Genomic DNA, 111398 nt, shown 5'->3' with positions numbered 1-111398 from the left:
GACGGTGGACGTCGAGGAGCGCATGTACGCCGCGGGCAAGATCCCCGGCTCGTTCTTCCGCTCCGAGGGCCGCCCCGGCGAGGACGCGATCCTCACCTGCCGCCTGATCGACCGGCCGCTGCGCCCGACGTTCAAGAAGGGCCTGCGCAACGAGGTCCAGGTCGTCATCACCGTCCTCGCGCTGAACCCCGACGCGCCGTACGACGTGCTCGCGATCAACGCGGCTTCGATGTCGACGCAGATCTCCGGCCTGCCGTTCTCCGGCCCGGTCGGCGCCACCCGCGTCGCCCTGATCGACGGCCAGTGGGTCGCGTTCCCGACGCACAGCCAGCTCGAGGACGCGGTCTTCGACATGGTCGTGGCCGGCCGCGTCACCGACACCGGCGACGTCGCGATCATGATGGTCGAGGCCGAGGCCACCGAGCAGGCCTGGGGCAAGGTGCAGGCCGGCGGCCAGGCGCCGACCGAGGACGTCGTGGCCAGTGGCCTCGACGCCGCCAAGCCCTTCATCAAGCAGCTCTGCGACGCGCAGGCCGAGCTGGCGAACGTCGCCGCGAAGCCGGTCCAGGAGTTCCCGATCTTCCTGGACTACGAGGACGACGTCTACGCCGCGGTCGAGGCCGCCGTGAAGGCCGACCTCGAGGCCGCGATGAAGATCGCGGACAAGCAGGAGCGCACCGAGCGCACCGACGAGCTCAAGGACCAGCTCCTGGAGCGCCTCGCCGGCCAGTTCGAGGGTCGCGAGAAGGAGATCGGCGCGGCGTTCCGCGCGGTCAACAAGGCCGTCGTCCGGGAGAGCATCCTCCGCGACAAGGTCCGCATCGACGGCCGCGGCCTGGCGGACATCCGCCCGCTGCACGCCGAGGTCGGCGTGATCCCGCGGGTGCACGGCTCGGCGCTGTTCGAGCGCGGCGAGACCCAGATCCTGGGCGTGACCACGCTGGACATGCTCAAGATGGAGCAGCAGCTCGACACGCTGTCGCCGGAGAAGCACCGCCGCTACATGCACAAGTACGTCTTCCCGCCGTTCTCCACCGGTGAGACCGGCCGGGTCGGCTCACCGAAGCGTCGCGAGGTCGGCCACGGTGCGCTGGCCCGCCGCGCGCTGCTGCCGGTGCTGCCGACGCGCGAGGAGTTCCCCTACGCCATTCGCCAGCTCTCCGAGGCCATGGGCTCCAACGGCTCGACGTCGATGGGCTCGGTCTGCGCCTCGACCATGTCGCTGCTGCAGGCCGGTGTGCCGCTGAAGGCGCCGGTGGCCGGCATCGCGATGGGTCTGGTGTCCGGTGAGCTCGACGGCCAGACGCAGTACGTCGCGCTGACCGACATCCTGGGCGCCGAGGACGCGTTCGGCGACATGGACTTCAAGGTCGCCGGCACCCGCCAGTTCGTGACCGCGCTCCAGCTCGACACCAAGCTCGACGGCATCCCCGCCGAGGTGCTCGCGCAGGCGCTGCAGCAGGCCCGCGACGCCCGGATGGCGATCCTCGACGTGATGGCCGAGGCGATCGACGAGCCCGAGGAGATGTCGCCGACCGCGCCGCGGATCATCACGATCAACATCCCGGTCGACAAGATCGGCGAGGTCATCGGCCCCAAGGGCAAGATCATCAACCAGATCCAGGACGACACCGGCGCCTCGATCTCGATCGAGGACGACGGCACCATCTACATCGGTGCCACCAACGGTGAGGCCGCGCAGGCCGCGAAGGACGCGATCAACCAGATCGCGAACCCGACGATGCCGGAGGTCGGCGAGCGCTACCTCGGCACGGTCGTGAAGACGACGAACTTCGGTGCGTTCGTCTCGCTGATGCCGGGCAAGGACGGGCTGCTGCACATCAGCAAGCTGCGCGGACTCGCAGGCGGCAAGCGCGTGGACGCGGTGGAGGACGTCGTGTCCGTGGGCCAGAAGATCCAGGTCCAGATCGCCGAGATCGACGACCGCGGCAAGCTGTCGCTGGTCCCGGTGGTCGACGAGGCCGAGGGCGCTGCCGACGCCGAGGGTTCCTCCGACGCTGAGGGCGCGGACGAGTCCGAGTGACCAAGGCTGCACCGGTGACCCGCCAGAAGGCTGCTTCTGGCGGGTCACCGTCTTCTACCGGGACGCGCACGGTCTTCACCGAGCGGGACGCGGACGGCCAGGTGACCTCGCGCATCCGGCGTACCGTCCTGCCCTCGGGCCTGCGCATCATCAGCGAGCAGCAGGCCGGCGTCCGGTCCGCCGCCATCGGCGTGTGGGTCGGCGTGGGCTCGCGCGACGAGTCGCCGACCCTGCACGGCTGCTCGCACTTCCTCGAGCACCTGCTGTTCAAGGGCACGGGGGAGCGGTCCGCGCTGGACATCTCGATCGCGCTCGACGCGGTCGGCGGCGAGTTCAACGCGTTCACCGCCAAGGAGTACACCTGCTTCCACGCCCGGGTCCTCGACGAGGACCTGCCGCTGGCGGTCGACGTGCTCGGCGACATGATCACCGCCTCGACGCTGCACGCCGAGGACGTCGAGGCCGAGCGGGACGTGATCCTCGACGAGATCGCCATGCACGACGACGACCCCGACGACGTGGTGCACAACCTGTTCGCGGCGCAGGCCTGGGGCGACACGCCCCTGGGCCGGCCGATCGCCGGCACCGTCGGCTCGATCCAGGCGCTGACGCGCGCGCAGATCCAGCGCTTCTATCGGCGCCACTACCGGCCCGAGAACATCGTGGTCGCCGCCGCCGGCAACGTCGACCACGCCGCACTGGTCCGCCAGGTCAAGAAGGCGTTCGCCCGCAACGACTGGCTGGCCGGTACGGCGGCGCCGCTCGCGGCGCGACGCGGCTCCCGCAAGCGGGTGCTGCCCGGCGAGATCCACGCGACCCGCCCGTTCGAGCAGGTCAACGTGGTGCTCGGCATGGAGGGCCTGGTCCGCGACGACGAGCGCCGCTTCGCGCTCGGCGTCCTCAACACCGCGCTGGGCGGCGGCACGTCGTCCCGGCTGTTCCAGGAGGTCCGCGAGCACCGCGGCCTGGCCTACTCGGTCTTCTCCTTCGCCTCCCACCACGCCGACTCCGGCCTGGTGGGCGTCTCGGTCGGCTGCCTGCCGAACAAGCTCGGCGAGGTGCTGACCGTGGTCCGCGAGGAGCTGACGAAGGTCGCCACCTCCGGCATCACCGCCGAGGAGCTGGCCCGCGGCAAGGGCCAGCTGCGCGGGGGCCTCGTCCTCGGCCTCGAGGACTCCGCCTCGCGGATGTCGCGGCTCGGCAAGGCCGAGCTGGTCCACGACGAGCTGCTCAGCATCGACGAGGTGATGGCCCGCATCGACGCGGTCACCCTCGAGGACGTGCGCGCGGTCGCCGCCGACGTGTTCGGGAGGCCCGAGATCCTCGCGGTGGTCGGCCCCGCCTAGGCCACCCAGCGTTTCGGGAACCCGTTGACCCGCGGGAAGTCGTCCCACTTGCCGTACATCGTGCTGTCGGTCGCCCGGCTGATCTGTCCGGTGAAGCCGGCCCAGCGGACGGCCAAGGGGTTGCCCAGGCACTTGCGAGGAACGGCGACCGTGATGACGTCGCGCTTGTAGTCGACCGACCTACCAATGTGCTTGCACTCTGCGGCACTGCTCTTGCGCCATGACTTCGTCTTCTCGAAGAAGAGCGAACCCGTCTCCGTCGCCGGGTTCCTGCCGAGGTACCACGAGACGTCGAACTCGGGTGCCCCTCTCCTCCGAAGCGTGTCGAAGTAGATCCGCACGATGTCGGTCCGGTTCTTGGCGAAGTCGCCTCCGTAGACGTGCACGCGGTAGTACCGCTTCTTGCGAACGTCGAGGCAGGTCTTGGTGACGTTGATCGCGGGCCTCGCGTCCGCAGGCTTGTCCCTGTAGCACCACAGTCCGCGTCCGACGTCGTGCACGAGCCCGACGACGGAACCCCCACCGTGGTTTCCGGGCGTGCCGCCGCCTCCTCCGCCCTGGGCCGACGAGCACGGGCACGGATTGGACTCGCAAGCGATCCCGTCGTGGTCCGCGTCCAGACCGGCTGGATCGTGTAGTGGCCCTCCGTGGTTGATGAACCACTGCTGAGCGGCCGCTTGAGTGCTGAAGTCGCCGCAGTCCGCGCCGCCGCCCCGGGCGACCGCCACGGAGGACTCCGGAATGGCCAGGATCGCGACCGCGAGGCCCGTCACCAGGCTCAGAAGAAGGGTCAACCAGCGTGCCGTCACTTGAAGACTCCCGATGCCGATAAGTGAGTGAACGCCGAGACGGTACGATCGCGCGACCGTCGACGCCCTGGAATCGGCAAATCACGTCATTGGCCGTCGAACGGGCTAGTCCAGTGGCAGATCCTCGCGCCTCCGGGCCGCGGGACGTCATGCGGACGGAGCAAGGGGCTCCACTGTCCGTATGACGTCCCGGAGGCGCGGTGGGCGGCCCAGCTCAGCCCCGGTCGATCCAGGGCGAGAACTGACGCGGCTTGCCGACCCAGTCGACGAGACCGTGGCTGGTGCCGTCGGTGCGGGTGCCCGAGGCGCGGACGGCGACCCGGACGGCGTCCGGCGAGCCGATGGTGGCCTGGTCGATCTTCACTCGCGCGCGGTCCTTCCGGTAGCCGATGTGGAGGATGTAGTCGCCGTTCTCGACGGCGTCGCCCCACTTCTTCGGCCCGAAGCCGTCGGTCTCGCTCAGCAGGTAGTCGGTGCCGTCGAAGAGACCGGCGGCGAAGACGTACTCGGGGCCGCGGTGGTCGCGGTCGGTGTCGAGGTAGATCGTCAGGGCCGACCCGGACGAGGCGCGGCGGACCAGGTTGTCGTGGGTGGTCGTGATGACCAGGTCCTCCTGGCCGTTGTGCACCGAGAGGTCGCGGATGTCGGAGCCGTGCCAGGTGTCCTGCGGGTCGTCGACGCCGTACCGCTCGGCGTGCGCCGGGGCGGCGACGAGGACGGCGAGGGCCGCGGCCGCGAGCGCCGCGGTCGTGGTGGTGATGCGCATGGGATGGTCCATTTCGTGTACTGGGGATCGATGTCACACCACATACGCCGGGATCGCGGAAAAGGTTGCATGGGCCCCGGCGTGCTAACTTCGTGGTGTTGGAGGGAACACGCTTCCCACGTCGCCGACGGCGACGCGCATTCACGTCGTACTTGGTCTTCGGTCACGCTGGACATCAGGCGCAGTGCGGATGTCTTCAGCCGCCTGTCGGGCACGGTGCCCGCAGCACATCACCACCGAGGAAGATTCATGACTCAGGGAACCGTCAAGTGGTTCAAGGACGACAAGGGCTTCGGCTTCATCGAGCAGGACGGCGGGGGCCCGGACGTGTTCGTCCACTACTCCGCCATCTCCGGTCAGGGCTTCAAGTCCCTCGAGGACGGCCAGCGCATCGAGTTCGACATCAACCAGGGCCCCAAGGGTCCCCAGGCGGAGAACGTCCGAGCACTCTGATGCCCGGAGCGATGAGCCCCTGTCCGCAGCTGCGGGCGGGGGCTCTCGCGTATTCAGATCCGCTGCTCCGATGACCGGCGAGGAGTGGTCGCCACGGCTGGCCGACCTGCACGCCGAGGTGCAGCGCTCGCGGACCAGCGTCGCCGAGGCGCGTCGCGCCGGCCGCACGATGCGTGAGCTCGAGTGCGCCCAGGTCGACCTGCTCGCCGCGCTCCAGCGGCTCGACGACGGCCTGAAGGCCGCCGGCACGACGCTGCCCCAGCACCTGCGGCACGAGCTCGAGCTGCTCCGGCTGCTCGTGGGCCGAGGCTGACCGGGCTCGACCCCATTCGCCTCCCCGACCCGCAAGCGCGGCGCTACCGTGCGAGGTGGGGGGGAGGGAGTGAGGACGACAGTGCTGTCGGACATCGAGATCGCCAACGCCGCCGTGCTGCGCCCGATCCGGGACGTGGCGGCGGAGACCCTCGGGATCGAGGAGCGGCACCTGGTGCCGTACGGCCACCACAAGGCGAAGGTCGACCTCGGCTACCTCGCGTCGCTCGCCGACCGGCCGCTGGGCCGGCTGGTGCTGGTGACCGCGCTGTCACCGACTCCGCCCGGCGAGGGCAAGACCACCACCACGGTCGGCCTCACCGACGCCCTGCACGGACTGGGGCACCGCGTGGTCGCGTGCCTGCGCGAGCCGTCGATGGGGCCGGTTTTCGGCATGAAGGGCGGCGCGGCCGGCGGCGGCTACAGCCAGGTGGTGCCGATGACCGACATCAACCTGCACTTCACCGGTGACTTCGCGGCGATCGCCGCGGCCAACAACCTGCTCTCGGCGCTCATCGACAACCACGTGCACCACGGCAACGAGCTCGACATCGACGTGCGCAGCGTGTCCTGGAAGCGGGTGCTCGACACCAACGACCGCGCGTTGCGGCACGTGGTCGTCGCGCTCGGCGGCACCGGCAACGGCTACCCCCGCGAGGACGGCTTCGACATCGTGGTCGCCTCGGAGCTGATGGCGATCTTCTGCCTCACCGAGTCCTGGGCGGACCTCAAGCGCCGGATCGGCGACATCGTCATCGGCTACTCGCGCTCCGGTACGCCGATCACCGCGCGCGAGCTCGGCGCCGCGGGCGCGATGGCGGCCCTGCTCCGCGACGCGCTGGCGCCCAACCTGGTGCAGACCCTCGAGGGCGCGCCGGCGTTCGTGCACGGCGGCCCGTTCGCGAACATCGCGCACGGCTGCAGCTCGGTCGCCGCCACCCGCGCCGGCCTGCGGCTGGCGGACTACGTGGTCACCGAGGCCGGGTTCGGAGCGGACCTGGGTGCGGAGAAGTTCGTCGACATCAAGTGCCGCAAGTGGGGACTGCGCCCGGACGTCGCCGTGGTGGTCGCGACCGTGCGGGCGCTGAAGTACCACGGGGGAGTGGCGCTCGCCGACCTCGGCACGGAGGACGTCGCCGCCGTCGAGGCCGGCATGGCGAACCTGCGCCGGCACCTCGACAACATCCGCGAGGTCTACGGCATCCCGTGCGTGGTCGCGGTCAACCGTTTCCCGACCGACACCGACCGGGAGATCGCCACGGTCGTCGAGCTGGTCGACGAGTGCGGCGTCGCGGCGTACCCGGCCACCCACTTCGCCGACGGCGGCGTCGGCGCCCAGGACCTGGCCAAGGGCGTGCTGCAGGTGCTCGACGAGCCCTCGCCGTACGAGTTCTCCTACACCTACCCCGACGACCTGTCGCTGGCCGAGAAGGTCGAGGCCATCGCCACCCGGTTGTACGGCGCGGGCCACGTCACCTGGCAGGCCAAGGCGCGGCGGCGGCTGCAGCGCATCGAGCGGGACGGGTACGGCGACCTGCCGGTCTGCATCGCCAAGACCCAGTACTCGTTCTCGACCGACCCCACCCTTGTCGGCGCCCCGACGGGCCACGAGCTGCACGTGCGCGAGGTGCGGCTGTCCGCGGGCGCGGGCTTCGTGGTCGTGGTGTGCGGCGACATGATGACGATGCCGGGGCTCCCGTCCGACCCCGCTGCTGCGCGGATCGACCTGGCCGACGACGGGACGATCCTGGGGTTGTCGTAGCCGGACGTACCCAACGAGCCGCCACGCCGGATCGAGGCGCCTCCTGAGTCACACCAGCCCCACTCGCAGCAATCGGTACGTCCGACTACGCGGTTGCGGGCCCGTCGACGTTCACGGTGAGCGGACCGCTGCCGGATCGGGTGATGACCTCCCGCGACGCCGCGGGTCCCGGGTTCACCTCGCGGTGCACGAGGTGCTTCGGGATGTGCACGAAGTCGCCGGGGCCCGCCTCGACAGACCGCCCGCCGCCGGGACCGAACTCGATGCGGACGTTGCCCTCGATCACGTAGACCGAGGTGTCGTGCTCCCCGTGGTGGTGCCAGCCGGACGCCGCACCTGGCTCGGAGCGCACGAAGCCGGACCAGAGGCCGGGGACGTCGATGGCCTGCTCGCGCGTCTTGCCCGGCGTCGGGTCAGCGACCTCCCGGTCCGCCGGGTGCACGCAGGTGACCTCGTCGCTCATCGCTGCTCCTTGTTCGGTCGGGTCCAGCCGGGCCTCTAGTAGGCGACGACGAGGAGGAGTCCCGCAAGGGCGGCCGTCCTCGGCCGCCCTGCTGCTCAGCGTGCACGGCGACCGCGTCAGATGAAGAGCAGCTGCGCGCCTTCGGTCTTCTCGATGAAGTCGGCCGCGCTGATGATGCCCTCGACCTCGTCGTACAGGTCGGCCTCGGTCAGGTGGTTCATGTCCGCGGACATCCGGCACGCCCAGAGGTGGCCGCCGGAGTCGACGATCTGCTGGAGGAACTCAGGCACCTCAGGGACGCCGACTTCGGCGATGGCCTTCTTCATCTGGTGGGTCGCCATCGCGGTCATGCCGGGGATGCCGCCGAGGCCCTGGGGCATGTGCGTGGCGGTGTTGCCGAGCATCGTGAACTTCAGGTCGCCCATGGTCTTCTTGTTGATCATGTCGAAGCCCCAGAACGTGAAGAACAGGTGCGTCTCGACGCCCTCACCCAGCGCGGCGTTCGCGAGCACCAGGCCGGGGTAGGCCATGTCCAGGTTGCCCTTGGAGCAGATGATGGCGAGCTTGCGGTCGGTGCTCGTGTCGCCGAACGTCGGGACGAGCGGGGCGGTCTCGGTGGTCATCGTGGCTCTCCTTCACACGCAGCCGTGGGGCTTGGGCAGGCCGGCGACGTACGCGAGCTTCTTCGCCGGCTTCTGGGGGAACAGCTGGAACAGCGTCTTGGTCGGGATGCCGCCGACGACGCTGATGCGGCGCAGGGTGGCGGTCTCGCCCTCGTGGGCGTAGTCGTCGCGCAGGAAGCGGATGGCCTTCCAGTGCTCGTCGGTCAGGTCGATGCCGATCTGTGCGGCGAGGGACTTCGCCAGGTCCTCGGTCCACTCGCCGGGCTCGGTCATGAACCCTTCCTCGTTGACGTGGATCTCGTGGCCGTCGATGGTCGTGGTGGGCATGGCGTCAGGCCTCCTTCTCGGGCTGGTGCTTCCCGGCCATCGACATGTGCGCGGGGAGCGGGACGGGGCGGCCGGGCAGGAGGACGTTCCAATAGACGTGGCGGAACGCGAGCTTGCCCAGGTGGTTGGCCCGGGTCTCCTTCAGGAGGCTGAGCGGGCCGACGTAGGGGAGTGGGTACTTGCCGGGCAGCGGCTGAGTGTCGTAGTTGAAGTCGATCAGCAGCGCCTTGTCGTCGCCGGACTCGACGAAGCAGTTCGCGTGGCCGTCGAACGACCCGGTCATCGGCCGGCCCTCGATGTGCTCGAGGAAGTTGTCGACGAAGACGTCGACCGCGAAGTGCGCGACCGAGCCTGCCTTCGACGCCGGGATGTCGCTCGCGTCGCCGAGGGCGAAGATGGTGTCGTACGCCGTCGAGAGCAGCGTGTGCTTGTCGACCGGCACGTAGTTGAGCTCGTTGCCGAGGCCGGAGCGGGCGACGTAGTCGGCGCCCATGTTGAGCGGGATCGTCACGAGGAGGTCGAACGGCACCTCGCGCTCGTCGTACGAGACCAGCACCTTCCGCTCGTCGTCGATGCTCTCGATCATGAAGTCGGGCTCGACGTGGATCTTGCGCTCGGCCAGCATCGCGCCGAGCCGCTCCGAGGCGACCGGCTGGGTGAACGCGCCGTCGAGCGGAGTCACGTAGACGAGCTCCACCCGGTCGCGCAGCCCGCGCTCGCGCAGCCAGGCCTCGGCCAGGAACGTGAACTCCAGCGGCGCCACCGGGCACTTGATCGGCATCTCGGTGATGTGCACGACCAGCCGCCCGCGGTCGAACGTCTTCAGCGCCTCGGCGAGCGCGCTGGCGCCATCGAGCGTGTAGAAGTCGAAGATGCTGCGCCGCCACTCGCTGCCGAGCATGCCGGGCGTCTGGTCCGGCCGCGGCGTGGTGCCGGTGGCGATGACCAGGTAGTCATAGGAGAGCTCGCGGCCGCCGACCAGCGCGACAGTCTGGGCGCCGGGGTCGACCCGTTCGATCTCCGCGGTCACCATCTCGATGCCGTCGTGCAGCAGGGTGTGCCGCGACTTCACCAGCTGGTCGCGGGTGTAGCCGCCGAACGGCAGGAACAGGTAGCCGGGCTGGTAGTGGTGCTCGTCGTCCTGGTCGACGACCGTGATCTTCCAGTCGCTTGTGTCGAGCCGGTGACGGAGCCGGTTCGCCACCATGGTGCCGGCGGTGCCCCCGCCGAGCACGAGAAGAGTTCTCATGCCTTCACGCTAGGAAGGTGTTCTCGCGCGAGGCAGGGACGAACGTCCTTACCCCGGGGGGTATTCGGGACTGCCGGTGGTCGAGCCTGTCGAGACCTCGTACGGCGGACGCGGAGCGGTCGACTGTCAGCACCTCGCGGTCCGTGAGGGTTGCGACCGATAGGCAGCGAACGGAGACGGTGAGCGCGTGGTTGCGGCATGCGCCCGGCTCGCCGGTCGCGCGGGCCCGGTGGTTGAGGTGCGAGCGAAGCGAGCCTCGAAACCACCACCCGAATCCAGCCGAGATTTTACCTTCTGATTTTCGGGAAGATGCCCAGAACCCTGTGGATAAAGGGGTTCTGAGCACTTCCACTGTCGGTGGCGGGTGCTTGAGTAGACCCATGACAGCGATGGCCACACCCCGGCACCGGGTGTCGGCTGCGACCGCGCAGATGCGCGCCGCGGCCGACGCCGTGACCGACGCATCGGTGTGGTCCATGGGCCCGGAAGAGAGCGCCTCGACCCTGATCGAGCTCACCCGGTTGATCGATCAGGCGACCGAGCTGCAGGCCCGGGTGGCCGCTCACGCCGACGAGCTGCACGTCGGTCAGGAGAAGGGGGCGTCGTCGGCGGCGGCGTGGCTGGCCCACGAGGCCAAGACCACCCGCGGCGCCGCCCACGGGGCGGTCAGGTTGGGCCGGGACCTGGAGGCCCATCCCGCGACCAGGGGGTGCGCTCGCCGCCGGTGGCCTGCACGTCGAGCAGGCGCGGGTGATCGTCCGGTGGGTCGACGACCTGCCCGACACGGTCCCGGCCGAGAAGGTCACCGAGGCGGAGGCGTTCCTGATCGACCAGGCCCGGCACCACGACGCGACGGCGTTGAACCGGCTCGGGCGCCGGTTGTTCGAGGTGATCGCCCCCGAGGAGGCCGACGCCCGCGAAGCCGCCCTGCTGGCCAAGGAGGAAGAAGCTGCCGCGAAGGCGTGCTCGCTCAAGATGCGCGACGACGGCCGCGGCAAGACCCATGGTGAGTTCACCATCCCCACCTTCCACGGTGCGGCACTGCGCAAGATCATCGCGGCGATCATGGCGGCCAAGCACCAGACCGCCACCAAGGGCGCCGGCGCCGCCGCCGAGCGGCGGCCCACGCCCGAGGCGATGGGGCAGGCGTTCTGCGAGTTCATCGAGCGCTACCCCGTCGACCGGGTCCCGCACACCGGCGGTATCTCCGCGACCGTCGTGGTGATGATGGACCTCGACGTCCTCCTCGGCCGGCTCGAGAAGGCGTGCGTGCTCGACACCGGGGAGATGATCTCCCCCGGCGAGGCCCGGCGGCTGGCCTGTGAGGCCGGGATCATCCCCGTCGTCCTGGGCGGGGACTCCCAACCGTTGGACGTCGGCCGGAAGCGGCGGTACTTCACCGAGGCCCAGCGGATCGCGATGCTCGTGCGCGACCACGGGTGTCGCGCCGAGGGCTGCGACCGGGTCAGCGGCCTGCACGCCCACCACAAGCAACGCTGGGCCGACGGCGGCAACACCGACCTCGCCGACGGCGTCTCCCTGTGCCACTGGCACCACAACCGCGCCCACGACACCAGCTACACCACCACGTACCACCCGAACGGCCAAGTCATCTTTCACAGGCGGACGTGATGGCCGTGAACGCCTAGGTCAGGTCAGCCGCAACGCCCGCGGCGGGGGTGGCGGCCCCAACCGCAATGGCCTACGGCTGGAACTCAGCAGACGACGTCAGCCGGACAGGTGCGCGGCTGCGCCTCGACGACAACGGCTAGACAGTTTTCCGAGCGCGCCAGCAATGATTACGCTGCGGCGGTGCCATTCAACTTCGGAAACGCGAGCATCCGAGTTACGGGCGTGGGCCCGTGGTCGGTGCAATGGGAGTACCTAGAGACGAATCGAGACGTAGCCAGACGAGTGCTGGCCGATCTCGAGGACCGTCGGGTTCTCTTCTACAGCCACGGTCGAGAAGACCCGGAGTACTGTCGGCGATCTGCAGCCGAGATTCGACAACTGATGAAGCGCGAGTTGTCGACTGTCGAGCAGGGCGACGACATGGACAGGGCTCTCCGTGCAATCCGGAACGCTGCTCGCGAGTTCATCGACCAGGCGGGCCCGGAGTCGGAGCGATTCTTGAGTGACATGGACGCCTTCTGGAAGGCGTTGGAAGATATGCGCATAGCCATGGCGCCTTACATCCGGGGCATGGCAACCGCGTACGAGGTTCTCATTGATCATGTGCTCGATGAGAACCTGCCTCCGTTCGAGCTCAGGCGAACTGGGAGCTGATAGGGGTCGAGTGCCCATCTTTCCGTGACGATGGCGGTTGAGCGTCTGCCGGAGGAGCGCGAATTCACGTCCACGCGGCGGAATGGGTCACGCCAGCAACTGCGGAAAGCAGGTCAACGTGGTTCGTGACCGTAGTCGAGTGCGCGCGAGGCGCGTGGCTAACCAGTTACACCATCCCCATGATGCCAACAGCACATGGCCCCACGTGGATGTCGTCGATCCTGAAGCCATTGAGCATTAGTTGCGCGGCTGGCTGACCCCAGACGGAAGGCTCAACCGTCGCTACTCGTTGGAATCTGGGTCCCATGGTGAAGCCGAGTTCAAGGCTCCCGCCGATGGTGGTTTTACTGGCATCGTTGATGAACTCGCGGACGACCTGAAGCGGGGCTCGTTCACGTGCGATCGGATGTGCTGCTTCCTCGACTAGTTCGGCGAGGCGCCTCTCCGCCTCGCCGACGTGGTCACCCACGAAGTAGGCCGCTGCTTCCAGGTCACACTGCTCTACGCGGAAGCCCTCGAAGACGGAGTAGGCATCGGCGCTGATCGCCGGGCGCACGGAGTAGGCCATCGCAGTTCCCAGGCGAGGGTCGACTCCGCCCACGATGAGACTGACGCCATGGGCGTCGGGTCGCAGGACAGCTAGCTGTGAGACCACCTCGGTGGTCACTGAAGCAGCGAAGGAAGCGAGTTCGAACAGACTCGGAAGCTGCCCCGAGGCGCCGTTTAGGTTGGCGAACGCGGAGGTGAGTGTTTGAGACACGTTCTGAAAGACGAGCGTGTGTCCTGCGCACCCAATGCCAATAGTGGTGGCGAGAGACACTTCGTCGAAGAATCCGGACTTGCTGGGCGATCGAACCACGACAGGGATCTCGTAGACCTTCACTCCTGCGTCTATGAGCGTTTGCCCTTGCAGGGCTATCCGGCTATCCGCCGCTATCCAAAGACCTGGAGGACCCGGCGACTCGTGGTTCAGCCATGCAGCGACAAGTGTCATGCGCGGATGATTGCAGCCCGCCTTCTCGGGAGCGACCGCGGCGAAGCGACCCGGCCGCCTACCGCACGAGCACGACGATCCCAGCGCACCCGCACGCCCACAGCACGCTCGCGAACGTGCCGATGATGAAGCGTTCCGCGGCGCCGGTGCGGACGCCGTCCTCGGCGGCGCGGAGCTCGGGGTAGCGGCCCAGGCCCTTGACCGCGAGGACGACGGCGAGGCCCTCGGGCCAGCCGGCGACGAGGGAGGCGTAGATCGCGATCCGCTCGAGGGCGCCGATCCAGGCGCCACCGCGGAGGACGTGGCCGGCGTGGTCCATGGAGCCGGCGGCGGTCTCGCGGCGGTCGACCAGGTCGAAGACGAGTGAGGTGAGGGGGCCGCCGCCGGCGATCGCGAGCGCGCCGCCGAGGGCGACGATCAGGATCCACTGCCCGTCGCCGATGGCGACCTCCTCGCCGACGGTCGCGGCGACCGCGCCCGCGGCGAGCAGGAGGGCGAGGGAGGCGGGGGCCCAGATCCGGCGGGCGAAGGGGGAGGTCCAGGCGACGGTGCCCGCCAGGATGCCGAAGGCCAGCAGCGCCATCACGAGGAAGGTGCGGTCGGACGGGCTCACGAGGATTCCTTCCCGAGCAGCTGGGCGGTGAGGTCGGTGGCGAGCTCGCGGGCCCGCCGGGACTCCACGATGCCAGCCGCGGCGGCGCGCTGGCTGACCGCGGACGGCGAGATGCCCAGCCGCTGCGCGGCCTCGTCGTACGACAGGCCCTCGGCGACCAGGTCGGCGACCTCCCAGCCGCGGGCGGTACGGCGCGCGAGCACGGCCGCCCAGAGCCAGATGACGGTCTCCAGCGCGCGGGTGCCGGGGTCGTCGCCGGCGACCCGCAGGTGCCAGGGGCTGGACTTCGCGGCGGTGACCGCCTGCCGGGCGTGGAGGTACGCCGGGCCGCGGCCGGCCCGGGCGTGGTCGGGGAGTGGCTGCTCCACGTCGCCGACGCCGATGCCGATGTGCCAGGTGCCGTCGCGCAACAGCCTCTCGACGACCGGCGCCAGCGACTCGGGGGAGTCGAGGACGCCCTGGAGCTCGTCGCCCACGGTCTGCTCGAACGGCCGCAGCGGGGCGACGTCCGGCAGTCCGTTGAGCGCCGCGACGACGTCCGCGACCAGGTCCGCGGAGCGGCGGCTGCCCCGCTGGTCGACGGTGAGCACCAGGACGGACATGGCGTCAGCCTAGTTCAGGAAATAGCCTAAAGCAAGAGGAGTTCAGGAAATTGCCTTCATCGACGGCCGATCAGGCCGACGACCGGCGGCGCCTTCTGATCCACCACGGAGACCCGGAACCCGCCCGCCACGAGCGCGGCGGAGGCCTTCTTGATGATCGTGGGCACCAGCTCGGGCTGGGTGGCCTCGTAGAACAGGTACACGGCGCCGCCGGGGACCAGCCGCTCGTGCAGCAGCGCGACCTCGTCGGCGCAGTCGCGCACCCAGAACAGGTTCACGTTGAACGCGAACACCTTGTTCAGCCGCTTCACCGGCACGCGCAGCGTCGCCAGGTCGATCTGGCGCACGGTCAGCTTGCCGGCCTCGATGCACCGGGCGCACCGCCGCTTGGTGCGGTCCACGCCGGACTCGGAGCGGTCGATCGCGAACAGCTTCCCCGTCTCGAGCTTCTCGCAGATGAGCTCCGCGGCCGCGCCCGAGCCGCAGCCGATCTCGAGGATCGAGTCGTTCGGCTGGATGTCCATCATCTCCACCGCCCACCGGATCCGCGGCGGGATGGTCTGCAGCGCCATGGGTCCAAGACTGCCAGATAGGTTGACCCCCGTGATCAAGGTGGGCGTGCTGGGCGCGCGGGGCAAGGTCGGGACCGAGGTGTGCCGCGCCGTGGAGGCGGCCGACGACCTCGAGCTGGTCGCGCAGATCGACGTCGGAGACGAGCTCGACGCGCTCGTCTCCTCCGGTGCCGAGGCGGTGGTCGACTTCACCCACCCCGACGCGGTCATGGACAACCTGGAGTTCTGCATCGACCACGGCATCCACGCGGTCGTCGGTACGACGGGGTTCGACCAGCAGCGTCTCGACACGCTCCGCGGCTGGCTGGAGAACCAGCCGCGCACGGGCGTCCTGATCGCCCCGAACTTCTCGATCGGCGCGATCCTCATGATGCGCTTCGCGACCCTCGCCGCGCCGTTCTACGAGTCCGTCGAGGTGGTCGAGATGCACCACCCGACCAAGGCGGACGCGCCGTCCGGCACCGCGCGGCGTACGGCGGAGCTCATCGCCGCCGCCCGGCGCGAGGCCGGCCTCGGCCCGGTGCCCGACGCGACCAGCACCGGCCTCGAGGGTGCCCGCGGTGCGACTGTGGACGGCATCCACGTGCACGGCCTGCGGGTACGCGGCATGGTCGCCCACCAGGAGGTCCTGTTCGGCGGCGTGGGGGAGACCCTCACCATCCGGCACGACTCGCTGGACCGGGTGTCGTTCACGCCGGGCGTCCTGGCCGGGCTGCGCGCGATCGCCGACCACCCCGGGCTCACCGTCGGGCTGGAGAACTTCCTGCACATCGACTGATCCGCCGCGAGTTCTGCAGGTTAGTGCACTGCACTGATGTGCAGGTAACGGCACCTTCCGCTGTCCGTTGAGGAAAGCAAGGCTTCGGCCAAGCAGTACCTCCAACGAACGAGAAGGATCCTCCATGCGCAAGATCTCGGGCTTCGCATCCCTTGCTGCCCTCGCCGTCACGGCCGCCACCTTCCAGGCCGTCGACGGCGCGGCAGTGGCCCAGCCGACCCGGTCCCATGATCGGCAGAGCGCGGTCGACGCACTCCGTCAGCACCCGGCCGCCGCGCTCACCAGCGACGGCACGACGTACCGGGTCACCGACCGGATCACGGACGCGAACGGCGCCACCCACGTCCGCATGGACCGCTTCTACCGCGGCCTCCCGGTCCTCGGCGGCGACCTGGTCGTCCACCAGGGCAGCACGGGCGCCTTCAAGGGCGTGAGCAAGACCCTGGACCGGGCGGTCCGCCTCTCCGTCACCCCGACGGTCCCCAAGGCCGCGGCGGACGCGAAGGTCGCGCGCCCGGCCGAGCGGACCCGCCTCGTGGTCGACGCGACGTCCGGCACCGCCCGCCTCGCGTGGGAGGTCCTCACCGCCGGCAAGCAGCACGACGGCACGCCGAGCCGGCTCGCGACGTACGTCGACGCGACGACCGGCGCGGTGATCCGCCGCGAGCAGCAGATCCAGACCGTCGACGGCTCCGGCCAGACGCTCTACAGCGGGACCGTCACGCTGAGCGTCACCAAGTCCGGCACGACCTACCAGCTCAAGAACGACAGCCTGCGCGGCAACACGTACACGACCGACATGAACAACAAGTCCGACTCGGCCGCCTGCCAGCTGCTCGGCACCAACTGCGCGACCGGCACGCTGATCACCTCGGCCAGCACGGTGTTCGGCAACGGCACCAACGCCAACCGGGCCAGCGCCGGCGCCGATGCGCAGTACGGCAGCAACGAGACCTGGGACTACTACAAGGCGACGTTCAACCGGGACGGCATCTTCGGCAACGGCAAGGGCTCCTACAACCGGGTGCACTACGGCAAGAACTACGTCAACGCGTTCTGGGACGGCACGAAGATGACGTACGGCGACGGCGACGGCACCAACTACGGCCCGCTGGTCTCCCTCGACGTGGCCGGCCACGAGATGAGCCACGGCGTCACCGAGAACACCGCCGGCCTGACCTACTCCGGCGAGTCCGGCGGCCTGAACGAGGCCACCTCGGACATCTTCGGCACCATGGTGGAGTTCTACGCCAACAACGCCAACGACCCCGGCGACTACCTGATCGGCGAGGAGTTCGACCTCAAGAACCACGTCGGCTTCCGCCGGATGGACAAGCCCAGCAGCGACGGCGCGTCGTACGACTGCTGGTCGGCGCTGGCCGGCCAGGACGACGTCCACTACTCCTCGGGCATCGGCAACCACTTCTTCTACCTGCTGTCCGAGGGCTCGGGCGCCAAGACGCTGAACGGCGTCTCCTACAACAGCCCGACCTGCAACGGCTCGACGGTCACCGGCATCGGCCGGGACGCCGCGGCGGCCATCTGGTACCGCGCGCTCACCGTCTACATGACCTCGAGCACGAACTACTCGGGTGCCCGCACGGCCACCCTCAACGCGGCTCGCGACCTCTACGGCGCGGGCAGCACCCAGTACAACACCGTCGCGGCGGCATGGAGCGCGGTCAACGTCAGCTGACCGCCGCTGCCGACGCACAGGGGCTCGCGCACCACGGAACTGGCGCGGGCCCCTGTGCCCATTTCGACGCAGGTCGAGCTACGGCTCGACCGTCACTTTGATGGCCTCGCCGTTCTTGACGATGTCGAAGGCCGACAGCACGTCGTCGAGCGGGATGTGCCGGGTGATCAGGTCCTTGACCGGCACCTGGCCCGACGAGATGTACTCCAGCGCGCGCTTGTTGTGCTCGGGCGCGGAGCCGTTGGCGCCGTGGATGTGCAGCTGGCGGTAGTGCACGACGTTGGAGTCGCAGGTGATCGTGGGGTTCGTCTTCGGCAGCCCGCCGAAGAACGAGATCCGTCCGTTGCGCGCGGCCATCGCGATCGCCTGCTCCTGGGTGACGTTCGCGGCGGTCGCGGTGATCACCACGTCCGCGCCGCGGCCGCCGGTGAGCTCCATGACCCGCTCGACCACGTCGACCTCGGAGGCGTCGATGGTCTCGTCGGGCTGGACGGCGTCGGCGGACATCTTCAGCCGGTCGGCGTTGACGTCGACCAGGTAGACCGGGCCGCACTCGTGCACGCCGCGGGCGATCCGGATGTGCATGCAGCCGATCGGGCCGGCGCCGAACACCACGACGGTGTCGCCCGGCTCGATGCCGAGCAGCTCCTGGGCGTTGATCGCGCAGGCGAACGGCTCGGCCGCGGACGCCTCGTCGTACCCGACGTTGTCGGGGATCCGGTTCAGGCCGTCGACCTTGAGCACCTGGCGGGGCACGATCATGTACTCGGCGAAGCCGCCGTCGTACTGGTAGCCGACCGAGGTCTGGTTCTGGCAGACCGCCATCCAGCCCTTCCGGCACTCGTAGCACTCGCCGCACGGCACCGCGGCGATCACCTGGGCCCGGTCGCCGACCTGCCAGTCCGAGCCGTACGTCGCGTTGACGTCGGCGCCGACCTCGACCACCTCGCCGGCGATCTCGTGGCCGATGGTGCGCGGGGGAGTCAGGTTCTGGTGGCCGTTGTGGAAGATCTTCACATCGGTCCCGCAGGTGGAGCAGTTGCGCACCCGCAGCTTGATCTCGTCCGGGCCGCACTCGGGCTCGGGCACGTCCTCCAGACGCACGTCCTCCGGGGCATAGAAGCGCAGGGCCTTCATCTCTCCTCCTGAAGTCTCATCTCGGGCGACGATACCGCATTTGTGTGGATTTTGACCCGGTCATGTTGGAACAAGCCCTTGACGGGATGGATGCGAGCAGCATATAAACACAAACAAAGATCTGTGTGGCCGGGCTCACAGTCCGGCCCGTCGAGAGAAGGTGCGATGGCCACCACCACGTCTACCCCCGCCGCTGCCGCACAGCGCGCCTCCGCGCGGGTCCACGTCCAGCGCTTCGGCACGTTCCTGTCGAACATGGTGATGCCGAACATCGGCGCGATCATCGCCTGGGGCCTGATCACCGCCTTCTTCATCCCGGTGGGCTGGACGCCCAACGAGAAGATCGCGACGATAGTCGGCCCGGGCATCTACTACCTCATCCCCCTGCTCATCGCGTACACCGGCGGCTACAACGTCTACCGGATCCGCGGTGGCGTCGTCGGCGCCACCGCGACGCTCGGCATCATCATGGCGACCAGCTCCCCGCTGTTCGACAAGGCGTACGCCGACACCGGTGGCTCGCCGATGTTCCTCGGCGCCATGATCATGGGGCCGCTCGGCGCCTACGTGATCAAGCGGCTCGACCGGCTCTGGGACGGCAAGATCAGGCCGGGCTTCGAGATGCTGGTCAACAACTTCTCGGCCGGCATCTCCGCGGCGTTGCTGGCGATCGGCGCGATGTTCATCCTCGGCCCGATCCTGCGCGCGGTGATGGAGGGACTCGGCAACGTCGTCGAGTTCCTGGTCAACCACAGCCTGCTGCCGTTCACCGCGATCTTCATCGAGCCCGCGAAGGTGCTGTTCCTCAACAACGCCATCAACCACGGCGTGCTGACGCCGCTCGGCCTCGACCAGTCCAAGGAGATCGGCCACTCCGCGCTGTTCCTGCTCGAGGCCAACCCCGGCCCCGGCGCCGGCCTCCTGCTCGCGTTCATGGTCTTCGGCAAGGGCGTCGCCAAGGCCACGGCGCCGGGCGCGTTCATCATCCAGTTCTTCGGTGGCATCCACGAGGTCTACTTCCCGTACGTGCTGGCGAAGCCGCGGCTGCTGCTCGCGCTGATCGCCGGTGGCGCGACGGGCACGCTGATGAACGTCATCTTCGACTCCGGCCTGGTCGCCCCGGCCGCGCCGGGCTCGATCTTCGCCGTCTACTCCTCGTTGGCCAAGGGCAGCGCGGTCGGCGTCACGCTCTGCTGGTCCAGCGCGCTGGTCGTCACCTTCGTGATCGCCGGCGTGCTGCTGAAGATGGACCGCTCCGAGGACGAGATCGACCTGACGAGCGCGACCGCGCAGATGGAGTCCACCAAGGGCAAGAAGTCGGTCGCCTCGTGGCTGGTCGAGGGCAACGAGGCGGCCGCCGGCCCGGTCCGCTCGATCGTGTTCGCCTGCGACGCCGGCATGGGCTCCTCGGCGATGGGCGCCTCGGTGCTGCGCAAGAAGGTCCACGACGCCGGCTTCGGCGAGGTCACGGTGGTCAACCAGGCCATCGCCAACCTGCGCGACGAGTACGACGTCGTGGTCACCCACCAGGACCTCACCGACCGGGCCCGGCAGCAGACCCCGTCCGCCGTGCACGTCTCCGTGGAGAACTTCATGGCCAGCCCGCGGTACGACGACGTCGTCGACCTGGTCCGTTCCCGCAACGGCGGCGGCTCCGGTGCGCCGGCGGCGGCGGACGAGCCCGCGGCGTCGGGTCGCCTGCTGGCCGAGGAGTCGATCGTCCTGGACGGCGGCTCGGCCTCCCGCGACGAGGCGATCACCCGCGCCGGGGAGCTGCTGGTCGCCGCCGGGGCAGCGGGTCCGGCGTACATCGAGGCGATGCACGAGCGCGAGCGGTCGATCTCGACCGCGATGGGCAGCGGCCTGGCGATCCCGCACGGCACCAACGAGGCCAAGGCCGAGGTGCAGCGCACGGCGATCTCGTTCGTGCGCTACCCGGACGGGGTCGACTGGAACGGCAAGCAGGTGCACTTCGTCGTCGGCATCGCCGCGCTCGGCAACGAGCACCTCAAGCTCCTGGCCCGGATCGCGGAGGTCTTCACCGACCCCGCCCAGGTCGAGCGGCTCGAGGCGGCGCAGTCGGCCGACGACGTCCTCGCCGTCCTCGGGGAGGTCGCCCCCGTCTAGAGGAGCCGCGCCACCGCTGCCACCAGTGCGGCACCGAACACCACCACGAGGAACGGCGCCCGCAGGAGCAGCAGCACCACCGCCACCAGCAGCCCGAGGGCACGAGCATCGACCACGAGCTCGTGCCCTCGGGTGAACACCTGCACAGCGACGAGCGCGGACAGCAGCGCGACCGGGATCAGGTCCGCCACCCGCTCGACCACCGGTCGCTCGAGGACCCGCGGCGGCACCGACAGGCCGGCCAGCTTGAGCAGGTAGCAGCCGACCGCGGCGACGAGCACCGCCGTCCACATCATCGGGACCTCACCGGACCTGCTCCTTGGTCAGGACGCCGGCGACCAGCGCGACGCCCGCCGCGGCCAGCACCGGTACGCCGGCCGGCGCGAGCGGCACGATGCCCAGCGCGACCGCGGCGGCGGCCACCGCGACCAGCTGGTTGCGGCGGCGGTGCAGCCGCGGCCACAGCAGCGCGAGGAACGCGGCGCCGACCGCGGCGTCGAGGCCGTACTTCCGCGGGTCGCCGAGGGCGTTGCCCGCGACCGCGCCGGCGAGCGTGGCGACGTTCCACAGCACGAAGATCGACACGCCGGTGACCAGGAAGCCCAGGCGGGCCGCGTCCCGGGTCTCGCGGGTCACCGACATCGCCGTCGACTCGTCGATCAGGACGTGGGCGGCCAGCGCTCGCCTGACGCCGCGCCAGGCGAGCAGCGGCGCCAGGCGCAGCCCGTAGAGCGTGTTCCGGGTGCCGAGCAGCAGGGCGGTGAGCGCGCCGGAGATCGGGGCGCCGCCGGCGGCCACGACGCCGACCAGCGCGAACTGGCTGGCGCCGGTGAACACCAGCAGCGAGAGCGCGCAGGTCTGCGCGACGGTCAGGCCGGCCGCGACGGAGACGGCGCCGAACGAGACGCCGTACGCACCGGTCGCGACGCCCACGCCGAGGCTGTCGCGGATGATCGCGCGCCGCTGCGGTGCGGGCAGCGGCGTGTCGGTCACGCGGGAGAGGTTAGCGGCGGCGTACCCGCACCGGGTCGGGCCGGTGGTGGAAGTCGTGCAGCAGCACGTAGGTGAGCAGGAGCCCGGCGAGCAGGCCCCAGCCGACGCCGGCGGCGGCGAGGGCGGGGACGGCGGTCTCGTGGACCAGCCAGATGCCGGCGAGCATGCCCACGATCAGCGCGGTGACCACCACGAGGATGCGGTGGAGGCGGGGCAGTGGACCGAACACAGAACCAGCATCACCCACCGGCCCCGGAAATCAAGAGGAACCTGCTAGGCGAGTGCCGTGTGCAGCCGGACCTGCTTGACCAGGGTGGCGCCGGTGCCGTCCAGGTCGAGCTCGCGGTGCGCCTGGTCCGGCGCCCATCCGGCCTCGGTCAGGAAGGTCCGCAGCGCGTCGTCCGAGGCGACCGCCCAGAGCACCGCGCGGCGGAACCGGTCGGCCACCAGGGTGTCGACGGCCGCCTGCAGCAGCCGCGAGCCGTGCCCCTTGCCGCGCTCCTCGGGGTCGACGGTCAGCTCGGCGATCTCCGCGTCGGACACGGGGTCGCAGTCGGGGTCCGACGCCGGCGTGGTGATCGCGAAGCCGACCGCCCGGTTGCGCTCGAGCGCGACCAGCACCCGGTTGCGCGCGTCGCGCGGCTTCGACAGCGAGGCGTGCCAGGCGGCGGTCGCCGCATCGACGTCGTCGGGGAGCGCCTCGGCCGGCACCAGCCCGGCGTACGTCGAGCGCCAGGTGCGCAGCTGGAGCTCGGCGATCGCGGGGGCGTCGTCGGCCCACGCGACGCGGACCGACACGTCACTCATGGCGCCATCCTGTCAGCCGTGAATGATGTTACAAATCCACGCGCGGGATGCAGACATCTGTAACACCCTCCGGTACCGTCGGGCCGTGTCCTTCGACGACCTCCTCGCCGACGACGGTCGGGTCGAGCCCCGGGACGAGATGCCCGACGCCTACCGGCGCACGCTCGTCCGCCAGATCGCCCAGCACGCGCACTCTGAGATCATCGGCATGCAGCCCGAGGGCAACTGGATCAGCCGGGCGCCGAGCCTGCGCCGCAAGGCGATCCTGATGGCCAAGGTGCAGGACGAGGCCGGCCACGGGCTCTACCTCTACGCCGCCGCCGAGACCCTCGGCGTGGACCGCGCGGACCTGCTCGACCAACTGCACACCGGCCGGCAGAAGTACTCCTCGATCTTCAACTACCCGACCCTCACCTGGGCCGACGTCGGTGCGATCGGCTGGCTGGTCGACGGCGCCGCGATCGTCAACCAGGTGCCGCTGTGCCGCTGCTCCTACGGCCCCTACGCCCGGGCGATGGTGCGGATCTGCAAGGAGGAGTCCTTCCACCAGCGGCAGGGTTTCGAGATCCTGCACACGCTCTCGCACGGCACCCCCGCGCAGCAGGCGATGGCGCAGGACGCCGTCGACCGGTACTGGTGGCCGGCGCTGATGATGTTCGGCCCGCCGGACGACGACTCGCCGAACTCCGAGCAGTCGATGGCGTGGGGGATCAAGCGATTCTCGAACGACGAGCTGCGGCAGCGGTTCGTCGACATGACCGTGCCGCAGGCCGAGGCGCTCGGGCTCACGCTGCCGGACCCGGCGATCGCCTGGAACGAGGAGCGCGGCCACTACGACTTCGGCCCGATCGACTTCACCGAGCTGTTCGAGGTGATCAGGGGCAACGGCCCCTGCAACCGGGAGCGGATGGCGCACAAGGTGCAGGCGCACGAGGACGGCGCCTGGGTGCGCGAGGCCGCCTCGGCCTACGCCGCCAAGCAGGCCGCGCGGTCGGAGGGTGCGGCGTGAGGGACTGGCCGCTCTGGGAGGTGTTCGTGCGGTCCCGCCGGGGGCTCTCGCACGTGCACGTCGGCTCGCTGCACGCGCCGGACGCGGAGATGGCGCTGCGCAACGCGCGCGACCTCTACACCCGGCGCCAGGAGGGCGTCTCGCTGTGGGTCGTGCCGTCCGCGGAGATCGTCGCCTCGGACCCGGGCGAGCGGGACGCGTTCTTCGAGCCCGCCGGCGACAAGGTCTACCGGCACCCGACCTTCTACGACGTGCCGGAGGGGGTCGAGCACCTGTGACGTCGGTCGATTATGTCCTGGGCCTGGCCGATGATGCCCTGATCGCAGCTCAGCGGATGGGCTGGTGGATCAGCCGCGCGCCGCAGCTCGAGGAGGACGTCGCGCTCGCGAACATCGGCCTCGACCAGCTCGGCCAGGCGCGCACCCTGCTGTCGTACGCCGGGCAGCTCGAGGGCCAGGGGCGCACCGAGGACGACCTCGCGTACCTGCGCGACGAGCGCGAGTTCCGCAACGTCTGGCTGGTCGAGCGCGCGCAGACCGACTTCGGCGTGGCGATGGCGCGGCTGCTGCTGTTCGCCGCCTGGCAGTCCGAGCTGTACGGCGCGCTGGCCGGGTGCGACGACGCGACGCTGTCCGGTGTGGCCGGCAAGGCGGTCAAGGAGGTCGCCTACCACCTCGACCACGCCTCGCGCTGGGTGGTCCGGCTCGGCGACGGCACCGACGAGTCGCACGCGCGGATGCAGGCGGCGCTCGACGCGGAGTGGCCCTACGTCGACGAGCTGTTCCGCCCCGTCGAGGGCGCGGTCGTCGACCCGGCCGCGCTGCGCGCGCCTGTGCTGGCTCGGATCGAGCCGGTCGTGGCCGAGGCGACGCTCGCCGTACCCGACGTGGCGCCGGCGCGCGGCGGCGGCCGCGCGGGCCTGCACACCGAGGAGATGGGCTACCTGCTCGCGGAGATGCAGCACCTGCACCGCTCGCACCCGGGGGCGACGTGGTGACGACCGCGGCGTGGCGGATCGCCGCCGACCTGCCCGATCCCGAGCTGCCGGTCGTGACGATCGCCGACCTCGGCATCCTGCGCGACGTCACCGAGGACGACCAGGGCCGCGTGCACGTGCAGATCACGCCGACGTACTCCGGCTGCCCGGCGATGGAGACCATCAGCGAGGACCTCGTGGCGGCGCTGACCCAGGCCGGCTACCAGCGCGTCGACGTCGAGTTCGTGCTGTCGCCGGCCTGGACGACGGACTGGATGACCGACGAGGCGAAGGAGAAGCTGCGGGCCTACGGCATCGCCCCGCCCGGGCCGGTCCGGGGCGGGCCGGTCTCCCTCTCCCTGGCCGTGCGGTGCCCCCGGTGCGGGTCGCCGGAGACCCGCGAGTCGAGCCGGTTCGGGTCGACGGCCTGCAAGTCGCTGTGGGTGTGCCGCAGCTGCCACGAGCCGTTCGACCACTTCAAGGCCCTGTGATGTCGGCGGCCTTCCACTCGCTGCGGGTCGCGGCGATCGACGAGCTGACCGACGACGCGGTGGCGCTGACCTTCGAGGTGCCGCCGGCGCTCGCGGACGAGTTCCGCTTCGAGCACGGGCAGCACCTGTCGATCCGGGGCGGCGACGACGTGCGCCGGTCCTACTCGATCTGCTCGCCGCCGTCGTCCGGCGTGCTGCGCATCGGCGTGAAGCGGCTGCCCGGCGGCGCGTTCAGCGAGGGCGTGGTGTCCCGCCTGGTGGTCGGCGACACGCTCGAGGTGATGACGCCCGCCGGGCGGTTCACCTCCGCGATCGACCCGACCGCCCGCCGTACGTACGTCGCGGTCGCGGCCGGCTCCGGCATCACGCCGGTGCTGTCGATCCTCGCCGCGATCCTCGAGGGCGAGCCCGGGTCGCAGGTGCTGCTGGTCTACGCGAACCGCACCCACCGGTCGGTGATGTTCCTCGACGAGGTGCACGACCTCAAGGACCGCTACCCGGCCCGGTTCCAGGTGGTGCACGTGCTCTCGCGGGAGACCCAGGAGGTCGAGCTGCTGTCCGGGCGGCTGGACGGCGACCGGCTGTCGCGGATCCTCGCCGCGCTGATGCCGGCCGACGAGGTCGACCAGTTCTTCCTGTGCGGGCCCCAGCAGATGGTCGTCGACCTGCGCGCGACCCTGGCCGCCCTCGGCGTCCCGTCGGCGCACGTGCACACGGAGCTCTTCCACGCCGACCCGGTGCCGCGCGCGCCGGTCGAGGCGCTCGACGTGCCGGACGGCGCGGCGCACGTGACGATCCGCCTGGACGGCCGGTCGTCGGAGCTCGACCTGCGCCCCGACGCCGACCCGGTGCTGGACGCCGCGATGGCGGTCCGCTCCGACCTGCCGTTCGCCTGCAAGGGCGGCGTCTGCGGCACCTGCCGCGCGCGGCTGGTCGACGGGACCGTCGCGATGGACGCCAACTACGCGCTGGAGCCCGAGGAGATCGAGCGCGGCTACGTGCTCACCTGCCAGGCGCACCCCACGTCGGCGAAGGTGGTCCTCGACTTCGACGGTTGAGGGCCGCGACTAGGGTCGAGGACATGGAGATTCGCAACCTCGGCGCGAGCGGGCTCAAGGTCTCGGCGATCGCGTACGGCAACTGGCTGACGCACGGGTCGCAGGTCGAGGAGGAGGCCGCGCTGGCGTGCGTGCGCCGCGCGCTGGACGAGGGCATCACGACGTTCGACACCGCGGACGTCTACGCCAACACCCGCGCGGAGTCCGTGCTCGGTCGGGCGCTGCAGGGCGAGCGTCGCGAGGGCCTCGAGATCCTCACCAAGGTCTACTGGCCGACCGGCCCGGGCAAGCACAACGACCACGGGCTGTCGCGCAAGCACATCATGGAGTCGATCCACGGCTCGCTGCGGCGCCTGGGCACCGACTACGTCGACGTGTACCAGGCGCACCGGTACGACGACGAGACGCCGCTCGAGGAGACCATGGAGGCGTTCGCCGACGTGGTGCGCCAGGGCAAGGCGCTCTACATCGGCGTCTCGGAGTGGCGGGCGGAGCAGATCCGCGCCGCGCACGAGCTCGCCCGCGAGCTGCGCATCTCGCTGGTCTCCAACCAGCCGCAGTACAACATGATCTGGCGGGTCATCGAGACCGAGATCGAGCCGACCTGCCGCGAGCTGGGCATCGGGCAGGTCGTGTTCTCGCCGATCGCGCAGGGCGTCCTCACCGGCAAGTACGTCCCGGGCCAGCCGCACCCGGAGGGGTCGCGCGCGACCGACGACAAGGGCGGCGCCGACATGATCAGCCGCTGGATGCAGGACGACGTGCTCGAGCGGGTCCAGCAGCTCCGGCCGATCGCCGACCAGGCCGGGCTGACCATGGCGCAGCTCGCCGTCGCCTGGGTGCTCCAGAACGACAACGTCTCGACCGCCATCGTCGGCGCGAGCCGGCCGGACCAGGTCAGCGACAACGCCCGCGCCGCCGGCATCCGGCTCGACGCCGACACGATGAAGGCGATCGACGAGGTGCTCGACCCGGTCGTGGTCCGCGACCCGGAGCGCACCCAGCAGGTACGCCGCGCGGACCTGATGCGGCGCTGATCTCTGGGGCTGAGCGGCTCAGCGGTAGGTGTCGGGCAGCTTCTGTCCGACCTTCACCTGCGCCTTGGGCAGCCGCATGAACTTCATCTGCAGCGCGCGCGAGATCGCGTAGAAGGTCAGGCCGCGGTAGGACTCGTCGGGGAACCGGCGGGCCAGCTCGCGACGCAGCCGGAACCGCAGCGTGACCATGTCGAACAGCACGAACAGCACCATGATCATCAGCAGCGTGTTGCCCCAGCGGGCGAGGGTGGGGTTGCCGGAGTAGCCGAGCACCAGCGTGACCAGCAGCAGCGGGATCACCAGCTCGATCAGCGAGAAGCGGACGTCGACGAAGTCGCGGACGAACCGGCGCACCGGACCGCGGTCGCGGGCCGGGTAGTAGCGCTCGTCCCCGCTCTTCATCGCCTGCCGGACCCGCTGGCTGGACTCCGCCCGGGTGCTGCGCTGGGCGGCCGCGAGCTCCTTGCGGGTCCGCGGCGTCTTCGCCCGCGCCTTGGCGGCGGCCTCCGCCTCCTTGCGGGTCGGGGTCGGCCGGCCCTTGCCGCCCACCTTCTCGGGAGCGGTCTCGGCGGAGGGGGTCTCGGTCTTGCTGCGACGGAACAACGCGGGGCCTTACAGGAGTCGGGGAGGATCGCGCCCAGCCTACCGGCGTGGAACCTCGTCTAGGCTGGTGCCATGGGACTCTGGCAGCGCTTCACCCTGATCTTCCGCTCGAAGGCGAACAAGGCGCTCGACCGCGCCGAGGACCCGCGCGAGACCCTCGACTACAGCTACCAGCGGCAGCTGGACCTGCTCTCGAAGGTACGCCGGGGCGTGGCGGACGTCGCCACCAGCCGCAAGCGGGTCGAGCTGCAGATCAACCAGCTCGACCAGCAGTCCGCCAAGCTGCAGGACCAGGCGCAGAAGGCCATCTCGATGGAGCGCGAGGACCTCGCCCGGGAGGCGCTGACCCGCAAGTCCGGCCTCACCACCCAGATCAACGACCTCAAGGCCCAGCACGCCCAGCTGCAGGCCGAGGAGGAGAAGCTCACGCTCGCCCAGCAGCGGCTGCAGGCGAAGGTCGAGTCGTTCCGCACCCGCAAGGAGACGATCAAGGCGACGTACACCGCCGCCGAGGCGCAGACGCGCATCAACGAGGCGTTCTCCGGCCTCGGCGACGAGCTCGGCGACGTCGGGCAGGCGATACAGCGTGCCGAGGACAAGACCGCGCAGATGCAGGCCCGCGCCGGCGCCATCGACGAGCTGATCGCGTCCGGTGCGCTGGAGGACGTCACCGGCGGCGGTGGCGACGACATCGCCCGCGAGCTCGAGGCGATGAGCTCGCAGGCCGACGTCGAGGCGGAGCTCGCGGCGCTGAAGGCCGGCTCCGCCCCGCCGCCCCCGCAGGCCATCGAGCCGGCCGAGGACGGAGGCGACATCATCGCCACCGAGCAGCAGAAGACTGAGGGCAACCAGGCCTGACCCGGACCGGATCCGGCTTGGTGCCACCCGGGAGAATCGGGTCATGGCACGTACGCGTTTCGTCGGCGACACGGGGCTCACCGCCCGGATGACGGCGGTGCTGTTCCTGCTCGGCGGCCTGTTCGTGGGGCTGATCGCGATCCTGATCGCCGTCCTGCCGCTGCAGTGGGCGCCGTTCATCGCGGTCATCGGCCTCGGCCTGGTCTGGTTCCAGTGGTACAACTCCGACACCGTCGCCATGAAGGCGATGCGGGCCCGTGAGGTGTCGCCCCAGGAGGCGCCCGAGCTGCACGAGATGATCGGCCGCCTGTGCGCGCTCGCGGACATGCCGAAGCCGCGGGTGGGCATCGCCGACACGGACCTGCCGAACGCGTTCGCCACCGGCCGGTCCCCGAAGCGGTCCGTCGTGGTCGTGACCACCGGCATCCTGCGCCGCCTCGACGCCGAGGAGCTCGAGGCCGTCCTCGCGCACGAGCTGTCCCACGTCGCGCACCGCGACGTGCTGGTGATGACGGTGGCCTCGTCCGCGGGCATCATCGCCGCGATGCTCACCCGCGGCGCCCAGTACGGCGCGATCTTCGGCGGCGGCCGCCGGGACAACAACAACGGGGCGCCGGTGTGGCTGATCGTGCTCGTCATCAGCCTGGTGACCTACGCGATCAGCTTCCTGCTGCTGCGCCTCCTCTCGCGCTACCGCGAGCTGTCCGCCGACCGGGCCGCCGCCTACCTCACCATGAAGCCGCACGCGCTGGCGTCCGCGCTGCAGAAGATCACCGGCGAGATCAACCGGATCCCCGACCGCGACCTGCGCGCGAGCCAGGCGATGAACGCGTTCTTCATCGCGCCGGCGGTCCGCGGCGTCTCGCTGCGCACGCTCACCTCGACGCACCCCTCGCTCGAGCAGCGGTTGGAGCAGCTCGCGCGGATCCAGGCCGAGCTGAACCGGCCGGCCTGACGACATGGGCTTCTGGGACGTCATCACGGGCCGGACCCGGCCCAAGCAGGCCAACCTGGACGCGCTGTTCGGCATACCGAGCGCGGCGATCACCCTGCAGGCATCGCTCGGGCTGGAGCCGACCGGGAACGGCGCGGTCTGCTACCGCGCGGCGGAGGGGCCGGCGTTCCGCCAGACCCAGGACGACGTGGTCGCGCTCCTCGACGCGGACCCGGAGGCGCCGCCGGTGGAGGTGACCCGCGACGAGTACGGCTACACGTGGCTGCTCAACCGGCACGACCCCGCCGACATCTCCGGCCTGGTCACCGACCTGCACGCGGTGAACACCTCGCTGGAGGCGCAGGGCTTCGGGCCCGGGCTGCTGTGCTCCCTGGTGCCGTTCGCCGACGCCGGCGGCCGGACCGTCGGGCTCGTGTACCTCTACAAGCAGGGCACGTTCTACCCGTTCGCGCCGAAGCCCGGCGCCGGCCGGCAGCGCGACAACCTGCTGGAGATCCAGGTGCGGGACGCGCTCGCCGGCGAGCTGCCGCTCGAGGAGGACCTGAGCCGGTGGCTCGCGGTGTGGGGCGCGCCGGGTCTCTGACGGCCCCTCGCCCCGCGGGGTGGTTGGCGACCCCACGCCCGGTGCCCTAGCCTGCGGCGCGACATCGACCAGCCTATGGGGAGGCTCGCCGCGATGATTGACACGGATGCCCGCGACGCGACACGCGTCGCCGAGATCGGGAAGTACCGGGTTCTGACGGAGCCGCCGCGTCCCGATCTCCTCGCGCTCGTGGAGGTGGCCGCGCAGGTCGCCCAGGTGCCGATGGCCACCATCAACCTGATCACCGACACCGAGCAGGTCCAGGTGGCCACCCACGGGTTCGACGCGTCGGTGTGCCTGCGGGAGGACTCGATGTGCAACGTCGTGCTGCACGACGGCGCGCCGGTCGTCGTACCGGACGCGAGCGTGGACGAGCGGTTCCGTGACAACCCGTTCGTGACCGGCGTGCTCGGCGACGTGCGGTTCTACGCGACCCACCAGCTGCGGACGCCCGAGGGCGTGGTGATCGGCACCCTCTGCGTGTTCGACACCGTGCCCCGCGAGCTCACCGACGAGCAGGCGCACGCGCTGGTGGGTCTCGCGGACCGGGTCGTCGACCTGCTCGAGCTGGAGCTGCGCACCCGGGAGCTGAAGCGCTCGAACGAGCAGCTCGCGGCGTTCGCGGGCCAGGTCAGCCACGACCTCCGCAACCCGCTCACCGCGGTCACCATGTCGCTCGACCTGATCGGGGACGGGCTGGGCCCGCACGACGCCAGGTCGCCCCTCGTGCAGCGCGCGCTGAGCGGGACCGAGCGGATGCAGTCGCTCATCGACGACCTGCTCGCCTACGCGCGGGTGGGCGCCGAGCTGCAGCGGGTCCCGGTGGACCTGGCCGCCGTGCTGAGCGACGTGCGCGACGACCTCGCCGCGCCGCTGGCCGACGCCACAGTGGTCGCGGGGGAGCTGCCGACGGTCACCGGCGACCCCGTGCAGCTGCGCGCGGTCGTGCAGAACCTGGTCGCCAACGCCGCGAAGTTCACCCGGCCGGGCGAGCCGCCGTACGTCGAGATCGACGGCACGCGGATCGACGACGGCTGGCGGATCGAGGTCTGCGACCGTGGCCCGGGCATCCCCGAGGACCAGCGGGACCGGGTCTTCGAGCCGCTGGCGCGCATCGACGAGGAGGTCGAGGGCTCCGGCATCGGCCTGTCCACCTGCCGCCGGATCATCGAGGCCCACGGTGGCCGCATCGGACTGGCCGACGCGCCGTACGGCGGGACCTGCGCCTGGTTCGAGGTGCCGGACTAGTCCCGGGCGGTCTTGCCGGGCAGGGCCAGCATCCGCTCGAGGGCCACCAGCGCCCACTTCTCGGTCTCGGGGTCGACCTCGATCCGGTTGACGACCGTGCCGTCGACCAGGGCCTCCATCGCCCAGACGAAGTGGGGGAGGTCGATGCGGTTCATCGTCGAGCAGTAGCAGACGGTCTTGTCGAGGAAGACGATCCGCTTGTCCGGGTGGGCGTTCGCGAGCCGCTTGACGAGGTTGAGCTCGGTGCCGATCGCCCAGGCCGAGCCGGCGGGCGCGGCCTCGATGGTCTTGATGATGAACTCGGTGGAGCCCACCAGGTCGGCCTTGAGCACGACCTCGTGGCGGCACTCGGGGTGCACCAGGATGTTGATGCCCGGGATCTCGGCGCGCAGCGAGTCGACGACGTCGGGGGAGAAGCGGCCGTGCACGGAGCAGTGGCCCTTCCAGAGGATCATCTTCGCGTCGCGCAGCTGGTCGGCGGTGAGCCCGCCGTTCGGGCGGTGCGGGTCCCAGACCACGCAGTCGTCGAGCGAGAGGCCCATCTCGAGCACCGCGGTGTTGCGGCCGAGGTGCTGGTCGGGGAGGAAGAGCACCTTGGCGTCCGGCTTCTGCTGGAAGGCCCACTCGAGCGCGACCTCGGCGTTGCTGGAGGTGCAGACCACGCCGCCGTTGCGGCCGCAGAACGCCTTGATGTCGGCGGAGGAGTTCATGTAGGTGACGGGGACGACGCTGTCCGCGATGCCGGCGTCGGCCATCGCCTGCCAGGCCATCTCGACCTGGGTCAGCCGCGCCATGTCGGCCATCGAGCAGCCGGCCGCGAGGTCGGGGAGGATCACCTGCTGGTCCGGCCCGGTCAGGATGTCGGCCGACTCGGCCATGAAGTGCACGCCGCAGAAGACGATGTACTCCGCCTCCGGGCGGGCCGCCGCGTCTCGGGCGAGCTTGAACGAGTCGCCGGTGACGTCCGCGAACGCGATGACCTCGTCGCGCTGGTAGTGGTGCCCGAGCACGAACACCTTGTCGCCGAGCGCCTGCTTCGCGGCGAGCGCCCGCGCCACCAGGTCGGGGTCGGACGCCGCGGGCAGGTCGCCCGGGCACTCCACGCCCCGCTCGCTGTTGAGGTCGACGCCACGGCCCAGGGGCAGCAGCGGGAGGTCCACGGTCGTCATGGCGGAATCCTATTCTCGCGACACATCGGTCACCGCATTCACAGCAGTGCACCGTTGTGAACGTACGGCGCGGGCGGCTTCATCCCGTGCAGCCCGAGATATCCCTCGGTGTGCAGCTCGAGCCGGGCCGCGAAGCCCACGTCGAGCACCCACGGGTTCGCCGCGGTCACGTGACCGATGGTCGCGACCTCCGGGCCCTCGGCGAGCGCGGCCCACAACAGCCGGGTCGCCGTACGCCGGTTCGAGGCCGCGAGCAGCGCGACCCGGCCGCGCTCGTCGAGGTAGGCGTAGCCGGAGCCGGTGGTGGTGTCGGACACCAGCAGCCGCCACATCGACAGCATCAGCTCGTGGTCGGGCCCGTGGCCGGCGCCGCGCGCCGCGCGGTCGAGGGAGTCCATCAGCTCGACGTCCGCCGCGGTGCCCTCGCGCACCTTCTCCACCACGGGGATCGGCGACCGGTCGACGGTGCCGGTGAAGTACATCTGCGGGTGCAGCTCGAACCCCGCCTGGTGGTAGACCCGCGCGGCCTTCGGGTCCGAGGACGCCGACAGCATCCGCCGGGTGCAGGCCCGGCCGTGGTTCATCGCGGCGGCCAGCAGGGGCTTGCCGATGCCCTGGCCCTGCCGGTGGGGCAGGACGGCGTACGTCGCCAGGCACCACAGCACCTCGCGGCGGTACGACGTCGCGATGCCGACGATCCCCGTCTCGTCCTCGGCCACCCAGCAGCCGCCGGGGTCCGTGCGCACGATGTGGCAGGTCCGCCGGATCCACGACGAGCGGTGGGCGTCGGTCCGGCGGGCCGGCTCGGGGCCGCCGAGGCGCCGCATCCGGGTGTCGAGCTCGAAGAAGCCCTCGTCGCTGATCCGCTCGGCCTCGGGCACGTCCTCCAGAGTCATCGGTCGGATCTGCACGTCCGACAGACTAAGGGGGTGCGCATCCTCATCGCCCCGGACAAGTTCGCGGGAACGCTGACCGCCGTCGAGGCCGCCGACGCGATCGCCGCCGGCTGGCGCCGCCGGGCCCCGGACGACGAGATCGACCTGGCGCCGATGGCCGACGGCGGCCCCGGGTTCGTCGACGTGCTGCACGCCGCGCTCGGCGGCGAGCTGCTCGCGGTGACGGTGCGCGGACCCCACGGAGAGCCGACGCCGGCGACGCTGCTGCTGCATCACCACACGGCGTACGTCGAGGCCGCGCAGGCGTGCGGCCTGCACCTCACCGGCGGCGAGGGCGCCGAGTCCGCGTCGACGTACGGCGTCGGCGAGCTGCTCCTCGCCGCGATCGACGCCGGGGCGACCCGGATCGTGGTCGGGCTCGGCGGCAGCGGGACCAACGACGGGGGCGCCGGGCTGCTCGCGGCCGTCGGGGCGACCGCCGACCGCCCGCTCGACGCGGGCGCGACGGGGCTCTCCGGCATCCGGCACGTCGAGCTGCCGGCGTTCGACCTCGACCTGGTCGCCGCGACCGACGTCGACAACCCGCTCACCGGGCTGTTCGGTGCGACCAAGGTGTTCGGGCCGCAGAAGGGGATCGCCGAGGACCGGCTCCCGGTGCTCGACGGCTGGCTGGAGGAGCTCGCGGCGGCCACCGACCGCCGCGTCGCGCTCGAGAAGGGCGCGGGCGCCGCGGGCGGGCTGGGCTTCGCGCTGCTGCTGCTCGGCGCCACCCGCGAGCCCGGCATCGAGCTGGTCGCGCACGCGCTCCGGCTCCCCGAGCGGGCCCGGGCGGCCGACCTGGTGGTCACCGGCGAGGGCGCGTTCGACTACTCCAGCCGTGGCGGCAAGGTCCCGTACGGCGTCGCGGAGATCGCCGGCGCCGCGCTCCGGCCGTGCGTGGTGCTGGCCGGGCAGGTGCACGTGGGCTCGCGGGAGATGCGGGCGCTGGGCGTCGAGTCGGCGTACTCGCTGGTGGACGTGGTGGGGGAGGACCGCGCGTTCGCGGACCCCGCCGGCGCGCTCAGCGACCTGGCGGAGCGCGTGGCGCGCACCTGGTCCCGGGAATAACCCCTCGTGTGCGACCATTGACCGAGTAACACCCGTACCGACCTTGGGAGTACCGCACATGACCGAGCAGGTCGAGACCACCGAGCGCCGTACCGACTCCATCAACCTGAGCCCGGTCGCCGCAGCCAAGGTGAAGAGCCTCCTCGAGCAGGAGGGCCGTGACGATCTCTCGCTGCGCATCTCCGTGCAGCCGGGCGGCTGCTCGGGCCTCCGCTACCAGCTCTTCTTCGACGAGCGCAGCCTGGACGGCGACGTCGTCACCGACTTCGACGGCGTGTCCGTCGTCGTCGACCGGATGAGCGTCCCCTACCTCAACGGCGCGATGATCGACTTCGTGGACTCGATCGAGAAGCAGGGCTTCACGATCGACAACCCGAACGCCACCGGCTCCTGCGCCTGCGGCGACTCGTTCCACTGAGCCGGGCGGCAGCCTGACTCACTGATCAGCCCCGGACCTCGTGGAGGTCCGGGGCTGACGTGTCTCCGGAGGACGGCCATTGCTGCGCCCCGGGGGTCAGCGTGCCCGGATGAGCAGCGCGAACGCGAGCAGGCCGATGCCGAGGGCGAGCAGTCCCAGGTGGATCACCTTGACGATGCGTACGTCGCGAGCGGCTCTGCTGAACGCCGCGGCCGTGGCCGGGTCCGTCAGGTGGGGTTCGGGACGGTCCTCGTCGTCCCAGCGATGATGCAGCCGCACGCTGCCAGTGTCTCCCAGAGGTCAGCGGGTGGGCGTAGGCCAGCATCCCTCGGAGTCGCGAGAACCACCGTGTCAGGCGGCGGGTTCCCAGCGGAGCTCGAAGGGTGTCTGCCACATCTCCAGGAACGGCCGGCGGGTCGGCTGTTCGGTGTCGGTGGGCGTGCTCGGGAGCCGGCGGGTGCCGGTGTGGTCGACGAGGTAGATCGCGCCGTAGGGGTCGCGCCAGAGGTAGATGCCGGGGAAAGGTTGTCGGCACTCGAAGTGGCCGTGGGTCTTGATCCGGTGGTGGGTGGTGGTCATGGGCCCGTAGTTCCCGATCCCGGACACGCCGCCGTGGTCGTGGGGGATGGTGTGGTCCACCTGCATCGAGGAATCGGTGCAGGAGGCGTACGGGAACACGTCGGCCGGCGTCATCAGACGCACGGCCTGGCGATGTCGGTCCGGGATCTCGTAGGCGTCGACCGGTGCCCGGCCTTCGATGTCGAGCACCGGCTGGATGGTGAACTTCGCCTTGGGGCCGAGTACCTCGCGGACCCAGTCCTCGGTCACGGGGCCGTGGCCCTCGACCCGGGCGATGGGTTCGCGGTCGGGGCCGGCGTACATGTGCACGAACAGCACCACCGTGGGGAGCAGGTCCGCGACATCGGGCAGGTTGGGAACCTCCGACGCCGTGGTCTTGGGGAGCTGGCTGCCGGTCATCAAGAACAGCACCGCGAGGACGCGGCGCTCGTCGTCGGTGGCGTCGGGGAACGCGGTGGTGAGGTGCCGGGCGAACGCGGTGACGGCGGCGTCGATGGCGTTGATCGTGGCTAGGTCGGCGCGGATCAGGAACGAGGCCATCCCGTGGCCCTCGTTGGCCGTCTTCTTCGCGAACGCCGTTTTCGCGCGCCGTTCTTCCTTCTCCCTCGCCGCCTCGGCGGCGGCCTGGGCGACCTTGGCCTCGACCAGGGCCTCGAACCGGGTCCAGGTGATCCGCCCGTCCGCGGACTCCGCGACACCGGCGTCCACGTAGGCCGCCTGCTCGGGCGTCAGGTCGCGGGTGGCCTTGGTGACGTGCCGGGCGTAGGAGGCGCGCACTTCGCCGGCCAGCACGCGCTGCCACAGCTGGGGGTGGCGGTGGTGCAGGTCGAGGGCGTCGGCGATCAGCTGCCGGCCCGCGAAGGTGGACCGGCCGATCCGGGCCCCGAACGTGGCGGCGGCGAACTCGGTGACCTCCGGGGTCCCGGCACCGCCATACCGGCGAACCTGCTCCCGCCCCGGCAACGCCTGCGTCGCAGGGTCCAGCCGGTCGGGTGAGTGCACGACCGCCCACTGATAGGCCAACCGGAGCAGGTCGGTCTCCGCATCGCGGATGGTGTCCGCGCAGCGGCCGGCGGCGTCGAGGATCTGCTCCTCGGTCATCGCCTGCAGCGCTTCGGTCATGGGAACAGTCCAGCACCGGCCACCGACATTCAGGCCCCGAATCAGGCTCGAGATCCCATCATGTGAGATACTTTCCGAAACTTTCTTCGAGTCTTTACTTTCGGTGTGCGGCCACCCGCCGCCGGTGCGCCGGGAGACGGCCGCGACCACCCGCCCGCCGTTCCCGTCGTTGCCATGTCGTTCGCAACCACCTGCTGACCCGCAGGCCGCGGGCATGAGGCGGGGGGCTCGACAAGCTCGACCACCGGCGGCGCCCGGCGCCCGCCGTCCCCGTCGCTGCCATGTCGGTCGCCACCACCCACCCGCCCTCAGGCCGCGGGCATGGGGCGGGGGCTCGACAAGCTCGACCACCGGCGGCGCCCGGCGCCCGCCGTCCCCGTCGCTGCCCTGTCGGTCGCCACCACCCACCCGCCCTCAGGCCGCGGGCATGAGGCGGGGGTCTCGACAAGCTCGACCACCGGCGGCGCAGGCCACGGACACCCCTCGGGGGACTCGACAGGCTCGACCACCGGCGACGCAGACCGCGAGCCGGAGCGGACCGCGACCACCCGCCCGCCGTACCCCGTCGCTGCCTGTCGGTCGCAACCAGAAGCGGGCCGCGAGGTGCTGTCAGCCGGCGCTGCGTCCGTCGTACCGGAAGCTGCCGGAGCGCTCAGGCCTCGCCGTAGATCGCCCGGGCCAGCCGGGCGGCGGCCTCGGGGATCGCGATGTCGTGCTTGCCCTGCTCCTGCGCCAGCTGGGCGGCCGCGGCGCGGACCGGGCGGGCGAGGACGGCCTGGGCCGCGAGGCAGTCGGCGGTCATCTCGGCGGGGGACGAGGCGTCGTCGTACGCGAGTCGCTGGGCGGTCATGTCACCGACGCTAAGGGCTACCGATTGGTACTCCGAGCGGTACCGATCGGTAGTGTTCCGTCACGTGTCTCTGCTGATCGCGGGCTCCATCGCCACGGACCACCTGATGACCTTCGGTGGCAAGTTCGCCGACTCCCTCGTCGTCGAACAGCTCGACAAGCTCTCGGTGTCGTTCCTGGTGGACGACCTCGAGATCCGCCGGGGCGGTGTGGCCGCGAACATGTGCTTCGGCATGGGCCAGCTCGGCCTGCGGCCGGTGCTCGTCGGTGCGGCCGGTGAGGACTTCGCCGACTACCGGTCGTGGCTCGAGCGGCACGGCGTGGACTGCGGCCACGTGCGGATCTCCGACAGCCAGCACACCGCGCGCTTCGTGTGCACCACCGACCCGACCGGGGCCCAGATCGCGTCGTTCTACCCCGGCGCGATGAGCGAGGCCCGGCTGATCGAGCTGGGGCCGATCGCGGCCCGGGTGGGGGAGCCGGAGTACGTCCTGATCGGGGCCGACGACCCCGACGGCATGCTCCGGCACACCGACGAGTGCCGGCAGCGTGGCTACCCGTTCATCGCCGACCCGAGCCAGCAACTCGCGTTCAGCGGCGGCGAGCTGATCCGCAAGCTCATCGACGGCGCGGCGATCCTGTTCTCGAACGAGTACGAGTCGGCGATGATCGAGCAGAAGACCGGCTGGTCGCCCGAGGAGATCCTCGAGCGGGTCGGCATCCAGGTCACCACGCTCGGCAAGGACGGCGCGCGGATCCTGCGCGCCGGCGAGGAGCCGATCGAGCTGCACGCCGCGAAGAACGTCACCGCCGTCGAGCCGACCGGGGTGGGCGACGCCTTCCGCGCCGGCTTCCTGGCGGCGATGGCCTGGCACGTCGGCCTCGAGCGGGCCGCGCAGGTCGGCTGCGTGCTGGCGGCGTACGTCGTCGAGACGGTCGGCACCCAGGAGTACTCCTTCACGCCGGCCGAGTTCCTGGCCCGGATCGAGGAGTCCTACGGGCCCGATGCGGCCGAGGACGTCGCGCCGCACCTCAAGCGCCTGGGCTGATCACCCGGAGCCGACCCGGCCCTTCACGCAGCACTGGTCCGGCTCGGGCTCCAGGCAGGCGGTGACGCCGCAGCCGACGCCGTCGGCGAGGCCCTGCACGAACGCCCTGTTGAGTCCGCAGACCAGCGCGGTGTGCGTCTTCGCCAGCGTGTCGAACGGGCAGTTCGCGAGCAGCACGGTGTCGTCCTCGAGGCGCGGCTCGAAGCCGAGCCCCGCGAGGGCCTCGGTGAACGTCGCCAGGTCGCCCGGGGCGGCCGCCTCGCGACCGGCCTGGGCGGCGGCGTCCTCGAGGGCCGCGGACAGGTCGCCGCCGGACGCGGCCCGCTCGACACCGCTGGCCAGGATGTGCCCGACCAGGTCGTACCTGCGGTCCGGCAGGGACACCGCGACCTGGACCTCCGCGCGCCGGTAGAGCTTGCTCGGCCGGCCGGCGCCCGGACCGGACCGGCCGCCGAGGCGGCGGTACTCGGTGGTGAGCAGCCCGGCCTCGACCAGGCGGTCGAGGTGGAACTTCGCGGTGTGCAGCGGCACGCCCACCCCGGACGCCGCCTCCTCCCGCCCGACCGGGTCGGGGCGCGCGACGACGTACTCGTAGAGGGCGAGCCGGGTGGGGTCCGCGAGGGCGCCGACGCTGGCGGCCTGGGAGGCGAGGTCCACGGGACGACCCACTTTCTAAAACAGAAAAGTCTTGACGCAATGGTGCCACGGCTTCTAACGTCAAAACAATTGCTTTTTAGACGTGTGGAGGAGCCATGACCACCCTGCACCACCTGGACCGCTGGCGCGTCGAGCACCACTCCCGCGTCGACCTCCGGGCGGCCGAGTCCGCCGCGACCGACCTGCTGACGGCGCTCGGCATCGACCTCGCCGACGAGTCGACGGCGGAGACGCCCCGCCGCATGGCCCGCGCGCTCGCGGAGATGCTCAGCCCGACCGCCTTCGAGATGACGACGTTCCCCAACGCCGAGCAGTACGACGAGCTCGTGCTCGTCCAGGACATCCCGGTGCAGTCGCTGTGCGAGCACCACGTGCTGCCGTTCGTCGGCGTCGCGCACGTCGGCTACCTGCCGGGGGAGCGGATCCTCGGGCTGTCGAAGCTGGCGCGCACCGTCGAGTACCACGCGCGCGGCGCGCAGACCCAGGAGCGGCTCACCCAGCGGATCGCCGAGCACCTGCGCACGGCGCTCGGCGCCCACGGCGTCGGCGTGGTGATCGAGGCCGAGCACACCTGCATGTCGCTGCGCGGCGCGCGGGTCCCGGGAAGTCGTACGGTGACATCGGCGCTGTTCGGCCGGCTCCGCGACGACGCCGCCTCGCGCGCGGAGTTCCTCGCCCTGACCCGGTCCGGGAGGTGACCCCATGGCCATGGTGATCGTCGGTGGAGGACTCGCGGGTGCGTCCGCGGTCGAGGAGCTGCGCGAGCAGGGGTACGAGGGCGACGTCGTGCTGATCGGTGCCGAGCCGCACCTGCCCTACCACCGGCCGCCGCTGTCGAAGGAGGTGCTGCTCGGCACGGAGGACCCCGACGGCACCGACGTCCACGACGCGCAGTGGTACGCCGACCGGCAGGTCGACCTCCGCACCGGCACCGCCGCCCGGCGGATCGACCGGGTGCGCCAGGTCGTCGAGACCGACGCCGGCGAGGTGGCGTACGAGCGGCTGCTGCTGGCCACGGGCTCCGAGCCCCGCCGGCTGCCGGTCGACGGCGCGGTGTACCTGCGCACCCGCGACGACGCCCGGGCACTGCGGGCCGCGCTGCTGCAGCAGCCGCGCCTGCTGATCGTCGGCGCCGGGTGGATCGGCCTCGAGGTGGCGGCCGCCGCGCGCGCCGCCGGCTGCGAGGTCACCGTGGTCGAGCCGCAGGCCCAGCCGCTGCTCGGCGTGGTGGGCGAGCGGGTCGGGGCGACATTCGCCGAGCTCCACCGGGAGCACGGCGTCGACCTCCGGCTCGGCACGTCGTTCGACGGGACACCACCCGTGCCGGTCGACCTCGTGCTGGTCGCCGTCGGCGCCGTGCCGCGGGTGGCGCTGGCGCTGGACGCGGGGCTCGACGTCGGGAACGGCGTGCTCGTGGACGCGACGTTGCGCACGTCGGACCCGCTCGTCCTCGCCGCCGGCGACATCGCCGCCCACGACCACCCGGTGCTCGGCCGCCTGCGGGTCGAGCACTGGGACAACGCGATCGAGCAGGGGAGAGCGGCCGCGCGGGTGATGCTGGGCGCCAGCGAGCCGTACGCGCGCACGCCGTACTTCTTCACCGACCAGTACGACCTCGGCGCCGAGTACGTCGGGCACGTGCCGCGCGAGCACCTCGACCACGTGGTCGTGCGCGGCGACCTGGCCGCGCGACAGGCCGTGGTGTTCTGGCAGGACGGCGACGGCCTGGTCCTGGGCGGGATGCACCTCAACAAGTGGGACGCGGCCGACGAGCTGCGAGAGCTCGTCGGGCAGCGGGTGGACCCGGCTCAGCTGAGCCGGCGCACCACGTAGCGCCCGGGGGGCTCCTCGCCGACGTACTCCTGCCCCCGCATCCGGCACCACGCCGGGATGTCGGTGCGCGCGGCGACGTCGTCGGCGAGCACGGCCACCAGGCCGCCGACCGGCACCTCGGCGTACCGCTTGCCGAGCTCGATGATCGGCAGCGGGCAGAGCAGGCCGCGGCAGTCGAGCTCGAGGTCGGCGTCGGCGCTCACAGCCCCACCTGTGCCCGGATCTCGCGGACCACGTCCGGCAGCACCGCCAGGAACCCGTCGACGTCCGCCTCGGTGGTGTCGCGGGTGAGGGAGACCCGGACGTTGCCGTGGGTGAGGACGCCCATCGCCTCGAGCACGTGGCTCGGCGCGAGCGTGGACGCCGTGCAGGCCGAGCCGCTGGCCACGCCGTACCCCCGCTTGTCGAGCTCGGTCACGATCGCCTCGCCGTCGACGTACAGGCAGGAGAACGTCACCAGGTGGGGGAGCCGGTCGACCGGGTCGCCCACCACCTCGACGTCCGGGATCAGGGCGGCGGCCGCGCGGACCCGGTCGACCAGCGCGTGCTGGCGGGCGTTGGTCTCCGCGCGCTCGGTGACGACCGCCCGCAGCGCCGCCGCGGCGGCGAGCGCGGCGGGGACGTTCTCGAAGCCCGCGGTGCGCTCGTCGATCCGGTCGTCGCCGGGGAACGGGTTCAGCCAGCGGACGCCCTTGCGGACCAGCAGCACGCCGACCCCGGCAGGGCCGCCCCACTTGTGCGCGGAGCCGGCCACGGCGTCCCACCGCTCGGGGAGGGGCAGCCGGCCCATCGAGGCGCACGCGTCCACGAACAGGGGTACGCCGGCGGGCAGGTCGTCGACCGGCTGCACGGTGCCGACCTCGTGGTTGGCGTGCTGGACGGCGAGGACCCCGTCGGCGGCGACGGTGTCGGCGCCGGCGTCGATCCGGCCGAGCCGGTCGACCGGGACCTCGGCCGCCTCCGCACCGGACCACCGGGCCGCGTGGAGGACCGAGGAGTGCTCGACCGCCGAACGGGTCACCGGGGTGGCGGCATCCCGGCCCCGCCCGGCGGCCAGCCCCCTGACCAGCCCCAGCAGCCCGCGGTGGACCGCCTCGGTCCCGGAGGAGGTGAACGTGACCTCGTCGGCCCGGACGCCCAGGCACTCCGCGACGACCGCCCTGGCGTTGTCGAGCAGCAGCCGGGCGTCCCGGCCCGGCCCGTGGAGCCGCCGCGGGTCGGCGTACCCCCGGTCGAGCGCCGCGAGCAGGGTCTCGCGCGCGGCCGGGTGGAGCGGCTCGGAGGACGCGGCGTCGAGGTACCCGGAGGCGTTTCTCACACCCGCAACGTACCGGCCCCCCACCGGCCGATCCGGGGTCCGGTTCCGATAGTGTTCCGCGTATCCGTGATCGTGCTGAGAGAGAGGCTCAAGCGTTGAGTCTGCAACTCCCCAAGCGTGTGGCCTCGCTGGCCGCCGTGGGCATCGGTGTCCTCGCATTGGGCGGCTGCTCGTCCGAGACCCAGGGCGAGTGGGAGCGGTTCGCCATGCCCGACCCTGTGTCCGTGCAGGGCGAGCAGATCCTCAGCCTGTGGCAGGGCGCGTGGATCGCGGCCTTGGTCGTCGGCGTCATCGTCTGGGGCCTCATCTTCTACGCGATCTGGCGGTTCCGCCGGCGCAGCGAGGACGAGATCCCGATCCAGACGCGGTACAACCTGCCGCTCGAGATCTTCTACACGATCGCCCCGATCATCATGGTGATCGTCTTCTTCGCGCACACGGTGAAGGTCCAGAACTTCGTCCTGGACGAGGACCGCCCGGTCGACAACACGATCGAGGTCGTCGGCCAGCAGTGGTCCTGGACGTTCAACTACGGCCTCGGCGAGCAGGACCGCTCCGCCGACGACGACCTCTTCGACGACACGTACCCGTACTCGTCGTACGTCCACGAGTCGGGCACCGCCTCGCGCATCCCCGACCTGTACCTCCCCGTCGGCGAGACCACGCGGTTCAACCTGCACTCGCCCGACGTCATCCACGACCTCGGCGTCCCGGCGTTCCTCATGAAGATGGACGTCGTGCCGGGCCGGGTGAACCACTACTCGATCACGCCCACCGCGATCGGCGTCTACGCCGGCAAGTGCTACGAGCTGTGCGGCGTCTATCACCAGCGCATGCTCTTCAATGTCCACGTCGTGTCCCGTGAGGACTACGACGCCTACCTGCAGAGCCTCCAGGACGCCGGCGCGACCTCGGAGAAGCCGCTGCTCGGCGGCCAGTACTCCGAGACGCAGGGCGGGCTGGACGTCGAACCTGAGGGAGAAGGCAAGTGACCGCCACCGCCGCAACGCCCACCAGCGCCGTCCCGCGGCGCCGCCCCCTGGGGCAGGAGCTGGCGCGGATCCTGACCACCACCGACCACAAGCTGATCGGCAAGCTGTACCTCGGCACGTCGTTCGCGTGGTTCCTGGTCGGCGGCCTGATGGCCATGCTGATCCGCTCGGAGCTGGCCTACCCGGGCATGCAGGTCGTCAACGAGGAGCTGTACAACCAGCTCTTCACGATGCACGGCACGATCATGCTGCTGCTGTTCGCGACCCCGCTGTTCTTCGGCTTCGGCAACGTGATCATGCCGCTGCAGATCGGCTCGCCGGACGTCGCGTTCCCGCGCCTGAACATGTTCAGCTACTGGCTGTTCCTGTTCGGCGGCCTGATCGCCGCCTCCGGGTTCCTCACCCCGGCCGGCGCCGCCGACTTCGGCTGGTTCGCCTACACGCCGCTCTCGGACGCCGTGCGCTCCCCGGGCGTCGGCGGCGACCTCTGGATCATGGGCCTGTGGATGGCCGGTCTGGGCACCATCCTCGGCGCGGTCAACTTCATCACCACGATCATCTGCATGCGGGCGCCCGGCATGACGATGTTCCGGATGCCGATCTTCGTCTGGAACACGCTGGTCACCAGCCTGCTGGTGCTGATCGCGTTCCCGGTGCTCGCCGGCGCGCTGCTCTCGCTCGAGGCGGACCGCCAGCTCGGCGCCCACGTGTTCGACACCGCCCACGGCGGCGCGATCCTGTGGCAGCACCTGTTCTGGTTCTTCGGCCACCCCGAGGTCTACATCATCGCGCTGCCGTTCTTCGGCATCGTGACCGAGATCCTGCCGGTCTTCAGCCGCAAGCCGATCTTCGGCTACATCGGCCTGGTCGGCGCCACCCTCGGCATCGCGATCCTGTCGGTCGCCGTGTGGGCGCACCACATGTTCGTCACCGGCGCCGTCGACCTGCCGTTCTTCTCCGGCATGACGTTCCTGATCGCGGTGCCGACAGGAGTGAAGTTCTTCAACTGGATCGGCACGATGTGGGGCGGGTCCCTCTCGTTCGACACGCCGATGCTGTGGTCGATCGGCTTCCTCACGACCTTCCTGTTCGGTGGCCTGACCGGCATCATCCTGGCCAGCCCGCCGCTGGACTTCCACGTGTCCGACTCGTACTTCGTGGTCGCGCACTTCCACTACGTCGTGTTCGGCACCGTGGTGTTCGCGATGTTCGCGGGCTTCTACTTCTGGTGGCCGAAGATGACCGGGCGGATGCTCGACGAGCGGCTCGGCAAGCTGCACTTCTGGCTGCTGTTCATCGGCTTCCACACCACCTTCCTGGTCCAGCACTGGCTGGGCGTCGAGGGCATGCCGCGCCGGTACGCCGACTACCTGCCGGGCGACGGCTTCACGACGCTGAACCAGGTCTCGACCATCGGTGCGTTCCTGCTCGGTGCCTCGACGCTGCCGTTCCTCTACAACGTGTACGTCTCGCGCCGGGCGCCGCTGGTCAACACCGACGACCCGTGGGGCTGGGGCCGCTCGCTGGAGTGGGCGACCAGCTGCCCGCCGCCGCGGCACAACTTCGTGTCGATCCCGCGGATCCGCTCGGAGTCGCCGGCGTTCGACCTGCACCACCCGGAGATCGCGGCGATGGACCTCGAGGAGAACGAGGCGGCCCGTGAGGGCGGCTTCGCGGACGCTCCCGACATGGAGGGCCGCGACGAGCACATCCGCGGCCAGCGCACCGACAACCCGGAGGACCACGCCTGATGAAGTCCGAGACCTGGATCTTCGGGATCTGCACGATCTTCTTCGTGCTGGTCAGTCCGGCGTACTGGTTCATCACCTACGACTGGACCGGCACGTCCGCGCTGACGATGACCACGCTGCTCGCGGGCATGGTGACGCTGTACCTCGGCTTCCACGCGAAGAAGATGGACCCGCGTCCCGAGGACCGCAAGGACGGCGAGATCGCCGACGGCGCGGGTGAGCTGGGCTTCTTCCCGCCGTACTCCTGGTGGCCGCTGTGGTGCGCGCTCACGCTCGGCGTGTGCGTCTACGGCGTGGCGATGGGCGCCTGGTGGCTGTTCATCATCGGCGTCGCGCTGGGTGCGCTCGCGCTGTCCGGGTGGATCTTCGAGTACTACCGCGGGGTCCACGCGCACTGACGGCTGAGGCGACTCTCACGTCGCGCCGAATCGGCGCGGTGGGAAGTCCCGGTTACGCTGGTCATCACGACCGAAGCACGCTCGTCACGGGGAGTTCCTGCATGTCCGAGAGCCGTCTGCTGCTGCGCGCGGCCACCTACGCCACCGTCGGCACGCTGGCGCTCGCCCTCGCGGGCTGCAACGCCGACGACGCCGTCCCGGGGGCCGTGGGGTCCGACCAGCCGTCGGAGTCGCCGTCGGCCACGGTGCCGGCCCTCCGGCTCTCCACGAGCATCGAGAAGGGTGCCACGGGCGTCCCGGTCGACCACCCGGTCACCGTCGCCGCGCACGGCGGCACGCTGGACAGCGTGAAGGTGGCGTCGCCCGCCGGCGCGCTGGGCGGCGAGCTGTCCGCGGACCAGACCCGCTGGACCGCCACCGACCGGCTCGAGCCGGGTGCCTCCTACACGATCACCACGACCGCGGAGAAGACCGACGGCACGCAGGTCACCCGCACCACCCGGTTCAGCACCCAGGCGCTCACGCTCGACCAGCAGACGTACCCCTCGGTCGCGCCGCTGGCGGGGGAGACCGTCGGGGTCGGCATGCCGGTCATCGTCACCTTCGACGTGCCGGTGACCGACAAGGCGTCGTTCGAGAAGCACATGACGGTGACCTCGCAGCCGGCGCAGCCCGGCTCCTGGCACTGGATCAGCAGCACCGAGGCGCACTGGCGCCCGAAGTCGTACTGGAAGGCCGGCACCAACGTCGACGTCGACGTCGATGTGAACAGCGTGTCCGCGGGCAACGGCATCTACGGCCAGGAGAGCCGCGAGGTGCACTTCAAGGTCGGCGACGCGCACGTCTACCGCGTCGACATGGTGACCCACCAGATGAAGGTCTTCAGCAACGGCAAGCTGCTGCGCACCATCCCGATCACCACCGGCGAGCAGCCCACGTACACGACCCGCTCCGGCACGAAGGTCATCATCGAGAAGTTCGCGTCCAAGGACATGAACTCCGAGACCGTCGGCATCACCGGCGCGGACGCCTACAACATCGAGGGCGTCCAGTGGGCGATGCGGCTGACCTACTCCGGGGAGTTCATCCACGCCGCCCCCTGGTCGGTCGGCTCGCAGGGCTACGCCAACGTCTCCCACGGCTGCACCGGCATGAGCACCGCGAACGCCGCCTGGCTCTACGCCATGTCCCGCCGCGGCGACGTCGTCGAGTACACCGGCTCGGACAAGCCGATGACGCTCACCAACGGCTACGGCGACTGGAACGAGTCGTTCAAGCAGTACGAGGCCGGCTCCGCCCTCTCCTGAGCTGAGCTCGCCGTCCCCTGCCCGAACGCCGACTCGGCGCCACTGCATGCCCCGGAGGGCTCGAGTCGGCGTGAATGCAGGCGCCGCGACCGCTGAGTAGGTGCCCAGAGCCTGCACTGGCGCCGACTCGGCGACCCTGGGACCTGCACTGGCGCCGACTCGGCAACCCTGGGACCTGCACTGGCGCCGACTCGGCAACCCTGGGACCTGCACTGGCGCCGACTCGGCAACCCTGGGACCTGCACTGGCGCCGACTCGGCGACCCTGGGACCTGCACTGGCGCCGACTCGGCGACCCTGGGCCGCCGTTGGTCGAGCTTGTCGAGACCCCGGGAGAAGCGAAGCGGCCCCGACCCGGTCGTCATGACCGTGATCGGGGCCGCTTTCGCCTTGAGGCGGCTCCGCCGCCTCCATCAGTGGTTGCGCAGGCCCTCGTCCTCGACCAGGTGGTGGCCGTCGAACTGGTGGCCGTCGGCGGCGTGGCCGTCCATCGCCGCCTGGAGCTCGTGCTCGTGGTCGGCGTGGTGGTGGCCCGCCTCGAGCTCCTCCCTGGTCGGCTTCTGCACGTTGTCCGACCACATCAGCGTGCGGATCCGGTTGCGCAGGCCCGAGAGGCGGCCGGTGTGCGGGGCGGGGATGCCGTTGGCGTCCACCTCCGGCCGGACCTCGCCGTCGGCGCTGACCGGGTCGCGGTCGCGGGCGGTGAGCACGTACGCGCGGACCGGGTCGAGCGGCAGGTGCTTCTCGGAGTAGCCGCCCTCGGGGGAGCGCATGATGATGCCGGTCTCGTAGCCGTGCAGGATCGTCTCGACGTCCTTGCGCTGCAGCGAGATGCACCAGCGGCGCGTGATGACGAACGCGAGGATCGGGCCGACGATCACGGCCGCCCGGAGGAAGTACGTGATCTGGTTGATCGAGGCGTTCAGCGTGATCGCGATGATGTCGTTGCCGCCGGCCGCCCAGAAGAGGCCGTACATCGTCATCAGCGCGACCATCAGCGCCGTCCGGGTCGGGGCGTCGCGCGGGCGGTAGAGCAGGTGGTGCTCACGCTTGTCCCCGGTGATCCAGGCGTCGATGAACGGCAGCAGCAGGAGCACCGTGAACGCCAGCAACGGGAGCACCAGGATCGGCAGCATCACGTTCCAGGAGATCGTGATGCCCCAGATGTGGGTCTCGATGCCGGGCATGATGCGCAGCGCGCCGTCCGGCCAGCCCATGTACCAGTCGGGCTGGGAGCCCGCGGTCACCTTGGACGGGTCGTACGGGCCGTACTTCCACACCGGGTTGATCGACAGCAGCGCGCCCATGAGGGCGGTCACGCCGAACACGATGAAGAAGAAGCCACCGGCCTTGGCGGCGTACACCGGGAGCATCGGGTAGCCCACGACGTTCTTCTCGGTACGGCCGGGGCCGGGCCACTGGGTGTGCTTGTGGTACACGAGCAGCAGCATGTGGGCGGCGATCAGCGCCAGCAGCAGGCCCGGGATCAGCAGCACGTGGACGGTGTAGAGCCGCGGGATGATCGACTCACCCGGGAACTCGCCACCGAAGAGCAGGAACGACATGTAGGTGCCGACGACCGGGCTGGCCTTGATGAAGCCGTCCGCGGCGCGGATACCGGTGCCGGAGAGCAGGTCGTCGGGGAGCGAGTAGCCGGTGAAGCCCTCGAGCGTGCCCAGGAGCAGCAGCAGGGAGCCGATCACCCAGTTGAGCTCGCGGGGCTTGCGGAACGCGCCGGTGAACCAGACGCGCAGCAGGTGCACCATCATCGAGGCGACGAACAGCATCGCGGCCCAGTGGTGCATCTGGCGCATCAGCAGGCCGCCGCGGACGTCGAACGAGATGTGCAGCGCCGAGGCGTAGGCCTCGGACATGTGGATGCCGCGCAGCTGCTCGTAGCTGCCCTGGTAGGTGACCTCGCCCATGCTCGGCGTGAACCAGAGCGTCAGGAAGACACCGGTCAGCAGCAGGACGACGAAGCTCCACAGCGCGATCTCACCGAGCATGAACGACCAGTGGTCCGGGAAGACCTTGCGCAGGTTCTTCTTCGCCATGGTCGCGAGACCCAGGCGCTCGTCCGCCCAGGTCGCGACCGCGCCCAGCCGGCTCGGCTTGGAGACCGTCGCCGGCTCGGTGCCGTTGGTCTTGGCGATCTTGGTGGTGTCCATGATCAGCCACGCTCCCAGTAGCTCGGTCCGACGGGTTCGGTGAAGTCGCTCTGCGCGACGAGGTAGCCCTCCGAGTCGACCGCCAGCGGCAGCTGCGGCAGCGGCCGCGCGGCCGGACCGAAGACGACCCGCGCCGAGTCGGCCAGGTCGAAGGTCGACTGGTGGCACGGGCACAGCAGGTGGTGGGTGGTGCGCTCGTACAGCGAGATCGGGCAGCCGACGTGGGTGCAGATCTTCGAGTAGCAGACGATGCCGTCGACCGACCAGTTCTCCCGGCCGTCGCCGGGGATGATGTCGTCGGGCTCCATGCGGACGACGACGACCGCGCCCTTCGACTTGCCGACCTGGAGCGCGAGGCCCTCGAGCGGCTCGCCGTCGGGGCCGCCGTTGAACAGGCCCTCGGGCTCGGCGTTGACGAGGTCACCGATCTGCAGGTCGCCCGGGCGGATCGGGGTGCCGACGACGTCGCGGACGACGCGCATGCCCTTGTCCCAGATGGTGTGCTCGAGGCCGGCGCCCGGGTACGGCTGCTCCTTGGTGACCTTGGCGTTGCTCGGCCCGAGGTCCCACAGCGGCACGATCGCGGTGACGCCGACGAGGCCCACCGCGCCGAGCAGCGAGTTGCGGACCAGCGGCCGGCGGGCGATGCCGGACTCCTCGATGCCCTGGTTGAGGGCCGCGAGGGTGACCGCGCGGTCCTCCTCCGGGGACGCGACGGCGTGGCGCTCCTCGACGAGCTCGACGTCCGCCATCAGCTTGCGCGCCCACTGGATGATGCCGAGGCCGATGAACAGCAGGGCACCGGCCAGGGTCAGGCCGAGGGTGAGGTTCTGGGCGCCGAGGCCGGCGACCGTGTCGTCCGCTCCGACCGTGAAGTACGAGACGACGAACAGTACGGTGCAGATCGCCGACAGCCCGAACAGCGTCGCGACCTGCCGCTCCGCGCGCTTCTCCATCCGCGGGTCGACGTCGGTCGGCCGCCAGTGGTGCTCGGGGAGGCCCGGGTTCGCGTAGAGGTCGTCCCGTTCGGGGAGGTTCGGGTCCTCGTGGCCGTCGTGGCCGTCGTGGGGAGTGGGCGGGGTGCTCACGCGTCCACCTTCTTCTTGGTCGATCGGGTCGTGTGGGCGGCGATCCAGACGGCCGCGCCGACGCACAGGCCGATGCCGACCAGCCACGCGGCCAGGCCCTCCGGCACCGGGCCGAGGCCACCGAGGCCGAAGCCGCCGTAGCTCGGCATCTCGTCGAGCGAGCCCAGGTAGGCGATCACGTCGCGCTTCTCGTCCGGCGACAGGTTGCCGTTCGAGAAGTTCGGCATGTTCTGCGGGCCGGTCAGGAGCGCCTCGTAGATGTACTTCGGCTCCACGCCGCGGATCTTCGGGGCGTGGCCGCCGCGGGGCATCGCGCCGCCCGAGCCCTCGAAGTTGTGGCAGGCGGTGCAGTTGGTCAGGAAGATCTGGCCGCCGCGGGTGATCGCGGCCTGCCGCTCCTCGTCGGACATGCCCTCGAGGCTGTAGTCGCTCTCCTCGGGAACGGCCGGGCCGGGGCCGAGCGAGGCGACGTACGCCGCGAGCGCGGCGACCTCGCTGTCGTCGAAGACCTCGGGCTTGCGCGGGGCCTGGGCGCCGGGCTGGGTCAGCGGCATCCGGCCGGTGCCGACCTGGAAGTCGACCGCGGCTGCGCCGACGCCGACCAGCGACGGGCCGAGCTGGTTGCCGTTCTGGGTCTTGATCCCCTCGCCGTTCTGGCCGTGGCAGAACGAGCAGCTCACGAGGAAGAGCTCGCGGCCCTTCGCGACCTGCTCCGCACTGGACGCGGTCTCGTCCGCGGAGGCGGGGGAGAAGGCGGCGTACAGGCCGCCGGTCATCAGCAGTCCCAGCAGGAGGACGACGACACCCGCGAGGGGGCCGCGACGGTGCCTGGAGATCCGACCCGCCGAGCGGTTCAGGAGTCGCACATTCAGTCCTTCGGTGTCAGATGCGGAACGGATGGCCCGGTGGGGCTACTGGACGAGGTAGATGGTCGCGAACAGGCCGATCCACACCACGTCGACGAAGTGCCAGTAGTAGGAGACGACGATCGCGCTCACGGCCTGCTCGTGGGTGAACTTGCGCGCCACGTACGTGCGGCCGAGGACGAACAGGAACGCGATGAGGCCGCCGGTCACGTGCAGGCCGTGGAAACCGGTGGTCAGGTAGAACATCGTGCCGTACGCCGAGTCCTGGATGGTGACGTTGTGGTGCACCAGCTCGGCGTACTCGGTGGCCTGGCCGCCGATGAAGATCGCACCCATGACGTAGGTCAGCACGAACCACTCGCGCAGGCCCCAGCCGCGGACGTTGAACACCGAGCCGGTGCGGCCGACCTGGCCGCGCTCGGCCGCGAACACGCCGAGCTGGCAGGTGAGCGACGACAGCACCAGGATCGTGGTGTTGACCGAGGCGAACGGCACGTTGAGGTGCGCGGTGTTCTGCGCCCACAGCTCGGGGCTGACCGCACGGATCGTGAAGTACGACGCGAACAGCGCCGCGAAGAACATCAGCTCACTGGAGAGCCAGATGATCGTCCCGACACTGACCATGCTCGGTCGGTCGTGGTGCCCGTGCAGTCGGGAGGCCGGAATCGCGGTTGCTGTCGCCACGCGGTCATTATGTCGTGGCCGGTTCCGGAGGGCACCCCGGGCCCCCCGTGTTTCGAGGTCATAAAGTTCACAGCGTGCCCGAACTTCCCCGCTTCACCCTCGGCACGGTCTTCACCGGCTGGTCGCTGGAGCCCGTCGCGTTCGTCCTGACGGTCTGGATCGCCGGGCTCTACCTCTACGGCGTGTGGGTGCTGCGGCGCCGCGGGGACCGGTGGCCGGTGGGCCGCACGACCGCGTTCGCGGCCGGAATGGGCGCGTTCTACTTCGCCACGGCGTCGGGGCTCGGCACCTACGACCTCACGCTGCTGAGCGTGCACATGGTCCAGCACATGATCCTGTCGATGCTGGTGCCGATGGCGCTGGCGCTCGGCGCGCCGGTCACGCTGGCGCTGCGCACCCTGCCCCGCCGGCCGCGCCGCTGGCTGCTGGCCGTGCTGCACTCGCGGGTGGCGAAGGTGCTCTCCTTCCCGCCCCTCACCCTGCTGCTCTACGTCACCTCGCCGTGGGCGCTCTACTTCTCGGGCTGGTACCCGGCGACGCTGCACTCGACGTACCTCCACGAGGTGCTGCACCTGCACCTGGTGCTCGTCGGGTGCCTCTTCTTCTGGCCGATCATCGGCGTCGACCCGGTGCCCGGGAAGGTCGCCTACCCGTTCCGGATGCTGCTCGTGGTGCTGACGCTGCCGTTCCACGCGTTCCTCGGCGTCACGATCATGGGCGAGGAGGAGCTGATCGGCGGCGACTGGTACCCGAACCTGCACGACGGCCCGATGGGCGCCTGGCTGCCCGACCCGCTCGACGACCAGCACCTCGCCGGCGGCATCCTGTGGGGCTCCGGGGACCTGGTCGCGCTCGCGCTGTTCGCCGTGCTGTTCACCCAGTGGGTGCGGTCGTCGTTGGCGGAGGCCAAGCGCGAGGACCGGCGCCTCGACCTGCTCGAGGCGCGGGAACGCGCGGCAGCCCAGCGGGCCGCCGACTCCGACCGGTAGCATCGCGGCCGTGAGCGACTCGAAGACCCTGCGCGTGCTGGTCTACAGCGACGACGTGAACACCCGGCAGCAGGTCCTCCTGGCCCTCGGCCGGCGGCCGCACCCCGACCTGCCCGAGCTCGAGTACGTCGAGGTGGCCACCGAGCCGGTGGTGATCGCCAACATGGACGCCGGCGGCATCGACCTGGCGATCCTGGACGGCGAGGCGGTCCCCGCCGGCGGCATGGGCATCGCCAAGCAGCTGAAGGACGAGATCTACATGTGTCCGCCGGTGCTGGTGCTCACCGGGCGTCCGCAGGACGCCTGGCTCGCGACCTGGTCCCGCGCCGAGGCCGCCGTACCGCACCCGCTGGACCCGATCCAGCTCGCCGACACGGTCGTCTCGCTGCTGAAGTCCCGCGTCCCCGCCAGCACGTGACCAGCTGGCCGGAGGTCCTGACCGCCCTGGTCGGTGGCGCGGACCTCAGCGCGGACCAGACCGCGTGGGCGATGGGCGAGATCCTCGCCGGCGAGGCGACGCCCTCGCAGATCGCCGGCTTCGCGGTCGCGCTGCGCGGCAAGGGCGAGACGATCGACGAGGTCACCGGCCTGGTCGAGTCCATGTACGCCGTCGCGACGCCGCTCTCGGTCCCCGGCCGGCTGCTCGACGTGGTCGGCACCGGCGGCGACCGGTCCATGTCGGTCAACATCTCCACGATGGCCGCGATCGTCGCCGCCGGCGCGGGTGCTCGCGTGGTCAAGCACGGCAACCGCTCCGCGTCGTCGCAGTCGGGCTCCGCCGACGTGCTCGAGAAGCTCGGCATCCGCCTGGACCTGCCGCCGGAGCGGGTGGCCGCGGTCGCCGAGGAGGCCGGCATCACGTTCTGCTTCGCCGCGGCGTTCCACCCGGCGATGCGGCACGCCGCCGTGCCCCGGCGCGAGCTCGGCATCGGCACCACGTTCAACCTGCTCGGCCCGCTCACCAACCCCGCGCACGCCGCCGCGCAGGCGATCGGCTGCGCCGACGCCCGGATGGCGCCGGTGATGGCCGGCGTGTTCGCCAGGCGCGGCGTGGACGCCTGGGTGTTCCGCGGTGACGACGGCCTGGACGAGCTGACCACCACGACCACCTCCCGGCTGTGGCGCGTGCACGGCGGCGAGGTCGTCGAGGCGACCGTCGACCCGGCCGCGCACGGCATCCCGCGCGGCACCGCCGAGCAGCTGCGGGGCGGCGACGCTGCGCACAACGCCGACGTCGTACGGCGGGTGCTCGAGGGCGAGGACGGTCCGGTGCGCGACGCCGTCCTGCTCAACGCCGGCGCGGCGCTCGCCGTGCACGCGACCCCGGGTCTCGACCCCGACGAGGCGCTGGCCGCCGGCCTGGACCGGGCCCGCGAGGCGGTCGACACCGGTGCCGCGAAGGCGACGCTGGACCGCTGGGTCGCGGCCACCTCGGCCTAGAGGTCGAGCACGTAGGCCCGGCCTTCGGGGCGGAAGCCGACCTTGCCGTAGTAGGGCCCGACCATCGCGGGCGAGGTGACGACCCGCCGGATCCCCAGCTCCTCGAGCAGGCCGCTGCGGCGCCACACGAACTCGCCCGGGGTGAAGTCGCGGTACCGCGGCGTGCCGTAGTCGAGGACCACCCGCGCCACATCGCCGTCGCGGTGCACCACCACGACCCCCACGGTCTCGTCGCCGCGCATCACGATGAAGGCGTGGTCGTCCGCATCCGGGTCCCAGAGGAAGTCGGGCTGGAAGCGGAGGATGTCCTCGCCGTGGACCCGCAGCACGTGGCGCAGGTACTCGTCGGTGGGCTCGACCTCCAGCACGTCGAACGCCGCCTCGTCGTGGCGCTGGCGCTGCAGCTGCACGATGAACCAGAGGTTGATCGCGGTGAGCACGACGTTCATCGCGACCATCGGCCAGACGCCGATCATCGCGTTGAAGAAGACCAGCACCAGGCAGGCGACGGTGTTGAGCACCCGGAAGCGCAGCACCCGCGCCTGCAGGAGCGAGAAGACCAGGAGCGCGCTGCCGGCCCACCCGACGATGTCGAGCCAGTCCATCGCCCGCGCCGGCTAGTCGAGGCCGAGCGAGAACGCCGACTCGAGGTCGTGCCGCGAGTAGGCGCGGAACGCGATGTGGGTCTCGGTGCTGGTCACGCCGGGCACCTTGTTCAGCTTGTCGGCGACGACGCTCGCGACGTCCTCGTGGGCGCGGACCCGGACCAGTGCGATCAGGTCGATCTGGCCCGTCACCGAGTAGACCTCGCTCACCCCGTCGAGGGCGGCGATCTGCTCGGCCACCTCGGGGATCCGGGCGACGTCGGCCTTGACGAAGACGATGGCGGTGATCATGGCCGCCAACCTAATGGACGTGGGCTATCGCGTGGGCTGGTGCACGGTGGAGAGCCCGCGGCGGTCGGCGAACGGGACCAGCGAGAGCCGGGACTGGCCGACCGCGTCGTGGACCGCGAGGTGGCGGGTGGCGCCGGCGACCGGACAGGTCCACTCGCCGTCGACGTCGACCAGGCGGATGCCCGGCGACTCCAGCCAGCGCAGGACCTTCTCGGTCTCCTCGGCGGTGGCCGCCGGGGTCGGACCCGGGGCGGGGGAGACGGTCTCGGCCGAGAGCCGCAGCGTCGTGACGTACGCGCGCGCGTCGGCGCCGGGCGGGATCACCCCGGCGGCGGCGAGCCGTCCGTACCGCACCACGTGGACCTCCCACCGGCCGGCCCGTCCGGTCGGGTCCGGCTCCCGCCGGGCGGCGACCACCTCGGGGCAGCGGGTGAGCGCCGAGAGCCGCTGGGTGCGGGCGGCGGCCCGGACGAACGCCGCCAGCCGGTCGCGGTGGATGCCGGCCTCCTCGAACCGCTCGTCCGCGGCCAGCGCGGCCATCCGGGCGTTGATCGCCTCGACCACCTCGTCGGGGCGCCGGAGCAGGGAGTCGCGCAGCTGGCGCACCACGGCGGCGTACGTCGCGTCGTCGACGCTGCCGTCGCAGGGGGACAGGCAGCGGTCCATCTCGGCGAGCACGCAGGGCGACTTCCGCGCGGGCGCCTTCGGCAGCTTGTCCGAGCACTGGCGGACCGGGAACGTGTCGTGGAGGGCGGCCAGGCACTTCTCGGCCGTCTTCTTCGACGAGAACGGGCCGAGGTAGTCGGCGTCGTCGTCGAGCACCCGGCGGACCAGCGACAGCCGCGGCCAGGGCTCGCGGGTGAGCTTGATGAAGTGCACCTTCTCCGGGAACCGCGAGCGCCGGTTGTAGCGCGGCTTGTGCTCGGCGATCAGCCGCAGCTCGCGCACCTCGGCCTCGAGGGCGGTTGCGCACTCGATGCCGTCGACCCGGCTCGCGATGCCGACCATCTCGCCCATCCGGGACCGGGTCTCGGAGGCGGTGAAGTAGGACCGGACCCGGCTGCGCAGGTCGCGCGAGGTGCCGACGTAGAGCACCCGGGCGCGCTCGTCGCGGAACAGGTAGACCCCGGGCGCGTGGGGGAGCGCCTCGGCGAGATGGCGCTTGCGGCGCTGCGCGGCGGTGACCCGCGAGGAGAACGTCTGGAGCTCCTCGAGGGTGTGGACGCCGAGCCCGCCGAGCCGCTCCATCATCCCGTGCAGGACGTGCACGGTGGCGCGGGCGTCCTCCAGCGCCCGGTGGTTGGGCGTCACCGGCGAGCCGAACGCCTTGGCCAGCGAGGAGAGCTTGCAGTTCGGCGCGTCGTCGCGGGTGATCACGCGGCGGGCGAGCTTGGCGGTGTCGAGCACCTCGAACCGCGGCCACGCCCGGCCCTGCTGCTCCGCGAAGTGCTTGAGGAAGCCGACATCGAACGGCGCGTTGTGGGCGACCAGCACGGTGCCGGCCGCGAACTCGAGGAACGCCGGGAGCGCCGACTCGATCGGCGGCGCGTCGGCGACCATCCCGTTGGTGATGCCGGTCAGCACCGCGATGAACGCCGGGATCTCGGTGCGCGGGTTGACCAGCGTCTGGAACTCGCCGAGCACCTCGCCGCCGCGGACCTTCACGGCGCCGATCTCGGTGATCATCGCGCCGCCCTCGGCCGAGCCGCCGGTGGTCTCGAGGTCGACCACGCAGAACGTGATGTCGCGCAGGGGACGGCCCAGCTCGTCGAAACTGCGTTGCGACTCCCACCGGGAGGTCGCACGCTGGGCGCCGCTGATCATGTCCTCGACGCTAGATCGGCCCACCGACAATCCCCGGGACGACGCGCGGGTCGCCCCGGTGACCTGCCCATTGACTACGCTCGGGGCCACCGCGAGAGAGGAGCGTCATGAGCACTGGCCTTCCCGACGACCAGCGCTGGCGCTGCGCCGGCTGCGGCAACCTCACCCGCTTCGACGTCACCCGCACCCGCCGGACCACCGAGTTCTGGCACTTCGACCTCGCCGGCGACCACCGCGTCGAGGAGACCGACGTGCGCGACGAGGCGGTCGAGCGGGTCACCTGCCGCTGGTGCGGCCGCTCCGATGCGATCGAGCTCGTGCCGCGCCACCAGCCGGCGCCATGACCGAGGGGGGAACCGGGCCGGGGCTCGCGGACCTGCCCGAGCCGGTCCGCGTCCGGGTCGTCGCGCTCACGGCCGACGTGCTGCCCGACGTACCGAAGCTGCCGCCGGCGGTACGCCGGGTGGCCGGCTTCGCACCCGCGCGGCGGGCCCGGCTGGGTGCGACCGCCATCTCCGAGGCGCTCGCGGACGACGAGCTGCGCGAGCGAGTCGGCACCCAGCTGGCGGCGCGCCCGGGCCCGGACCCGGCCGACGCCGTGGGCGACGCCGCGCACCGCTGGCTCACGCGTGCCGAGGGCTGGGAGGAGGCGCTCGCCGACGCGGTGCGCCGGGTCGCGGAGCGGCCCGAGCCCGGGAACGACCGTGCGGAGCGGGAGCTGGAGCGGCTGCGGGCCCGGCTGGCGGATGCCGAGCAGTCGGTGCGCGAGCAGCGGGCGGCGCACAAGGCCCAGCTGGACGAGGTCAAGGCCGAGAACGCCGCCCTGCGGCGCAAGCTCGGCGACACCCGGCTCGCCGAGAAGGACGCGCGGACGGCGGCCGAGGAGGCCGCGGCGGCCGAGCGCGCGGCCGGGGAGCGGGCCGCCGCGCTGGAGCGGGAGAACCGGCGGCTGCGGTCCCAGGTGGAGCGGCTGGAGGAGGAGGCGCGCGAGGGGCGCCGGGACGCGCGGTCCGAGCGCGACGAGGCGACGCTGCGCGCCCGGATCCTCCTGGAGACCGTCATCGACGCCGCGACCGGGCTGCGCCGCGAGCTCGCGCTGCCCCAGGTCAGCGGCGCGCCGGCGGACCGGGTCGAGGCCGACGTCGCAGAGGCCGGCCACCGGGTGCCGGCACAGGCGTCGCTGGAGCAGTACCTCGCGATGCCGCGGGCCCGCCTGGTCGTGGACGGCTACAACGTCAGCAAGGCGGCCTGGCCGAGCTCGTCGCTGGAGGCCCAGCGCGCCCGGCTCGTGCGGTCGATCGCGCCCCTCGTCGCGCGCACCGGAGCCGAGACGACCGTGGTGTTCGACGCCGCCGAGACCGACCACCGGCCGCCGGTGCCCGCGCCCCGCGGCGTCCGCGTCCTCTACAGCCCGCGTGGCGTGATCGCCGACGACGTGATCCGCGAGCTGGTGGCCGCCGAGCCCGAGGGGCGGGTCGTCGTGGTGGTCACGGCCGACCGGGCGGTCGGGCGCGACGTGGCCCGGGACGGCGCGCGCGTCGTCCCGCCCGAGGCGCTGCTGGACGTGCTCGGCCGGTGACCGTCGGGCCGCTGTCGGTGGGCCCTGTCACCGTTCCTGGCATGACGACGAGAATCGACTGCGACTCCTGCACGGTGCGGGGTCTCCACTGCCACGACTGCGTGGTGACGGTGCTGCTCGGGCCGCCGCCCGAGCTCAGCCTCGACGACGACGGCGCCCGGGCGCTCGACGTCCTCGCCGCCGGTGGCCTGGTGCCTCCGCTGCGGCTGGTCCAGCCGGTCGACGGACCCCAGGTGGAGTCCGCCTGACCGTGACCAGAGTGACCGATGTGACGTCTGTGACAGGTCACGGCAAAGTAACGGAGAAACGCCGAGCGACTTCGGTTGAAAGTTTGGCCGTCGGGCGATGTCGCCGTTAACGTGTGGCACTCAGGTGGCCGGACCGTGGATCACTCGGATCCTCGCGGCCACCGCGCTGAGTCTCGGTCCGGTTCGCCGGTCCGGGAGCCGGGGAACCAACCGGTGGCCGTGCTCGGACGACCACCACTGGGGTGAATCCTCCGCCTGAGCGGAGGTAGGGCAAACGTTGTGCCCGAATCCGTCAGCTCACCCGGTAGGCGTACGACGTAACAAGGAGAGCGCCACCTCGTGCTGAACGCCCGGAAGCGACTCGTCACCCTCGTGTCCGGTAGTGCCCTCATCGCCGCCGTGGGATTCATGCCCTCGACGCCGGCGAACGCCGAGCCCGACATCAAGGACGTCCAGGCCCGGGTGGACCGGCTCTACCACGAGGCCGAGCAGGCCTCGGAGCGCTACAACGACGCCAAGCTCGAGCTCACCTCCCTCAAGCGCGACCTCGGCCTCCTCAAGGCCGACCAGGGCCGGCAGGACGACCGGCTGGAGCAGGTCCGGCGCCAGGTGCAGGACTCCGTCATCCGCCAGTACGAGGGCCAGAACCTCTCCGCGATGGGCCAGGTCGTCCTCTCCGACGACCCGCAGAAGTTCCTGTCGCAGCTGTCCACGATGTCGGCCTACAACGACATGCAGGACCAGCTCTTCGACGACTACGCGACCGAGCTGAAGTCCCTCGACATCCGCAGCGACGCCACCGCCAAGCGGGCCGCGCAGGTCGCCACGCTCGAGGAGAAGCTCGGCGCCGAGAAGGCGACGATCGACAAGAAGCTGGCCGAGGCGAAGACGCTGCTCGGTGAGCTGCAGGCCAAGGAGCGCCAGGAGATCCTCTCCCGGGGCTCGACGACCCGCACTCCCGAGGTGTCGGCGTCCGGGCGGGCCGCGGCCGCGGTCAGCTACGCGATGGCCCAGGTGGGCAAGGCCTACGTCTACGGCGCGGCCGGCCCCAACGCCTTCGACTGCTCCGGCCTCACCATGATGGCCTGGGCGCAGGCCGGGGTGTCCCTGCCGCACTCCTCGAGCGCGCAGTACAGCTCCGGTCCGCACGTCGCCGAGAGCGACCTCCAGCCCGGCGACCTGGTCTTCTACTACAGCCCGATCAGCCACGTCGGCATGTACATCGGCAACGGCCTGATCGTGAACGCCGAGAACCCCAGCTCGGGCGTGCGGGTCACGGGCCTGCACTCGATGCCGTACGTCGGAGCGGTTCGCCCCGGCTGACACACTGGTACGCGTGAAGACCGGTCGTCCCCTCTGGTGGGTGGCCGGTCTTTCGCTGTGCCTGCTCGTCGCCGTCGGCCTGGTCACCTGGGTCGCCGTCGACGACCAGCCCTACGTCGCGCCCACGCCGGCCGCGTCGACCGGGGGCAGCCCGTCGCCGGCGCTCGCCACCGAGGCGCTGCGCTCGTTCGAGCGGGCGGTCCGCTCCGGCGACGAGGACGCCGCCCGCGCGCTCGCGCCGGCGGACGACGCGGCGGCCGCGGACCGGCTGGCGGGGATCGTCGCCAACGCCCGCGCGGCGCGGGTCCGCGACTTCACGCTGCGCTACGTGGACGCGGAGGGCGCCTACGCCGACGGCACCTGGCAGGCCGCCGCGGACGCCACCTGGCAGTTCGAGGGGTTCGACCGGGCCCCGGCGCACGCCGAGGTCCTCGTCGGCCTGCGCGACGACGGCGGCCGGGTCGCGATCACCGGGTTCGGCGGCGGCGACCGGGTCTCCCCGCTGTGGCTCTCCGGCCCGCTGGAGGTCCGCCGTACGCCGCGGACGCTCGTGCTCGTCGACGGCTCGGCCGCGGAGGCGCGCGAGTACGCGCTGCGGGCGCGGACGGCGGTGCCCGTCGTCCGCCGGGTGCTGCCGGACTGGCGGCGTGGCCTGGTCGTCGAGGTGCCGGCGTCCGAGGACGACCTGGACCGGGCCCTGGACGCCGACCCGGGCACCTACGACCAGATCGCCGCGGTCACCACCTCCGAGGACGGGCAGCTGACGCCGGACGCGCCGGTGCACGTGTTCGTGAACCCGGACGTCTTCGGGGGTCTGCGTCCCACCGGCGCGCAGGTCGTGATGAGCCACGAGGCCGCGCACGTGGCGACGGGGGCGTTCGTCAGCCCGATGCCGCTGTGGATCCTCGAGGGCTTCGCCGACTACGTCGCGCTGCGCGACGTCGACCTGCCGGTCGCGAAGTCCGCCTCCCAGATCATCGCCGAGGTGCGCAAGGACGGCGCCCCGCGGGCGCTGCCGTCCGCCGACGACTTCGGCACCCGGACGCCCGACCTCGGGGCGACGTACGAGAGCGCCTGGCTGGCGAACCGGCTGCTCGCGCAGCGCGGCGGTGAGGCCGCGCTGGTGCGGTTCTACCGAGCCGTCGACCGCGGCACCCCGGTCGGACCGGCGCTGCGGGCCGAGTTCGGGTTGGGCGTCCCGGCCTTCACGCAGCAGTGGCGGACCCTCCTGCAAGACTTGGCGGGGTGAGGAGTCCGGACCGTCGGGTCGCCCTGGTCGTGACGGCGGTCGGTGGCGTCGCGTTCGCGGTGCTCGCCGCCGTGCTGGTGCCGTGGCACCCCGTGCCGGGTGGCATGCCGGCGCCGGTGCCGGCGTCCTCCGTGCTCACCGACGAGCAGATCCGGCGGGCCGAGGACTACGCCGCGCTCGCGCGGGCCTGGGGCTGGAGCTCGCTGGCGGTCTCGCTGGTGGTCGCCTGCGTGCTGGGCTTCTCGAGCTGGGGCCGCCGGATCGTCGCACGGCTGCCCGGCTGGTGGTGGGTGCGCGTGGTGCTCGCGGTCGTCGTGGTCGCGCTGGTCGGCCGACTGGCGACGCTGCCGTTCGCGGTGCTGGCACGCCGGCACGCCCTGGACTACGGGCTCACCACTCAGGACTGGTCCGGGTTCGCCCGGGACGTCGCGATCTCGTTCGGGGTCTCGCTGGTGGTCACGTCGGTGCTGCTCGTGGTGCTCGTGGGCTGCGCCCGGCGCTGGCCGCGGGCCTGGCCGGCCGTCGCCGGCGCCGTCCTCGGCGGGTTCGTGCTGGTCGCGTCGTTCGGCTACCCGATCGTCGTCGAGCCGCTCTTCAACAGCTTCAGCTCGCTTCCCGACGGCGACCTGCGCACCAAGGTCTTCGCCCTCGCCGACCGGGAGGGCGTCCCGATCGACGACGTCCTGGTCGCCGACGCGTCCCGGCGTACCACCACGCTCAACGCCTACGTCTCCGGCTTCGGCGACACCCGCCGGGTGGTGCTCTACGACAACCTCGTCGAGGACGTGCCCGAGGACGAGACGCTGTCGGTGGTCGCGCACGAGCTGGCCCACGCCAAGCACGACGACGTGCTGACCGGGTCGCTGCTCGGCGCGGCCGGCGCGGTGTTCGGCGTCGGCCTGCTCGCGCTGCTCGTCGGCGCGGTCGGTGAGCGCCGCGGCGTCCGGATGCGCGACCCGGAGGTGGTGCCGCTGGTGCTCGCCCTGGTGGCGATCGGCACGCTGCTGTCGGCGCCGGTCCAGAACGGCATCAGCCGGCACATCGAGACCCGCGCGGACGTCGAGGCGCTCGAGGCGACCCACGCCCCGGGCGCCTTCGAGGCCGTGCAGCGCCAGCTGATGCTGCGCTCGCTCGCCGACCCCACGCCGCCGGCCTGGTCGCAGTTCTGGTTCGGCTCGCACCCCACCGGCCTGACCCGGATCGCGATCGCGCGGCAGCTGGCCGAGAAATGACCGATGGCCGCGGACCTCATGGGTCCGCGGCCATCCCGGTTGCTGGGTTCGTCGTCTACGGCGTCCGGTCGATCGAGTTGCTCGTGTCGGTGAACAGCCCGGTGATGGCCGGGCCGAAGATGACCATCGCCGCGACGACCGCGGCCGCGACGGCGAACACGAGGAGGCCGTACTCGACGGCGCTCGCACCGCGCTCGTCCATCCGGGCGCGGTGAGCCTCGACGATGATCCTCAGGTACTGCAACATGTGATTCTCCCTCCCACCTGTGCTGAGGCCCCCACGGGGCGGGGCCTGCATCAGAGTCACCGTTCCCCGGTGTGGACGGGTCGAAGCACTGGTCCGGACCACCTCGCCGGCCTCAGCCGAGGTGGTCCAGCATCGACAGCGCCGCGGGACCGAGGACGACCACGAACAGGCAGGGCATGATGCAGAAGATCAGCGGCACGGTGATCTTCACCGGCACCTTCTGGGCCTTCTCCTCCGCGCGCTGGCGCCGCTTGACCCGGATCTCGGACGACTGGACCCGCAGCACCTGGGCGATCGGGATACCGAGCTGGTCGGCCTGCACCATGGCACCGACGAAGACACGCAGCTCCGGAACGGTGGATCGGTCGGCCAACCCGCGCAGGGCGGCGCTGCGGCCCTGGCCGAGCTGCATCTCCCGGATCATCCGGGACAGCTCGTCCGCGAGCGGGCCCTCCGTGTTCCGTGCGACCTGCTGGACGGCGGCGTCGAAGCCGAGCCCGGCCTCGACGCTGATCGTGAGCAGGTCGATGGCGTCGGGGAGGTCCCGACGGATCCGTTCGGAGCGGTCGTAGGCGCGCTGGTACAGGAGCAGGCCGGGGGCGTAGAACCCGAGCGCGGCGCCCGCGATCGCGAGCACCGCCCGCAGGGGCAAGGATGCGCCGACGAGGAACCCGAGGACCGTAGCCACGACCAGCCCGACGAGCGCGCCGATCACCGTGCAGGTGAGGACCCGGTCGACCGTCCACCCCGCTGGGTTCCCGGCCAGGTCGAGGCGGTGGCGGATCCGCTCCGGTGCGTCCTTGCCGGCGAGCCGGCGGCCGAGGCCGCGGAAGCGGTCCACGGCCGGGTCGAGGACCCGCTCGCGGAACGGTGGCGGGGCTTCGCCGATCAGCGGGCGCGGTGTTGCCGAGCTGGCCTCGACCAGCGCCAGGGACCGGGCCACGCCCCGCTGGTCGACCGGCTCGCGCAGCGCCACTGCGAGGAGGCCGATCGCCACGGCCACCAGGAGCCCACCCAGCAGGAGCGCCACGTCAGACCTCCACCTTGACCAGGCGGCTCATCCAGAACACTCCGACGGCGAGCCACAGGGCACCGCCCACGAGGAACACGACGCCGCGGGGGTCGGTGAACAGCGGCATGACGTAGTCGCGGTTGGTGAGCAGCAGGTAGAGGAAGAACACTCCAGGAAGGCAGCCGAGCACCCACGCCGAGAGCTTGCCCTCGGCGGACAAGGTGGCGACCTGGCGGCGCACGTACTCCCGCTCCCGCATGGTGGCGGCGACGGTGTCGAGCAGCTCGGCCAGGTTGCCCCCGACCTCGCGCTGGATGCGGATCGCCATCACCGCCCAGTGCAGGTCGTCGCTGTCGAACCGCTCCGCGACGCCCTCGAGCGCGTCCTCCAGCGGTACGCCGAGGCGGGTCTCGACGAGCGCGCGGCGGAACTCGCCCGCGACCGGGTCCGACCCCTCCCGGGTCACGGTCTCGACGGCCTGGGCCAGGGAGAGGCCGGCCGCGAGCGACCCGGACATCAGCTGCAGCGTGTCCGGGACCGCGGCGGCGAAGGCCTTGCGGCGGCGGCCGGCGCGGACGCCGAGGTAGAGCCAGGGCCCGACCGCCCCGAGCGCGGCGAGGACCAGGAAGAGCGGCACGTCTCCCTCGCCGAGCAGCAGCCCCAGCAGGCCGGCCACCACGAACACGCCGGTGTGCACCAGCAGCCACTCGGCGGCTCTGAGCCCGCTGCCCGCGGCCTCGAGCCGGTGCCGGATGCGCTGCTCCAGGCCGCGGTTGCTGCCCAGCACCTGCTCCGCGGCACCGGTCGCCTGCGCGACGGCCCCGGGGCGGTGGGCGGCCGCAGCGGCGGCGAGGTCGGCCCCCGGGCCGACGTACGTCGTGACCCGCTCCTCGGCCGACATCGCGCGCGGGCCCGACGCGGGGACGAGCAGCACGAGCACGCCGAGCAGGCCGAGACCGACGGCCGCGGCGCCCGCGACCAGCAGCGGGCTCATGCCCGCCGCCCGGGCACGAACAGGGCGGGATCGACCACCACGCCGGCGTACTCGAGCTTCTCCACCACCTTCGGGCGCAGCCCGGAGGGCACCAGGTCGCCGCCGGGCCGGTCGAGCACGAACACGTCCTGGAGGGTGATGACGTCGCCCTCCATCCGCTCCACCTCGGTGACGTGGGTGACCCGGCGCGACCCGTCCTTGAAGCGGGTCTGGTGCACGATCAGGTCGATCGCGGACGCCATCTGCTCGCGGATCGCGCGCATCGGCAGGTCCATGCCGGCCATCAGCACCATGGTCTCGATCCGGGCCAGCGTGTCGCGCGGGCCGTTGGAGTGCACGGTGCAGATCGACCCGTCGTGGCCGGTGTTCATCGCCTGCAGCATGTCCAGCGCGGACGCGTCCCGGACCTCGCCGACGACGATCCGGTCCGGGCGCATGCGCAGCGCGTTGCGCACCAGGTCGCGGGTGTCGACCTCGCCGCGGCCCTCGATGTTCGCGGGCCGGGACTCCAGGCGCACGACGTGGTCCTGCTTGAGCTGGAGCTCGGCGGCGTCCTCGATCGTGACGATCCGCTCGTCCGCGGGGATGAAGGACGACAGCACGTTCAGCGTGGTCGTCTTCCCCGCGCCGGTGCTGCCGGACACGATGACGTTCAGCCGGGCCCGGACGCAGGCGGCGAGGAAGTCGTGGGCGCCGGGGGAGAGGGTGCCGTTCGCGACCAGGTCCTCCGCGGTGAGGGGGTCGGCCGCGAACTTCCGGATGGTCAGCGCGGACCCGTCGACGGCCAGCGGCGGGATCACCGCGTTCACCCGGCTGCCGTCGGGCAGCCGAGCGTCGACCATGGGGCTGGACTCGTCGACGCGCCGGCCCACCCGCGACACGATCTTGTCGATGGTCCGGCGCAGGTGCGCCTCGTCGACGAACCGCGCCGCGGTGGTCTCCAGCCGGCCGTCCCGCTCCAGCCAGATCTGGTGCGCGCCGTTCACCATCACCTCGGACACCGTCGGGTCCCGCAGGAACGGCTCGATCGGCCCGTACCCCAGGATGTCGTCGGTGATCTCCTGGGTCGCCCGGGCTCGGTCCCGGTGGCTGAGCGGCTTCTCCTGCGCGCCGAGCACCTCCGCCAGGACGGCGTGGACCCGCTCGGCGAGCTCGTCGTGGTCCATGTCCGCGTCGTACAGCTGCGGGCCGAGCTGCTGGAGCAGCTCCGCGTGCACGGTGCCCTTGATCTCCTCGATCCGGTCCTGCTTGCCCAGCTGGGACATCCGCTCGGTCAGCGGCGTCGGCTCGACGAGCTCGTGGCCGGCGCTCTCCCGGGCGGCCGCCAGGCGATCGGCGAGGCTCATACCGTCACCTCCGGATCCGGAACCGGCGGGTGACCGGGGCCGCCGGCTGCTCGGCCGCGGGCTCGGCGGGCTGCCCGGCGAGCCGGCCCGCCAGGTCGCGGATCGCGGTGCTGGACGGGTGCTCGGGCTTGCCCACGACGATCGGGGTGCCGACGTTCGTCGCGGCGGCGATGTCCGTCGAGGTCGCGACCTGCGCGGCCACCGACAGCCCGAGGATCGCCTCCACCTTGTCCGCGCCGATCCCGACCGCGTCGTCCGCCCGGTTGAGGAGCAGGTGCCGGTGGCCGCGGGCGATGCCGAGCATCTCCAGGGTCTCCAGCGCGACGCGCACGTTCTTCAGCGTCGGTACGTCGAGGGTCGCGACCACCACGCACTCGTCGGTCTCGTCCAGCGCGGCCAGCGTCGCCTCGTCGAAGGCGGGCGCGGTGTCGACCACCACGTAGTCGAACGTCTCCCGCAGGATCGTGAGCACCCGCGCGACCAGCGCGGGCGTGACGCGCTCGCGCACGTCGGGCCCGCTGGGCGCGGCGAGCACCATCAACGCGTCCTGGTGCCGGGTCAGCAGCGTGTCCACCAGCGACACGTCGAGGGAGTCCTCGGAGCCGATCGCGTGCTCGATCGTGTGCGAGGGGAACAGCTGCAGGGTGATCGCCACGTCGCCGAACGCGAGGTCGAGGTCGACCAGGCAGACGCGGCGCGCGCCGCGGTCGGCGAGCGAGAGCGCGAGGTTGACGGCCATCGTGGTCTTGCCGACTCCGCCCTTGGGGGAGAAGACCGTGACGACCTTGCCCCGCTGCGTGGCGCCCGTCGGCCCGCGCAGCGCGACGTACAGCTGGTAGGCCCGGTTGGCTGCCGCCGCGACGGCCTCCAGGTCGCGGTCGGGCACGACGTCGCGGGCGCCGGCCTTCATCGCCCGGGTCAGCAGCCCGGCGTCGATGACGTCGCGGACGAGCACGACGCTGGCCGTCGGCCGGCCGGTGCGCAGGCTCTCGCACGCGGCCAGCGCGTCGTCCAGGTCGAGGTGCGGACCCAGCAGCACGAGGTACTCCTCGGTGTGCTCGGTCAGCCAGGCCGACAGCCGCTCGGTGCAGTCCACGCCGTGCGCGGACTCGGGCATGGCCGTCAGCAGCTCGCCGACGGTGGCGGGATCGGGGTCGACGACAACCGGCATCTCAGCTCTCCGTCACCTGAACAGGTTCGCGGACGTCACGCCCGCGCCGCCTGACTTGACCTTGCTCTGACCGTTGAGGAGCGCGAACGCGAGCTCGCCGTTCGACGAGGCGTAGAGCACCTTCTGCGCCTCCCTCTGGTCGACCGCGACCGTGAGGAGCGTCCGCGGCAGCTCCTCGGTCGTCGGGGAACCCTGCTCGTCCGTGGTCGTCGTGGTCACCGGCGCCGTGGACCCGACCCCCAGGACGGTGACCCGGGGCAGCAGCAGCCGGGTGAACGTCTGGCCCGTCTGCGGGTCGGTCCCGTTGAGGAACACCGAGACCTCCGACCCCGGCTCCAGGAACCCGGAGACCCGCGCCGCGTCCGTCAGGTTGACCGACACCGCCATCTTCCCGGGCGGGATCGGGAGGGTGGCCGCGGCCTCGGCCGACGAGCCGAACTTCGCGGCGATCAGCTGCTCACCCGGGTAGATCGGCACCAGGGCGACCTCGCCCTTCAGCGCGTCGGCGTTCGCGCCGGCGCCGTCCAGGAGGTCGTCGCGCGCGACCTTCGCGGTCGCGACCTTGCCCGCGGCCCGGGCCGCGTCGATGCTCTCGCCCGGGGCGATCTGTCCGGTCGCGACCAGCACGTCGACCCTCGTGAACCGGTTCGCGGCGCGCGCGTCGGCGCCGCGCGCGTACGCGAGGACCAAGGCCACTCCCAGCACGGCCACTGCGGCCGCTCCCAGGACCAGCAGTCGTCGTCGATCCATGTCGACCCCTCCCACTCCCCGTGAGCTCCCACGGAGGTTATGACCGGTATCGGGGCTCGTCGAACGCTGGAGCAGACCAGCGTGGCACGGAGGTTTGAGCTCCCGTTACCGATGGGTACGGGGTCCTGTTTCTAGGACTGGTACAGCGCGGCGACGTCGTCCTTGAACTCGCGCATCACCACGTTGCGCTTGAGCTTCAGGCTCGGGGTGAGCTGGCCGCCCTCCTCGGTCCACTCGTCGGCGAGGATCGTGAACTTCCGGATCGACTCGGCCTTGGAGACGGCCTGGTTGGCGTCGTCGACCGCTTCCTGGATCGCCGCCCGCAGGTCGGGGTCGTCGATCAGGTCCTCGATGCTGCCCGCCTTGCCGTGCTGCTCGGCCCACAGCGGGAGCGACTCGCGGTCGATGGTCACCAGTGCGCCGACGAACGGCTGCCCGTCGCCGACGACCATGCACTGGTCGACGAGCAGGTGCAGCCGGACCCGGTCCTCGAGCACCGTCGGCGCGACGTTCTTGCCGCCGGCGGTCACGATGATCTCCTTCTTGCGGCCGGTGATCCGCACGAAGCCCTCGTCGTCCACCTCGCCGAGGTCGCCGGTGTGGAACCAGCCGTCGCGCTCGAGGGCCTCGGCCGTCGCCTCCTCGTTGTGCCAGTACCCGGCGAAGACCTGGCCGCCCTGGAAGAGCAGCTCGCCGTCGTCGGCCACGCGGACGGCGGTGCCGGGCAGCGGCCGGCCCACGCTGCCGACCTTGATCGCGCGGGGCAGGTTGGCGGTCAGCGCCGCGGTGGTCTCGGTGAGGCCGTACCCCTCGAGCACCGTCAGGCCGATGCCTCGGTAGAAGTGGCCCAGCCGGTCACCGAGGGGCGCGCCGCCGGACACCGCGTAGACGCAGCTCCCGCCGAGCGCGTCGAGGAGCTTGCCGTAGACGAGCCGCTTGAACAGGGCGTGCTTGGCGCGCACCGCGAGGGACGGCCGGCCCCGGTCGAGCCCGCGCGAGTAGTCGATCGCGGTCTGCGCGGCCTGGTCGAAGATCCGGCCGCGGCCGTCGGCGGTGGCGCGCTGCGAGGCCGTGTTGAACACCTTCTCGAAGACGCGGGGCACCGCGAGGATGAACGTGGGCTGGAAGGCCTGGAGGTCCGGCAGCAGGTTCTTGATGTCCGCGCTGTGCCCGAGCCGGGTCCGCGACTTGATGCAGCCGATCTCGATGATCCGCGCGAAGACGTGCGCGAGCGGGAGGAACAGCAGCGTGGACGACCCCCGGGTCTCGAACAGCTCGGGCAGCGAGTCGACGGCCACGCCGAGCTCGAACATGAAGTTGCCGTGGGTGAGCATGCAGCCCTTCGGGCGCCCGGTGGTGCCCGAGGTGTAGATCAGCGTCGCGAGGTCGAGCGGCGTCGCCGTCGTACGCCGCTTCTCGAGCTCCTCGTCGGAGATGTCGTCGCCGAGGCTGGTGAGGGTGCCGACCGCGTTGTCCGAGATCGACCAGACGTGGTTGAGCAGCTCGAGACCGCCGCGCACCTCGTTGATCCGGGCGAGGTGCTCGGGTCCCTCCGCGACCACCGCGCGGGCGCCGGAGTCCTCGAGGATCCACGCGATCTGCTCGGCCGACGACGTCTCGTACACCGGCACCGACACCGCGCCCGCGAACCAGATCGCGTAGTCGAGCAGCGTCCACTCGTACCGGGTCTTGGAGATCAGCGCGACCCGGTCGCCGGCCTGCACGCCGGCGGCGATCAGGCCCTTCGCCACCGCACTCACCTCGGCGAGGAACTGCGTCGCCGTGACGTCCTCCCAGCCGTCCGGCCCGGGGCGGCTGAACTGGACGGTGTCGCCCGCCTCCCGGGCGTTGGTCACGACGTCGTCGGTGAGGTTGCCGGTCGACGGGATCTCGGTCGTCAGCGGGGTCGAGAACTCTCGCACGGCCCGACGTTACCGCGTGCGGGAGGTCCCCGGACCATCCGGTACGCTCGCTGCCCGAGTCGAGACCAGCCCGTGAGCAAGGGGACCCGATGGCCGAGCAGACCACCTCGTCGATCGTCATCGACGCCGACCCTGCGGACATCATGGGCGTGATCGGCGACTTCCCGGCGTACCCCCACTGGGCCAAGGGCGTCACCACCGCCGAGGTGGTCCGCGAGGGCACCGACGGGTGGGCCGAGCAGGTGTTCTTCGAGCTCGACGTGAGCCCGATCAAGGACGAGTACACCCTCGCCTACGAGTGGGACGGGTACGACGGGGTGACCTGGACGCTCGTCGAGGGCAAGATGCTCCGCGCCCTGGACGGCGCCTACCTGCTGCGCCCCCTCGGCGCGGGCACCACCGAGGTCACCTACCGGCTCTCGCTGGACGTCTCGATCCCGCTCATCGGCATGCTCAAGCGCAAGGGCGAGAAGATCCTGATCGACGCCGCGCTCAAGGGTCTGAAGAAGCGCGTGGAGTCGCTCTGAGGATCCTGCTGTTCACCGGCAAGGGAGGGGTCGGGAAGTCCACCGTCGCCGCCGGGACCGCCGCCCTCGCCGCGGCAGACGGGCGGCGCACGCTGGTGCTGTCGACGGACGCCGCCCACTCGCTCGCCGACGCCTACGGCTGTCCGGCCGGCGCGATCGGCGCCGAGCCGACCGAGGTCGCGGACCGGCTGTTCGTGCAGCAGGTCGACGCACAGCTGCGGTTCGAGCAGTCCTGGGCGGACATCCAGCGCTACCTGCTGTCGGTGCTCGACGCCGCGGGGGTCGACCCGGTCGCGGCGGAGGAGCTGACCGTCATCCCCGGCGCGGAGGAGGTGCTGGCGCTGCTCGAGCTGCGCCAGCACGCGCTCGCGGGGGAGTGGGACGTCATCGTCGTCGACTGCGCCCCGACCGCCGAGACCCTGCGGCTGCTGGCGCTGCCCGAGGCGCTCGGCTGGTACATGCACCGCGTGCTCCCGGTCGAGCGGCGGGTGGTCAAGGCGCTGCGGCCGGTGCTCAGCCGGGCGGCCGGCGTCCCGATGCCGGGGGACACGGTCTTCGACGCCGTCGAGCGGCTGCACGCCGAGCTCGAGCAGGTGCGCGAGCTGCTGAGCGGTCCGGAGGCCAGCGTCCGGCTGGTGCTGACCCCGGAGAACGTCGTGCTCGCCGAGGCCCGGCGCTCGTACACGACGCTGTCGCTGTTCGGCTACCGCGTGGACGGCGTGGTCGCGAACCGGGTGTTCCCGGCCGAGGGCGCCGACGACTGGCGGGCCGGCTGGGTGGTCGCCCAGGACGAGGTGCTCGAGCGGGTCGGGGAGTCGTTCGCGGGGCTGCCGATCTGGCGCTCCGAGTACCGGCCCCGCGAGCCGGTCGGCGTCGAGGCGGTCACCGCGCTGGCGCGCGAGGTGTACGCCGGCACCGACCCGCTGGCGACCGGGAAGGGCCGCGGGCCGTTCCACATCCGGCGTACCGAGGCGGGCGCCCTGCTGCGCCTCGCGCTGCCCCTGGTCACACGCGCCGACGTCGATCTGGCGCGCAATGGCGACGATCTGGTCGTGACCGTGGGATCGTATCGTCGGCTGCTCACGCTCCCCTCCGGGCTGGCGCGCTTCCGCATCGCCGGCGCCCGGGTGGAGCAGGGGGAACTGCAGGTGCGGTTCGTCGAGGACCCCGTGGACGAGGGCGGAAGGTGACATGAGCGGGGACCGAGAGGATCCGGACGTCGGGTCGGTGGGCGAGGAGGCGGCGAAGCTGCTGGGCGCCCTGTCGGAGTGGGCGAGGGACGCGGCGCACGACGTCGACCGCCACCTCGCGACCGGTGCCGACGAGTGCACGTACTGCCCGATCTGCCGCACCGTGCACGCCGTGCGCGGGCTGAGCCCCGAGGTGAGGACGCAGCTGGCGACGGCCGCGACGACGTTCCTCCAGGCCGCGGCCGGGCTGATGGCGTCCGCGGCGCGCGACCAGCAGGCCCCCCAGGGCGGCGTCGAGCACATCGATCTCGACGGCCTGGATGACGACGCCGACTGGCCGGTGGAGACTGACCCCGAGGAGAGTGACCGATGAGCCTGGCCTGCGGGATCGACGTCGGCGGCACGAAGATCGCCGGCGGCGTCGTCGACGAGGACGGCGGCATCCTCGAGGAGCTGCGCGTCGAGTCTCCGGCGACGGACGCGGAGGCGATCGAGGAGGCCATCGCCGGCCTGGTGACCGAGCTCCGCTCGCGGCACCCGATCGAGACCGTCGGCGTGGGCGCGGCGGGGTACATCGACAAGGCGCGCGCCGTGGTGCTGTTCGCGCCCAACGTCGCCTGGCGCAACGAGGACCTCAAGGGCGAGCTGGAGAAGCGCGTCGAGCTCCCCGTCGTGATCGAGAACGACGCCAACGCCGCCGCCTGGGGCGAGTTCCGCTACGGCGCCGCCCACGACGCCGACGACCTCCTCCTCGTGACGGTCGGCACCGGTGTCGGCGGCGGTCTGGTCCTGGACGGCGAGGTCTACCGCGGCGCGAACGGGGTGGGCGCGGAGATCGGCCACATGCGCGTCGTACCCAACGGGATCCTGTGCGGTTGCGGCAAGCACGGCTGCTTCGAGCAGTACGCCTCCGGCTCGGCCCTGGTGCGCGAGGCCCGCGCGCTCGCGCTCAGCGGCGCCCAGATCGCGCAGGGCATGCTCCGGCGCGCCGGCGGCGACCTGACGAAGATCACGGGTCCGCTCGTCACCGAGGCGGCGCAGGCCGGCGACGCGGGCGCCCTCCAGCAGCTCGCCGAGCTCGGCCGGTGGCTGGGCGAGGGCATGGCCTCGCTCACCGAGATCCTGGACCCCGAGGTGATCGTGGTCGGGGGCGGCGTCAGCGAGGCCGGGGACCTGCTCCTCGAGCCGACCCGCAAGGCCTTCGCCGGCCAGCTGGTCGGCCGCGGCTTCCGCCCGATCCCGGAGATCCGCAAGGCGCAGCTCGGCAACCGGGCGGGGCTGATCGGCGCGGCGGACCTGTCCCGGCGCTGACGCCGAGACACCCCCCGAATCCGGGATGTGCGAGCCCGCGCGGGGCCGAAGACTGGGGCGGTGAGCCAGGGACCCTTCCCGAGCAGCACCCCGCAGCGCCCTCGCCGTCGTACCGGTGGCCTGGCGCTGGTGGGCCTGCTCGTGGTCGTGCTGGCGCTCGTCGCGGTCGTCCTCGTGCGCACCCTCGGCAACGACGGCGGTGACAGTGGTGCGACGGCGGCCACGACCGCCGTCGACCTCTCGAGCCGGCCCGCCGACCTCGACAAGACCTTGGCGGCGACGGCCGACAGCCTGCGCGAGTTCTGGACCACCGAGCTCCCGCGGGTCTACCACAAGCCCTTCGAGGACCTCGCGGGCGGGATCCAGCCGAAGACGAAGGACAGCCCGCCGTGGACGTGCAACGGCAAGCGCGTCACCTACCGGGACATCCGGGCCAATGCCTTCTACTGCGGCGGCAAGGACGACGACTACATCGCCTACGACGCGTCGTACCTGCTGCCCCGGCTGGACCAGGGCTTCGGCGCGCTCACGCCTGCCGTCGTCCTCGCCCACGAGTTCGGCCACGCCATCCAGCACCGGGCCGGGGTGCAGGCGCCGTCCGTGGTCATCGAGCTGCAGGCGGACTGCTTCGCCGGCGCCTGGGTCGCCTACGCGCAGTCGTCGGCCACCGACCCGGTCGCCGTCGACCAGTCGGCCCTGGACAGCTCCATCCGGGCGATCCCCCTGCTGCGGGACCAACCGGGGACGCCCGCGACCAACCCGAAGGCGCACGGCCTCGGCTTCGACCGCGTCAACGCGTTCCAGACCGGCTACGAGTCCGGCGCGAGCCGGTGTGCGACGTTCCCGGACGGCAACGTGGTCGTGACCGAGCTGCCGTTCCGCACTCCCGTCGAAGCCCTGACGGGGGGCAACATCGCGTTCGGCGAGGCGCTCCCGTTCTTCGTCGACCATCTCGACAGCTACTGGTCCGTTGCCCTGCCGCAGATCCCGGGAGCCCCGGCGTACCAGAGCCCGGCCCGCAAGCCGGCCCCGTCCGTCCCGCTTCCCGACTGCGCCGGCGACCCGGGCTACGACCGCCAGGCGGTCACCGCCTACTGCGTGCCCACCAACACCGTGTCCTGGGCGACGGCACCGCTCGCCCGGTTGCACGCTCAGATCGGTGACATGGCGACCGGCGCGGCGCTGTCGGAGAGCTGGGCCAGAGCTGCCCAGGCCCAGGCCGGCCTGCCGACGACGGGCGGTCCCGCGGAGCTCCAGCAGGTCTGCTTCACTGGCGCGTGGGTGGCTGCGATCGCGTCGAGCAGGTCCCCGGTCCAGCTCTCGCCAGGGGACATCGACGAGGTGCTCCTCACCGTGCTCACCCCGCTCTCCACGCAGGAGGAGCACGCGGTCCAGAGCACGTCGTTCGAGCGCGCGGACGCGCTCCGAACCGGAGTGCTCGACGGTCTCGGCGCCTGTCTGAAGTAGCGCGCCGCACACGCCGAGCACGAACGTCACTACCGTGATGCCGTGCGTGCCTACCACGTGTCGTCCAGCCTCAACCGCGCCTCGATCGCCGAGCACGGCCTGGACTGGGAGCGCATGGGACTCGCTTGCGGCATCGCCGGCAGCCCGACCCCCGAGGCGGAGGGCGTGTTCCTCTGCCGGGAGGAGGTCGAGGCCGACTGGTTCGTGCGTCTCAACAACACGGGTGGGCCGGTCGATGTGTGGATGATCGACGGGATCGAGCCGGAGTCGCTGATCGACAACGGAAGCGGGTTCGAGTACGTCCGCCACAAGATCCCGGCCGCCAGCCTGACCCTGCTGAGGGGCAGCCTCGACGACGACGGCACCCACTGACCTGCCGCACGGCGTCCGGCGGTCTGTCACGTCCTCCGGTGAGCACCCGTCACCGGGCGGAAGTGTGGTGGATCCGATCCACCGGATGCGTTGGATCGACCACACTCGCGCGCCGAGCCGTGAGCCGGGATGCCGGCCGCAACCACCCACCCACCGCCCCGTTCGCTGCCTATCGGTCGCAACCCCAAGCGGACCGCGAGGAGCTGACGGTCGACCGCACCCCCTCCGTCGTCGGGGGTCTCGACGAGCTCGGCCAACGGTGCGCCGGCAAGCGACCGACAGGAGCCACTCGCTCTACTGGGTCGTGTGCCTGAGACCGCGCTATAGCGCGGTCTCAGGCACACGACCCGAACACCGCGCGAGCCGTGAGCCGGGATGCCGGCCGCAACCACCCACCCACCGCCCCGTTCGCTGCTATCGGTCGCAACCCCAAGCGGACCGCGAGGAGCTGACGGTCGACCCCGCCGCGTCCGCCGTACGAGGTCTCGACGAGCTCGACCAACGGTGCGCCGGCAAGCGACCGTCAGGAGCCACCCGCTGTGCTGGGTCGTGTGCCTGAGACCGCGCTATAGCGCGTTCTCAGGCACACGACCCGAACACCGCGCGGCCGTGAGCCGGCCGACGTCCGCCCCCACCAACCGCCCGTCTGGTCGAATAGCCCCCGTGGCTCTCTTCATCGGCGTGGACATCGGCGGCACCAAGGTGCTGGCGGCCGCGGTGTCGTCCACGGGCCGCGTGCTGCGCACGGCCCGCCGTGAGACCCCCGGGCGCCGGGTCGAGGCCCGGCTGGTCGAGGACGCGCTGACCGAGGCGGTCGAGGAGATCGCCGGCGTCCGCCGGCCCTCGGCGATCGGCATCGCGGCGGCGGGGTTCGTGGACGCCCAGGGGGAGCGGGTGCGGTTCGCGCCGCACCTGCCCTGGCGCGACGAGGGGGTGCGGGCGAAGCTCGCCGAGCGGTGGAGCGCGCCGGTCGTGCTCGACAACGACGCGAACTGCGCGGCCCGCGCCGAGGTCGTGTACGGCGCCGTGGGGAACGCCCACGACGCGCTGGTCATCACGCTCGGCACCGGCATCGGCGGCGCGGTCGTGCTCGACGGCGCCGTGCACCGCGGCTACAACGGCATGGCCGGCGAGTTCGGCCACATGCAGGTCGTGCCGGACGGCCGGGAGTGCGAGTGCGGCGGGGTCGGCTGCTGGGAGCAGTACTGCAGCGGCAAGGCGCTGGCCCGCTACGTCCGCGAGCACGGCGGCCCCGAGGACCTGACCGGGCCCGCGGTGATGGAGGCGGCCCACGCGGGCGACCCCGTCGCGACGGCCGCCTTCGAGGACGTCGGCACCTGGCTGGGCGTCGGTACGGCGAACCTGGTCGCGGCGTTCGACCCCGAGATCGTGGTCGTCGGCGGCGGCCCGTCGATCGCCGACGACCTGCTCCTGGCACCGGCGCGCGCGGCGCTGCGCGAGTCACTCGTCGGCGCGGCGCACCGCACCGTGCCGCCGATGGTCCGGGCCGCGCTCGGCCCCGAGGCGGGCGCGATCGGTGCGGCGTACCTGGCCCGGCAGACCTTCAGGAACGCCGGTACTCGGGCACGAGCTCGACTGCAAGCTGCTCGAGGAACAGCCCGACATCGGTGACGATGCCGCGGGCCTGCGAGGAGCCGCGGTCGGCGAGCTTGGTGACCGTCGCCGGGTTGATGTCCACGCACACCAGCGGGATCGAGGCCGGGAGGATGTTGCCGGTCGCCACGGAGTGCAGCATCGTCGCGACCATCAGGCAGAAGCCGACGTCCTTGAGCTGTGCGCGCATCGCGCGCTGGCCCTCGATCACGTCGGTGTAGACGTCCGGCAGCGGGCCGTCGTCGCGGACCGAGCCGACGAGGACGAACTCCTTCCCGTGCGTCACCAGCGCGTGCATGATGCCGCCGGTCAGCACGCCGCTGTCGACGGCCGCCTTGATCGACCCCTCCTTGCGGATGGTGTTGAGCGCGCGGATGTGGTGCTCGTGGCCGTGCTCGACACCGCGGCCCATCGCCAGGTCGATGCCGAGGCTGGTGCCGTACAGCGCGGACTCGATGTCGTGGGTGGCCAGGGCGTTGCCGGCGAACAGCACGTCGACGAAGCCGGCGTGCACCATCGCGACCAGGGCCGGCGCCGCGCCGGTGTGGACGACGCCCGGCCCGCCGACCCACAGGACCTTCTTGCCCGCGGCCTTCGCCTCGCGCATCCCGTCGGCGACCTGGCGGACCAGCACCGCCTGCGGCTTCTCCGAGGAGACCTCGGACTCCATGAACCCGAAGGCGCCCGCCGTCTCGTCCGGCGCCGGGATGGTGACCTTGATGCCGGACGCGCCGGTGATCACGAGCATGCCCTTGCGGACGTCGGACATCGGCAGCGTGTAGACCCGCTGCGGGCGGCCGTCGCCGTCGCGCTCGAGGATCAGCCCGCAGTCCATCTCGGGGTTCTCGACCTCGATCCAGGTGCCGTCGATGCGGACCCGGGTGTCGAGGTTCGTCGTGGAGTAGAAACGGTCCGGGAACACGCCGTCGCGGTCGGCCTCGGCGACCGTCGCCTCGCCCGGGTCCACCTGGTTCACGCCGCGGGTCTGCAGCCGCATCAGCAGCCGCTGCAGCGACTCGTTGTCGTCGGCGATCACCGTGATCACCGCGTGCGACGGGTCGTCGGTCTCCCGGCCCACGTCGAAGCGGTCGATCGAGTAGTCGCCGCCGTACTCGCGGATGTCGTCGAGGACTCGCGACAAGATGCCGTGGTCCATCAGGTGGCCGGTGATCTCGACCGTCTCGTTGGCGCTCACGGGGAGCACCCTAACTACACCTGGGCGCCGTCGTCCCAGGGGTCGCGCGGCTCGCGCGGCATCTTCACGACGAGATAGAGGAAGCCGCCGACGAAGGCCGCGACCAGCAGGTAGCCGAGCCACACCGGCATCCCGATCGAGAACAGCAGCGCGCAGAGCAGCACCACCGGCGAGCCGAGGACTCCGGCCCAGGCGAGCAGCCGATCCGGCTCGACGCGGGGGAGCGGCGGCGGCTCGGGCGGCGTGAAGCCCTCCTCCTCCTCGTCGGCGACGAAGGGCTCGTCGTCGCTCTCGGCGGGGAAGGCGCTCGGGTCGCCGAAGCGGCCGCCGAACGGCGCGGACGACGCCTGCGGGGGCGCCGTCGGCGACTCGTCGATCTCGGCGCGGTCACCGTAGTTCTCGACGATCGCGCGCCAGGCCCGCTCCTCGGCCTCGTCGGCGCCGTCGCCGCCGTCGCTGGGCTGGTGGTCCGGCTGCACACCACGAGCGTATGCCCCGCCGGGTGAGGTGGTCTCCTCAGGCTCGCGCCACGCGGGCGACGAACGCCGCCGTCTCGGCGTAGATCTGCTCGGCGTCGTTGTCGAGGGTCGCCACGTGGTAGCTGTCCTCGAGGCGTACGACGGTGACGTCGGTCGAGCCGACCTTGCCGGTGATGATCGGTTCGGACGCCTCGTCCACGACGTGGTCCTCCGTCGAGCGGAAGTAGAGCAGCGGGGCGGTGACCTTCGACAGGTCCTCGATCAGCCCCGGCCACGCCTGCATCATCGAGTGGATCGCCTTGAGCGGGGTCCGCGTGTAGCCGTGCTCCTCGACCCCGGCCTTCTTGATGTCGTTGGCGATGCCCGGGAACGACTTCACCAGGTGCTTGAGCACCGGCAGCAGCTTCACGTCGAGCCGCTTGGTGGCGACCGCCGGGTTCACCACGACGACGCCGGCGACGTCGGCGGGCCGGTCCGCGGCGAGCCGCAGCACGAGGGCGCCGCCCATCGACAGCCCGCCGACCACGACCGCGTCGGTGTCGGCCCGGAGCCGCTCGAACGCCGCCGAGAGCTCGCCGTACCAGTCCGCCCAGGTCAGCGTGTTGAGCTCCTCCCACGTGGTGCCGTGGCCCGGGAGCCGGGGCACCTCGACGGCGTACCCCTGCTCGGCCAGGGCCTCGCCCCACGGCCGGATCGACGCGGGCTGGCCGGTGAAGCCGTGGCTCAGCAGCACGCCCACCCGGCGGCCACCGGTGAGGGCCGGCTGGGCCGGGGCGGAGTACGGCGTCGCGAGCGGGTGTACGGTCATGCGCGGATTGTGCACCACCCGGGTCACTCATCGACCGGGGTATGGGGGAACTGCCCCGCCACGGTCTAGGCTGCCCGCGTCGGGTCGTCTCGGGATCGTGCGCGGAGGTGTCGGTGTTCTACTGGTTCCTGAAGTGGATCGCTCTCGGTCCGTGGCTGCGCCTGGTGTTCCGCCCGCGCGTCTACGGCGCGGAGAACGTCCCGCTCGAGGGCCCCGCGATCCTGGCGAGCAACCACCTCTCGTACGCCGACTGGCTGTTCATGCCGCTGACCCTGCCGCGGCGGGTCACGTTCGTCGCCAAGGCCGAGTACTTCACCGGCACCGGCCTCAAGGGCTGGCTGCAGCGCACGTTCTTCAAGGGCTCCGGCCAGGTGCCGATCGACCGCTCCGGCGGCAGCGCGTCGGAGGGCGCGATCATCTCCGCCAAGCGGCTGCTCGCGGAGGGTGAGCTGTTCGGCATCTATCCCGAGGGCACCCGCTCGCACGACGGCAAGCTCTACCGCGGCAAGGTCGGGGTCGCCCGGCTCGCGCTGGAGACCAAGGCACCGGTCATCCCGGTCGCGGTCGTCGGCACCGACGTCGTGGCGCCGCCGGGCAAGACGTTCGGGCGGTTCACCCGCCCCGTCGTCCGGTTCGGCAAGCCGCTCGACTTCAGTCGCTACGAGGGCATGGAGAACGACCGCTACATCCTGCGGTCGATCACCGACGAGATCATGTACGAGATCATGCGGCTCTCCGGCCAGGAGTACGTCGACATGTACGCCACCCGCGCCAAGGAGGAGTCCAAGAAGGACAGGGGCGCGGGCTCCGAGGCCGCTTGACCATCCACACCAGCCATCCGTTCGCGGACCCGGACCCCGACCCCGTACGGCGGTTCCGGGGGCGGCTCACCGGCACGGTCGCGCTGATCACCTCGGGCGGGGCGGGGCTGACCGTCAGCTCGCTGATGGTGGCGAACGGCGAGCCGGCGCGGGTGCTCGCGCTGGTCGATCCGGACAGCGACCTGGCCGACGAGGTCGGGCGCACCGGCCGCGCGGTCGTGCAGCTGCTGTCCTGGTCGCACCGCGACCTCGCGGAGGCGTTCGCCGGGACCGCGCCGTCGCCCGGGGGGCCGTTCCGCACCGGCCGCTTCGAGGACACCGAGTGGGGACCGCGGCTGGCCGACGCGTCGACGTGGGCCGGCACCGCGCTGGAGTCCACGACGACCGTAGGCTGGTCCGCGCTGCTGACGCTGGCTGTCGAGTCCGTCACCGTCGGCGACGACGACGAGCCGCTGGTCCACCGGCGCGGCCGGTACGTGAGACCGGCCGGATGAGCGCCATCGCGGCGTACCTGCGCCGGCTCGGGATCGACGTCCCGCCGCCGCCCACGCTCGACGCGCTGTTCCTGCTGCACCACCGGCACCTCGAGCGGGTGCCCTACGAGAACCTGGCGATCATGCTCGGCCGGCCGCCCTCGGTGGACGCCGTCGCGTCGCTGGAGCGGGTGGGCGAGCTCGGCCGCGCCGGCTACTGCTTCCACCACAACGGCGCCCTCGAGGTCGCGCTGCGCGAGCTCGGCTTCGACGTCAGCCGCCGGCACGGCCACGTGTGGACCGACGAGGACGACCGCGCGGGAACCTTCCTCAACCACCTCGTGCTGCACGTCGCCGGGCTGCCGACCCTCGGGAACCCGGGAGGGGAGTGGTGGGTGGACGTCGGCCTCGGCGACGCCTTCCGGGAGCCGCTGCCGCTGGTCGTGGGGGAGCACCGCCAGGACGGCTTCGGCTACGTGATCGACGACGTGCGGACCGACGGCTGGTCGTTCCGCCACGACCCGACCGGCAGCTTCGCCGGCATCGAGGTGTCGTCGCGGCCGACCGAGCCTGCCGACGTGCTCGCCGCGCACGCGGAGCTGTCCGCGCCGGGCACCGGGCGGTTCTCGAGGGTGCTCGTCGTGCAGCGGCGGTACGCCGGCGGCACGGCCACGCTGCGCGGCTGCCTGCTGACGCACGTCAGCCTCGGGGCCACCGTCGAGACCGAGCTGGCCACCTGGGAGACCTGGCGCGCGGCGCTGGACGACCTGCACCTGCCGGTCGCCGACATCGCGGAGGACGAGCTCCGCGGGCTCTACGACCGGATGTGGGCCGGGCACCTGGCCTGGCGCGCGACCTAGGATCACCCGCATGGCCGAGGCGCCCACGGACCTGCTGAGCATCGCCGACGAGCTCTACGGCCTCCCGCTGCCCGACTTCACGCCGGCCCGGGACGCGAAGGCCAAGGAGCTCAAGGGCACCGATCTCGGCAAGCAGGTCAAGGCGCTGAAGAAGCCGTCCCTGGCCGCGTGGGTCGTCAACCTGCTGGTCCGGCGCGAGACCGGCCAGGTCGAGCAGGTGCTCTCGGTCGGCGAGGCGCTCCGCGAGGCGCAGGCCTCGATGTCCGGCGACGCGCTGCGCGAGCTCACGAAGCAGCGCCGGCAGCTGACCGCCGCGGTCACGACCCAGGCGCGGCGTACCGCGCGCGAGGAGGGCACGAAGGTCACCGACGCGGTCGCCGACCAGGTGGAGGCGACGCTGACCGCCGCGATGGTCGACGCGGAGTGCGCCCGAGCGGTCCGCAGCGGGCTGCTGGTCGCCGCGCTGGCCACGACCGGCCTCGACCCGGCGGACGTGGCCGGCGCCGTCGCGCTGCCCGAGGCGCTCGGGTTCGAGGCCACGGCGCGCGAGGCCGAGCTCCCGCCGCGGCCCGAGCTGCGGGTCGTGCCCGATCCGGAGGCCGACCGCAAGGCCGTGGCGGCGGCGGAGCAGACCCTCGCCGCGACCCAGTCGGAGCTCGACGACGCCACCGCGGAGTACGACCAGGCCAAGGCGGCGTACGACGACCTCGCCGCCCGCAGCCTCCAGGTCCAGGCCGAGATCGAGGAGTTGCGCGGGAGGCTCGCGGAGCTCGAGTCGACGGCGGAGGAGGTCGACGACGAGCTCTCGGAGGCCGACGACACCCGCAACGAGGCGGAGGACGCCCTGCGTGAGGCGCAGCGGTCGCGCGACGCCGCGGCGGCGGCCGTGGCGAAGCTCCGTTAGGGCTGGTCCGCCCAGCCCTTCGAGCGTTCGACGGCGTCCCGCCAGCGGGCGTGCGCGGCGTCGGCGGTCGCCCGGTCGCCCCGCGGCTCGAACCGGCGGTCCAGGCTCCAGGTGTGCCGCAGGTCGTCGCTCGAGGACCAGACGCCGGCGCCGAGGCCGGCGAGGAACGCCGCACCCAGCGCGGTCGTCTCCACCACCTTCGGCCGCTCGACCGGTACGCCGAGCTGGTCGGCCTGGATCTGGCAGAGCAGGTCGTTCGCCGCCGCGCCGCCGTCCACGCGCAGCGAGGACCGGGCCGGCATCGTCTCGAGCACGTCGCGCACCTCGAACGCGATCGCCTCCAGCGTCGCGCGCACGACGTGCGCGCGGGTGGTGCCGCGGGTGATGCCGATGATCAGGCCGCGGGCGTGCGGGTCCCAATGGGGTGCGCCGAGGCCGGTCAGCGCGGGCACGAACACCACGCCCTCCGAGTCGGGCACGGTCCCGGCGACCGCCTGCGTCTCGGCGGCCGAGCCGACGATCTGGAGGCCGTCGCGCAGCCACTGCACGGCCGCGCCGGTCACGAAGATCGCGCCCTCGGTCGCGTAGGTCAGCTCGCCGTCCGGCGACCGCCACGCGGCGGTGGCCAGCAGGCCGGCCTCGGACCGCTCGATGCTGGAGCCGCAGTTGGTGAGCACGAACGATCCGGTGCCGTAGGTGCACTTGGCGTCGCCCTCGTCGAAGCAGGTCTGCCCGAACAGCGCGGACTGCTGGTCGCCGGCCACGCCCGCGATCGGCAGCGAGAGGTCCAGGAAGGTCTTCGGGTCGGTGACGGCGATCTCGCCCCAGTTCGGCACCAGCTCCGGCAGCGCGTCGCGCGGGACGCCGAACAGCTCGCAGAGCTCGTCGGACCACTCCCCGGTCGAGAGGTCCATCAGCAGCGTGCGCGAGGCGTTCGAGACGTCGGTGACGTGGTAGGTGCCCCGCGTCATCCGGGCGATCAGGTACGAGTCCACCGTGCCCACGGCGTACCGGCCGGACTCGACCAGTGCCCAGGTGTGCGGCTCGTGCTCGCGCAGCCACATCAGCTTGGTGCCGGAGAAGTAGGGGTCCAGCCGCAGCCCGGTCAGCTCGCTGACCCGGTCCTCGTGGCCCTCGTCGCGCAGCCGCGCGCACAGGTCGGCGGTACGCCGGTCCTGCCACACGATCGCCCGGCGGGGCGATCCCAGCGTCTCCCGGTCCCAGAGCAGCACGGTCTCGCGCTGGTTGGTGATGCCGACCGCCTGCAGCCGCGTGGCGTCGTACGACCTCAGCACCTGCCGGGTCGCCTCGAGCGTCGCCTGCCAGATCTCCTCCGGCACGTGCTCGACCCAGCCCGGCTTCGGGAAGTGCTGGGCGAACTCCTCGTAGCCCTTGGCCGCGACCGACCCGTCCTCCTCGACCACGACCGCGGTCACGCCGGTCGTGCCCGCGTCGATCGCGAGCACACTCATGCACGTACTCGCTTCGCTCCGTGCGCGCATGAGGCACAGCACACGCCGCCTTGAATGATTCGCTCGCTACGCTCGCTCATGCCCGGGTGCCCCGGATGATCTCGAGGACCTTCTCGTCGATCCACGAGCCGTCCGGCGCCACCCGCATCTCGTAGTTCTCGGTGCCGACCCAGGCCTGGAAGTCACGCGCGCCGGCCGCCCGGGCCAGCTCGTCCAGCTCGGCCGCCAGCTCGGGCTCGACCGGCACCTTCTCCTCGTCGGTGGAGGCCGTGAGGTACAGGTCGTTGAGGTCGAGCAGCCGCAGCAGCTCCGGGATCGGCGTCGGGTGGTCGTCGACGCGCAGGTCGACGGCGATGTCGTCGAGGCCGCCGTACCCGGCGCCGTCCTGCACCACGAGCACCGCCGCGGACTGGCGGCCGCGCGAGTCCCCGCCGGCCTCGTCGCCGGCGGCCAGCGCCTCGAGCAGGCGGCGCGCGAGCGGGGCGCCCTCGGGCGAGGCCAGCCAGGCCCGCTCCATCGCCTCGACCACCTCGGCACCGGTGAGGATGTTGCCCTGGATCGCGTAGCCCTCGCCGGTCGCGCTGCCGGCCCAGTCCAGGCACGCGTGACCGGTGTGGCTCGCGGCGTTCCCGTCGACGTCGACGATGCCGACCTGGCGGTGGTCGCGGCCCTCGTCGTCCTCCAGCAGCCGCTGGAGCGCGACCGACGCGGTCGCGCCGTCGTCGAGGTGGGCGAGCGCCTGGCCCTTGTACGCCACGTTGGCGTCGGCCTGGGTGGCGATCGCTCCGACGCCGGCGACGGCGGCCGGGACGGCGGATCCCACGGCGAGGAACTTGGAGGCGACGGCCACGCCCCAGGACTGGCCGTCGGCGGAGCGGGCCACGATCGAGAACGTCATGCCGGGACCCTATCGACACCCGGTGGCGTCGAGCGGGCCTCCGGCGGCGGCCCGAACACGTGCGGCGGCGCGCCCAGCGGGGTACTTTAGTCTCCGAAGGACCGAAGATATGACCTGATCGGTCGCTACCCATCCGAACGAGAGAGATCCCGATGACCGTCCGTCGCGTCGCCCTGCTCACCGCCGGTGGGCTCGCTCCCTGCCTGTCCTCGGCGGTCGGCGCGCTGATCGAGCGCTACACCGCCCTCGACCCCGAGATCGAGATCATCGGCTACCTCGACGGGTACGCCGGCCTCCTCCGTGGCGAGCACCTCACGGTCACGCCCGAGGACCGCGAGCGGGCGCACCTGCTGCACCGGTTCGGCGGCAGCCCGCTCGGCAACAGCCGGGTCAAGCTGACCAACGTCAAGGACTGCGTCAGGCGCGGGCTGGTGGCCGAGGGCCAGGACCCGCTGCACGTGGCGGCCGAGCAGCTGACCCGGGACGGCGTCGACGTGCTGCACACCATCGGCGGCGACGACACGAACACCACGGCGGCCGACCTGGCGGCGTACCTGCACGAGAACGGCTACGAGCTCACCGTCGTCGGTCTGCCCAAGACCATCGACAACGACGTGGTGCCGATCCGGCAGTCGCTCGGCGCGTGGACCGCCGCCGAGCAGGGGGCGGCGTTCGCCCGCAACATCGTCGCCGAGCACTCCTCGAACCCGCGGATGCTCGTCGTGCACGAGGTGATGGGCCGCAACTGCGGCTGGCTGACCGCCGCGACGGCCGCGAAGTACCGGGAGTGGCTCGACACCCAGGAGTTCTCCGGCTTCGGCGGCAACCACCGCGCGGCGTGGGACATCCACGGCGTCTACGTCCCCGAGCTCGACCTCGACATCGCGGCCGAGGCCGCACGGCTCCGCGCGGTCATGGACGAGACCGGCTGCGTCAACATCTTCCTCTCCGAGGGGGCCGGCGTGTCCACGATCGTCGAGGAGATGCTCTCGCGCGGCGAGGAGCCGAAGCGCGACGCCTTCGGCCACGTCAAGATCGACACCATCAACCCCGGCGCGTGGTTCGCCAAGCAGTTCGCCGGCATGGTGGGCGCCGAGAAGACGATGGTCCAGAAGAGCGGCTACTTCGCCCGCTCCGCGGCCGCCAACGACGAGGACCTGGCGCTCATCCGGGCCTGCGCGGACCTCGCGGTGGAGGCGGCGCTGCGCGGCGAGAGCGGAGTCGTCGGCCAGGACGACGAGGCCGGAGACGAGCTGAGGGTCTGCGAGTTCTCCCGGATCAAGGGCGGCAAGGCGTTCGATCCCTCGGTGTCGTGGTTCCGCGAGCTGCTGCAGCAGATCGGCCAGCTGCAGCACTAGATCTTTACTTCTCGTTCCGACGAGACTGGTCGGCATGCGCGTCGGAGTACTCACCGGAGGCGGGGACTGCCCCGGCCTGAATGCCGTCATCCGTGCCGTCGTCCGCAAGGGCGTCAAGGTGCACGGCTTCGAGTTCGTGGGCTACCGCCACGGCTGGCGGGGCCCGCTCGAGGGCGTGACGATGGAGCTCGGCATCGAGCAGTGCCGCGGCATCCTGCCGCGCGGCGGCACCATCCTCGGCTCCTCGCGGACCAACCCGTTCAAGCTCGAGAACGGGGTGCAGCGCATCAAGGACAACCTCGCGAGCGACGGCGTCGACGCGCTGATCGCGATCGGCGGCGAGGACACCCTGGGCGTCGCCACCAAGCTCGCCGACCTCGGCGTGAACGTCGTCGGCGTGCCGAAAACCATCGACAACGACCTGTCCGGCACCGACTTCACGTTCGGCTTCGACACCGCCGTCAACATCGCGACCGAGGCGATCGACCGGCTGCACACCACCGCCGAGTCCCACCACCGGGTGCTCGTCGTGGAGGTGATGGGCCGGCACGCCGGCTGGATCGCGCTGCACTCCGGCATCGCCGGCGGCGCGAACATCGTGCTGATCCCCGAGCAGCCGTTCGACATCGACGAGGTCTGCGCCCTGGTCGAGTCGCGGTTCGAGTCGCACTACTCCCCGATCCTGGTGGTATCCGAGGGCGCGGTGCCGCGCGAGGGCGGCTCGATGACGCTGCAGTCGGGGGAGATCGACGAGTTCGGCCACGTCCGGCTCGGTGGCATCGGCGACCGGGTCGCGAAGGAGATCGAGACGCGCACCGGCAAGGAGGCCCGCGCGGTGGTCCTCGGCCACGTCCAGCGCGGCGGCACGCCCACGGCGTTCGACCGCTGGCTGGCCACCCGCTTCGGCCTCCAGGCCAGCGACGCCGTCGCGGACGGCGACTTCGGCACCATGATGGCGCTGCGCGGCACGAAGATCGTGCGGGTCCCGCTCATCGAGGGCACCGGTGCCCTGAAGCTGGTCAGCCCCGAGGAGTACGCCGAGGCGCGCGTCTTCTTCGGGTAGCGCGGCCGCGTCAGCGGACGCGGTGATGGTGGTCGAGCGAGCCGCGCGACCGAGGAACGAGGTCGCGACCGGCGTGTCGAGACCCGGTCGATGTCGAACACGACCACCGCCGACAGAACCTGCGCGCGTCCCCGATGCGTAGAAGGGGTGAGACGATCACCCACTCCGGGAGGGCATGTGACGGCCGAGGACGACTTCGAGAGGTTCGCGGTGGCCGCGTGGCCACGGCTGCACCGCTCGGCGTACCTGCTGACCGGTGACCACCATCTCGCCGAGGACCTGGCGCAGACGGCACTGGCCCGCACCTACGCGAGCTGGCGGCGGGTACGCCGGTCCGACGCGCTGGCCTACGCGCGCCGGGTCCTGGTCAACGCGAACATCGACCGGCTCCGGCGTCGCCGCTCGCACGAGGTGCCGGGCGGGGCGGTCGACGCCACGCTGGTGAGCCGCGCCCAGCCCGGTGCGGGTGCGGACGAGCTGGCCGGCGACCGGGACGAGCTGATGCGCCTGCTCGCCGGCCTGACCGACCGGGAGCGCCGGGTGGTCGTGCTGCGCCACTACTTCGACCTGTCCGAGGCCGAGGTCGCCCGCGAGCTGAAGATCGCACCCGGCACGGTCAAGAGCACCCTGTCGCGCGCGCTGCGCAAGCTGCGGGTCGCCGACGGCTCCGACGTCGAGGACGACCACTTCGTGAAGGGAGACCTGCGATGAGCACACGCACGATCGAGCAGCTCGAGCGCGAGCTGCACGACGGCGAGGACACCCACCTCGGCCGTCCCGACCTCGCCGCGATCCGCGAGGCCGGCCTGCGCCGCCGTCGCCTCGGCGCGCTCGGCGCCGCGACCGGTGTCGTGGTCTCGACGGTCGTGCTCGGCCTGGTCGTCGGTGTCCTCACCGGCGGCGGCAGCGACCGCGCCCGGGAGCCGGAGCCGGCCGACCATCCGCACCAGCTCTCCGAGCTGGCCCAGCGCGCCCTCGCCGAGATCCCGGGCGCCAGGCAGGTGTCCGACTGGCAGGTGGTGCTGCCCGCGCCCGACGGTGGTCAGCGGGACTGGGGCCTCGACGACCCGATCCGTCCGGTCGGCGCGCCCGTCGACACCGGCGCCCACCACTACAGCGGCGTCACGAGCTACCGTCGCGCGGACTTCCCGCACTGGCTCTACGACGGCGTCCAGCACATCGAGCAGACCGACCTCGCCGACGAGGACGGGGGCTACCCGGTGGGCTCGACCGACCTGGGCATCCTGGTCGACGACGGGCCGGCCTACCTCGGCTGCGTGGGCACCGCCGCTCGCTGCGGTCCCGCGCTGCTGACCCGCGGGAGCGACGGGGGCTGGGTCTACGAGTGGGGCATGGGGACCGACGACTTCCTGAAGCCCGGCTCGAAGATGGAGGTCTTCCTCAGCGACGACTACGCCACCGGTGCGCCGGGTCGGCTGGTGCTCGCCGGGCTGCCCGGCACCGACGTCGCGCGGGTCGAGCTGGTGACCGTGGCCGGCACCCGGGTGGCGGGGCACGTCGAGAGCGGCACCGTCGTCCCCGGCGACACGATGATGTGGGGCACGGTCACCGGCGACCTGGCCGCGGTGATCGCGTACGACGCGCACGGCGACGTGGTCGAGGACCACGAGCTCAAGCCCTGCAGCGACCCTGTGGACTGTGAGGTTCGCTGAGCCGGTGCGTCGACGCGACCGCCTGACGGTCTGGACCACGCCCGTCGTTCCGGAGCGTTCCACCCGCAGGGGTGGGTAAAGGCTCCTACCGTCGACGTGCTTGGTGACGCTCGGGGGGCTGGTGGGACTCGGGCTCGTCATGCGTCGTGCTGATCCGGGCGAGGAACCTGCCCAGGAACTGCCCAGAGAGGGATCAGCATGTCCACCACACCGCTTCGTCGTGCGCTCGCGTGCCTGGCCGGGCTCGGCCTGGCGACGCTGGGCCTCGCGGTCCCGGCGCAGGCGTCGGACCCGCTGTACGTCTACCCGACCGCGCCGTCGCCGGTCACGGTCGCCAAGACCTGGTCCGCCGGCACCGTCGCCAACGGCGGCACCGTCACCGCCCACGTCGTCGCCACCAACCCGACCGGGGTCACGCGGACGATCATCTTCCAGGACACCTACGACTTCGGGCTCGCACCGGCCAGCCTGCCGGGCGGCTGCGGCACCACCAGCTACACCGGCTACCCGATGTTCTTCTGCCACGTGACCGTGCCCGCGATGGGCACCGCGGCGGTCGACATCCCGTTCACCGCGACGTACGTCGGGCCGAAGCAGTTCAAGCACACCTGGCGGATGTCCGAGGCCGTCGACGTCCAGAAGCAGGAGACCTACGTCTCGCTGCCGGCCGGCCAGACCCAGACGTTCTCGGTCGCCTGCCCGAGCGGGTACGCCGAGGTCGACCACTCGCTGCACGTGCTCGGCGTCGACCAGGGCACCGGCACCATCGACGACGTCCACGTGGTCTCCAGCACACTCACCGCGACCGGCTGGTCGGTCACCGTGCAGAACGGCGCCACCGGACAGGCCCAGGCCAAGCTGTTCGCCACCTGCCTGAAGACCTACACCAACACCGGCGGCACGATCGCGGTGTCGGGCATCCAGTCGTTCTCGGTCGACAACTTCCTGCCGGTCGGCGACGTGCCGTCCGAGTTCGAGGCGACCTGCCCGGCCGACCAGACCCCGGTGGCGCTCAACCTGAACGGCGCGCAGGCCAACAGCAACTACCCGAACGTCCACGACGTGCTGCTCACCCAGGTCGGGATGAAGGCCGACGGCGGCCGCAGCTCGACCGTCTTCGCCGTCGTCAACCAGCCGACCGACACCACGCTGCAGTGGCGCTGCCTGAGCACGAAGTCGACCACCGGCAACCGATTCGAGTTCCGGGTGGAAACGGAGACCGTCACGGTCGGGGCGATGTCGGACGCCGAGGTGCAGGTCTACTGCGACCACGGTGAGAAGGGCATCGTCGGAGGCTGGTACGGCGGGCCGCTCAACGGCTCGGAGCCGCGGCCGGTCAGCCGCACGTACTGGTTCCACAACACCTCGGCGGCGCCGGTGACCTACACCGCGAAGCTGCTGTGCGTCGGCAGCCGGCTGGTGCGCGGGGTCAAGGTCGCCGCGTTCGCCAAGCAGGAGCGCTGCAACTACCTCGGCGGCGTGGAGAGCCCGGCGGAGACCGAGTACCTCAACCACGACGAGGAGTGCCTGCTGGTGCGCCAGAGCTGAGCCCACCCGCGACCGGAGCCGGATTACCGGCGCCGGTCGCGGGGCAGGGTGGGCCCATGACCACCACCTCGAGCTCGGACACGCTGGACGTCAACGGCCCGACCCCGGACCTGAAGCGCGTCCTCGGCCCGCGACTGCTCCTGCTGTTCATCGTCGGCGACATCCTCGGTGCCGGCATCTACGCCGTGACCGGCGAGATGGCGCTCGAGGTGGGCGGCCTGGTGTGGCTGCCGTTCCTCGTCGCGTTCGCGGTCGCCACGCTCACGGCGTTCTCCTACCTGGAGCTGGTGACGAAGTACCCGCAGGCGGCCGGCGCGGCGCTCTACACGCACAAGGCGTTCGGCATCCACTTCGTCACGTTCCTCGTGGCGTTCGCGGTGATCTGCTCGGGCATCACCAGCGCGTCGACGTCGTCCAACCTGCTCGCCACGAACCTGCTGGCCGGGTTCGACGGGCTCGGCTGAGACGTGCCGCAGGGCGACGTCGCGGTCACCGTGGTCGCGATCGCGTTCATGGTGCTGCTCGCCGGCATCAACCTGCGCGGCGTCGGGGAGAGCGTGAAGTTCAACGTCGTCCTCACGATGGTCGAGATGGCCGCGCTGGTGATCGTGATCCTCATCGGCTTCTGGGTGATGGCCCAGGGCGACGCCGACATGGGCCGGATCGTGGTCTTCGACTCGCAGTCCGACCGCGGGCTGTTCCTCGCGGTGACCGTGGCGACCGCGATCGCGTTCTTCGCGATGGTCGGCTTCGAGGACTCGGTCAACATGGTCGAGGAGGTCCGCGAGCCCGAGCGGATCTTCCCGCGGATCATGCTCACCGGCCTCGGGATCGCGGTGATCTTCTACGTGCTGGTGGCGATCTCGGTGATCGCGGTGATCCCCGAGGGCGAGATCGAGGCCGTGGTCGCCGACGAGGGCAAGGTGCTGCTCGCCGTCGTGCAGACCGGCGCCCCCGGCCTGCCCATCGACAAGATCTTCCCGTTCCTCACCGTGATCGCGGTCGCGAACACCGCGCTGCTCAACATGCTGATGGCCAGCCGGCTCCTCTACGGCCTCGCCCACCAGGACGTGCTCCCGCGGACCCTCGGCAAGGTGCTGCCGGGCCGGCGCACGCCGTACGCCGGCATCGCCTTCTCCACGCTGCTCGCGCTGGCGCTCATCGTGGTCGTGACCTTCCTCGCCGACACCTCGGTCATCAAGGCGCTGTCCGGCACCACCGCCCTGCTGCTGCTCTGCGTGTTCGCCGTCGTGAACGTCGCCTGCCTGGTGCTGCGCCGCGACCCCCGCCACGAGGGGCGCTTCCGGGCGCCGGGCTGGGTGCCGTTCGTCGGCGCCGCCGCCTGTCTGGCGCTGGCGGGCCCCTGGGCGCGCGACCGTGAGGACTGGGTCCAGTACCAGGTCGCGGGCGGCCTGCTGCTGCTCGGGATCCTGCTCTGGGCGTTCACGTGGCTGACCAACCGCGCGGTCCGCGCGCAGCGGACCGGCTTCCGCGACATCGAGCACATGGAGGACTGACGTCTCAGGTCCGGCCGCCGAATCGGAGCCGGGCCGGTGGCCGCCGTACCCTTGACGGGTGAGTGCGATCCCGTCCCTGGCCGACCTGCACGCCCTGAACCCGGCGCAGCAGCCGTCCTATCCCGACCCTGCCGCCGTCGACGCGGCCGTCGCGCGCCTGCGCACGGCCCCGCCGCTGGTCTTTGCGGGCGAGTGCGACGAGCTCAAGGACAAGATCGCGGCGGTCGCGCGGGGCGAGGCCTTCCTCCTCCAGGGCGGCGACTGCGCGGAGACGTTCGCCGGCGTGACGGCCGACAACGTCCGCAACAAGCTCCGGGTGCTCCTGCAGATGGCGGTCGTGCTGACGTACGCCGCGTCGGTGCCGGTCGTCAAGGTCGGCCGGATCGCGGGCCAGTACGCCAAGCCGCGCTCGTCGGACTTCGAGACCCGCGACGGCGTCACGCTGCCGGCGTACCGCGGCGACGCGGTCAACGGCTTCGACTTCACCGCCGAGTCGCGGGTGCCGGACCCGCAGCGGCTCGTGGACGTGTACAACTCCAGCGCCGCGACGCTGAACCTGGTCCGCGCGTTCGTGACCGGCGGCTACGCCGACCTGCGCCAGGTGCACACCTGGAACACCGACTTCGTGCGCGAGTCCTCGGTGGGCCAGCAGTACGAGGCGATGGCGAACGAGATCGAGCGCGCGCTCACGTTCATGAAGGCCATCGGCGCGGACCCCGACGAGTTCCACCGCGTCGACTTCCACTCCAGCCACGAGGCGCTGGTGCTGGAGTACGAGCACGCGATGACCCGCATCGACTCGCGGACGAACACGCCGTACGACGTCTCGGGCCACTTCGTGTGGATCGGCGAGCGCACCCGGCAGCTGGACGGCGCGCACGTGGAGCTGCTGAGCCACATCCGCAACCCCATCGGCGTCAAGCTCGGCCCGTCGACCACGCCGGACGACGCGCTGGCGCTGGCCGCCAAGCTGAACCCCGCGAACGAGCCGGGCCGGCTGACGTTCATCACCCGCTTCGGCGCCGGCAAGATCCGCGACGGCCTGCCGAACCTGGTCGAGAAGGTCACCGCCGCCGGGGTCGAGGTCGCGTGGGTGTGCGACCCGATGCACGGCAACACCTTCGAGGCGTCGTCGGGCTACAAGACCCGCCGCTTCGGTGACGTGATCGACGAGGTCCAGGGCTTCTTCGACGTGCACCGCTCGCTCGGCACCTGGCCCGGCGGCCTGCACGTGGAGCTGACCGGCGACGACGTCACGGAGTGCGTGGGCGGCGGCGAGGACCTCACCGACCTCGACCTCGCGCACCGGTACGAGTCGGCGTGCGACCCGCGCCTGAACCGGGTCCAGTCGCTGGAGCTGGCGTTCCTGGTCGCGGACATGCTGCGTCAGGTCTGAGCCGTCTGACCCGTCAGATCCGGGGTGCGGCGTCCTTCTCGGCGCGCAGCTCGGTGCGGGCGACCTTCCGGTCGGTGACCACGATCCAGGCCGCGAGCGCGACGCCGCCCAGGATGGCGAGCGTGAACAGGACGATCGCGATCGCCGGGTAGCCGAGGATCGTGGTGTCGGTCGGCACCTGCATCAGCAGCGACGCGCCGAGGATGCTGGCGGCGATCACCAGCCCGAGCGTGAGCCGGTTCGCCAGGCGCTGCAGCACGGTGTGCAGCCGCTCCTCGTCGACGGCGTCGACGCGGACCCGGAACCGTCCGTCCGCCAGGTCGTCGAGGATCCGGTTCGCGCGCCGGGGGAGCTGGGAGGTGAACTCCTTGGCGTCCAGCGCGGCGGTCACCAGGCTGCCCGGAGAGGTCCCCAACCCGCTGCGGAGGATGCGCGGCAGGTGCTCCCGGATCGCCTCGGCGGGCACGAACTCCGGATCGAGGTGGAGCGTCGTCTGGTCGAGGTTGAGCAGCGCCTTGCCGACCATCGACATCTCCGGCGGCGGTCGCAGCCCGTGCGCGCCGGACACCCGGCTCAGGTCGACCAGGACCCGGCCGGCCTGCAGCTCCGGGCCGGTGGCGACGGCCTCGGAGACCAGGTGGGTCACGTCGTCGCGGAACGCGTTGGCGTCGTAGCGCTCGAGGGGCTCACCCATGTCGGCGAGCACGCGGGCCGCCTGCTCGCCGTTGTCGTCGCCGATCGCGACCAGCAGCCGGACCACCTTCTCCTGGAGCCGCGGCGGGATGGTGGCGACCATGCCGAGGTCCAGGATCGCGAGCCGGCCGTCGGGCGTGACGAGCACGTTGCCCGGGTGCGGGTCGGCGTGCAGGAAGCCGTCCTCGAGGATGGACTTCAGGTACGCCGAGAACAGCTGCTCCACGATCGCGTGGGCGTCGAGGTCCAGCAGGCCGAGCGGTCCGACGTCGGTGACCTTGCGGCCCTCGACGAAGTCCATCGTGAGCACCCGGCCCGAGGTCAGCTCGAGCACCGGCTCGGGGACGACCAGGAGGTCGTAGGAGCTGGTCAGGTCACCGAAGCGCAGCAGGTTGCGGGCCTCGCGCCGGTAGTCCAGCTCGAGCCGCAGCGAGCGCTCGAACTCGTGGAGGAGGCGGGCGAAGCCGTACGTGCGGCCCAGGTCGCTGCCCTTGTCGGCGACGGTGGCGATCCGGGCGAGCGTCTCCAGGTCGGCGCGGACCTCGTCGCGCACACCGGGCCGCTGGACCTTGATCGCCACCTCGCGACCGTTGCGGAGCGCGGCCCGGTGCACCTGCCCGAGCGACGCGGCCGCCACGGGCTCGGGGTCGAAGTCGGTGAACAGGTGACGCGCCTCGGAGCCGAGCTCGTCGGCGATCGTGGTCCGGACGATGTCGACGTCGAACGGCTCGACCTCGTCCTGGAGGCGGCTCAGCGCGGTCGTGTACGACGGCGGGAGCAGGTCGAACCGGGTGGACAGCAGCTGGCCGAGCTTGATGAACGTCGGCCCCATCGCCTCCAGGTCGGCGGCGAACGCCTCGGCGCGGTCGGTGGTCCCGTCGTCCCCGACGCCGTCCTCCGCCCCGGCGTCCGCGTACTCGTCCAGGCTGGCGCCCGACACCAGGTCGGAGCGGCCGTGGCGGATCAGGAACCGCGCGATCGCGGCGTACCGCCGGGTCCGGGACTCGTCGTAGGACATGCCTGGGAGGGTTCCCCGCGCCGGGTCCGGACACGCCTGACGTGACGCGACCCACGAGCCGGCCGCCGGTGATCGCAAGCGGGTTGTGGGTACCGACCCGCTGTGACCGAGAAGAACGCCGAGGACAGCCAGCGGGACGACGAGGCGGAGCGCCAGGCCATCGCGGACCTGGACGAGAAGCTCGACGAGCAGGCCGACGGCGAGGGCCTCGCCGCCGAGGCCGGGCGCGGCGAGGAGACCGGGCTGGCCGAGGGGTGAGGATCAGCCGGGCGAGGGTGCGAGGGAGTCGAGGAGGGCCCGGTAGGTCGCCTCGACGGCGCCGTCCCGGCTGACGATGGCGACGGCCTGCGGGCGCTCGGCGAGCAGCCGCTCCAGGGCGTCGTGGCAGCGCAGCAGGTGCTCGTCCCCTCCCTGCCCGGCGACGATCTCGCGGACCTGCCGGTGCCAGGGCGCGGGGTCGCTGTCGCCACGCCGGTGGAACCGGGCGACCACGGCGTCGCGCTCGTCCATGACGAAGCGCTCGACGAACTCGGCGTTCGCTGCCGAGGCCGCACCCTCGAACCGGGCCAGCTCCGTCGGACGGATCAGCATCTGGGGCAGCACGACGTCCTGTCCGGTGCCGAGGTACGCCTCGATCATCGCCAGGGCCGCGGGACGGATGAGCGCGCCCGCGCCGACGAAGTCGGCCTCCCAGCCGCCGACGAGCGAGCGGAGGACGTCGACGTCGCAGTTGAGCGTGCCCGGGTGGTCGGCCACGTAGCGCCGGGCGAGCGTCGACTTGCCCACGCCGGGCGGTCCGTTGAGGTGGATGAGCCGGCTCACGCCGCCGACCGTACGCGCCACCGGCTCCGTCCGCCCCACGCGGATCCACCTGAGAGGATCGGGTCCGTGATCGACCTGCGCTCCGACACCCTGACCAAGCCCACCGACGACATGCGCGCGGCCATGGCGCGCGCGGAGGTCGGGGACGACGTGTACGGCGAGGACCCGACCGTCGCGGCGCTGGAGGAGAAGGTCGCGGGGCTGTTCGGGCACGAGGCGGCGCTGTTCACGCCGACCGGGTCGATGGCCAATGTCCTCGCCGTCCGGTCGGTCGTCACCGCCGGGCAGGAGGTGCTGTGCGAGGCCAGCGCGCACATCGCCCGGGCCGAGCTCGGCGCGCACGGCGCGTACACCGGGCTGACGATGCGCACCTGGATCCACCCGCGCGGCCAGGTCGACCTGCCCACGATCCGGGGCATGTTCGCGCCGGACATGGGCCCGTTCTTCGTGCCGACCGCGGCGATCTCGGTCGAGAACACCCACAACTTCGCCGGGGGAGCGGTGCTGCCGCTGTCGGACCTGCGCGACCTGCGCGAGTACGCGACCGGAGTCGGGGCCGAGGTCCACATGGACGGCGCGCGGATCTGGAACGCGCACGTCGCGACCGGCACGCCGTTCGCCGAGTACGGCGCGGTCGCCGACGTGCTGAGCGTGTGCCTGTCCAAGGGCCTCGGCGCCCCGGTGGGCTCGCTGATGGTCGGCAGCCGCGACGCGATCGCCGAGGCGCGGGTCTGGCGCAAGCGGATGGGCGGCGGGATGCGCCAGGTCGGCATCCTGGCCGCGGCGGGCATCCATGCGCTCGACCACCACGTCGAGCGGCTCGCCGACGACCACGCCCACGCGCGGCTGCTCGCCGAGGCCTGCGGCGTCGACCCGGCGACGGTCGACACCAACATCGTCGTCGTGCACCGGCCCGACGCCGCCGACTTCGTCGCGAGGGCGAAGGAGCAGGGCGTGGTGATCTCCACCGTCGGCCCGACCGCCGTCCGCCTGGTCACCCACCTGGACGTGAGCCGTGCGGACGCCGAGAAGGCCGCGGCGGTGCTGAGCGCGATCGCCTAGGAGATCGCGGTCCACACGTGCCGCACGCCGCTGTCCACGACAGCGACGGTGCGGGGCTGGTCCTCGAGGCCCCGGATCACCACGACCACGGCACCGGCTTCGGTCGTGCAGCCGAGGCCGGGCTCTCCTTCGTCGGGCGTGATGTCGACGCCGAGGGTGTCGTCGTCGTACCTCGTGGTCGCGTTCGCGCCGCACCCGCCGTACGAGAACGAGCTGAGGTAGCGGAGCGTCCCGGTGTCGGTGTCCCACACCGGTCGCGCGGCGGGTCGGAGGCCCGCTGCCGCCCGGGAGAACGCGGGTTCGTCGTTGTGGTTCACCACCTGCGCGGCCGGGGTCACGGGCCCGGCCGGCTGGACCGCGCGATCGGCGTTACCCACGGGGCGGGCGCCGATCGCGACGCCGCCGGCCACCAGGACGGCGGTCAGCGCGCCGACGACCACGAGGCCGCGGCGGGCCGCGACGTATGCCGAGGAGTCCTCGTCCACACTCGTACGACGGGGTGGCGGGTCGTCAGGTTCCGACGAACGACAGGTCGCTGATCGCGGTGTAGTCGCGGGCCGCGCGCCCCTCGCCCGGCGGCGACACCGACACCAGGCGCAGCACGACGGTGGTCGTCGTGACGTCGACGTCCACGGACTGCACGGCCTCGGTGTCCGCGAGGTCCTGCGACACCGTCGTGCCGTCGTCGAAGACCCACTCGACGCGGAGCACGCGGCGGTTGCCGTGGTACCAGTCGAGCTCGTGGCCCCGCGCGTCCTGCGCGGTCTTGGCGTACCCGTTGATCAGGCCGACCCGCCGCAGGTGCGTCTGCCGCGGCAGCGTCACGGTGATCTCCTCACCGCCGCCGTCGCCGGGCATCCGCCAGCAGGTCTCCGGCACGCCGTCGAGCATGTTGTCGCCGACGTACGTCGTGGGGTTGCCGCTCACGTCCTGGTTCGGCGGGGCCGTCGCCGGCACCGTCACCTCCGCGCCGGCGAGGAGCCTCCCTCCGGCGGGCGGATCCGACGGGGGGTGGCCGTGCCGGGTGATCGTCGGCGTGGCGACGCCCGGCGCCGCGTCGTCGCCGCCGGCCAGCAGCCCGACGCCGGCGAGCACGCCGGCCACCAGCACCAGCGCCACCGCGGCGACCACGAACGGCCAGACCGGGCGCGGGCGACGGTGGGGGTGCGGCTCGGGCCCGGGCTCGGGCTCGGGAGCGACGTACGCCGGCTCGGTCTCGTCCGCGAACAGCGGGTAGCGCGGCGGGGGCGGCACCTGACCGGCCTGCGCCGGCGGCGGGGTCGAGGGCGGGGGCGGGGGTGCGGGCGGGGGTGCGTCGACGGGATGGCCGCAGTTCGTGCAGAACCGGCCGACACCGAGCTCGTGACCGCAGTTCGCGCAGCTCGCCACTGGACCCTCCTGTCAGGGCCCGACGACCCGCGGGTCAGCGTAGTGCGGCCGCCCGTGAGGGTGCCCGAGGCATCGTCCGCCGCTGCGCTGCGGACGAGGACGTCGAACACCCTCACGGAGCTGCACGGCCGGCACAGAACGGGGACGAGTGCTGTGTGGCCGACGCAAGGCTAGGCCGGTCGAGCGCCGCGCCACCGGCGTTTGGCAGGTACTAGGACCAAAGGGCAGTTCGGCCCCGCACCAGGCAGCCCCGCTGGTCCCACACGTCCTCGAGGCCGAGCCACCGGGCCAGGTCCGCGACCTCGGCCAGGACGGCGTCGCGCGCGTCGTCGTCCAGGTCGACGTCCTCGTGGAGCGCGTGCACGACGAGCGCGCCCTCGGCGCGGTCGGCGGCGGCGTCCAGCTTGCCCACGAGCCGGTCGCCGTGCAGGACGGGCAGCGCGTAGTAGCCCCAGCGCCGCTTCTCGGCGGGCTTGTACATCTCGAGCTGGTAGTCGAACCCGAAGAGCTCCAGGAGCCGCTTGCGGTCGAACACCAGGCGGTCGAACGGCGAGAGCAGCGCCGTGCGTCCGTCGAGCGTGGTGTCGAGCAGCTCGGGGTCCACCCGCCACCTGCCGCGCACGCCCTCGACCCGGGCCGGCTCGCCGGCCGTGCTCCTCCGCACGAGGCCGAGCGCGCGCAGCCCGCGCCGGTCGCGGATCCGCCGCGCCTCCTCGACGTCCGGGACCGGGTCGTCGGGATAGACCCGCTCCGCCAGGTCCCACAAGGGCTCGCGGCCCTGCCGGCCGACGGTGACCACCTCGCCGCGCTCGACCATGAGCGCCAGCAGCCGCTGGAGGTTGCGGTCGTTGTTCCAGCCGCTGGAGCGCCACGGCACCTCGCAGGTGTCGGGGATCGCGCTGGTCGGCAGCGGCCCGTCGGAACGCAGCAGCTCGAGGACGTCGCGCCGGCACGCGTCGTTCGCCTCGACCCACTCCGCGCGCCACACCTCCCGGTCCTTGAGCGGGCCGGTGCCGGGCCAGGCCGCCATCTCGGCGCGGTACAGCGCCAGGTCCTCGATCGGGCGCACGAAGCCCTGGTGCTCGACCAGCGCCTGCTCGTCCAGCGCGTCGCGCAGCTCCGCGGGGTCGTACGACGAGCCGAGCCGGCTCCACAGCACCAGGTCGGCGCTCGGCGCGATCGCGTTCGTCGGCTCGGCCTGCAGCGCGGTCAGGTGCCGCACGACCTCGAACAGGTCTCTCGGCCGAGCCGCGTCGAGGAGCTGCGCGCGCACCGCGATCCGTCGGGCGTCGTCGCGGGAGAGCTCGTGCATCGGAGGAAGTCTCACACGGCGCTCAGACGGCGATGTGCGGAACCTCGGCCTCCACCTTGCGGCGCGGGCCGACCTCCACGATCAGCATCGCGGCGAGGACCATCAGGCCGCCGGTGAGCATCCGGAACGTCGGCGACTCGCCGCCGAACAGCACCGCGAAGAGCGCCGCGAACACCGGCTCCATGCTCATCACGATCGCGGTGCGGGTGGCCGACAGGTGTGCCTGCGCCCAGGTCTGGCCGAGCAGCGCGAGCGCGGCCGGGAACACCGCCATGTAGACGACCGCCAGCCAGTCCTCGGTGTTGGCGGGCAGCACGATGCCGTGCGGCGCGCTGGCGACCAGGCAGATCACCGCGACCGCGACGACCTGGAGGATCGACATGCCGAGCGCGTCGCGGGCGTTCGACCAGGCGCCGAGCCCGACGATGTGCAGCGCGTAGAGCATCGCGGCCACGAACGTCAGCGCCTCGCCGTAGCCGATGGAGAAGCCATCCAGCGTGAGCACCGCGAGGCCGGCGAAGGCCAGCAGCACGGCCGCCCAGGTCATCCGGGTGATCCGGTTGTGCAGGAGCACGGCCGCGAACAGCGGCGTGGCGACGACGTACATGCCGGTGATGAAGCCCGACACGCTCGCCGGGGTGTGGGCGAGGCCGAGGGTCTGGAGGATCTGCGCGACGCCGTACAGGCCGCCCAGGACGACGGCCTGGCGGCGGGCGCGCGGCGACAGCCGGAGCACGGCCTTGGGGGCGACGACCAGCAGCAGCACCCCCGCGATCGAGAACCGGACGGCGAGGAAGTCGACCGCCGGCACCCGGTCCAGCAGGTCGTGGATGAGGAAGAACGTGCTGCCCCAGCACGCGGTGATGCCGATCAGCACCAGCGTCGCGAGCAGCGCCGTCCGGCGCTCACCCATCGCCCAGCCCCTGACGGAGCCTCTTGAGCAGCGGGATGTCGCGGGTGCTCGCGTCGCGCGAGTCGGGGGTCTCCAGGATGAACGGCACGCCCTCGGTGGCCGGGTGGCGGAACAGCTCGACGAACGCCGCCTCGCCGATGTGCCCCTCGCCGATCCGCTGGTGCCGGTCCTTGAACGCGCCCCGCACGTCCATCGAGTCGTTCGCGTGGATCAGCCGCAGCCGGCCCGGCCCGCCGATCTCGACGATCCGGTCCACGGTCGCGGTTGCCCCGCCGGGCTCGTCCAGCGGCGCGCCGGCCGCGAACACGTGGCAGGTGTCCAGGCAGATCCCCGCCTTCGGGTGGAAGTCCAGCGCCTCCAGGTACGCAGCCAGGTCCTCGACACCCGCGCACAGCGACCGCCCCTGACCGGCGGTCGGCTCCAGCAGCAGCCAGGGCGCGGCGTCGCCCTCGATCGTCTCGAGGATCGGCAGCAGCCCCTCGCGGACCTGCTTCATCGCCTGCCGGTCGTCCGCGTCGCCGACGTACGAGCCGGTGTGGACGACCACGCCCTCGGCGCCGATCTCCGCCGCCCGCTTGAGGTTGTGGGCGACCGATGCGACCGAGCTCTCGTACGTCGCGGGCGTCGGGCTGCCGAGGTTCACCAGGTACGGCGCGTGGATGAACGTGCGCGTGCCCCGCTCGGCCATCAGGTCGCGGAACCGCACGTCCTCGGCCGGCTTGCCCTCGGTCAACCGCCAGCCGCGCGGGTTGCCCGTGAAGACCTGGAACGTCTCGCAGCCCACCAGGTCGGCGTTCGCGACGGCCCCGTCGACCAGGCCCTTGCCCACCAGGACATGGGTTCCGACCGGGTTGCGCACCGCGTCAACCTACCGGCCGCGCCGGCGGGTCGGCGCACGCGGTCAGATCAGGTTGAGGGTGATCGTCGAGCCCCTGGGCACCCGGGCTCCGGCCTCGGGGTCCTGCGAGAAGACGAAGCCGAGGCCGAGCGAGCCGGGCGCCTGGCGGGTCTCGACGTGGAAGCCCAGCCCTTCGAGGGTCTGGGTGGCGGCGTCGACGCCCTGGCCGCGCACGGACGGGACGTCGACGAGCTCGGGGCCCTTCGAGACGACCAGCTGGACGGCGTCGCCTCGGTGCAGGGTGGTGCCGCTCGGCGGGTCCATCGAGATGACGCCGCCGTCGGCCACGGTGTCGGAGTACTCCTCGCTCACGACCTTGCCGTCGAGCCCCTTGGCCCGCAGCCAGGCCAGCGCGTCGTCGGCGTCCTTGCCGACCCAGTCCTTGAGCCTGACCGGCTTCGGCCCCTTGCTGACGACCAGGTCGACGGCGGCGTCGGGGCGCAGCGTCGTGCCGGCCTTGGGGCTGCTGGTGATCACCTGGCCCTCGGGGACGGTGTCGGACCAGCGGTCCTTGGTGGTGCCGTAGGCGAGGTGCGCCTGCGCGAGCGCGTCCTGCGCCTCGTCCTCGGTCAGGCCCTTGAGCTTCGGGACGTCGTACCGCTCCTTGCCGAGCGAGATCGTGACCGCGACGGTGCCGCCGTCGAGCACCTGGTCGCCGGGCGCGGGGTCGGTGGCCACGACCCGGCCGGCGGGAACCGTCTCGGAGTAGGCCTGGTCGCCGTACTCGACCTCGAGGCCGGCGTCGGCGAGCTTCTGCGCGGCGGCGGCCTTGGTCATGCCGAGCACGCCGGGGGTCGACGTGTAGCGGCCGTCGAAGAACCACCACGAGCCGACGGCGAGGCCGGCGACCAGCAGCACCGCGAGGACGGTCGCGAGCAGGCCGCGGCGCCGCCGGGGCCGGCCGGTCCGCCGCGCGGGAGCGGGCGGAGGCGGGGGAGACGTGCGCAGCCGCGTGGTGCGCTCGAGGTCCCGGGTCTCCTCCCGCTGGTCGCCGTCCGGGACCGGCGGCGCCACCAGCAGCGGCGTGAGGTCCTGGGTGAGCTCGGGGTCCTCGGCGACGCCCTCGGCCAGCGCGTGCGTCACCCGGCGGACCTGGTGCAGCAGCACGCCGGCGTCGGCCGGGCGCAGGCTGCGGTCGCGGGCGGTCGCCCGCGCGACCAGCGCGTCGACGTACGGCGGGAGGCCCGGCTCGAGCGTCGAGGGAGCGGGGACGTCGTCGTGCACGTGCTTGTAGGCGACCTGGATCGGCGTCTCGCCCTCGTGCGGCTTGGCGCCGGTGAGCAGCTCGAACAGCACGACGCCCGCGGCGTACACGTCGGCGCGCGCGTCGGCGCGGCCGTCGATGACCAGCTCGGGGGCGAGGTAGGAGACCGTCCCGATGAGCACGCCGCCGGTCGCGGTGTGCTGGGTGTCGGCGCTGACCGCGCGGGCCAGGCCGAAGTCCGCGACCTTGACCCGTCCGTCGTCGGCGATGAGGACGTTCTCGGGCTTGACGTCGCGGTGGATGAGTCCGGCGCGGTGCGCGGCGGCCAGCGCGGAGAGCACCGGCTCCATCAGCGCGAGCGCCCGCGCGGGCGGCATCGGCGCCTCCTTGCGGATCACGTCGCGCAGCGTGATGCCGTCGATCAGCTCCATCGCGAGGAACACGGTCCCGTGGTCGTCGCCCTGGTCGTAGACCGCGACGACGTTGGGGTGCGAGAGCCGGGCGGCGGAGCGGGCCTCGCGCACGAACCGGGCCGCGAACTCGTCGTCGTCCCCGAGCCCGGGGTGCATGATCTTGATCGCGACCGTGCGGTCCAGCCGGATGTCGGTGGCCTCGTAGACGCTGGCCATGCCGCCGCGCGCGATGCGCGGCCCGATCCGGTAGCGGCCCTCCAGGACGCGGCCGGTCATGGGGTCGCCGGCAGTGTCGGCGCCGCCCTGCCGGGCGTGCCGGTCCGAGCGCCGGTCAGGCGTCACAGCGACCCTCCTGTGGCCGGATGGGGAAGGATCCGGAGCCCCAATCGTACGGACGCGCGCCGCCGGAGCGGGGTTCAGGCGCCCCCGGCGTGGCGTGGGCCACGATGCAAGACTGGGCGCATGAACCAGCAGAGCCTTGCCGAAGCCGACCTCGCCGCCCTCGTCCCCGCGTGGCTGGACTGGGCCGGAGCCGCCGAGCTGCTGGGCGTCACGCCGGCCAAGGTGAAGACGATGATCCGCGACCACGAGCTGGCCGCCGCGGTCCCCGTGCCCGGCGCCGGGCAGCAGGTGCCCGCCGACTTCCTCCAGGACGGCGCCGTCGTCAAGGGCCTGCCCGGCCTGCTCACGCTGCTGCACGACGCGGGGTACGACGACCGCGAGTGCATCGCCTGGATCTTCACCGACGACGACCTCCCCGGCCGCCCGATCGACGCGCTGCGCGAGAACCGGGGCGCGGAGGTCAAGCGCCGCGCGCAGGCCATGATGTGACGCCGAGTCGGCTCAGACCACGCGCTGGGTGGCCGCGGACGCGAGGTCCCGCAGCACGCGGCGGGCGCGCTCGTCGATCGGCGCCTGGTCGAGCGCCGCGACCGCGTGCGCGGCGAGCTCGCCGATGACCGCCTCGACCTGGGCGTGGGCGCCGCTGCCGTCGATGATCGCGCGCAGCTCCTCGACCTCGTCGGGGGAGAGCTGGGTGCCGAGCGCGGCGTCGAGGCGCGCCGCGTCGGCGGGGGCGGCGGCGTCGAGCGCCAGTGCGACCAGCACGGTGCGCTTGCCCTCGATCAGGTCGTCGCCGGCCGGCTTCCCCGTGGTGTCCGGGTCGCCGAACACGCCGAGCAGGTCGTCGCGGAGCTGGAACGCCTCGCCGAGCGGCAGCCCGAACCGGGACAGCTCGGCCATCGTCGACTCCGGGGCGCCGGCGAGCGCGGCGCCGATGTGCAGGGGCCGCTCGATGGAGTACTTCGCGGACTTGTAGCGCAGCACGGTCATCGCGGCCTCGACGTCGGCGCGGCCGCGCGCCTGCACGGACACGTCGAGGAACTGGCCGGCGATCACCTCGGAGCGGCACCGGTCGAAGACCTCGAGCGCGGGCGCGACCTCGGTGATCGGCAGCCCGCAGCGGCGCAGCAGCTCGTCGGACCAGCTGAGCAGCAGGTCGCCCAGCAGGATCGCCGCGGCGGCGCCGTACTGCTCCGGGTCGCCGCGCCAGCCCGCGTCGCGGTGCTCGGCCTCGAACTCCCGGTGCGTGGCCGGCCGGCCGCGGCGGGTGTCGGAGGCGTCCATGAAGTCGTCGTGCACGAGCGCGCTCGCGTGCAGCAGCTCCAGCGACGCGCAGGCGCGGATCAGCGCCTCCTCGTCGTCGGGGGACGGGTGGACCGCCCGGTGGCCCCAGTAGCAGAACGCCGCGCGGAACCGCTTGCCGCCGGAGACGGCCGCGTGCGCCGCGCGCACCAGCCGGTCGGCGTCCGGGCCGAGCGGCGCGAGCGTGGCGGCCTGCTCGTCGACGAACGCGTCGAGCGCGGTCTGGACGCGGTCGCGGAAGTCTGCGTCGTCCCAGCCGTCGCTCGCCACGGCGCCGAGACTAGCCAGTGGACACCGGCCCCCCGCGGCCGCCCCCGTACCTAGACTGTTGCGTATGGCGAACCCACGGAGGATCGGCGAGCTGGTCCGTGAGGAGCGTTCGTTCTCCTTCGAGTTCTTCCCGCCCAAGGACGACGCGGGCGAGGAGCAGCTCTGGCAGGCGATCAGCGAGCTGGAGCCGTTCCGCCCGACGTTCGTCTCGGTGACGTACGGCGCGGGCGGGTCGACCCGCAGCACCACGGTCCGGGTCACCAGCCGGATCGCGCGCGAGACGTCGATGACCGCGATGGCCCACCTCACCTGCGTCGGCCACACCCGCCAGGAGCTCGAGGCCATCGTCGACTCGTACGCCGCGGCCGGCATCCACAACGTGATGGTGCTGCGCGGCGACCCGGCGGACGGCCCGCGCGCGCCCTGGACCCCGACCGACGGCGGCCTGACCTACGCCACCGAGCTGGTCGAGCTGGTGCGCGAGCGCGGGGACTTCAGCGTCGGGGTCGCCGCGTTCCCCGAGAAGCACCCGTCCTCTGCGTCGCTCGACCACGACGCCGACGTGCTGGTCGCGAAGGCGCGGGCCGGCGCGGAGTTCGCGGTCACCCAGATGTTCTTCCGGGCCGACGACTACTTCGGGCTGGTCGACCGGGTGCGCGCCCGCGGCGTCGACATCCCGATCCTCCCGGGCATCATGCCGATCCTGAACCTCGCCAACATCCGCCGCCAGGGTGAGCTGATCGGCACCGACGTGCCGGCGTCGGTGATCGAGCGGATCAGTGCCCACGACGGTGACCCGGTCGCGATGCGCGCGGCCGGCATCGAGCTCGCCGCCGAGCTGTGCGAGCGGCTGCTCGACGGCGGGGCGCCGGGGCTGCACTTCTACACGCTCAACCGCTCCAAGGCGACGCGCGAGATCTTCGCCGCGCTCAACCTGGCCGTCTAGCAGGGTCTAGGCCGGACCGATCTCCGTCGCCACCAGCGCGGCGGACAGCCCGACGAACGGCAGCCCGGCGCCGGGGGTGGCGTGCGCGCCGGCGGCGTACACCCCGGCGACCGGGGTGCGCGGGCCGAGTCGCCGGCGGACCGTGCCGCGGCCCTGCCAGAGCACTCCCATCGGCGAGCCGCCCCAGAGCTCGACCTGGTCGCGCGGGCTGCGGTCGACCCGGGTGACGACCTGGGCGCGCACGTCGATCCGGTGCCGCGCGAGCGCGCGCAGGATGTCCTCGGACAGCTTCCCGCGGCCGTGCACGGTGAGCGTCGACGGGCCGTTGCGGCGCACGACCAGCGTCGGGTCGCCGTGCAGCACCAGCTCGTGCGGCAGGTCCGGCACCTCACCGGACAGCCCGACGTGCACGACCACCGGCGGGATCGCGGGCATGGTGCGTGCGACGTACGGCGCGAGCGCGGGCAGCCTCCGCGGGTCGATCGCGCACACGACGGCGTCGGCCTCGACGTCGCCGCTGACGGTCCGCACCGCGACGACCCGGCCGTCGCGCAGGACCAGGTCGCGCGCCTCGGTCCCGGTCATCGCGGTCACCCCGCGGGTGGCCAGCCGCTCCGCGAGCGCCGTACCGAGCCGGTGCATCCCGCCCTCGACGGTCCAGGCGCCGAACCGCTGCTCGACGTACGACAGGACGCCGAGCCAGGCCGGCACGTTGCGCAGCTCGTGCCCCTCCGCCACGAGCGGGTGCCCGGCGACCAGGCGCAGCCGTTCGTCCTTGAACGCCTTCCGCAGCCGCTTGTGCAGCATCCGGCGCCCGCCGAGGAGCGCCGGCGGCGCGGCCGGGTCCCACGGGTTCTCGAGGTAGGTACGCCGCAGCTCGTCCCAGTCGTCGGCGTACGACGCCACGTAGTCGACCCACCGCCGGCCGAGCCCGGGGCCGAGCTCGTCGAAGGCCGCGAGCTGGGCCGCGCGGCCGACCGGCACCCGCACCGACGAGCCGTCGGCGAACCGGTGCTCGCGGACGACGTCGAGCGGCACCAGCTCCAGCTCGCGCTCGACCGGCCGCCCGGACTTGCGGAAGAGGTCGCGCACGACGGCGGGGAGCAGCGTGTACGTCGGGCCGGCGTCCCAGCTGAAGCCGTCCGCGGTGACGGCGGACAGCGCCCCGCCCAGGGTGGCCGACCGCTCGACGAGCGCGACGTCGTGGCCGAGCTTCGCGAGCCGCACGGCAGCGGCCAGGCCGCCGAAGCCCCCACCCACCACCACGACCCGCATGGGCGGTGACTCTAGGGGACCCTAGGCCCGCGGGTCCGGTGCGGCCTCGAGGCGCTCGTCCTCGGCCAGCGCGGCGAGCCGCTCGCCGGGGCGCAGCCGGCGGTCGGTGGTGCTGCGCCGCTCGACGTCCATGTCCGGGAGGTAGCCCTCGACCTCCGCGACGGTGACGCCCGCGTCGATGCCGACCAGCAGGTTGGCCTGCAGCAGCTGGAAGAAGTCGGGGTCGACGCCGGCCAGGAGCGTGCAGCCCGCGGACATCCGGGTGTTGAGCTCGGTGGGCCGGAAGCCGTCGGCGGTCAGCACGCCGTCGACGCCGAACGCGCCGCGGTACCCGTGCGCGGCACGGAGGTGCTCGCCGACCCGGCGGGCGACGTCCCGCAGGTGCTCCCGGTCGTCGGGGGCCGGGTCCCAGCCGGTGCCGAGGCCGGCGTACGCGAACGTCCGCGCGGCCCGGTCGCGCAGCACGGCGATCTCGACCGGTCGCAGCACCGCCGTGCCGTCGGGCAGCACGAACCCGTGGATCGAGCACGGCACACCGTCGAGGAACGGCATCACGCGCACCCGCTCGGAGCGCGGCGCGAAGAACGCGCGGGCCTTGGCGCGGTCGTCGCGGTCGAGCACCCAGCGCACGTAGTCGCCGCCGCCGGTGAACCCGTCGCCCGACCACACGGCGCCCAGCGGGCCCGCGAGCTCGCGGGTGGCGGCCGCGAGGGCGTCCTCCTCCAGCGGGACGACCCGGGACGGCGCGGCCGCGATCCCGGCGGCCGCCCAGACCGCGTCGGCGCGCAGCTTGTCCTCGAGGGCGAGGAACGCGCGGGGACGGCCGCCGGTCACGGGCCGGCCGAGCACCGGCTCGTCGCTGGTCACGAACGGCGAGGTGCGGAACAGCCCCCGCCCCTCGGGGTCGAACCGCTCGACGGCGGCCACGGCGTCCGGCCGGAGGTCGCGCACCAGCCGGTCGTGCAGCCGGAAGCCGTCGGTGGCCAGCACGGTGGCCGGCACCGGGGGATCGAGCACCAGCGTGCGGCAGCCGAGGCGGTCCAGCCGCTCGACCCAGGAGGCCCAGCCGGCCGCGCCCCCCGGAGCGAGCACGACCGGGCGGCCGGCGTACAGCGCGGCCAGTCGTTCGCGGAGCTCAGCCCTCCGCATCGAGCACCCGCCGCAGCGAGTCCTCGTCGCGTCCCACGACGGTGGTGCCGTCGGCGGCGGTGATGATCGGCCGCTGGATCGCGCGCGGATGCGCGGCCAGGGCCGCGAGCCAGTCGCCGCGGTGCGCGGCGTCCTTCGGGAGGTCGATGCCCTCCTCGCGCGCCTCCTTCGCGCGGGCGACGTCCCACGGCTCGAGCCCGAGGCGCGCCACGACCTCGCCCAGCTCGCTCGCCGTCGGCGGCTCGTCGAGGTAGCGGCGCACCGTGTACTCCACGCCGGCGGCGTCCAGCTCCGCGACCGCGGTGCGGCACTTCGAGCACGCCGGGTTCAGCCAGATCTCCATCACGCCACCTCGATCTCGGTCGCGCCGGTCATCGCGGCGAGCTCGTCGAACGTCGTGGAGAAGACCGCCGACGGGTGGCCGGCGGCGGCCCACACGACGTCGTACCGCCGCAGCCAGGAGTCGAGGTACGTCGGCACCGGGGCCGGGTGGGCGAGAGGGGAGACGCCGCCGATCACCTGGCCGGTGTGCTCGCGCACGAACTCCGGTGTCGCCCGCCTCAGCGTCGCGACGCCGATCCGCTCGGCGACCTTGGCGGTGTCGACGCGGTGGGCGCCGGAGGTGAGGACCAGGACCGGGGAGCCGTCGGCGTCGAACAGCAGGCTGTTGGCGATCGCGCCGACGTCGCAGCCGAGGGCCTCGGCGGCCAGTGCGGCGGTGTGCACGGCGTCGGGAAGGACCACGATCTCGCCGGTGCCGCCGCGGCTGGTGTGGTCGTCGCGGAACCGGGTGATCGAGGGGTGCTCGGTCGTCATACAGGCAGACCCTAGGGTGTCCCCGACAGGAGAGGAGAGCGGATGAGCTCGCAGCGTCCGGCGATGGTGACCGGTGCGACCTGGCTGGCGGCCGCCGCCGTGGCGATGACCGGCGTCACCGCGCTGATGACCGTCGTGTTCCAGGACGAGCTCGTGCGCGCCTGGGCCGCCGACCGGTCCGACGCCGGGGCGGTCGAGCCGCCGGCGTTCGTGCCCGTGGCGGTGACGATGTTCGTCGTGGTGGCGCTGCTGGCCGTGGTGCTCCTCTCGTTCTTCCGCGAGGGCCACAACTGGGCACGCATCGTGCTGAGCGCGGTGGTGGTGATGGTGGGCATCGCGACGTTCGCGATCCTGCGGACCAACCCGCCCGCGCTGTTCCTGGCCGTCGCGATCGTCTCGCTGGTCATCGACCTGGCCGCCGTCGTCGCGCTCTGGCACAAGGACACCCGCGTCTTCTGCGCCCACGTCCGCCGCGAGGCCTGACCGGCTCCTCGACCGGGCTCCTCCGCCTGCTCTTGACGCCCTGTCCGGGGCGAGGTGTAGCCTGAGGCCGTGTTCGAACAGGTGTTCGAACAGCCCGGTGGGGACGACCTCGACCCCCGTCCCCGCCGGGTGGGGTCGGAGCCGGGGGTCGGAAGCTCCGGGGTCGAGGAGAGGCCAGCGATGAACCCGTACGCCCTGCCCGCCACCACGCACTCCTACCTCGCCCGCGCCGCCGAGTCGCTGAGCGAGGCGATCGCCGCCACGGAGGTGCCCACGCGCTACGCGTGCGCGCACGTCGCGGCCCTGCGGGCAGCCGCCGCGCTGCTCGCCGCGCGCGCCCATCCGACACCGGCGCGCCGCCGGCGGCAGAAGAACGCCTGGGTGCTCCTCGCCGAGGTCGCGCCCGAGCTCACGGAGTGGGCGCAGTTCTTCGCCGGGGGAGCCGCCAAGCGCGCGGCGGCCGAGGCCGGCTCGACCCGCGCCGTCAGCGAGCGCGAGGCCGACGACCTGGTGCGGGACGCGGACCGGTTCCTCGCGGTCGTCGAACGCTCGCTCGGCCTGGTGCCGCACGCGGCGACGTCGTCGCGGACCGCGGTGATGCGGGCAGGCTGACGGGGGCGTGCGCGCAGACCCCTAGGCTGGTGGCATGCCCGAGAGCACCAAGCCCAGCGAGCGCCGCAGCGCCGCCCGGACCTCGCTGGTGTGGGAGGCCCTGCTGCCGGTGCTCGACGGCGCCGGCGACGTGCTCGACATCGGCGGGGGCACCGGCGGGTTCGCGGTCCGGGTCGCCGAGCTCGGCCACCGGGTGACGGTCGTCGACCCGAGCCCGGACGCGCTGGCCGCGCTCGACCGCCGGGCCCGCGAGGTCGGGGTGGCGGTCACCGGCCAGCAGGGCGACCTGTCGACGCTGCTGGACGTCGCCGGACCGGCGAGCGCCGACGTCGTGATGTGCCACGGCGTGCTCGAGGTGGTCGACGACCCGGCCGCCGCGCTCGCGACGATCCGCGCGGTGCTGCGGCCCGGCGGCACGCTGAGCGTCCTCGTCGCGCAGCGCCACGCCGCGGTGGTGGCCCGCGCGATGGCCGGCCACTTCGCCCAGGCGCTGGCGATGCTCGACCCTTCGCCAGGCTCAGGACGACGCGACCCCGCCGCGGGTGGCGGGCGGGCCGGCCACCGGTTCACCGAGGACGAGCTGCGGACGCTGCTCGCCGGGGCCGGCTTCGACGTCCGCACCGTGCACGGCGTCCGGGTCTTCGCCGACCTCGTGCCCGGGTCGCTGCTCGACCTGGAGCCCGGCGCGACCGCCGCGCTGCTGGACCTCGAGCGGGCGGTCACCGAGCGGCCGGAGTTCCGGCCGCTGGCCACCCAGTTGCACGTGCTGGCCCGCTGATCCCCACCCGCCGGCCGGTCGTCGTTTCCCCCTGGGTGAGAACGGGAACGGTTCGGTCACGAATTTCCCGAACCCGCCTACCGCCTCGCCCGGGCGCTGCCTAGACTTGCAGCAACCGGACGTCCGGGCCGGCGACGCAGATGCAGGGGAGGTACGGTGCCACTCTCGGAAGAGGAGCTCCGACTGCTCGAGCAGATGGAACGTGCCCTCGTCGAGGAGGACCCCAAGCTCGCCTCGACCCTGCGCGGCACCGCGTTCCGTCGCTCCGCCCGTCGGCGCGCGATCGTCGCGGGCGTGGGCTTCGTCGTCGGTGTCGTCGTGCTGATGACCGGTGCCGTCGCCCAGATCACCCCCGTCGGGATCGTCGGGTTCGTGATCATGCTCGTCTCGGCCACGGTGGCGCTCACCGCCCTGCGCGGCCAGCAGACCGCCGTCGGCCCCGACCCCCGGGCCGCGCACCCCAGCCGCGGCTTCACCGTCATCGAGGGTGGCCGCACCGGCAAGACCCGGCGCACCCGCCGACACCACCACTCCAGCCACTCCTTCATGGAGCGGATGGAGGAGCGCTGGCGCCGCCGCCGCGAGGACGGCGGGTTTTAGCACCCGCTCCGGCAGGACGTCATACGGACGGTGTGTCCCCTTGCTCTGTCGAGTCCGGGGACATCGGTAACACATATGTCTCAGGACATCGGTGACACTAGTGGTC

Annotated in this window: 121 protein-coding genes and 1 riboswitch (1 of these 122 running past the window's edge); of the genes, 65 read left to right on the top strand and 56 right to left on the bottom strand. The window is 72.0% G+C overall.

The genetic code is table 11. The annotated features are described in order from the left end of the window. Positions 1–2044 carry the 3' portion of a polyribonucleotide nucleotidyltransferase gene (locus tag ABD086_RS17375; protein ID WP_343908862.1) on the top strand. 200 nt of this gene lie to the left of the window's left edge, so 2044 of the gene's 2244 nt are visible here — the last part of the coding sequence; its start codon lies off the left edge, out of view; its stop codon occupies positions 2042–2044. Between the two features lie 14 nt (positions 2045–2058). Continuing rightward, the gene (locus ABD086_RS17370) at positions 2059–3390 is read left to right on the top strand and encodes a M16 family metallopeptidase (RefSeq protein ID WP_343908861.1); all 1332 of its coding nucleotides are present in this window, start codon (positions 2059–2061) and stop codon (positions 3388–3390) included. On the opposite strand, the gene ABD086_RS17365 is transcribed toward ABD086_RS17370, so the two are convergent. Both ABD086_RS17365 and ABD086_RS17360 read right to left on the bottom strand, forming a co-directional pair. Continuing rightward, complete coding sequence (locus ABD086_RS17365) at positions 3387–4199, bottom strand: excalibur calcium-binding domain-containing protein (protein WP_343908860.1); 813 nt, start codon at positions 4197–4199, stop codon at positions 3387–3389. The two genes, ABD086_RS17370 and ABD086_RS17365, sit on opposite strands and share 4 nt — an antisense overlap. Before the next feature lie 214 nt (positions 4200–4413). Next, a complete protein-coding gene (locus tag ABD086_RS17360; RefSeq protein ID WP_343908859.1) occupies positions 4414–4965 on the bottom strand; it encodes a hypothetical protein in 552 nt (183 codons plus the stop codon). A gap of 249 nt (positions 4966–5214) precedes the next feature. On the opposite strand from ABD086_RS17360, the gene ABD086_RS17355 reads away from it, so the two are divergent. From ABD086_RS17355 to ABD086_RS17345, 3 genes are all read left to right on the top strand, one after another. Further along, entirely contained in the window at positions 5215–5418 is a 204-nt protein-coding gene (locus ABD086_RS17355) for a cold-shock protein (RefSeq protein ID WP_343908858.1), read from the top strand. 70 nt (positions 5419–5488) lie between these two features. Continuing rightward, the gene (locus ABD086_RS17350; protein WP_343908857.1) at positions 5489–5731 is read left to right on the top strand and encodes a hypothetical protein; all 243 of its coding nucleotides are present in this window, start codon (positions 5489–5491) and stop codon (positions 5729–5731) included. Positions 5732–5800: 69 nt separating this feature from the next. After that, positions 5801–7492: a formate--tetrahydrofolate ligase gene (locus ABD086_RS17345; RefSeq protein WP_425571648.1), complete on the top strand. Its 1692-nt coding sequence runs from the start codon at positions 5801–5803 to the stop codon at positions 7490–7492. A gap of 85 nt (positions 7493–7577) precedes the next feature. Here ABD086_RS17345 and ABD086_RS17340 read toward each other — a convergent pair whose 3' ends face one another. From ABD086_RS17340 to sqr, 4 genes are all read right to left on the bottom strand, one after another. Continuing rightward, positions 7578–7955, bottom strand: coding sequence for a cupin domain-containing protein (locus ABD086_RS17340; RefSeq protein ID WP_343908856.1), 378 nt, complete (start codon positions 7953–7955; stop codon positions 7578–7580). A gap of 116 nt (positions 7956–8071) precedes the next feature. After that, entirely contained in the window at positions 8072–8578 is a 507-nt protein-coding gene (locus tag ABD086_RS17335; RefSeq protein WP_343908855.1) for a DsrE/DsrF/DrsH-like family protein, read from the bottom strand. Positions 8579–8590: 12 nt separating this feature from the next. Next, positions 8591–8905 (bottom strand): TusE/DsrC/DsvC family sulfur relay protein, encoded by a 315-nt coding sequence (locus tag ABD086_RS17330; RefSeq protein WP_343908854.1) that lies wholly within the window; start codon positions 8903–8905, stop codon positions 8591–8593. Positions 8906–8909: 4 nt separating this feature from the next. Further along, positions 8910–10154 (bottom strand): type III sulfide quinone reductase, selenoprotein subtype, encoded by a 1245-nt coding sequence (gene sqr / locus ABD086_RS17325; protein ID WP_343908853.1) that lies wholly within the window; start codon positions 10152–10154, stop codon positions 8910–8912. 750 nt (positions 10155–10904) lie between these two features. Here sqr and ABD086_RS17320 point away from each other — a divergent pair. Both ABD086_RS17320 and ABD086_RS17315 read left to right on the top strand, forming a co-directional pair. After that, positions 10905–11786: an HNH endonuclease signature motif containing protein gene (locus tag ABD086_RS17320; RefSeq protein ID WP_425571647.1), complete on the top strand. Its 882-nt coding sequence runs from the start codon at positions 10905–10907 to the stop codon at positions 11784–11786. Positions 11787–11966: 180 nt separating this feature from the next. Beyond that, positions 11967–12440 (top strand): DUF6650 family protein, encoded by a 474-nt coding sequence (locus ABD086_RS17315; RefSeq protein WP_343908852.1) that lies wholly within the window; start codon positions 11967–11969, stop codon positions 12438–12440. 166 nt (positions 12441–12606) lie between these two features. Here the strand turns inward: ABD086_RS17315 and ABD086_RS17310 are convergent, their stop codons facing one another. The 4 genes from ABD086_RS17310 to ABD086_RS17295 form a co-directional block, all read right to left on the bottom strand. Continuing rightward, positions 12607–13323 (bottom strand): hypothetical protein, encoded by a 717-nt coding sequence (locus tag ABD086_RS17310; protein WP_343908851.1) that lies wholly within the window; start codon positions 13321–13323, stop codon positions 12607–12609. Between the two features lie 169 nt (positions 13324–13492). Further along, positions 13493–14047 (bottom strand): hypothetical protein, encoded by a 555-nt coding sequence (locus ABD086_RS17305; protein WP_343908850.1) that lies wholly within the window; start codon positions 14045–14047, stop codon positions 13493–13495. Continuing rightward, positions 14044–14649, bottom strand: a complete 606-nt coding sequence (locus ABD086_RS17300) for a helix-turn-helix domain-containing protein (RefSeq protein ID WP_343908849.1) — start codon at positions 14647–14649, stop codon at positions 14044–14046. Before ABD086_RS17300 ends, ABD086_RS17305 begins: the two co-directional genes overlap by 4 nt. A 56-nt stretch (positions 14650–14705) precedes the next feature. Beyond that, the gene (locus ABD086_RS17295; RefSeq protein ID WP_343908848.1) at positions 14706–15221 is read right to left on the bottom strand and encodes a class I SAM-dependent methyltransferase; all 516 of its coding nucleotides are present in this window, start codon (positions 15219–15221) and stop codon (positions 14706–14708) included. 31 nt (positions 15222–15252) lie between these two features. On the opposite strand from ABD086_RS17295, the gene dapB reads away from it, so the two are divergent. After that, positions 15253–15999 (top strand): 4-hydroxy-tetrahydrodipicolinate reductase, encoded by a 747-nt coding sequence (gene dapB / locus ABD086_RS17290; protein ID WP_343908847.1) that lies wholly within the window; start codon positions 15253–15255, stop codon positions 15997–15999. Between the two features lie 124 nt (positions 16000–16123). Beyond that, a complete protein-coding gene (locus tag ABD086_RS17285) occupies positions 16124–17695 on the top strand; it encodes a M4 family metallopeptidase (protein ID WP_343908846.1) in 1572 nt (523 codons plus the stop codon). Positions 17696–17773: 78 nt separating this feature from the next. On the opposite strand, the gene ABD086_RS17280 is transcribed toward ABD086_RS17285, so the two are convergent. Further along, positions 17774–18832: a zinc-dependent dehydrogenase gene (locus ABD086_RS17280; RefSeq protein WP_343908845.1), complete on the bottom strand. Its 1059-nt coding sequence runs from the start codon at positions 18830–18832 to the stop codon at positions 17774–17776. Between the two features lie 165 nt (positions 18833–18997). Here ABD086_RS17280 and ABD086_RS17275 point away from each other — a divergent pair, with 165 nt between their 5' ends. After that, the gene (locus ABD086_RS17275; protein ID WP_343908844.1) at positions 18998–20959 is read left to right on the top strand and encodes a PTS mannitol transporter subunit IICBA; all 1962 of its coding nucleotides are present in this window, start codon (positions 18998–19000) and stop codon (positions 20957–20959) included. Here the strand turns inward: ABD086_RS17275 and ABD086_RS17270 are convergent. The 4 genes from ABD086_RS17270 to ABD086_RS17255 are packed head-to-tail and all read right to left on the bottom strand — an operon-like array spanning position 20956 to position 22759. Then, positions 20956–21255: an AzlD domain-containing protein gene (locus ABD086_RS17270; RefSeq protein ID WP_343908843.1), complete on the bottom strand. Its 300-nt coding sequence runs from the start codon at positions 21253–21255 to the stop codon at positions 20956–20958. The two genes, ABD086_RS17275 and ABD086_RS17270, sit on opposite strands and share 4 nt — an antisense overlap. A 7-nt stretch (positions 21256–21262) precedes the next feature. Then, positions 21263–21952: an AzlC family ABC transporter permease gene (locus ABD086_RS17265; protein ID WP_343908842.1), complete on the bottom strand. Its 690-nt coding sequence runs from the start codon at positions 21950–21952 to the stop codon at positions 21263–21265. A gap of 10 nt (positions 21953–21962) precedes the next feature. Continuing rightward, positions 21963–22181, bottom strand: coding sequence for a hypothetical protein (locus ABD086_RS17260; RefSeq protein WP_343908841.1), 219 nt, complete (start codon positions 22179–22181; stop codon positions 21963–21965). A gap of 44 nt (positions 22182–22225) precedes the next feature. Next, positions 22226–22759: a GNAT family N-acetyltransferase gene (locus ABD086_RS17255; protein ID WP_343908840.1), complete on the bottom strand. Its 534-nt coding sequence runs from the start codon at positions 22757–22759 to the stop codon at positions 22226–22228. Between the two features lie 85 nt (positions 22760–22844). Between ABD086_RS17255 and paaA the strand changes: the two genes are divergently transcribed. From paaA to ABD086_RS17225, 6 genes are read left to right on the top strand one after another with little or no spacing between them, the layout of a single operon-like run. After that, entirely contained in the window at positions 22845–23768 is a 924-nt protein-coding gene (gene paaA, locus ABD086_RS17250; protein ID WP_343908839.1) for a 1,2-phenylacetyl-CoA epoxidase subunit PaaA, read from the top strand. Then, a complete protein-coding gene (gene paaB / locus ABD086_RS17245) occupies positions 23765–24046 on the top strand; it encodes a 1,2-phenylacetyl-CoA epoxidase subunit PaaB (protein WP_343908838.1) in 282 nt (93 codons plus the stop codon). The genes paaA and paaB overlap by 4 nt, the downstream gene beginning before the upstream one ends. Further along, positions 24043–24765, top strand: coding sequence for a 1,2-phenylacetyl-CoA epoxidase subunit PaaC (gene paaC / locus ABD086_RS17240; RefSeq protein WP_343908837.1), 723 nt, complete (start codon positions 24043–24045; stop codon positions 24763–24765). The genes paaB and paaC overlap by 4 nt, the downstream gene beginning before the upstream one ends. Next, a complete protein-coding gene (gene paaD / locus ABD086_RS17235) occupies positions 24762–25235 on the top strand; it encodes a 1,2-phenylacetyl-CoA epoxidase subunit PaaD (protein WP_343908836.1) in 474 nt (157 codons plus the stop codon). The genes paaC and paaD overlap by 4 nt, the downstream gene beginning before the upstream one ends. Next, on the top strand, positions 25235–26293 hold the full coding sequence (gene paaE, locus ABD086_RS17230; protein WP_343908835.1) for a 1,2-phenylacetyl-CoA epoxidase subunit PaaE: 1059 nt from the start codon (positions 25235–25237) through the stop codon (positions 26291–26293). Before paaD ends, paaE begins: the two co-directional genes overlap by 1 nt. A 23-nt stretch (positions 26294–26316) precedes the next feature. Further along, positions 26317–27330, top strand: a complete 1014-nt coding sequence (locus ABD086_RS17225) for an aldo/keto reductase family protein (RefSeq protein ID WP_343908834.1) — start codon at positions 26317–26319, stop codon at positions 27328–27330. Between the two features lie 18 nt (positions 27331–27348). On the opposite strand, the gene ABD086_RS17220 is transcribed toward ABD086_RS17225, so the two are convergent. Then, positions 27349–27933 carry a DUF3043 domain-containing protein gene (locus ABD086_RS17220; protein WP_343908833.1) on the bottom strand — a complete coding sequence of 195 codons (585 nt, stop codon included), beginning with the start codon at positions 27931–27933 and terminating at the stop codon, positions 27349–27351. Between the two features lie 72 nt (positions 27934–28005). On the opposite strand from ABD086_RS17220, the gene ABD086_RS17215 reads away from it, so the two are divergent. The 4 genes from ABD086_RS17215 (at position 28006) to ABD086_RS17200 (ending at position 31577) form a co-directional block, all read left to right on the top strand. After that, the gene (locus ABD086_RS17215) at positions 28006–28791 is read left to right on the top strand and encodes a PspA/IM30 family protein (protein ID WP_343908832.1); all 786 of its coding nucleotides are present in this window, start codon (positions 28006–28008) and stop codon (positions 28789–28791) included. A gap of 43 nt (positions 28792–28834) precedes the next feature. Further along, positions 28835–29746, top strand: a complete 912-nt coding sequence (gene htpX / locus ABD086_RS17210) for a zinc metalloprotease HtpX (RefSeq protein ID WP_343908831.1) — start codon at positions 28835–28837, stop codon at positions 29744–29746. 4 nt (positions 29747–29750) lie between these two features. After that, entirely contained in the window at positions 29751–30329 is a 579-nt protein-coding gene (gene pspAB / locus ABD086_RS17205; RefSeq protein ID WP_343908830.1) for a PspA-associated protein PspAB, read from the top strand. Positions 30330–30422: 93 nt separating this feature from the next. Then, on the top strand, positions 30423–31577 hold the full coding sequence (locus ABD086_RS17200; RefSeq protein WP_343908829.1) for a sensor histidine kinase: 1155 nt from the start codon (positions 30423–30425) through the stop codon (positions 31575–31577). Here ABD086_RS17200 and nadA read toward each other — a convergent pair. Together nadA and ABD086_RS17190 are read right to left on the bottom strand one after the other, a co-directional pair. After that, the gene (nadA, locus tag ABD086_RS17195; RefSeq protein ID WP_343908828.1) at positions 31574–32746 is read right to left on the bottom strand and encodes a quinolinate synthase NadA; all 1173 of its coding nucleotides are present in this window, start codon (positions 32744–32746) and stop codon (positions 31574–31576) included. The genes ABD086_RS17200 and nadA overlap by 4 nt on opposite strands. A gap of 38 nt (positions 32747–32784) precedes the next feature. Beyond that, positions 32785–33657, bottom strand: coding sequence for a GNAT family N-acetyltransferase (locus ABD086_RS17190; RefSeq protein WP_343908827.1), 873 nt, complete (start codon positions 33655–33657; stop codon positions 32785–32787). Positions 33658–33675: 18 nt separating this feature from the next. Between ABD086_RS17190 and ABD086_RS17185 the strand changes: the two genes are divergently transcribed. Together ABD086_RS17185 and erpA are read left to right on the top strand one after the other, a co-directional pair. Next, entirely contained in the window at positions 33676–34749 is a 1074-nt protein-coding gene (locus tag ABD086_RS17185; RefSeq protein WP_343908826.1) for a glycerate kinase family protein, read from the top strand. A 58-nt stretch (positions 34750–34807) separates the two neighbouring features. Further along, complete coding sequence (gene erpA / locus ABD086_RS17180) at positions 34808–35167, top strand: iron-sulfur cluster insertion protein ErpA (protein ID WP_343908825.1); 360 nt, start codon at positions 34808–34810, stop codon at positions 35165–35167. A 96-nt stretch (positions 35168–35263) separates the two neighbouring features. On the opposite strand, the gene ABD086_RS17175 is transcribed toward erpA, so the two are convergent. From ABD086_RS17175 to ABD086_RS17165, 3 genes are all read right to left on the bottom strand, one after another. Next, positions 35264–35446, bottom strand: a complete 183-nt coding sequence (locus tag ABD086_RS17175; RefSeq protein WP_343908824.1) for a hypothetical protein — start codon at positions 35444–35446, stop codon at positions 35264–35266. 72 nt (positions 35447–35518) lie between these two features. Beyond that, positions 35519–36868: an HNH endonuclease signature motif containing protein gene (locus ABD086_RS17170; RefSeq protein ID WP_343908823.1), complete on the bottom strand. Its 1350-nt coding sequence runs from the start codon at positions 36866–36868 to the stop codon at positions 35519–35521. A 652-nt stretch (positions 36869–37520) separates the two neighbouring features. Further along, entirely contained in the window at positions 37521–37718 is a 198-nt protein-coding gene (locus ABD086_RS17165) for a hypothetical protein (protein WP_343908822.1), read from the bottom strand. A 64-nt stretch (positions 37719–37782) separates the two neighbouring features. On the opposite strand from ABD086_RS17165, the gene ABD086_RS17160 reads away from it, so the two are divergent. After that, positions 37783–38766, top strand: coding sequence for a carbohydrate kinase family protein (locus tag ABD086_RS17160; protein WP_343908821.1), 984 nt, complete (start codon positions 37783–37785; stop codon positions 38764–38766). On the opposite strand, the gene ABD086_RS17155 is transcribed toward ABD086_RS17160, so the two are convergent. Then, a complete protein-coding gene (locus ABD086_RS17155; protein ID WP_343908820.1) occupies positions 38767–39423 on the bottom strand; it encodes a helix-turn-helix transcriptional regulator in 657 nt (218 codons plus the stop codon). A gap of 95 nt (positions 39424–39518) precedes the next feature. On the opposite strand from ABD086_RS17155, the gene folE reads away from it, so the two are divergent. Both folE and ABD086_RS17145 read left to right on the top strand, forming a co-directional pair. Continuing rightward, the gene (gene folE / locus ABD086_RS17150; protein WP_343908819.1) at positions 39519–40121 is read left to right on the top strand and encodes a GTP cyclohydrolase I FolE; all 603 of its coding nucleotides are present in this window, start codon (positions 39519–39521) and stop codon (positions 40119–40121) included. 4 nt (positions 40122–40125) lie between these two features. Then, positions 40126–41256, top strand: coding sequence for an NAD(P)/FAD-dependent oxidoreductase (locus tag ABD086_RS17145; protein WP_343908818.1), 1131 nt, complete (start codon positions 40126–40128; stop codon positions 41254–41256). Here the strand turns inward: ABD086_RS17145 and ABD086_RS17140 are convergent. Both ABD086_RS17140 and ABD086_RS17135 read right to left on the bottom strand, forming a co-directional pair. Beyond that, a complete protein-coding gene (locus tag ABD086_RS17140) occupies positions 41232–41459 on the bottom strand; it encodes a sulfurtransferase TusA family protein (protein WP_343908817.1) in 228 nt (75 codons plus the stop codon). The genes ABD086_RS17145 and ABD086_RS17140 overlap by 25 nt on opposite strands. After that, on the bottom strand, positions 41456–42574 hold the full coding sequence (locus tag ABD086_RS17135; protein WP_343908816.1) for a cysteine desulfurase family protein: 1119 nt from the start codon (positions 42572–42574) through the stop codon (positions 41456–41458). Before ABD086_RS17135 ends, ABD086_RS17140 begins: the two co-directional genes overlap by 4 nt. A 95-nt stretch (positions 42575–42669) precedes the next feature. On the opposite strand from ABD086_RS17135, the gene ctaC reads away from it, so the two are divergent. From ctaC to ABD086_RS17115, 4 genes are all read left to right on the top strand, one after another. Then, positions 42670–43566, top strand: coding sequence for an aa3-type cytochrome oxidase subunit II (gene ctaC, locus ABD086_RS17130; RefSeq protein WP_343908815.1), 897 nt, complete (start codon positions 42670–42672; stop codon positions 43564–43566). Next, positions 43563–45317 (top strand): aa3-type cytochrome oxidase subunit I, encoded by a 1755-nt coding sequence (gene ctaD, locus ABD086_RS17125; RefSeq protein ID WP_343908814.1) that lies wholly within the window; start codon positions 43563–43565, stop codon positions 45315–45317. Before ctaC ends, ctaD begins: the two co-directional genes overlap by 4 nt. Next, on the top strand, positions 45317–45715 hold the full coding sequence (locus tag ABD086_RS17120; RefSeq protein ID WP_343908813.1) for a cytochrome c oxidase subunit 4: 399 nt from the start codon (positions 45317–45319) through the stop codon (positions 45713–45715). The genes ctaD and ABD086_RS17120 overlap by 1 nt, the downstream gene beginning before the upstream one ends. A gap of 101 nt (positions 45716–45816) precedes the next feature. After that, on the top strand, positions 45817–47022 hold the full coding sequence (locus tag ABD086_RS17115) for a L,D-transpeptidase (RefSeq protein ID WP_343908812.1): 1206 nt from the start codon (positions 45817–45819) through the stop codon (positions 47020–47022). A 412-nt stretch (positions 47023–47434) separates the two neighbouring features. On the opposite strand, the gene qcrB is transcribed toward ABD086_RS17115, so the two are convergent. Genes qcrB through ctaE form a run of 4 tightly spaced genes read right to left on the bottom strand, consistent with a single transcriptional unit; the run spans position 47435 to position 51827 of the window. Then, positions 47435–49189 (bottom strand): cytochrome bc1 complex cytochrome b subunit, encoded by a 1755-nt coding sequence (gene qcrB / locus ABD086_RS17110; protein WP_343908811.1) that lies wholly within the window; start codon positions 49187–49189, stop codon positions 47435–47437. A 2-nt stretch (positions 49190–49191) separates the two neighbouring features. Beyond that, complete coding sequence (gene qcrA, locus ABD086_RS17105) at positions 49192–50277, bottom strand: cytochrome bc1 complex Rieske iron-sulfur subunit (protein WP_343908810.1); 1086 nt, start codon at positions 50275–50277, stop codon at positions 49192–49194. Continuing rightward, entirely contained in the window at positions 50274–51143 is an 870-nt protein-coding gene (gene qcrC, locus ABD086_RS17100) for a cytochrome bc1 complex diheme cytochrome c subunit (protein ID WP_486348033.1), read from the bottom strand. The genes qcrA and qcrC overlap by 4 nt, the downstream gene beginning before the upstream one ends. A 45-nt stretch (positions 51144–51188) precedes the next feature. Beyond that, positions 51189–51827, bottom strand: a complete 639-nt coding sequence (gene ctaE / locus ABD086_RS17095; RefSeq protein ID WP_486348032.1) for an aa3-type cytochrome oxidase subunit III — start codon at positions 51825–51827, stop codon at positions 51189–51191. A 74-nt stretch (positions 51828–51901) separates the two neighbouring features. On the opposite strand from ctaE, the gene ABD086_RS17090 reads away from it, so the two are divergent. Genes ABD086_RS17090 through trpD form a run of 3 tightly spaced genes read left to right on the top strand, consistent with a single transcriptional unit; the run spans position 51902 to position 54256 of the window. Then, on the top strand, positions 51902–52816 hold the full coding sequence (locus ABD086_RS17090; RefSeq protein WP_343908809.1) for a cytochrome c oxidase assembly protein: 915 nt from the start codon (positions 51902–51904) through the stop codon (positions 52814–52816). Between the two features lie 10 nt (positions 52817–52826). Next, positions 52827–53234: an Rv3143 family two-component system response regulator gene (locus ABD086_RS17085; protein WP_343908808.1), complete on the top strand. Its 408-nt coding sequence runs from the start codon at positions 52827–52829 to the stop codon at positions 53232–53234. Next, complete coding sequence (trpD, locus tag ABD086_RS17080; RefSeq protein ID WP_343908807.1) at positions 53231–54256, top strand: anthranilate phosphoribosyltransferase; 1026 nt, start codon at positions 53231–53233, stop codon at positions 54254–54256. Before ABD086_RS17085 ends, trpD begins: the two co-directional genes overlap by 4 nt. On the opposite strand, the gene ABD086_RS17075 is transcribed toward trpD, so the two are convergent. From ABD086_RS17075 to ABD086_RS17065, 3 genes are read right to left on the bottom strand one after another with little or no spacing between them, the layout of a single operon-like run. Continuing rightward, positions 54253–54861 (bottom strand): hypothetical protein, encoded by a 609-nt coding sequence (locus ABD086_RS17075; RefSeq protein WP_343908806.1) that lies wholly within the window; start codon positions 54859–54861, stop codon positions 54253–54255. The two genes, trpD and ABD086_RS17075, sit on opposite strands and share 4 nt — an antisense overlap. A 12-nt stretch (positions 54862–54873) precedes the next feature. Then, on the bottom strand, positions 54874–55152 hold the full coding sequence (locus ABD086_RS17070) for an Lrp/AsnC family transcriptional regulator (protein ID WP_343908805.1): 279 nt from the start codon (positions 55150–55152) through the stop codon (positions 54874–54876). Positions 55153–55176: 24 nt separating this feature from the next. Next, entirely contained in the window at positions 55177–56976 is a 1800-nt protein-coding gene (locus tag ABD086_RS17065) for a DEDD exonuclease domain-containing protein (RefSeq protein ID WP_343908804.1), read from the bottom strand. 107 nt (positions 56977–57083) lie between these two features. Here ABD086_RS17065 and ABD086_RS17060 point away from each other — a divergent pair, with 107 nt between their 5' ends. From ABD086_RS17060 to ABD086_RS17035, 6 genes are all read left to right on the top strand, one after another. Continuing rightward, complete coding sequence (locus tag ABD086_RS17060) at positions 57084–57320, top strand: hypothetical protein (protein WP_343908803.1); 237 nt, start codon at positions 57084–57086, stop codon at positions 57318–57320. After that, complete coding sequence (locus ABD086_RS17055; protein WP_343908802.1) at positions 57317–58555, top strand: NYN domain-containing protein; 1239 nt, start codon at positions 57317–57319, stop codon at positions 58553–58555. Before ABD086_RS17060 ends, ABD086_RS17055 begins: the two co-directional genes overlap by 4 nt. Before the next feature lie 41 nt (positions 58556–58596). Continuing rightward, positions 58597–58803 carry a hypothetical protein gene (locus ABD086_RS17050; RefSeq protein ID WP_343908801.1) on the top strand — a complete coding sequence of 69 codons (207 nt, stop codon included), beginning with the start codon at positions 58597–58599 and terminating at the stop codon, positions 58801–58803. Positions 58804–58977: 174 nt separating this feature from the next. Next, positions 58978–59129: riboswitch (cyclic di-AMP (ydaO/yuaA leader) on the top strand. Positions 59130–59142: 13 nt separating this feature from the next. Then, positions 59143–60126 (top strand): C40 family peptidase, encoded by a 984-nt coding sequence (locus ABD086_RS17045; protein ID WP_343908800.1) that lies wholly within the window; start codon positions 59143–59145, stop codon positions 60124–60126. A gap of 13 nt (positions 60127–60139) precedes the next feature. After that, positions 60140–61375, top strand: a complete 1236-nt coding sequence (locus ABD086_RS17040; protein WP_343908799.1) for a hypothetical protein — start codon at positions 60140–60142, stop codon at positions 61373–61375. Further along, positions 61372–62607, top strand: coding sequence for a M48 family metallopeptidase (locus tag ABD086_RS17035; RefSeq protein WP_343908798.1), 1236 nt, complete (start codon positions 61372–61374; stop codon positions 62605–62607). The genes ABD086_RS17040 and ABD086_RS17035 overlap by 4 nt, the downstream gene beginning before the upstream one ends. 55 nt (positions 62608–62662) lie before the next feature. Here ABD086_RS17035 and ABD086_RS17030 read toward each other — a convergent pair whose 3' ends face one another. From ABD086_RS17030 to ABD086_RS17000, 7 genes are all read right to left on the bottom strand, one after another. Continuing rightward, entirely contained in the window at positions 62663–62854 is a 192-nt protein-coding gene (locus ABD086_RS17030; RefSeq protein WP_343908797.1) for a Flp family type IVb pilin, read from the bottom strand. A 112-nt stretch (positions 62855–62966) separates the two neighbouring features. Continuing rightward, complete coding sequence (locus tag ABD086_RS17025; RefSeq protein WP_343908796.1) at positions 62967–63884, bottom strand: type II secretion system F family protein; 918 nt, start codon at positions 63882–63884, stop codon at positions 62967–62969. Between the two features lies 1 nt (position 63885). Next, complete coding sequence (locus ABD086_RS17020) at positions 63886–64860, bottom strand: type II secretion system F family protein (protein ID WP_343908795.1); 975 nt, start codon at positions 64858–64860, stop codon at positions 63886–63888. Further along, positions 64857–66206, bottom strand: a complete 1350-nt coding sequence (locus tag ABD086_RS17015) for a TadA family conjugal transfer-associated ATPase (protein WP_343908794.1) — start codon at positions 66204–66206, stop codon at positions 64857–64859. The genes ABD086_RS17020 and ABD086_RS17015 overlap by 4 nt, the downstream gene beginning before the upstream one ends. 4 nt (positions 66207–66210) lie before the next feature. After that, positions 66211–67377: a CpaE/TadZ family protein gene (locus ABD086_RS17010; RefSeq protein ID WP_343908793.1), complete on the bottom strand. Its 1167-nt coding sequence runs from the start codon at positions 67375–67377 to the stop codon at positions 66211–66213. A 12-nt stretch (positions 67378–67389) separates the two neighbouring features. Continuing rightward, positions 67390–68127, bottom strand: a complete 738-nt coding sequence (gene cpaB, locus ABD086_RS17005; protein WP_343908792.1) for a Flp pilus assembly protein CpaB — start codon at positions 68125–68127, stop codon at positions 67390–67392. A gap of 131 nt (positions 68128–68258) precedes the next feature. Further along, positions 68259–70049 carry an AMP-dependent synthetase/ligase gene (locus tag ABD086_RS17000; RefSeq protein ID WP_343908791.1) on the bottom strand — a complete coding sequence of 597 codons (1791 nt, stop codon included), beginning with the start codon at positions 70047–70049 and terminating at the stop codon, positions 68259–68261. A gap of 89 nt (positions 70050–70138) precedes the next feature. Here ABD086_RS17000 and ABD086_RS16995 point away from each other — a divergent pair, with 89 nt between their 5' ends. From ABD086_RS16995 to ABD086_RS16965, 7 genes are all read left to right on the top strand, one after another. Continuing rightward, positions 70139–70576 (top strand): SRPBCC family protein, encoded by a 438-nt coding sequence (locus tag ABD086_RS16995; RefSeq protein WP_343908790.1) that lies wholly within the window; start codon positions 70139–70141, stop codon positions 70574–70576. Further along, positions 70573–71766 carry an ArsA family ATPase gene (locus ABD086_RS16990; protein ID WP_343908884.1) on the top strand — a complete coding sequence of 398 codons (1194 nt, stop codon included), beginning with the start codon at positions 70573–70575 and terminating at the stop codon, positions 71764–71766. Before ABD086_RS16995 ends, ABD086_RS16990 begins: the two co-directional genes overlap by 4 nt. Position 71767: 1 nt before the next feature. Next, positions 71768–72139 carry a hypothetical protein gene (locus ABD086_RS16985; protein ID WP_343908789.1) on the top strand — a complete coding sequence of 124 codons (372 nt, stop codon included), beginning with the start codon at positions 71768–71770 and terminating at the stop codon, positions 72137–72139. Then, a complete protein-coding gene (locus ABD086_RS16980; RefSeq protein ID WP_343908788.1) occupies positions 72136–73077 on the top strand; it encodes an ROK family glucokinase in 942 nt (313 codons plus the stop codon). Before ABD086_RS16985 ends, ABD086_RS16980 begins: the two co-directional genes overlap by 4 nt. 60 nt (positions 73078–73137) lie before the next feature. Next, a complete protein-coding gene (locus ABD086_RS16975) occupies positions 73138–74544 on the top strand; it encodes a neutral zinc metallopeptidase (protein ID WP_343908787.1) in 1407 nt (468 codons plus the stop codon). A gap of 42 nt (positions 74545–74586) precedes the next feature. Continuing rightward, the gene (locus ABD086_RS16970; RefSeq protein WP_343908786.1) at positions 74587–74916 is read left to right on the top strand and encodes a hypothetical protein; all 330 of its coding nucleotides are present in this window, start codon (positions 74587–74589) and stop codon (positions 74914–74916) included. A gap of 663 nt (positions 74917–75579) precedes the next feature. After that, a complete protein-coding gene (locus ABD086_RS16965) occupies positions 75580–76548 on the top strand; it encodes an ROK family protein (RefSeq protein WP_343908785.1) in 969 nt (322 codons plus the stop codon). On the opposite strand, the gene ABD086_RS16960 is transcribed toward ABD086_RS16965, so the two are convergent. The 3 genes from ABD086_RS16960 to ABD086_RS16950 are packed head-to-tail and all read right to left on the bottom strand — an operon-like array spanning position 76481 to position 79012. After that, positions 76481–77725: an ornithine cyclodeaminase, nickel-pincer nucleotide-dependent gene (locus ABD086_RS16960; RefSeq protein ID WP_343908784.1), complete on the bottom strand. Its 1245-nt coding sequence runs from the start codon at positions 77723–77725 to the stop codon at positions 76481–76483. The two genes, ABD086_RS16965 and ABD086_RS16960, sit on opposite strands and share 68 nt — an antisense overlap. A 14-nt stretch (positions 77726–77739) precedes the next feature. Beyond that, positions 77740–78204, bottom strand: a complete 465-nt coding sequence (locus ABD086_RS16955) for a hypothetical protein (protein ID WP_343908783.1) — start codon at positions 78202–78204, stop codon at positions 77740–77742. A 37-nt stretch (positions 78205–78241) separates the two neighbouring features. Beyond that, entirely contained in the window at positions 78242–79012 is a 771-nt protein-coding gene (locus tag ABD086_RS16950) for an alpha/beta hydrolase (protein WP_343908782.1), read from the bottom strand. A 113-nt stretch (positions 79013–79125) separates the two neighbouring features. On the opposite strand from ABD086_RS16950, the gene ABD086_RS16945 reads away from it, so the two are divergent. The 4 genes from ABD086_RS16945 to ABD086_RS16930 are packed head-to-tail and all read left to right on the top strand — an operon-like array spanning position 79126 to position 82070. Continuing rightward, entirely contained in the window at positions 79126–79833 is a 708-nt protein-coding gene (locus ABD086_RS16945; RefSeq protein WP_343908883.1) for a lysophospholipid acyltransferase family protein, read from the top strand. Beyond that, positions 79830–80327, top strand: a complete 498-nt coding sequence (locus ABD086_RS16940; RefSeq protein ID WP_343908781.1) for a flavin reductase family protein — start codon at positions 79830–79832, stop codon at positions 80325–80327. Before ABD086_RS16945 ends, ABD086_RS16940 begins: the two co-directional genes overlap by 4 nt. Next, complete coding sequence (locus ABD086_RS16935) at positions 80324–81166, top strand: arylamine N-acetyltransferase family protein (RefSeq protein WP_343908780.1); 843 nt, start codon at positions 80324–80326, stop codon at positions 81164–81166. Before ABD086_RS16940 ends, ABD086_RS16935 begins: the two co-directional genes overlap by 4 nt. Before the next feature lie 10 nt (positions 81167–81176). After that, complete coding sequence (locus ABD086_RS16930; RefSeq protein WP_343908779.1) at positions 81177–82070, top strand: hypothetical protein; 894 nt, start codon at positions 81177–81179, stop codon at positions 82068–82070. On the opposite strand, the gene glpK is transcribed toward ABD086_RS16930, so the two are convergent. Further along, entirely contained in the window at positions 82067–83542 is a 1476-nt protein-coding gene (glpK, locus tag ABD086_RS16925; protein WP_343908778.1) for a glycerol kinase GlpK, read from the bottom strand. The genes ABD086_RS16930 and glpK overlap by 4 nt on opposite strands. 76 nt (positions 83543–83618) lie before the next feature. Beyond that, positions 83619–84440 (bottom strand): DUF1028 domain-containing protein, encoded by an 822-nt coding sequence (locus ABD086_RS16920; protein ID WP_343908777.1) that lies wholly within the window; start codon positions 84438–84440, stop codon positions 83619–83621. 152 nt (positions 84441–84592) lie between these two features. Here ABD086_RS16920 and ABD086_RS16915 point away from each other — a divergent pair, with 152 nt between their 5' ends. The 8 genes from ABD086_RS16915 to ABD086_RS16880 all read left to right on the top strand — a co-directional run bounded on the left by ABD086_RS16915 (position 84593) and on the right by ABD086_RS16880 (position 92995). After that, positions 84593–85798, top strand: coding sequence for a pyrophosphate--fructose-6-phosphate 1-phosphotransferase (locus ABD086_RS16915; RefSeq protein WP_343908776.1), 1206 nt, complete (start codon positions 84593–84595; stop codon positions 85796–85798). 34 nt (positions 85799–85832) lie between these two features. Then, a complete protein-coding gene (locus ABD086_RS16910; RefSeq protein ID WP_343908775.1) occupies positions 85833–86861 on the top strand; it encodes a 6-phosphofructokinase in 1029 nt (342 codons plus the stop codon). Between the two features lie 177 nt (positions 86862–87038). Beyond that, positions 87039–87572: a SigE family RNA polymerase sigma factor gene (locus ABD086_RS16905; RefSeq protein ID WP_343908774.1), complete on the top strand. Its 534-nt coding sequence runs from the start codon at positions 87039–87041 to the stop codon at positions 87570–87572. Then, positions 87569–88534 (top strand): hypothetical protein, encoded by a 966-nt coding sequence (locus ABD086_RS16900; protein ID WP_343908773.1) that lies wholly within the window; start codon positions 87569–87571, stop codon positions 88532–88534. The genes ABD086_RS16905 and ABD086_RS16900 overlap by 4 nt, the downstream gene beginning before the upstream one ends. A 198-nt stretch (positions 88535–88732) precedes the next feature. Next, entirely contained in the window at positions 88733–90082 is a 1350-nt protein-coding gene (locus ABD086_RS16895; protein ID WP_343908772.1) for a hypothetical protein, read from the top strand. Positions 90083–90138: 56 nt separating this feature from the next. Beyond that, on the top strand, positions 90139–90546 hold the full coding sequence (locus ABD086_RS16890) for an APC family permease (RefSeq protein ID WP_343908771.1): 408 nt from the start codon (positions 90139–90141) through the stop codon (positions 90544–90546). 3 nt (positions 90547–90549) lie between these two features. Further along, positions 90550–91599 (top strand): APC family permease, encoded by a 1050-nt coding sequence (locus tag ABD086_RS16885; RefSeq protein WP_343908769.1) that lies wholly within the window; start codon positions 90550–90552, stop codon positions 91597–91599. A gap of 58 nt (positions 91600–91657) precedes the next feature. After that, the gene (locus ABD086_RS16880; protein WP_343908767.1) at positions 91658–92995 is read left to right on the top strand and encodes a class II 3-deoxy-7-phosphoheptulonate synthase; all 1338 of its coding nucleotides are present in this window, start codon (positions 91658–91660) and stop codon (positions 92993–92995) included. Positions 92996–93008: 13 nt separating this feature from the next. Here ABD086_RS16880 and ABD086_RS16875 read toward each other — a convergent pair whose 3' ends face one another. Continuing rightward, the gene (locus tag ABD086_RS16875; protein WP_343908765.1) at positions 93009–94706 is read right to left on the bottom strand and encodes an ABC1 kinase family protein; all 1698 of its coding nucleotides are present in this window, start codon (positions 94704–94706) and stop codon (positions 93009–93011) included. 102 nt (positions 94707–94808) lie between these two features. Between ABD086_RS16875 and ABD086_RS16870 the strand changes: the two genes are divergently transcribed. Continuing rightward, positions 94809–94964, top strand: a complete 156-nt coding sequence (locus ABD086_RS16870) for a hypothetical protein (protein WP_343908763.1) — start codon at positions 94809–94811, stop codon at positions 94962–94964. Between the two features lie 3 nt (positions 94965–94967). On the opposite strand, the gene ABD086_RS16865 is transcribed toward ABD086_RS16870, so the two are convergent. Next, the gene (locus ABD086_RS16865; protein WP_343908761.1) at positions 94968–95528 is read right to left on the bottom strand and encodes an AAA family ATPase; all 561 of its coding nucleotides are present in this window, start codon (positions 95526–95528) and stop codon (positions 94968–94970) included. Between the two features lie 66 nt (positions 95529–95594). Here ABD086_RS16865 and ABD086_RS16860 point away from each other — a divergent pair, with 66 nt between their 5' ends. After that, positions 95595–96590 (top strand): threonine aldolase family protein, encoded by a 996-nt coding sequence (locus ABD086_RS16860; RefSeq protein WP_343908759.1) that lies wholly within the window; start codon positions 95595–95597, stop codon positions 96588–96590. Here the strand turns inward: ABD086_RS16860 and ABD086_RS16855 are convergent. The 6 genes from ABD086_RS16855 to pknB all read right to left on the bottom strand — a co-directional run bounded on the left by ABD086_RS16855 (position 96587) and on the right by pknB (position 103061). Beyond that, on the bottom strand, positions 96587–97075 hold the full coding sequence (locus ABD086_RS16855; protein WP_343908757.1) for a hypothetical protein: 489 nt from the start codon (positions 97073–97075) through the stop codon (positions 96587–96589). The genes ABD086_RS16860 and ABD086_RS16855 overlap by 4 nt on opposite strands. 25 nt (positions 97076–97100) lie before the next feature. Then, positions 97101–97979: a zinc ribbon domain-containing protein gene (locus ABD086_RS16850; protein WP_343908755.1), complete on the bottom strand. Its 879-nt coding sequence runs from the start codon at positions 97977–97979 to the stop codon at positions 97101–97103. Positions 97980–98190: 211 nt separating this feature from the next. Further along, positions 98191–99291, bottom strand: a complete 1101-nt coding sequence (locus tag ABD086_RS16845) for a DNA glycosylase AlkZ-like family protein (RefSeq protein WP_343908753.1) — start codon at positions 99289–99291, stop codon at positions 98191–98193. A gap of 22 nt (positions 99292–99313) precedes the next feature. Next, the gene (locus tag ABD086_RS16840; RefSeq protein WP_343908751.1) at positions 99314–100204 is read right to left on the bottom strand and encodes a DMT family transporter; all 891 of its coding nucleotides are present in this window, start codon (positions 100202–100204) and stop codon (positions 99314–99316) included. Next, on the bottom strand, positions 100197–101063 hold the full coding sequence (locus tag ABD086_RS16835) for a deoxyribonuclease IV (RefSeq protein WP_343908749.1): 867 nt from the start codon (positions 101061–101063) through the stop codon (positions 100197–100199). Before ABD086_RS16835 ends, ABD086_RS16840 begins: the two co-directional genes overlap by 8 nt. A 42-nt stretch (positions 101064–101105) precedes the next feature. Continuing rightward, a complete protein-coding gene (gene pknB, locus ABD086_RS16830) occupies positions 101106–103061 on the bottom strand; it encodes a Stk1 family PASTA domain-containing Ser/Thr kinase (protein ID WP_343908747.1) in 1956 nt (651 codons plus the stop codon). Between the two features lie 120 nt (positions 103062–103181). Between pknB and ABD086_RS16825 the strand changes: the two genes are divergently transcribed. Continuing rightward, positions 103182–103550 (top strand): Rv2175c family DNA-binding protein, encoded by a 369-nt coding sequence (locus tag ABD086_RS16825; RefSeq protein ID WP_343908745.1) that lies wholly within the window; start codon positions 103182–103184, stop codon positions 103548–103550. Positions 103551–103562: 12 nt separating this feature from the next. Here the strand turns inward: ABD086_RS16825 and ABD086_RS16820 are convergent, their stop codons facing one another. Further along, positions 103563–104633 (bottom strand): polyprenyl synthetase family protein, encoded by a 1071-nt coding sequence (locus ABD086_RS16820; protein ID WP_343908743.1) that lies wholly within the window; start codon positions 104631–104633, stop codon positions 103563–103565. Positions 104634–104697: 64 nt separating this feature from the next. On the opposite strand from ABD086_RS16820, the gene metF reads away from it, so the two are divergent. Beyond that, positions 104698–105579, top strand: a complete 882-nt coding sequence (metF, locus tag ABD086_RS16815; protein ID WP_343908741.1) for a methylenetetrahydrofolate reductase [NAD(P)H] — start codon at positions 104698–104700, stop codon at positions 105577–105579. A gap of 6 nt (positions 105580–105585) precedes the next feature. Here metF and ABD086_RS16810 read toward each other — a convergent pair whose 3' ends face one another. Genes ABD086_RS16810 through ABD086_RS16795 form a run of 4 tightly spaced genes read right to left on the bottom strand, consistent with a single transcriptional unit; the run spans position 105586 to position 108819 of the window. Further along, positions 105586–106854 (bottom strand): phytoene desaturase family protein, encoded by a 1269-nt coding sequence (locus tag ABD086_RS16810; RefSeq protein ID WP_343908740.1) that lies wholly within the window; start codon positions 106852–106854, stop codon positions 105586–105588. 21 nt (positions 106855–106875) lie between these two features. Beyond that, positions 106876–108003, bottom strand: a complete 1128-nt coding sequence (locus ABD086_RS16805; protein ID WP_343908739.1) for a hypothetical protein — start codon at positions 108001–108003, stop codon at positions 106876–106878. Beyond that, positions 107990–108346 carry an ArsC/Spx/MgsR family protein gene (locus ABD086_RS16800; RefSeq protein WP_343908738.1) on the bottom strand — a complete coding sequence of 119 codons (357 nt, stop codon included), beginning with the start codon at positions 108344–108346 and terminating at the stop codon, positions 107990–107992. Before ABD086_RS16800 ends, ABD086_RS16805 begins: the two co-directional genes overlap by 14 nt. After that, positions 108346–108819, bottom strand: coding sequence for a YbaK/EbsC family protein (locus ABD086_RS16795; protein WP_343908737.1), 474 nt, complete (start codon positions 108817–108819; stop codon positions 108346–108348). The genes ABD086_RS16800 and ABD086_RS16795 overlap by 1 nt, the downstream gene beginning before the upstream one ends. A 42-nt stretch (positions 108820–108861) precedes the next feature. On the opposite strand from ABD086_RS16795, the gene ABD086_RS16790 reads away from it, so the two are divergent. The 4 genes from ABD086_RS16790 (at position 108862) to ABD086_RS16775 (ending at position 111292) form a co-directional block, all read left to right on the top strand. Then, positions 108862–109302, top strand: a complete 441-nt coding sequence (locus ABD086_RS16790) for a hypothetical protein (protein ID WP_343908736.1) — start codon at positions 108862–108864, stop codon at positions 109300–109302. 180 nt (positions 109303–109482) lie between these two features. Continuing rightward, positions 109483–109914, top strand: a complete 432-nt coding sequence (locus ABD086_RS16785) for an SAV_6107 family HEPN domain-containing protein (RefSeq protein WP_343908735.1) — start codon at positions 109483–109485, stop codon at positions 109912–109914. A 34-nt stretch (positions 109915–109948) separates the two neighbouring features. Beyond that, entirely contained in the window at positions 109949–110692 is a 744-nt protein-coding gene (locus ABD086_RS16780) for a methyltransferase domain-containing protein (protein WP_343908734.1), read from the top strand. Between the two features lie 156 nt (positions 110693–110848). After that, on the top strand, positions 110849–111292 hold the full coding sequence (locus tag ABD086_RS16775) for a DUF3040 domain-containing protein (RefSeq protein WP_343908733.1): 444 nt from the start codon (positions 110849–110851) through the stop codon (positions 111290–111292). Positions 111293–111398 lie beyond the last annotated feature (106 nt).

The sequence above is a fragment of the Nocardioides aquiterrae genome (assembly GCF_039526625.1).
Classification (GTDB): domain Bacteria; phylum Actinomycetota; class Actinomycetes; order Propionibacteriales; family Nocardioidaceae; genus Nocardioides; species Nocardioides aquiterrae.
This window is presented reverse-complemented; position numbering and strand designations above follow the sequence as displayed.

Bases quoted from the DNA above. Each gene is read 5' to 3' on its own strand.
- ABD086_RS16845 (WP_343908753.1), bottom strand. From the start codon at position 99,291: ATGCACGAGCTCTCCCGCGACGACGCCCGACGGATCGCGGTGCGCGCG.
- ABD086_RS16785 (WP_343908735.1), top strand. From the start codon at position 109,483: ATGAACCCGTACGCCCTGCCCGCCACCACGCACTCCTACCTCGCCCGC.
- ABD086_RS17275 (WP_343908844.1), top strand. From the start codon at position 18,998: ATGGCCACCACCACGTCTACCCCCGCCGCTGCCGCACAGCGCGCCTCC.
- ABD086_RS17350 (WP_343908857.1), top strand. From the start codon at position 5,489: ATGACCGGCGAGGAGTGGTCGCCACGGCTGGCCGACCTGCACGCCGAG.
- ABD086_RS16895 (WP_343908772.1), top strand. From the start codon at position 88,733: ATGTCCACCACACCGCTTCGTCGTGCGCTCGCGTGCCTGGCCGGGCTC.
- sqr (WP_343908853.1), bottom strand. From the start codon at position 10,154: ATGAGAACTCTTCTCGTGCTCGGCGGGGGCACCGCCGGCACCATGGTG.
- ABD086_RS17300 (WP_343908849.1), bottom strand. From the start codon at position 14,649: ATGTCCGTCCTGGTGCTCACCGTCGACCAGCGGGGCAGCCGCCGCTCC.
- ABD086_RS17015 (WP_343908794.1), bottom strand. From the start codon at position 66,206: ATGAGCCTCGCCGATCGCCTGGCGGCCGCCCGGGAGAGCGCCGGCCAC.
- ABD086_RS16915 (WP_343908776.1), top strand. From the start codon at position 84,593: ATGACCGTCCGTCGCGTCGCCCTGCTCACCGCCGGTGGGCTCGCTCCC.
- ABD086_RS17200 (WP_343908829.1), top strand. From the start codon at position 30,423: ATGATTGACACGGATGCCCGCGACGCGACACGCGTCGCCGAGATCGGG.
- ABD086_RS16985 (WP_343908789.1), top strand. From the start codon at position 71,768: ATGAGCGGGGACCGAGAGGATCCGGACGTCGGGTCGGTGGGCGAGGAG.
- ABD086_RS16795 (WP_343908737.1), bottom strand. From the start codon at position 108,819: ATGACGACCGAGCACCCCTCGATCACCCGGTTCCGCGACGACCACACC.
- metF (WP_343908741.1), top strand. From the start codon at position 104,698: ATGGCGAACCCACGGAGGATCGGCGAGCTGGTCCGTGAGGAGCGTTCG.
- ABD086_RS17340 (WP_343908856.1), bottom strand. From the start codon at position 7,955: ATGAGCGACGAGGTCACCTGCGTGCACCCGGCGGACCGGGAGGTCGCT.
- ABD086_RS16980 (WP_343908788.1), top strand. From the start codon at position 72,136: ATGAGCCTGGCCTGCGGGATCGACGTCGGCGGCACGAAGATCGCCGGC.
- ABD086_RS17070 (WP_343908805.1), bottom strand. From the start codon at position 55,152: ATGATCACCGCCATCGTCTTCGTCAAGGCCGACGTCGCCCGGATCCCC.
- ABD086_RS16900 (WP_343908773.1), top strand. From the start codon at position 87,569: ATGAGCACACGCACGATCGAGCAGCTCGAGCGCGAGCTGCACGACGGC.
- paaE (WP_343908835.1), top strand. From the start codon at position 25,235: ATGTCGGCGGCCTTCCACTCGCTGCGGGTCGCGGCGATCGACGAGCTG.
- ABD086_RS16825 (WP_343908745.1), top strand. From the start codon at position 103,182: ATGAACCAGCAGAGCCTTGCCGAAGCCGACCTCGCCGCCCTCGTCCCC.
- ABD086_RS17270 (WP_343908843.1), bottom strand. From the start codon at position 21,255: ATGATGTGGACGGCGGTGCTCGTCGCCGCGGTCGGCTGCTACCTGCTC.
- ABD086_RS17295 (WP_343908848.1), bottom strand. From the start codon at position 15,221: ATGGCGCTGCAGACCATCCCGCCGCGGATCCGGTGGGCGGTGGAGATG.
- ABD086_RS17225 (WP_343908834.1), top strand. From the start codon at position 26,317: ATGGAGATTCGCAACCTCGGCGCGAGCGGGCTCAAGGTCTCGGCGATC.
- ABD086_RS16800 (WP_343908738.1), bottom strand. From the start codon at position 108,346: ATGGAGATCTGGCTGAACCCGGCGTGCTCGAAGTGCCGCACCGCGGTC.
- ABD086_RS17360 (WP_343908859.1), bottom strand. From the start codon at position 4,965: ATGCGCATCACCACCACGACCGCGGCGCTCGCGGCCGCGGCCCTCGCC.
- ABD086_RS17355 (WP_343908858.1), top strand. From the start codon at position 5,215: ATGACTCAGGGAACCGTCAAGTGGTTCAAGGACGACAAGGGCTTCGGC.
- ABD086_RS17065 (WP_343908804.1), bottom strand. From the start codon at position 56,976: ATGATCAGCGGCGCCCAGCGTGCGACCTCCCGGTGGGAGTCGCAACGC.
- ABD086_RS16810 (WP_343908740.1), bottom strand. From the start codon at position 106,854: ATGCGGGTCGTGGTGGTGGGTGGGGGCTTCGGCGGCCTGGCCGCTGCC.
- ABD086_RS16780 (WP_343908734.1), top strand. From the start codon at position 109,949: ATGCCCGAGAGCACCAAGCCCAGCGAGCGCCGCAGCGCCGCCCGGACC.
- ABD086_RS16790 (WP_343908736.1), top strand. From the start codon at position 108,862: ATGAGCTCGCAGCGTCCGGCGATGGTGACCGGTGCGACCTGGCTGGCG.
- ABD086_RS17285 (WP_343908846.1), top strand. From the start codon at position 16,124: ATGCGCAAGATCTCGGGCTTCGCATCCCTTGCTGCCCTCGCCGTCACG.
- ABD086_RS17020 (WP_343908795.1), bottom strand. From the start codon at position 64,860: ATGAGCCCGCTGCTGGTCGCGGGCGCCGCGGCCGTCGGTCTCGGCCTG.
- ABD086_RS17030 (WP_343908797.1), bottom strand. From the start codon at position 62,854: ATGTTGCAGTACCTGAGGATCATCGTCGAGGCTCACCGCGCCCGGATG.
- ABD086_RS16805 (WP_343908739.1), bottom strand. From the start codon at position 108,003: ATGCGGAGGGCTGAGCTCCGCGAACGACTGGCCGCGCTGTACGCCGGC.
- ABD086_RS17120 (WP_343908813.1), top strand. From the start codon at position 45,317: ATGAAGTCCGAGACCTGGATCTTCGGGATCTGCACGATCTTCTTCGTG.
- qcrB (WP_343908811.1), bottom strand. From the start codon at position 49,189: ATGGACACCACCAAGATCGCCAAGACCAACGGCACCGAGCCGGCGACG.
- ABD086_RS17330 (WP_343908854.1), bottom strand. From the start codon at position 8,905: ATGCCCACCACGACCATCGACGGCCACGAGATCCACGTCAACGAGGAA.
- ABD086_RS17060 (WP_343908803.1), top strand. From the start codon at position 57,084: ATGAGCACTGGCCTTCCCGACGACCAGCGCTGGCGCTGCGCCGGCTGC.
- folE (WP_343908819.1), top strand. From the start codon at position 39,519: ATGACCACCCTGCACCACCTGGACCGCTGGCGCGTCGAGCACCACTCC.
- ABD086_RS16930 (WP_343908779.1), top strand. From the start codon at position 81,177: ATGGCCGAGGCGCCCACGGACCTGCTGAGCATCGCCGACGAGCTCTAC.
- ABD086_RS17280 (WP_343908845.1), bottom strand. From the start codon at position 18,832: ATGAAGGCCCTGCGCTTCTATGCCCCGGAGGACGTGCGTCTGGAGGAC.
- htpX (WP_343908831.1), top strand. From the start codon at position 28,835: ATGGCACGTACGCGTTTCGTCGGCGACACGGGGCTCACCGCCCGGATG.
- ABD086_RS16840 (WP_343908751.1), bottom strand. From the start codon at position 100,204: ATGGGTGAGCGCCGGACGGCGCTGCTCGCGACGCTGGTGCTGATCGGC.
- ABD086_RS17145 (WP_343908818.1), top strand. From the start codon at position 40,126: ATGGCCATGGTGATCGTCGGTGGAGGACTCGCGGGTGCGTCCGCGGTC.
- ABD086_RS17115 (WP_343908812.1), top strand. From the start codon at position 45,817: ATGTCCGAGAGCCGTCTGCTGCTGCGCGCGGCCACCTACGCCACCGTC.
- ABD086_RS17170 (WP_343908823.1), bottom strand. From the start codon at position 36,868: ATGACCGAAGCGCTGCAGGCGATGACCGAGGAGCAGATCCTCGACGCC.
- ABD086_RS16910 (WP_343908775.1), top strand. From the start codon at position 85,833: ATGCGCGTCGGAGTACTCACCGGAGGCGGGGACTGCCCCGGCCTGAAT.
- glpK (WP_343908778.1), bottom strand. From the start codon at position 83,542: ATGAGTGTGCTCGCGATCGACGCGGGCACGACCGGCGTGACCGCGGTC.
- ABD086_RS17215 (WP_343908832.1), top strand. From the start codon at position 28,006: ATGGGACTCTGGCAGCGCTTCACCCTGATCTTCCGCTCGAAGGCGAAC.
- ABD086_RS17050 (WP_343908801.1), top strand. From the start codon at position 58,597: ATGACGACGAGAATCGACTGCGACTCCTGCACGGTGCGGGGTCTCCAC.
- erpA (WP_343908825.1), top strand. From the start codon at position 34,808: ATGACCGAGCAGGTCGAGACCACCGAGCGCCGTACCGACTCCATCAAC.
- ABD086_RS16995 (WP_343908790.1), top strand. From the start codon at position 70,139: ATGGCCGAGCAGACCACCTCGTCGATCGTCATCGACGCCGACCCTGCG.
- ABD086_RS16920 (WP_343908777.1), bottom strand. From the start codon at position 84,440: ATGACGTTCTCGATCGTGGCCCGCTCCGCCGACGGCCAGTCCTGGGGC.
- ABD086_RS17165 (WP_343908822.1), bottom strand. From the start codon at position 37,718: ATGACCGCCCAGCGACTCGCGTACGACGACGCCTCGTCCCCCGCCGAG.
- ABD086_RS17335 (WP_343908855.1), bottom strand. From the start codon at position 8,578: ATGACCACCGAGACCGCCCCGCTCGTCCCGACGTTCGGCGACACGAGC.
- cpaB (WP_343908792.1), bottom strand. From the start codon at position 68,127: ATGGATCGACGACGACTGCTGGTCCTGGGAGCGGCCGCAGTGGCCGTG.
- ABD086_RS16935 (WP_343908780.1), top strand. From the start codon at position 80,324: ATGAGCGCCATCGCGGCGTACCTGCGCCGGCTCGGGATCGACGTCCCG.
- ABD086_RS17075 (WP_343908806.1), bottom strand. From the start codon at position 54,861: ATGGACTGGCTCGACATCGTCGGGTGGGCCGGCAGCGCGCTCCTGGTC.
- ABD086_RS17055 (WP_343908802.1), top strand. From the start codon at position 57,317: ATGACCGAGGGGGGAACCGGGCCGGGGCTCGCGGACCTGCCCGAGCCG.
- ABD086_RS16950 (WP_343908782.1), bottom strand. From the start codon at position 79,012: ATGACCGTACACCCGCTCGCGACGCCGTACTCCGCCCCGGCCCAGCCG.
- nadA (WP_343908828.1), bottom strand. From the start codon at position 32,746: ATGACGACCGTGGACCTCCCGCTGCTGCCCCTGGGCCGTGGCGTCGAC.
- pspAB (WP_343908830.1), top strand. From the start codon at position 29,751: ATGGGCTTCTGGGACGTCATCACGGGCCGGACCCGGCCCAAGCAGGCC.
- ABD086_RS16875 (WP_343908765.1), bottom strand. From the start codon at position 94,706: ATGTCCTACGACGAGTCCCGGACCCGGCGGTACGCCGCGATCGCGCGG.
- ABD086_RS17010 (WP_343908793.1), bottom strand. From the start codon at position 67,377: ATGCCGGTTGTCGTCGACCCCGATCCCGCCACCGTCGGCGAGCTGCTG.
- ABD086_RS17255 (WP_343908840.1), bottom strand. From the start codon at position 22,759: ATGAGTGACGTGTCGGTCCGCGTCGCGTGGGCCGACGACGCCCCCGCG.
- ABD086_RS16890 (WP_343908771.1), top strand. From the start codon at position 90,139: ATGACCACCACCTCGAGCTCGGACACGCTGGACGTCAACGGCCCGACC.